Raw genomic sequence first — 111,663 nt, 5'->3', positions numbered from 1 at the left:
TCCGGCGGCTGCCAGCGCGTGCGCTGCAGCGGCCCGGCGTCCAGGTCGCGCCAGGCCATGTGCGGGTCTTCGCCGCACAGCTGCTGCAGGCCGTCGCGCCAGCCCTGGGCCGAGCGCGGCTCGGTGCCGCCCAGCAGGTAGCCGGCTGCGCCCTGCTCGTTCACGCAGGCCTTGCCGTTGCCGCGCTTGAGCGGGGCCAGGCCCAGCCACAGCGCATGGCGCGGGCGGGTAAGCGCCACGTAGAACAGGCGCAGATCCTCGCGCAGCCTCTCGCGGTCGGCCTGGGCCAGATCCTCGTCACTGAAGTCCAGCAGCAGCCTGCGGGCCGGGGCGGCATCGTCTTCCCCCCCATCCTGCGCGGACAGGGTCAGGAAGGGCGTCCTGGCCCGCTCCATGGGGCGGAAGCTGCCTGCAAACGGCAGGCAGACCAGCGGGTACTCCAGGCCCTTGCTCTTGTGCACGGTGACGATCTTGACCAGATCGGCGTCGCTTTCCAGCCGCACCACCTGTTCTTCGCTGCCGCTGCCCGGCGCCTCGATCTGCGTGGCGAGCCAGCGGATCAGGGCCTGCTCTCCCTCCAGCTGGGCGCTGGCGGTCTGCAGCAACTCGGCCAGGTGCAGGTAGTTGGTCAGGCGCCGCTCGCCGCCCAGGGCCGGGTCCTGCAGCCAGCGTGCGGGCAGGTCCAGGCGGTACAGGGTCTGGCGCAGCATGGCCAGCACGCCCAGGCGCAGCCAGATGCCGTGCAGCTCGCGCATTTGCTCGCTGCGTGCGTCAAAGGCTTCTTCGTCGGCGGCCAGCCAGGCCAGTTCGTCCAGCGACAGGCCGATGAGCCGCGTGGCCAGGCCTGCGCGCACGGCCTGGGCGTCCAGCGGCGCGGCGACGGCGCGCAGCCAGTACAGCAGGTCATGGGCCTCGTCGCTGGCAAACACCGAATCCTGGTCCGACAGGTAGACCGAGGCCACGGCGCGTGCCTGCAGTTCGCGGCGCACGGTGGCCGCCTCGCGGCCCGTGCGCACCAGCACGGCGATGTCGGCGGGCCGCAGGCGCACAAAGCCGCCATCGGGCTGCACAAAGCCGGCCTGCGGATCGGCCAGCCACTGCACGATCTGCTCGGCGCAATGGGCAGCAAAGCGCCGCCGCACCTCGTCGGCCGACAAGGGCAGGGGGATGCCGGTGTCCTCGTCACGGCCCGCACTCCAGGCCACGGTGAGGGCGGGCATGGTGCCGTCGCGCGTGTGCAGCAGCTCGCGCCGGCCCTGGGCCGCCACGGGCTCGAATGGCAGCGGGTTGTGGCTGCCGCGCCGGAACATGAAGGCGCCCTCGCCCGGGCGTTGTTCGGCCTGCGCGAACCAGCGGTTGACGGCACCCACCAGCGCCTGGGTGGAGCGGTAGTTGGTGCCCAGCACGTAGTGGCGACCCTCGGTGGCGCGGCGCGCCTGCAGGTAGCTGTGGATGTCGGCGCCGCGAAAGCCGTAGATGGACTGCTTGGGGTCGCCGATCAGCAGCAGGGCGCTGTGCGGGTCGTTGGCCGCCGTGCGATAGATCTGGTCGAACAGGCGGTACTGCAGCGGCGAGGTGTCCTGGAATTCATCGATCAGCGCCACCGGGTACTGGGCCAGGATGCGCTCGCGCAGCACAGCGCCGTTGTCGCCGGCCAGGGCCGTGTCCAGGCGCTGCAGCATGTCGGCAAAGCCGAAGCTGCCGGCCTGGCGCTTGAGGTGGGCCAGCCGCTGCGCCACGCGCGCGGCCGCATGCAGGCGCACGGCCACGCTGACGGGCGGCAGTTGCTCCAGCTGCAGCAGCAGCGCCTGCAGCTCGGCCAGCTCCAGCGGCATGAGCACATCGCCGGTCGATCCCTTGAAGGCCTCGGCCAGGCCTTCGGGGCTGAGGCGGTGGCGCGCGGCCTCGGTCAGCGCCAGCGGGCTGTCCAGCGGCGCGCGCGACCAGTCGGCCAGGGCGGCCAGCCAGCCGGTGTAGCGCGCGGGCTGCAGCTTGCGCTTGTCCCACAGCGCGCCATGGCCGTCGAGCTGTCCATCCAGCCACCGCTGCAGGCGCTGCGCCTTGTCGTCCCAGCCGGCCGCCAGGGCCAGCAGGCGGCTGCGGCGCTGCTCCATGGCGCGCTGCAGGCAGTCGGCCAGGCTGCCCTCGCCCGCGCCAGGCACGGGTGGCTCGCGCAGCAGGGCGCGCATGTCATCGACCAGGGCGCCGACGTGGGGCCAGATCTTCAGGGCCTCGTCCAGCAGTTCGTCGGACAGCGGATAGCACTGCTGGCGCCAGTAGTCCTGCGCGGCCTCGGTCTGGCGCTGGCTTTCGTCGGGCTCCAGCGTTTCGTCGAAGAGGTTGCCGCTGTCGAAGGCATGCTCGCGCAGCATGCGCTGGCACCAGGCGTCTATGGTGTGGATGGCAGCGTCATCCATGCATTCGGCTGCCATGGCCAGGCGCCAGGCCGCGCGTTCGCGTGCCGCACCTTCAGGGTAGGCCTCGCGCAGCGCGTGCAGGAAGGCGTCGTGGGGCGCGGGCTCGGCCTCGCCACGAAAGCACTGCACGGCCTCGATCAGGCGCTTGCGTATGCGGTCGGACAGCTCGCGCGTGGCCGCGCGCGTGAAGGTCATGACGAGGATGTCGGGTGGCATCAGCGGGCGCTCGAAGGCCGTGCTGCTGATGCCGTCCAGGCTGCCCTCGCCATGCCCCAGCACCAGGCGCAGGTAGAGCGCGGCGATGGTCCAGGTCTTGCCGGTGCCGGCGCTGGCCTCGATCAGGCGGCTGCCCCACAGCGGGAAGCGCTGCGCGTCGAGCACATGGCTGGTCACGGCTCCGATCATTTCTTCGCTCGCGCTCATTGCGCATCCCCCTGGTGCGGCAGGACCTGCACCTGCGCGGCCACCCAGTCGAGCAGCGGCGCGTGGGCGGCATGGGCCAGGGCCTCGAAACGGCCATCGGCACTCAGGCGTTCGAAGTCCGGGTAGCAGCGCGCCCAGGACGGGTCCTCGCCTTCGCCGCCGACCAGATGGCCTCCTTCATAGGCCTGCTGGGCCGCCGCGGGAAAGCCTTCGGCCATGGCCAGGCCGCTGCGCAGCGGCAGGGGCAGCGGGCCGTCCTGGCCTTCACGCCACAAGGCCATCAACTCACCCAGCCGGACCAGCGCCTCGGACGGCTCCATGGGCAGCACCTGGACCACAGCGTCGCGCGCCACCACGCGCAGCTGGGCCCGCGAGCCGCTGGCGGACAGCGCCAGGCTGCGCAGGTAGACCGGCATGAGCTTGTCGGCATGGGGCAGTCCCTTGGCGTTGAGCAGGTTGCGCGGGTCCAGCAGCAGCCAGCACTGTGCGTCGTCCGCATCGGGGGACTCTTCGGTTTCGCAGGACTGGCGCAGCCCGTCGATCCAGTCGTCGAACACCAGGCCGTCCCGCTCGATCAGCAGCCGCCTGCGCGGCGCGGGATGGGCGTACAGGGCCAGTTGCTGGCGCCATTCGCGCAGCGAAGGCGTGACCGAGGACTGCAGCGCCCGCGCGCCGCGCTCGCCCAGCCCCGCCAGCGGCAGCCGCCCCGAGCGCGTGAGGCGCGCGACGGCCGCACGCACGCTGTCTTCCATGGCCTGGGCCACCTGCCCGGGCTCGGACAGGCCGGCCGCCACCTGCTGCTGCAGCTGCTGCACCAGCAGGTATTCGGTCAGGCCGTCGAGCTGGAACAGCTCCTCGTCCACGACCGGGTTGTCCTCCTGCTCGAAGCGCACCTGCAGGCGCTGGCGCAGGTAGGCGCGCGCCGGATGGCGCAGGAAATCGGTGAGCCGGGCCAGCGTCAGCGGCGCCGATGCGTCGGGCACAAAAGGCGGGCGCGGTTGCCCGGGCAATGCAGGCGGCTCGCTCGCACCATCGGGCTGTGCATGCGCTGCCCGCCATTCGCGCGCATAGGTGGTCCAGGGCGAACCCTCTTCGAAATAGCGGCGGCTGAACGGCTGCAGCAGGTGCTGCTGCGTACGCTGCGCCAGCAGCGACTGGCCGCCTTCGCCGCGCCAGCCGGCCTCCAGGTAGTCGCGCAGCTGGGAGACCAGGACCGAGGGCGGCTGCTCGCTGTTGTCGCGCACATGGTGGCCGGTCCAGCTGATGTAGAGCGCGCGGCGTGCGGACAGCAGGGCTTCGAGCATGAGCTGGCGGTCATCGTCGCGGCGCGCGCGGTCGCCGGGGCGCTGCTGGCCGGGCAGCGCCATCAGGTCGAAGTCGCTGCGCGTGGCGCGGCGCGGATAGTCGCCATCGTTCATGCCCAGCAGGCAGACCACCTCGAAGGGAATGGCGCGCATGGGCATCAGCGTGCAAAAGGTCACGCCACCGGCCCGAAAGCGCTGCGACAGCGAGGGCTGCTCCAGCGCCTGCATCCAGGCCTCCTGGGCCACGCCCAGTTCCACGGCATCCGCATAGCCGGCCTGCTCGCAGGCGCGCTGCCAGGCCGTGAGGGCTGCGTCCAGCGCGGCCAGCATGGCCTCGTCCTCATCGTCCTGCGCCTCGAAAAAATCCTGCAGCAGCGCGCGAAAGCGCTGCGCCCAGGCCTCGGGCGTGGCGGACTGCTCGGCCGCGCGCCACCAGGCCAGCATGCGATCCAGCAGCGCGGCCAGCACGCCGGCCAGCTCGGCCGACAGGCCGCCCACTTCGTCATAGGGTTCGATGCCACCAAAGGCCTGGCCGTCCTGCGCCACGCCGCTGGCATAGCCCAGCAGCATGCGCTGCAGGCCGAACCAGGCGCTGTTGTGTTCGCCACAGGCCTGCAGGCCCAGGGCGCCACGCTGCGGCGCATTGAGTCCCCAGCGGATGCCGGCTCCGGCCATCCAGCGCGTGAGCTGGGGCAGGTCGTCGGCCGCCAGCCCCATGCGCGCGGCAATGGCCGGCACATCGAGCAGGTCGCACAGCTCGCTGAGCCGGCAGCGCTGCTGCGGCAGGCGCAGCAGCCATTGCAGGGCCACGGCCAGCGGGCTGCTGGCGCGCGCACCCAGGTCGGCGATGTCAAAGGGAATGTGGCGCGGGTCATGCCGGCCGTACTGGCCGAACACGGCGCGTATGGAGGGTGCGGCGGTCTCTATGGACGGCAGCATGACCACCACATCACGCGGCGCCAGCGGCACCTGCCCTGGCTGGGCAGGATCCTGGGGCCGGGCCAGCATCTGCAGCAGCTGGTCGTGCAGCACCTCCAGCTCGCGCACCACGCTGTGGGCGCTGTGAAAGACGATGGAACGGTCGGCCCGTGCCACCTCCAGCGGCGGGTGCTCGGCCAGCGGCACCAGGTCGCGGATGCGCTGCTGCACCTGGGCCAGCAGCGGCGCGGTGCGCAGGTCCTCGGCATCGGTTTCGTCGAACAGGTCCACGCGCGGCATCTGCAGCTGCGCTGCGGCACCCGTGGTGTCGAAGGCGTCGAGCTGGCGCACATAGTCGCGGCTTTGCCGGCCCCAGGCGGCCAGCAGCGGATGGGCGTGGGCGTGCATGGCCTCCAGTGGCAGCTGCGCCAGATCACGCCCTCCGCGCAGCGGCTGGCGGCGCCGCGCCATGCGCAGCAGCTCGCGCCCGTCGATGGCGTCGGCCCAGTGAAAGCGGCAGGGATTGGGCACGGCCAGCAGGACCTGGCTGTGGCTTGCAATGGCGGCCAGGAATTCCAGCAGGCTCAGCGGCAACTGGCTGATGCCGAACACCACCACGCGGCGCGCCAGCGGCGCGGCCGGCGCCTCGCCCGACTGCAGCGCGGCCAGCACCCTGCCCTGCAGGCGCGCGCGCGTGGCGCCGCGCTGGTCCTCATCCAGCTCGGCCAGCACGGCGCGCCACAGGCGCGGCTGCCACAGCTGGCCTTCCGGCACCGCGGTGTCGGCCGCATCGGGGCGCAAAGGCATGGGCAGCAGGTCGCTCCCGGCCTCCCAGGCATCCAGCCAGTCGGCGCGGTAGATCTGGTATTGGTCGAAAAGGTCAGCCAGGCGCTGGGCCAATTGCAGCAGCCGCTCGGGCTCGCCGGGGCGCAGAAAGCCTGCAATGGGGGCGAAGGCCGGGTCATGCAGGCACTGCGGCAGCAGGCGCATCAGCCGCCACGTCATGGGCGTCTTGTCCAGCGGCGATTCCCGCGGCACGGCCTGGCGGCCCAGCACCTGGCGGTAGCTGCGCCACACAAAGCGCGCGGGCAGTTCCACGCGCGCGGCGGCGCACACGCCCAGCTGCTCGGCCATGCGCATCTTGAACCACTCGGCCATGCCGTTGCTCTGCACCAGCACCACCTCGGGCTCCAGCACATCCAGCGGGTGCGCAGCCAGCCATGCCAGCACCGTGTCGGCCAGCACCTCCGTCTGATTCCCGTGCAGGGCGATCAAGCCCGGCTGCCAATGCAATGCCACCTCTGCGCCCCCGTGCTCCAAGCCATGCAAGCAGCGAGCTTAACGCGGCCAGGGCCTGCCTGCAGGCTGTTTACCAGTGCAGGTAGAACATGGCCTTGGCCAGCAGCGCGATGGCCAGCACATGGAAGAACACGCTCAGGTGCAGGCGGTGCGAGCGGCGCCCGCCCAGCACACCGTGCCGGCGCCACCACATGGCCGCCAGAAAATGCCCGAACACGCTGAACGCCAGCATGATCTTGAGCGCCAGCAGCAGGCCGAAGCTGCTGGCCAGCGGAGCGGCAAAGGCGGCAGCCAGCGCAGCGCGGTGCTGCCAGGCCAGACCCAGCCCCGCGCCGTACAGCACCATCAGCACCCAGGGCATGACGGCCACTGCGCGGTCGCCCAGCGCCTGCTCGGTGGCGCGCGCCACGGCGGCGGGCAGGTGGCGACGCGCCCCGGCCAGCAGCACGACTTCGAAGAACACCGTGCCGGCAAAGGCAATGGCCGCCAGCAGGTGCAGGGTCAGCAACAGTCCGTAGCTCATGCGCGGCTCCTGTGCGACAGCGGTAGGGGCAGGGACAGAGGAAGGGATGCGGAAGCCGGCAGCAGATCGGCCAGCGTGAAGCCGTCCAGATGGGCCATGAAGCTGTCCAGCGCCCCGCCCAGCACGCCGGCCAGCCGGCAGTCCTGCGCAAGCGTGCAGGCCGGCGGGCTGGTGCCCGTGAAGCATTCGACGATGGCAAGGTCCGGCTCCATGCCGCGCACCACGTCGCCCAGGCCGATGTCGGCCGGCGCATGGGCCAGGCGCATGCCGCCGCCCTTGCCGCGCACGGTGACGATCCAGCCGCGCAGCGCCAGCTGGTGCGTGACCTTCATGAGGTGGGCTTCGGAGATGGCATGGGCCTGGGCGATCTCGGCAATCGTGCACAGCCGCCCGGGGTGGCGCGCCACATGCATGAGCAGGCGCAGCGCGTAGTCGGTCATCAGGGTCAGGCGCATGGCAGGTCTGCTCTCATGCCTGCCGGTCGGCACGCGGGCGCACCAGCAGGGGGGCGAAACGCCACAGGTACAGCGCAAAGGCCAGTACCCAGGCAGCGGCCGAGGCATGCAGCGCCGCCAGCGACAGCACCGTGGGCAGCAGGGCCGCCAGGCGCAGGACGACAGCGGCAATGACCAGGGCATAGGCGGCGACGATGCTGCGGTCGGTGCGCAGCGGCAGGCCCAGGTGGCCCATCGACGTCCGTGTGCACATGCCGATGATGAGCAGGGCAAAGCCGCCCGCACCGATCACATGCACGGGCCAGGCGGGGCGCAGCACCCATCCGGCTGCATGTGCGCCGGCCACCAGCAGACCCGCACCCAGCGCCGCGTGGCCCAGGTAGAGAATCCACAGCAGCGGCACGCGGCGCACGGCCTGGGGCTTCCAGGCCAGCACCTGCCACAGGGCGATCAGGCCCGCCACGGCCAGGCCGGCGGCCAGGCCCGGCCACCAGCCCGCCAGCAGGCAGGCGATGGCCACCACGCCAGCGGCCAGCTGCCACTGGCCGCTGGCCGTGTGCATGGGGATCTGCAGGCCGGACACAGCGCGCATGGCGAAGAAGGGGATCACGCGCCGCGCGATCAGCAGCGCAATCACGGCCATGCACAGCAGGCCTGCGTTGAAGCGCTGCATGAGCGCGCCGTAGTCGCCTTGCCAGATGGACCACAGGTACAGCGCATCGGCCACGCCCAGGCCCGCCAGCAGCAGGGGCAGCCCGTAGTTGCGCCGGCTGCGCGCCACCTGGATGGCACGGCCCAGCGCCAGCGCGGCCCAGCAGAAGAAGGCCGTCTCGCACAGCGCGGCGACCGCAAAGGCCTGCGGCCCCGGCAGCAAGAAGCCTGCGCGGGCCACCAGCCACAGCAGGCACAGCGCGCCCAATGCCCGGCCCTGCAGGGGGTTGCGCCCTGTCCAGTTGCTGCCTGCCGTGAACAGAAAGCCCACGGCAATGGTGGCCACGAAGGCCCACAGCATCTCGTGCGCATGCCAGAACACGCCGGGCATGCGCCCCGCGATCCACTGCGGCGCATGGACCCACAGCGCCACCGACAGTGCAGCCCAAAGGCAGCCCAGCAGGTACAGCGGCCGGAATCCCAGCTCCAGGAAAGCCTTCCATTGCGGAGCCTCCCGGGTTCGCAGGGGTTCCTCCAGTTCCAGCCATTGCGCCATGATGTCCACTCCTTCCGGCCCGCCGTGCGCCTGCATAAGATGTATTCAGCGTACATCTTCAGGCGCGCGGGCGGGGCCGCTGCGGCACCACCTTCTGACCCACATCAAGCAGGAGCCAAGCATGGCACTCGAACACGCAAAGCCACTGGATGTCATCGCCCTGCACGCCCGCGACGGCATGCACATCAGCACCAGCCTGATCAGGACCCCGCAGCTGCAGCTGCTTCGGCTGGTGCTGCCGCCCGGCCATGCACTGCCGCGCCACCAGGTGCCGGGCGAGGCCACCATCCATTGCCTGGCGGGCGAAGCCGGCATCGCCACGCGCGTGGCCAGCCTGCGGCTGGTGGCCGGCTCGGTGGTGCTGGTGCCCGCTGGCGAGCCCCATGACGTGCACGCCCGGGGCGAACAGGGCTGCGTGCTGCTGGTGACCGTGACAATGCAGCCGCCCCCCGCCTGAGTGACTGGAGCATGTGGCCCGGGCGTCCTGAACAACGGCAGGCTTTTCAGCAGCACAAAGAAAAACGGACTGCTTCTTGCGAAGCAGTCCGTAATTTTTTACTGAATTTGGTGGCCTGGGACGGAATCGAACCGCCGACACAAGGATTTTCAATCCTCTGCTCTACCGACTGAGCTACCGGGCCGAGAACTAGATTATATGCAGGATTTTTTGGCCCAAAAACGAAAAAGCCAAAATTCCTTCAAAAAGTCTATCCGCGCTTGTTGCGGCCCAGGTCCACGCCCAGCTGGCGCAGCTTGCGGTACAGGTGGGTGCGCTCCAGGCCGGTCTTCTCGGCCACGCGTGTCATGGAGCCGCCTTCGCGTGCCAGGTGGAATTCGAAGTAGGCCTTCTCGAAGCCGTCGCGCGCCTCGCGCAGCGGGCGGTCCAGGTCGAACCCCTGGTGTGCATGCGGCACGTTGTTGTCCACCGGCACGCGGCTGGCCGCAGGCGCGACCACGGCCGCAGTGTCCGGCTCGACCACCGCCACGGGTGCTGCAGCCGGTGCCTGGCTGGCGGCGTTGCGCGCCAGGCCCTGCTCCACGGCCTTGAGCAGCTTTTGCATGGTGATGGGCTTTTCGAGGAAGGACAGCGCGCCGATGCGCGTGGCCTCCACGGCCGTCTCGATGGTGGCGTGGCCGCTCATCATGATCACGGGCATGGTCAGCAGGCCTGCCGAGGCCCATTCCTTGAGCAGCGATACGCCATCGGTGTCGGGCATCCAGATGTCGAGAAGCACGAGGTCGTAGGTGTTGGAGGCGCGCGCCGAGCGTGCCTGACCGGCGTTCTCGGCCACGTCCACACTATGACCTTCGTCGTTGAGGATTTCCGACAACAAATCCCGGATCCCCAGTTCGTCGTCGACCACCAGTATGTTTGCCATGTGTCTTAAGCCTATGTGCTGAGGCGCGGGGCGTCAGGCCTATCCTGTGCGCTCAGGCGCAAATGATAGCGACACTTGTGCGCCTTGAATCACCCCGTCATCCACCCTGTTGCCCAGGTCGATGCGGGCGCCATGCTCGTCTGCGATTTTCTTGACCACGGCCAGGCCCAGGCCGGTGCCTCGCACCTTGGTCGTGACGTAGGGCTCGAAGGCCCGTTGAAGGATGTTGGCGGCAAAGCCCGTGCCGCTGTCACTGATGCTCAGGCGCACGCGGCGCGTGGACTCGTTCCAGCGCGTCTCTAGGGTCACGGGGCCGGGGGGCTGGCCGCTTTCCTGCGCGCGCTGGGCCGTGGCGTCCTGGGCGTTCTGCAAAAGATTGTGAATGACCTGGCGCAGCTGCTGGCCATCGCCGGAAATCGGCGGGCACTGCGGGTCCAGCGCGCAGTCCACGCGCACTTCGGCATTCTCTTCCCCATACAGCTGGAGCACATCGGTGACCAGCGCGTTGAGGTCCAGCGACTGCAGGTTGGCGGCGGGAAGGCGCGCGTAGTCACGGAATTCATCGACCAGGCGCTTCATGGCGCCGACCTGATCGACGATGGTCTTGACGGACTTGGCCAGCAGCGCCTGGTCAGCCGGCTGCAGCTTGTCGGTCAGCCGCATGGCCATGCGCTCGGCCGACAGCTGGATGGGCGTGAGCGGGTTCTTGATCTCGTGGGCCACGCGGCGCGCCACCTCGCCCCAGGCCTGGGCACGCTGGGCCGAGACGATTTCCGAGATGTCGTCGAAGACCAGCAGGCGCTGCGCATCGGGCAGTTCCGCACCGCGCATGACCAGGGTGGTGGTGTGCTGGATGACGCCGCCATCGGTGGAGGCATGCAGCTCATGCACCAGTTGCCAGCGATCGCGCCCCTGCTCGCCCAGGAAGAGCGCGAACTGCTCCTGCACGACTTCGCCGAACTGCTCCAGCCCCGGCACCTGGGACAGCAGCCGGCCTTCATGGACCGCCATGGGCGCGCGCAATATGCGCGTGGCGCCGGGATTGCTCAGCACGATGGCGCCCCGCGCGTCCAGCACGATGACGCCCGAGGTGAGGTTGTCGAGGATGGTCTGCAGGTTGCCGCGCGCCGCATCGAGCTGGCCCATGCTGCGGTTGGCTTCGGCGCGGGCGTCGGCCAGTTGCTGGGTCATCAGCGCAAAGGAGCGCGTGAGCCCGCCGATCTCGTCGCGCGTCTGCAGCGCGGGCTTGGGCCGCAGGTCGCCACGCGCCACGTCGCGCATGCCCTGGGCCAGCAGCAGCAGCGGCCGGGCCAACTGGTTGCCCAGCACGATGGCCAGCACCACGGCGCCGAACACGGCCAGGAACAGGCTGAGCGTGAGCGTGCCTATGTACATGCGCTGCAGGCCCGCGCGTGCCAGCGCGCGTTCCTGGTATTCGCGGTTGGCGGCCTGCACTGCCAGGGCATTGGTCACCAGGGCCTGCGGCAGCGCGATGGTGGCCTGCAGGTAGCGCGGCTCGGCCAGCAGGCCCACGCTGGGGTTGGGCACCAGGGCCAGGGTGCGGACCTGGGCGCCGGGCGCGGTGGCACCGGGCTGGGCCGTGCCGTCGTCGTCCAGGCCTTCGATGCTGGCCACGGCGCGCTGCTCGCGCAGCGAGCGCAGCATTTGCGCGCTGGGGCGTTCGGGCTGCAGGTTGAACCGCGACTGGCCTGCGCTGGCCACCGCGCGCAAGCCAGCCAGCTCGCCACTGCGCGGCACCGACGCCGGACCCACGACGGCGATTTCGGAGGCGCTCCACAACACGACATCGGTGGCACCCAACTGGTCGCGCACGCGCTCCAGGATCAGTGCCGCGCCCGCGTCGGAGACCTGGGTCAGCTGGGCGCCTGCGGTGCGCGTGTTGTTGGCCATGTCATTGGCCACGGTCTCCAGCGTGGCACTGGCCAGGCTGACGCCTGCCGACAGCGCGCCCTCGACCTGCACGTCGAACCAGCTTTCGATGGAGCGCGAGACGAACTGGTAGGAGACGATGTAGATCAGCAGGCCCGGCACCAGGCCCACCAGCGTGAAGATGCCGGCCAGCTTGAGCAGCAGGCGGCTGCCGAAGCGCCCGCGCTGCAGCCGTATGGCCAGGCGGATGCCGCCCCAGACCAGGATGGCCAGCAGCAGGCCGGCCACGACCACATTGGCGGCGAACAGCCAGTTGTAGTTGCGTTCGTAGTCCAGGCGGTTGTTGGTGGCCAGGGTGAGCAGGAACAGCAGCAGCACGCCGACCAGGCCCATGAGGCCGGCGCCCACGCCCACGGCCCAGCGCGTGCCGCGCGACAGGCCGGCCGAGGCCGGCAGGGCCCCGCGTTCGTCGTCGGCTGCGGCCCTGCTCATGGGGCGTCTTCCAGCATCTGGGTGCGCGACAGCTGCAGGTTCCAGCCCGAGCGGCCCAGCGCGCCGATCTGCAGCGGCCTTGGCAGTTGGGACAGGTCGATGCGAAAGCGCAGTTGCACCGATACGCCCGATTGCGTGGGCGCCGTATCCATGATCTTCCAGCGCGAGATGCGCTGCATGGAGGCCAGTGCATCGTCCAGGCTTTCGAAGGTCTGGCCCAGCGCCAGCCCCAGGCCGCTGCTGGAGAACGGAGTGCTGGAGATGTGCAGGCGCCAGCGGCGCGTCAGCGGCTGGTGGCTGAGGCGGTAGTGGCGGCTGGCGGTGGCCAGTTGCTGATCGGACCAGTACCAGCGCTCGCGCTGGATCTGGGCATCGGCCACGAAGTACATGGGAATGCCCTGGCGCAGCGCATCGTCGATCTGGTAGGGCAGCTCGAAATGGAGGTTGGCCGACAGCAGCAGGCCGTCGTCGGAGCGATCGAGCTGCATGGGGCCGATCTCGGCCGTCAGGGCATCGGCCCTGGCCTGCAGGCCCAGGCCCGCCAGCACGCCGGCCAGCAGCAGCGCCCCGGCCAGCCGCGCCAGCAGGCGCAGCCAGGCTGGCGACCAGGCCCGATGGGGGAGGTCAGCGCGTCTTTTGCAGCAAGGCGTAGAAGAAGCCGTCGTGGTCACCCAAAGCATTGTCAGCCAGCATGCCGGCTTTGTCGGCGTTGCCCGGGATTAAATGCCCCGGTGCCGCCAGGGTTCGCGCCTCACTGTTGCGTGTAACAAACGCTTGAACCTGTGCCTCGCCCTCCTCCCTGAAGACCGAACAGGTGCAGTAGAGCAGGCGTCCACCGGGCTGCAGCAGTGGCCACAGGGTGTCCAGCAGGCGCGCCTGGATCTCGGCCAGTTGGCGCACATCGCTTTCACGGCGCAGCCAGCGCACGTCGGGCTGGCGCCGCACGATGCCCGAGGCCGTGCAGGGTGCGTCCAGCAAGATGGCGTCGAACCGCTGGCCGCCGCATTGCGCATCGAACCACTGGTCGGGCCGGGATGCGTCGGCCACCACCACGCGGGCCTGCAAGTGCAGCCGCCCCAGCGTGTCTGCGATGCGCGCGGCACGCTCGGCATCTATCTCCAGCGCCGTGACCTCCAGGGTCTGCGGGGCGGCGTACTCCAGCAGGTGGGCCGTCTTGCCGCCCGGGGCGGCGCAGGCATCGAGCACACGCAGCGCGCGGCCGGCGGGCTGCTCCAGCCCCTGCAGCAGCAACGGTGCGGCCAGTTGCGCAGCCGCATCCTGCACCGAGGCCAGGCCCTCGTCGAAGCCCGGCAGGGACTGCACCGGCAGGGCCTGCTGCAGTTGCAGGCCGCTGTCCGCCACGGCAAGGGAAGGCACGTCCATGGCCTGCAGCGCCGCCTGGTAGGACTGGCGGTCCGTTTGCTGGCGGTTGACGCGCAGCGTCATCGGCGGCTGTTCATTGTTGGCCTGCAGGATGGCCTGCCAATGCACGGGATGGTCCTTGCGCAGGCGGGCAATCCACCAGGCGGGATGGTTCCAGACGGCCTGCGGCTGGTCGTCGGTGGCTGCGACCAGGGCATCGCGCTCGCGCAGAAAGCGACGCAGGCAGGCGTTGACGAAACCGGACTGGGCGCGCGTCGGCCCCTGCTTGGCCGCCTCCACCGTCTGGTTGACCAGGGTAAATGGGGGGTACGGCGCCCGGGATTCATCCCAGGCCAGGGCCAGGGCCGTGTTCAGCAATGCGCTGACGCGGGGTGGCGGATTGCGCGAGGCCAGCTGCCTTTGCAGCGCCTGGGCACGGCCCAACTGGCGCAGCACCTGGAACAGCAGCGCCTGGACGCCGGGGCGCAGCGGCTGCGCCACGCGCGCCAGCACACTGCGGCTGGACTGGCCTTCAAGCACGGACTGCAGGCATTGGGCGACGGCATCGAGCTGCTGCCACAGGGCCGGTCCTTGCGAGGGCGCCGCAGCGCGGCGCGGGGAAGAATGCGTGCGTTGGTTCATGTTCCACTTTCCTGTGCCTTGCTGGCCACAGGTTCGATCAGCAGGCTGCGCACCGGGCGAAAGCCCAGCAGCCAGGCCAGCAGCCTGGCCGGATATTGCGCGATGGCGGCGTTGTAGCGCTCGGCCGCGGCATTGAATTGCTGCAGTCCCAGGCGGTTGCGCACCTGGTGCTCGGTCCAGCGCTGCTGCCACGGCTGCATCGGATCGGGGTCCGGCGATGGGGCGTCTGGTGGCGCAGCACCGGTGACTGCGGCGCCGGCACCGGTATCAACGGCGACCTTGGTCATGGCCTGCCAGGCCACGTCCAGCGCCGAACAGGCGTGCTCCAGCGAGGCCAGCGCGGTCTCGCGCAGCGGCCGGCCACGGGCATCGACCAGGGCCGCCTGCAGCTGTGCGGCGGTCTGGTGCAGTGCGGCCTGTGCATGCACAAGGGCGGGACTTTGGCCTTCGGCCTTGGGCTGGGCCTCGAAGGCCTGCAGCATCGCATGCCACTGGCCCAGGTGGGCATCGAGCGCGCCGAACTGCTGCACGCAGCCGCTGCGCAGCCGGGCCAGCCGGCTGTATGCGCCAACGGCCCAGAACACGAGCAGGGCCAGCAGCATCCATTCAAGAGACAAGGACCACATCGTCTGCAATGGCCCGGCCGGAGGCTGGTCCGGCCGAACCCTGGTTATTCCCAAAAGAAAAACGCTCCCGCCTGCGCAGGGCAGGCCGGGAGCGTCGCGTCACTTCACGGGCTCGCTCTCGCTCGCCCGGGCGTGTCAGTCGGCAGAGCCGTCACCGGCGACAGCGATGGCACCGATGTCGTCCTCGGCCGTCACACCTGCCAGTTCGGCGGCTTCGGCGTCGGCGATGGCACGGCGCTCTGCGTCGTCCATGGCGTCCTTGGCCTTGCGTGCCTGATGGTAGGCCAGACCCGTACCAGCGGGGATCAGGCGACCCACGATGACGTTTTCCTTCAGGCCACGCAGCTCGTCGCGCTTGCCCATGATGGCAGCCTCGGTGAGCACGCGGGTCGTTTCCTGGAACGACGCGGCGGAGATGAAGGAGTCGGTCGACAGCGAGGCCTTGGTAATACCCAGCAGCACGTTGGAGTACGTGGCGGGGATCTTGCCTTCGCGCTGCAGGGCCTCGTTGGTATTGAGGATTTCCGAGCGCTCGACCTGCTCGCCAGCGATGTAGGTCGAATCGCCGGTGTTCTCGACCACGACGCGGCGCAGCATCTGGCGAACGATCACCTCGATGTGCTTGTCATTGATCTTCACACCCTGCAGGCGGTAGACGTCCTGCACTTCATCGACGATGTAGCGCGACAGCTCCTCGATGCCCAGCAGGCGCAGGATGTCCTGCGGATCGGCGGGGCCGTCGACGATGGACTCGCCCTTGTTGACCACCTGGCCTTCGTGCACCAGGATGTTCTTTTCCTTGGGCACGAGTTCTTCCCAGACCTTGCCATCCAGATCGGTGATCTGCATGCGCACCTTGCCCTTGGTTTCCTTGCCGAAGGAGATGGTGCCGGTCATCTCGGCCAGCGTGCCCTTGTCCTTGGGCGTACGGGCTTCGAACAGCTCGGCCACACGGGGCAGACCGCCGGTAATGTCGCGGGTCTTCTGGCCTTCGACAGGGATACGGGCCAGCACTTCGCCGGGGCCCACGTCCTGGCCGTCACGCACCTGGATCAGAGCGCCGACCTGGAAGCCGATCGTCACCGAGTGGTCGGTGCCGGGGATCTTGACTTCCTGGTTGTTGGCATCGATCAGCTTGACCTGGGGACGCACGACCTTGGCAGAGCCACGGCGCTTGGGATCGATCACCACCAGCGTGGACAGGCCGGTCACTTCATCGACCTGCTTGGCCACGGTCAGGCCCTCTTCCACATTCTCGAAGCGCACCTGGCCGGCGTACTCGGTAATGATGGGTCGGGTCAGCGGATCCCAGTTGGCCAGGATCAGACCGGCCTTGACCTGCTGGTCGGGCCTGACGGTCAGCACGGCACCATAAGGCACCTTGTGGCGCTCACGCTCGCGACCGTTGTCGCTGATGACGATTTCGCCCGAACGCGAAATCACGACCAGCTCACCCTTGGTGTTGCTGACGTAGCGCATCGTGCTGTTGAAGCTGATGGAGCCGTTGGACTTGGCTTCCACGCTCGATGCGATGGCAGCGCGCGAAGCGGCACCACCGATGTGGAAGGTACGCATCGTCAGCTGCGTGCCGGGCTCGCCGATGGACTGGGCGGCGATCACACCCACGGCTTCGCCGAGGTTGATCTGGCCGCCGCGGCCCAGGTCGCGGCCGTAGCACTTGGCGCACAGGCCGTAGCGGGTCTCGCAGTTCAGCGCCGTACGGACCTTGATCTCGTCCACGCCCTGCGATTCCAGCTCGTCGATCACGTCTTCGTTGAGCAGCGTGCCTGCGGACAGCAGGACAGCCAGCGTCTCGGGATGCACGACGTCCTCGGCCGTGGTGCGGCCCAGCACGCGGTCGCGCAGCGACTCGATCACTTCACCGCCTTCGACGATGGCGCGCATCAGTGCGCCATTGGTCGTGCCGCAATCGTCCTCGTTGACCACCAGATCCTGCGTCACGTCCACCAGGCGACGCGTCAGGTAGCCGGAGTTGGCCGTCTTCAACGCCGTGTCGGCCAGACCCTTTCGGGCGCCGTGGGTGGAGATGAAGTACTGCAGAACGTTCAGGCCTTCACGGAAGTTCGCCGTAATGGGCGTCTCGATGATGGAGCCGTCAGGCTTGGCCATCAGGCCACGCATGCCGGCCAGCTGGCGGATCTGCGCGGCCGAGCCGCGGGCGCCGGAGTCGGCCATCATGTAAATGGCGTTGAACGATTCCTGCTCGACTTCGTTGCCGTGGCGGTCGATGACCTTTTCCTTGGCCAGCTGGGCCATCATGACCTTGGAGACTTCGTCGCCGGCCTTGCCCCAGATGTCCACCACCTTGTTGTAGCGCTCGCCAGAGGTCACGAGACCGGAGACGTACTGCTGCTCGATCTCCTTCACCTCGGCTTCGGCACGGCCGATGATCTCGGCCTTTTGCGGCGGCACCAGCATGTCGCCGATGGCGATCGAGATACCGGCGTGCGTGGACAGGCGGAAGCCGTTTTGCAGCAGCTTGTCAGCGAAGACCACCGTGGCCTTGAGACCGCACTTGCGGAACGAGGCGTTGATGAGCTTGGAGATTTCCTTCTTCTTGAGCGCCTTGTTCATGTGGCTGAACGGCAGGCCCTTGGGAAGGATCTCGGACATCAGGGCGCGGCCCACGGTGGTTTCCACCAGGCCGGTCGAAGGCTCGAACTCGCCGGAGTCCTTGTTCTTGGTCCACTCGGTCAGACGCACGCTGATCTTGGCGGCCAGTTCGACCTGGTCGGAGTCCAGCGCGCGCTGCACTTCACCGATATCGGCGAAGATCATGCCTTCGCCCTTGCCGTTGATGCGCTCGCGCGTTGCGTGGTACAGACCCAGCACCACGTCCTGCGAAGGAACGATGGAGGGCTCGCCCGATGCGGGGAACAGCACGTTGTTGGAGGCCAGCATCAGCGTGCGGGCTTCCATCTGTGCTTCCACCGACAGCGGAACGTGGACAGCCATCTGGTCACCGTCGAAGTCGGCGTTGAAGGCCGCGCAGACGAGCGGGTGCAGCTGGATGGCCTTGCCTTCGATCAGGATGGGCTCGAAGGCCTGGATGCCCAGGCGGTGCAGCGTGGGAGCACGGTTCAGCATGACCGGGTGCTCCTTGATGACCTCTTCGAGGATGTCCCACACCACGGGCGTGCCGGATTCGACTTCCTTCTTCGCCGCCTTGATGGTGGTGGCGATGCCGCGCTGCTCGAGCTGCGCGAAGATGAAGGGCTTGAACAGTTCCAGCGCCATCAGCTTGGGCAGGCCGCACTGGTGCAGCTTGAGGTACGGACCCACCGTGATCACGGAACGGCCCGAGTAGTCCACGCGCTTGCCCAGCAAGTTCTGGCGGAAACGACCGCTCTTGCCCTTGATCATGTCGGCCAGCGACTTCAGGGCACGCTTGTTGGCGCCCGTCATGGCCTTGCCACGGCGGCCGTTGTCCAGCAGCGAGTCCACGGCTTCCTGCAGCATGCGCTTTTCGTTGCGCGCGATGATTTCCGGAGCCTTCAGCTCCAGCAGGCGGCGCAGACGCGAGTTGCGGTTGATGACGCGGCGGTACAGGTCGTTCAGGTCGGACGTTGCAAAGCGGCCGCCGTCCAGCGGCACCAGCGGACGCAGGTCCGGGGGCAGCACGGGCAGCACTTCCATGACCATCCAGCCCGGCTTGATGCCGGACTTCTTGAACGCTTCCAGCAGCTTCAGGCGCTTGGCGTTCTTCTTGACCTTGACTTCGGAGCCGGTCAGATCGCCGCGCAGACGCTCGGTCTCGACATCGATGTCGATGCCTTCGAGCAGGTCCTTGATGCCTTCGGCGCCCATCTTGGCTTCGAACTCGTCACCGTATTCGGTGCGCTTGGCCTCGTAATCGTCCTCGGTCATGATGCTGAACTTCTTCAGCGGGGTCATGCCGGGGTCGGTCACCACGTAGGCTTCGAAGTACAGCACGCGTTCGATGTCGCGCAGCGTCATGTCGAGCACCAGGCCCAGACGCGACGGCAGCGACTTCAGGAACCAGATGTGGGCGCAAGGCGCAGCCAGATCGATGTGGCCCATGCGCTCGCGGCGCACCTTGGTCTGGGTCACTTCGACGCCGCACTTCTCGCAGATCACACCGCGGTGCTTGAGGCGCTTGTACTTGCCGCACAGGCACTCGTAGTCCTTGATGGGGCCAAAGATCTTGGCGCAGAACAGACCATCGCGCTCGGGCTTGAACGTGCGGTAGTTGATGGTCTCGGGCTTCTTCACCTCGCCGAAGGACCAGGAACGGATCTTCTCGGGAGAAGCCAGACCGATCTTGATGGCATCGAAATGCTCATCAGGCGTGAATTGCTTGAACAGGTCGAGTAGAGATTTCATAAGACTCTTTCCCTTTTCAATATTTAAGAACGCTCAAGCTCGATGTCGAGGCCCAGGGAGCGGATTTCCTTGACCAGCACGTTGAACGACTCGGGCATGCCTGCCTCGATGGCGTGCTCGCCCTTGACGATGGATTCGTACACCTTGGTACGGCCCACCACGTCGTCGGACTTCACGGTCAGCATTTCCTGCAGCACATAGGCGGCGCCGTAAGCTTCCAGCGCCCACACTTCCATTTCCCCGAAACGCTGGCCACCGAACTGGGCCTTGCCGCCCAGCGGCTGCTGCGTCACCAGAGAGTACGGACCCGTGGAGCGGGCGTGCATCTTGTCGTCCACCAAGTGGTGCAGCTTCAGGTAATGCATGTAGCCGATGGTGGTCGGACGCTCGAAGCGGTCGCCGGTGCGGCCGTCATACAGGTAGGCCTGCGTGCGCGACTCGGTCAGCCCCTTGCGCTGGGCCAGCTCCTCCGGATATGCCAGATGCAGCATGTCCTGGATTTCCTGCTCGGAAGCGCCATCGAACACCGGCGTGGCAAACGGCACGCCCGTGGTCAGCGCCTGCGCCATGGACACGATCTCCTTGTCCTCGAGCTGCGTCAGGTCTTCCTTGCGGCCGCGCGAGTTGTAGATCTCTTCCATGAAGGAGCGGATCTCGGCAGCGCGGGCTTCCTGCTGCAGCATGTCGCCGATGCGCTGGCCCAGGCCCTTGCCGGCCCAGCCCAGATGCACTTCCAGCACCTGGCCGATGTTCATACGCGAAGGCACGCCCAGCGGGTTCAGCACGATGTCGGCAGTGGAGCCGTCGGCCATGTAGGGCATGTCCTCGACCGGAACGATCTTGGAGACCACGCCCTTGTTGCCGTGGCGGCCGGCCATCTTGTCGCCGGGTTGCAGGCGGCGCTTGACGGCCAGGTAGACCTTGACCATCTTGAGCACGCCAGCGGGCAGCTCGTCGCCCTGGGTGAGCTTCTTGCGCTTTTCTTCAAAAGCCAGGTCGAAGCTGTGGCGCGTCTGCTCCAGCGAGTTCTTGATGGACTCGAGCTGGGTGGCGACTTCGTCCTCTGCAGGACGGATGTCGAACCAGTGGAACTTCTCCACGCCGTCCAGGTACGCCTTGTCGATCTTGGCACCCTTGGCCAGCTTCTGCGGGCCGCCGTTGGCCACGCGGCCATTGAGCAGCTTTTCGATACGGTCGAAGGCGTCGGCCTCGACGATGCGCAGCTGGTCGTTCAGGTCCAGGCGGTAGCGCTTGAGCTCATCGTCGATGATCTGCTGGGCGCGCTTGTCACGCTGGATGCCTTCACGGGTGAAGACCTGCACGTCGATCACGGTGCCTTGCGAGCCCTGGTCCACGCGCAGCGAAGTGTCCTTCACGTCGGAAGCCTTCTCGCCGAAGATGGCGCGCAGCAGCTTCTCTTCAGGCGTCAGCGTGGTCTCGCCCTTGGGCGTGACCTTGCCGACCAGCACATCGCCGGGCTGCACTTCCGCACCCACGTAGATGATGCCGGACTCGTCCAGGCGGTTGAGCTGCTGCTCGGACAGGTTCGGGATGTCGCGCGTGATTTCCTCGGCACCGAGCTTGGTGTCGCGGGCCATCACCACGAGTTCTTCGATGTGGATCGAGGTGTAGCGGTCCTCGGCCACCACCCGCTCGTTGATCAGGATCGAATCCTCGAAGTTGTAGCCGTTCCAGGGCATGAACGCGATCAGCATGTTCTGACCGATGGCGATTTCGCCCAGGTCGGTCGATGCGCCGTCGGCCACCACATCACCCTTGGCCAGCTTGTCGCCACGCTTGACGATGGGACGCTGGTGGATGTTCGTGTTCTGGTTGGAACGCTGGTACTTGATGAGGTTGTAGATGTCCACGCCGACTTCGCCGGCCACGGCTTCAGCGTCGTTCACGCGGACCACGATGCGGGTTGCATCGACATAGTCCACGATACCGCCGCGGGTAGCCGTCACCACGGTGCCGGAGTCCACTGCCGCCACGCGCTCGATGCCCGTGCCCACCATGGGCTTTTCGGGACGCAGCACAGGCACGGCCTGACGCGACATGTTGGCGCCCATCAATGCGCGGTTCGCGTCATCGTGCTCCAGGAACGGAATCAGCGAGGCAGCCACCGACACGATCTGTGCGGGCGACACGTCCATGTACTGAACGCGCTCGGCCGACACCAGGGTCGAATCACCCTTTTCGCGGGCCGACACCAGGTCGCCGGTCAGGCGGCCTTCGGCATCCAGATCGGCATTGGCCTGGGCGATGATGTACTTGCCTTCCTCGATGGCCGACAGGTAGTCGATCTCCATCGTGACCTTGCCGTCCGCCACCCGGCGGTACGGCGTCTCGATGAAGCCATACTCGTTCAGGCGGGCGTACAGGGCCAGCGAGTTGATCAGGCCGATGTTCGGGCCTTCAGGCGTTTCGATGGGGCAGACGCGGCCGTAGTGGGTCACGTGCACGTCGCGCACTTCGAAGCCCGCACGCTCGCGGGTCAGACCGCCCGGGCCCAGGGCCGAGACGCGACGCTTGTGCGTGATTTCGGCCAGAGGGTTGGTCTGGTCCATGAACTGCGACAGCTGCGACGCACCGAAGAATTCCTTCAGGGCGGCCGAAATCGGCTTGCTGTTGATCAGGTCATGGGGCATCAGCGGCTCTTGCTCAGCCTGGCCCAGACGCTCCTTCACGGCCTTCTCGATACGTGCCAGGCCCGTGCGGTACTGGTTCTCGGCCAGTTCGCCCACGCAACGCACGCGGCGGTTGCCCAGGTGGTCGATATCGTCGACTTCGCCCTTGCCGTTGCGCAGATCCACCAGGATCTTGACCACGGCCAGGATGTCCTCGTTGGACAGCACCATGGGGCCGGTGGCGCCATCGCGGCCGACCTTGGCGTTGAACTTCATGCGGCCCACGCGCGACAGATCGTAGGTGTCGGCGTTGTAGAACAGGCGCTGGAACAGGGCCTGGACGGCGTCTTCGGTCGGCGGCTCGCCGGGGCGCATCATGCGGTAGATGGCCACGCGTGCGGCGAACTCGTCCACGGTTTCGTCGGTGCGCAGGGTCTGCGAGATGTAGGCGCCCTGGTCCAGCTCATTCGTGTAGATGCACTGCAGATCCTGGATGCCGGCGCTGCGCAGCTTCTTGAGCAGGGACTCGGTCAGCTCTTCGTTGGCCTTGGCGATGATCTCGCCCGTGTCCGGATCGACGATGTTCTTGGCGACCACGCGGCCGATCAGGAAATCTTCGGGGACGCTGATGAACTTGGTGCCCGACTGCTCCAGCTCACGCGTGTGGCGAGCGGTGACGCGCTTGTCCTTGGCGACCACGACCTTGCCCGACTTGTCGGTAATGTCGAAGCGCGCGACTTCGCCGCGCAGGCGCTCGGGGACGAACTCCATCTGCGCGCCCGAATCCATGAGGCGGAAGTTGTCGTTGACGAAGAAGTTGGCCAGGATCGATTCCGGCGTCAGGCCGATGGCCTTCAGCAGAATGGACACGGGCATCTTGCGGCGACGGTCGACGCGGAAGAACAGCAGGTCCTTGGGGTCGAACTCGAAGTCCAGCCACGAGCCGCGGTAAGGAATGATGCGTGCCGAGAACAGCAGCTTGCCCGAACTGTGGGTCTTGCCCTTGTCGTGCTCGAAGAACACGCCGGGCGAGCGGTGCAGCTGCGAGACGATGACGCGCTCGGTGCCATTGATGATGAACGAGCCCTTTTCGGTCATCAGGGGCACTTCGCCCATGTAGACCTCTTGCTCCTTGACTTCCTTGACCACCTTGGACTGCGAGGTCGAAGACTCACGGTCATAGATGATCAGCTGGACCTTGGCGCGCACGGCGGAGGCGAACGTCAGACCACGGGTCTGGCACTCGCGCACATCGAAAGCAGGCTTGGCGAGGTTGTACTCGACGAACTTCATCTCCACAAAACCGTTGTGGGAGACGATGGGGAAGGCGGAGTTGAAGGCCGCTTGCAGGCCTTCGATGGTGCGTTTTTTGGGGGCTACATCTGACTGCAAGAATGCGGTATATGCATCTTTTTGCATCTGCAGCAGGTAAGGCACTTCGAGCACGCTGTCGCGGCTCCCGAAGCTTTTGCGGATTCGCTTGCGTTCGGTGTAAGAATAGGCCATGAGATCTCCGGGCAAAGACATGAGTCCTGGGTCTGCGACGACTGCCCCACATGGAAAGCTCCCTGCGGGCTTGGCGGTTGGCCACTACCAACCATGGCTGACGGCGATGCGTTGCACATCGCCCGAACCAAGGCATCTTCTGCTGTCGGGTTGTCAGAAGACACTAAAAAACAGACTGTTCTGACTGCTTTTTAGTGTGCTCTATGGATCAGCGCTCCACAAGCGCCAAAGGCTGGAGGCCCTTTTTCGGAGCCTCCAGCCCTTGAGGGGACTGAATTACTTCAGTTCAGCCTTGGCACCGGCTTCCACCAGCTTCTTCACAGCGGCTTCAGCGTCAGCCTTGGCAACGCCTTCCTTGACGTTCTTGGGAGCGCCGTCGACCAGGTCCTTGGCTTCCTTCAGACCCAGGCCGGTGATTTCACGCACGGCCTTGATGACGGAAACCTTGTTCGCGCCGGCTTCGGTCAGCACAACGTTGAACTCGGTCTTTTCTTCTGCAGCAGCAGCGCCGCCAGCAGCGCCGCCAGCAGCGGGAGCAGCCATAGCGGCAGCGCTCACGCCAAACTTCTCTTCAATGGCCTTCACCAGGTCATTGAGTTCCAGGACCGTCATGCCGTCGAGCGCGGTCAGAAATGCGTCTTTATCGAATGCCATTTTGATTTCCTAACAATATTGGTTAACTGCCGCGCGCTCAGGCTGCGACTGCTTCGGCTGCCGGTTCTTCGGCAGAGCCTTCGCTCTTCTTTGCCGCCAGGGCGCCCAGCACAACGGCCGTACGCGAGATAGGCGACATCAGCAAGCCACACAGTTGTGCCAGCAGAACTTCCTTCGAGGGGATGTTCGCCAGTTGCTTCACACCGTTCACGTCCAGGGCCTTGCCTGCAAACGCACCACCGCGGATCACCAGCTTGTCGTTGGTTTTCGCGAAGTCGGCCACCACCTTGGCGGCGGCCACTGCGTCTTCAGAGAAGCCATAGATCAGAGGGCCGGTCATCTGGTCGGCGACAACGTCAAACTGGCTGCCAGCCACAGCACGGCGGGCCAGCGTGTTCTTCAACACGCTCAGGCTCACACCCTTGCTGCGAGCATCAGAACGCAGTTTGGTCATGTCGGCGACCGTGATGCCGCGGTATTCCGCGATCACAAGCGTTTGAGCTTTTGCGGCGAGGCTGGTCACTTCATTGATGACCGCTTCTTTCTCACTGCGATTAAGACTCAAGGTCTACTCCTTCAAATGCGCACTCGGGGCAAGCCCCTCATGCGCGCTCTTGTTGCAGCGACCAACTGTTTTGGAAATGCATCCATCTGCAGCGGGATCGCCATCTGCGTTGGCCCCGGGGGTTTAAGTGCCGCAAGGCACACCAACGGTCTTGGATGACCCGGCGCATCGCTGCACCGGCCCACCACTGAGGCACCCCGGAAGGTGTCTCAAGATTTCTTGGCTATCAGGCCGAGATGGTTTGCGTGTCGACGCGAACGCCCACACCCATGGTCGACGAAACAGCGACCTTGCGCAGGTACAGGCCCTTGCTCGAAGCGGGCTTGGACTTGTTCAGGGCGTCGATCAGCGCAGCCAGGTTGCCTTGCAGCTTCTCGTTGTCGAACGAGCGACGGCCGATGGTGGCGTGGATGATGCCGGCCTTGTCGACGCGGTATTGCACCTGACCAGCCTTGGCGTTCTTCACAGCCGTGGCCACATCGGGAGTCACCGTGCCAACCTTGGGGTTGGGCATCAGGCCGCGCGGGCCCAGGATCTGGCCCAGCGTACCGACGACGCGCATGGCGTCGGGGGCAGCGATGACCACGTCGAAGGGCATGTCGCCAGCCTTCACGCGGGCAGCCAGGTCGTCCATGCCGACCACGTCGGCGCCGGCAGCCTTGGCTTCTTCAGCCTTGGCGCCTTGGGCGAACACGGCCACGCGGGCAATCTTGCCGGTGCCATGGGGCAGCACGACAGCGCCGCGAACCACTTGGTCAGACTTCTTGGCGTCCACGCCCAGTTGCACGGCCACGTCGATGGATTCATCGAACTTGGCGGTGGCAGCGTCCTTCACCAGCGCGACTGCGTCAGCGAAAGCGTACAGCTTGGTGGACTCCACCTTGCCCTGGAGAGCCTTTTGCTTCTTGGTCAACTTGGCCATTTACACGCCCTCCACAATCACGCCCATCGAGCGAGCCGAACCAGCCAGCGTGCGCACGGCGGCGTCAACGTCAGCAGCGTTCATGTCCTTCAGCTTGGTGTTGGCGATCTCTTCCAGCTGAGCGCGGGTGATCTTGCCGACCTTGTTCTTCAGGGGGTTGGAAGAACCCTTGTCCAGCTTGATGGCCTTCTTGATCAGCACAGTCGCCGGAGGCGTCTTGATGATGAAGGTGAAGCTCTTGTCCGCGAAGGCCGTGATGACCACGGGCAGGGGCAGGCCGGGCTCGACACCTTGGGTCTGGGCGTTGAACGCCTTGCAGAATTCCATGATGTTGAGGCCGCGCTGACCCAGCGCAGGACCGATCGGAGGAGAGGGATTGGCCTTACCAGCTGGCACTTGCAGCTTGATGAAGCCGACGATTTTCTTCGCCATTGAATGCTCCTTGCGGGTATAGCGCCGTCGGCCCAACCAACAACAGTTGCAGCCGACAGCTCCCCGGGGGTTAAAAGACTCTTGTGAGAACGCCCTGCACCAAGCCTAAAAATGCAGAGCCAGAGATTGTAAGCGGTAACTCAGGTTTTTTCAACCTGGGCAAATTCAAGCTCGACCGGCGTGGAACGACCGAAGATCATCACGGAGACGCGCAGACGGCTTTTCTCGTAGTTGACCTCTTCGACGGAACCGTTGAAGTCCGTGAACGGACCTTCCTTGACACGCACCAGCTCGCCGGGCATGAACTCGACCTTGTGGCGCGGCTTTTCCGTGCCTTCCTGCATCTGGCTGACGATCTTGCGCACTTCCTCTTCGGAAATGGGCGCAGGACGGTTCTTGGCACCACCCACGAAACCCGTCACCTTGCTGGTGTGCTTGACCAGGTGCCAGGTATCGTCGTCCATGACCATCTCGACGAACACGTAGCCAGGGAACAGACGGCGCTCGGTGGTGCGGCGTTGGCCATTCTTCATTTCCACCACTTCTTCAGTGGGGACAAGAATGCGGCCGAACTTGGACTGCATGTCAGAGCGCGCGATGCGCTCGATGATGTTGCGCTCCACCGCCTTTTCCATGCCGGAGTAGGCATGGACGATGTACCAGCGCAGATCCGGATTGGCAGGCGCTGCCCCTCCGTCGTTCACACCTGTTTCGACAGCATCCATTACTTCCTCCAGCCCAAAATCAGGTCGTACAAGACCCACTCAAGCGTCTTGTCCGTGAACCACAGGAACAAGGCCATGATGACGACAAAGCCGAAGACGTACAAGGTCATCTGCATGGTTTCCTTGCGCGTCGGCCAGACGACCTTCTTGACTTCGCGCCAGGCATCCTGGGCAAAGCTCACGAAACGCTTGCCGGGCTCGGAAACAAGGAACGTGCCAGCAGCTGCAGCCAGGCCGACCAGCAGCACCAGCCACTGGACGATGGGCCCTTGCTTGCTCAGCAGATAGAAACCTGCGATCGCAGCAACGACTAAAGCCGCGACTGCGGCAAGCTTGGCTTTGTCAGCTCCGGAGCTGACCGTTTCAACCTGAGTAGTGGCCATAATCCATTTCTAATGCGCATCTTTTGCGCAACGCCAAGACACCGAAGCCCGCTTTGGGGCGGGCTCGTTGCGATTCCACCATCAGGTGGCAGGGGCAGTAGGAATCGAACCTACAACCTTCGGTTTTGGAGACCGACGCTCTGCCAATTGAGCTATACCCCTACGAATCAATTAGGCAATGATCTTGGCAACCACGCCAGCGCCCACGGTACGGCCACCTTCGCGGATAGCGAAGCGCAGACCTTCTTCCATGGCGATGGGGGCGATCAGCTTGACGGTGATCGACACGTTGTCGCCAGGCATCACCATTTCCTTGTCGGCGGGCAGCTCGATGGAGCCGGTCACGTCGGTCGTACGGAAATAGAACTGGGGACGGTAGTTGTTGAAGAACGGAGTGTGGCGACCACCTTCGTCCTTGGACAGCACGTACACCTCAGCCGTGAAGTGGGTGTGGGGCTTGATGGAGCCGGGCTTGCACAGCACTTGGCCGCGTTCCACGTCTTCACGCTTGGTGCCGCGCAGCAGCAGGCCCACGTTGTCGCCAGCCTGGCCTTGGTCCAGCAGCTTGCGGAACATTTCCACGCCGGTGACGATGGTCTTCTGGGTGTCGCGGATACCGACGATTTCGATTTCTTCGCCGACCTTGATGATGCCGCGCTCGATACGGCCAGTCACCACGGTGCCACGGCCAGAGATCGAGAACACGTCTTCCACGGGCATTGCGAAGGCACCGTCCACAGCGCGCTCGGGCGTGGGGATGTAGGAGTCCAGGGCTTCAGCCAGGCGCAGGATGGCGGGTTCGCCCTTGTCGGACTGGTCGCCTTCCAGGGCCAGCTTGGCCGAGCCGCGGATGATGGGGGTGTCGTCGCCGGGGAAGTCGTACTTGGCAAGCAGCTCGCGCACTTCCATTTCGACCAGTTCCAGCAGCTCTTCGTCGTCCACCATGTCGCACTTGTTCAGGAACACGATGATGTAGGGCACGCCCACCTGACGGGCCAGCAGGATGTGCTCGCGGGTCTGGGGCATGGGGCCGTCAGCGGCCGAGCACACCAGGATGGCGCCGTCCATTTGAGCAGCGCCGGTGATCATGTTCTTGACGTAGTCGGCGTGGCCGGGGCAGTCAACGTGAGCGTAGTGGCGACCTGCCGTTTCGTACTCGACGTGGGCGGTGTTGATCGTGATGCCGCGCGCCTTTTCTTCAGGTGCTGCGTCGATCTGGTCGTAAGCCTTGGCTTCGCCGCCGAACTTCTTGGACAGAACGGTAGCGATAGCAGCCGTCAGGGTCGTCTTGCCGTGGTCCACGTGACCGATGGTGCCAACGTTGACGTGCGGCTTGGTACGCTCGAATTTTGCTTTAGCCATTTTTCCGACTCCGAAAAAAATCTAAATCACTACAACAGGATTTGGCGCAACCCCATCTAGCGAGCGCACCAGAGATAATGGTGCCCATGGGCAGGATCGAACTGCCGACCTCTCCCTTACCAAGGGAGTGCTCTACCACTGAGCCACATGGGCCTTGAGGCTGCCGAAGCAATCTCAAAAAACTTTGCTCGCCAACTGGAGCGGGAGACGGGAATCGAACCCGCGTCATTAGCTTGGAAGGCTAGGGTTCTACCATTGAACTACTCCCGCACAGATTGACTGCACGTCGCCATCTTTTCAGATGACTTCTCTTCTTCACCATTACTGGTGGAGGGGACTGGATTCGAACCAGTGTAGGCGTAAGCCAACAGATTTACAGTCTGCCCCCTTTAGCCACTCGGGCACCCCTCCGAAGAGATTTGAATTCTAGCACCGTTTTTTTCGTCAGAAAAATTTCAGTGCATTTTTTTCTCAGGCCACCAAGGCGATCCAAGAAAAATTGTGGTGCGGCTGGCGGGGATCGAACCCACGACCCTTGGCTTCGGAGGCCAATACTCTATCCACTGAGCTACAGCCGCTCAGGGCATCGCTGCCCTGCACAAGCCGAGCATTGTCGCATGACTTTGCCCCGGCACGTCCAAGCCCCCAGGACCCGGCGCTATTGCACCTGCGGCACCGTGAAGCCCAGCCCTCGCAGACAGACATCCACCGCCTGCGCGCCCACCTGCTTGAGATCAAAGGCCCTGCCCAGCAGCCAGCTCTGCAGCAGGCCATCGAACATGGCGCACAGCGCTATCGATGCCTGGCGAGCCGGCATGGACATGGTCACTGCATGGCTTTCTGCGGCAGCGCGCAGGGCCAGCTCCAGTTGCGCGGAAAAAGAGTCCAGCGCGGCACGGTTGCGCTCCTGCACGGGCATGAGCTCACCCACGTACTCGACCTTGAGCAGCAGGATCTCGAAGACGCGCCGCGTGCTGTCGTCATCGGCGATGCGCCCGAAGACCACCCCCATCAGGCGCCGCACATATTCCAGTGCGTCGCACTCCGAATCGTCCTCGCAGTCGCTGTAGGCCGCCTGCTCCAGCGGGAGCGTGACGCGGTCCAGCATGGCGTAGAAGAGATCCAGCTTGTCCTTGAAATGCCAGTAGACCGCACCGCGCGTGGCGCCGGCCCGCTGGGCAATCTCGTTGAGCGAGGCCCGGGCAACACCCTGCTCGTAGAACACTTGCTCCGCAGCGTCCAGCAGACTGTTGCGCGTTGCAAACGCATCTTCTTTCGTTCGTCGTGCCAAGATGTATTTCCCTCCATCGTTGAGCCCGGCCATGCCACGCTACGCCATGCTTCGCGCCGCCTTGCAGCAACTGCGGTCATTATACATTCATGTATGTATGTATAATCCGCGACTTGCCCGTGGACACGGGCGTTCCGGATAGCGCTGACCGGAACGTCAACATCGTTATTTGATTCAGCACAAGGACCCATCATGCCCAGCACACGCAGCAATGTGTCAGCCGCTCCGTCCCCTTACAGCAGTCTGCGCCTCACCACCGTGGCCCTGGCCGTCACTGCCGCAATGGCCATGGCGGCCTGCGGGAAAAAGCCCGAAGAAAAAGCTGCCGCGCAGCAGCAGATGCCCGCCGTGCCTGTGGGCGTGGTGGTCGCCACGCCCGCCGATGTGGGCCTTGTGACCGAACTGCCCGGCCGCGTGGACGCACGCCGGGTGGCCCAGATCCGCGCCCGCAGCGCCGGCATCGTGCAGGAACGCCTGTTCCGGGAAGGCAGCGATGTGAAGGCCGGCCAGTTGCTGTACCGCATCGATCCCGCGCCCTACCAGGCCACGCTGCAAAGCGCCAAGGCCACGCAGGCCCGCGCCGAGGCCAACCAGGCCCAGGCACTGGCACAGCTGGAACGCTATCGCCCGCTGGTTGCCGCCAACGCCATCAGCAAGCAGGATTTCGTCAACGCCGAGGCGGCCTACAAGCAGGCCCAGGCCGATGTGGCGGTCGGCAAGGCGTCGGTGCGCACGGCCGAGATCAATCTGGGCTACACCAACGTCACGGCCCCCATCTCCGGCCGCATCGGCCAGTCGCTGGTGACAGAAGGCGCGCTGGTCGGCCAGGGCGAGGCGACTCCGCTGGCCGTGGTCCAGCAGATCAATCCTGTGTATGTGAATTTCACCCAGTCGTCCAGCGAGGCCTTCCGGCTGCGCCGCGCGATGGAGCAGGGCAAGCTCAAGAAGGCCGATGGCGCCGAGGCTGCCAGCGTCGAGGTGCGCCTTGACGACGGCACGGCCTATGAGCTCAAGGGCAAGCTGCTGTTCACCGACCTGACCGTGGACAGCTCCACCGGCCAGGTCACGCTGCGCGCCGAGGTGCCCAATCCCAAGGGATTGCTGCTGCCCGGCATGTATGTGCGTGTGCGCATGGAGCAGGCCCAGGCGTCCAACGCCATTGCCGTGCCCCAGCAGGCGGTGACACGCACCGAAACCGGCGACACCGTGAGCGTGGTCAGCGATGACGGCAAGATCACCAAGCGCCCGGTGAAGGTGACCACGGCCCAGAACAACCAGTGGCTGGTCAGCGAAGGCCTGCAGGCGGGCGAGAAGGTCATGGTCGACGGCTTCCAGAAGCTGCAGATGCTGCCGCCCGGCACGCCGGTCAAGCCCGTGCCCTGGCAGCCCGAGGCCGCAGGTGCCCAGAAGCCGGCCGGCGCGGCAGCGCCAGCCCCGCAAGCCGCAGCCGATGCCAAGCCTGCGGACCAGGCAGACAAGAAGTAATCAAGGGGCTCAGCAATGGCCAAGTTCTTTATCGACAGACCGATCTTTGCATGGGTCGTCGCGCTATTCATCATCGTCCTCGGTGTTATTGCGCTGACCAAGCTTCCGATCGCTCAATACCCCAAGGTGGCTCCTCCGGCCATCGTCATCAACACCGCCTATCCAGGCGCGTCCGCGAAGGTGCTCGAAGACAGCGTGCTGTCCGTGATCGAGCGCGAGATGAACGGCTCGCCCGGTCTGGTCTACATGGAGTCGGTGGCCCAGGCCGATGGCACGGGCAGCATCACCATCAGCTTCGAGGCCGGCACCAACGTGGACCTGGCGCAGGTGGACGTGCAAAACCGCCTCTCGCGCGCCACGCCACGCCTGCCTGCATCCGTGACGCAGCAGGGTGTGCGCGTGGACAAGGCGTCGTCCAACTTCCTGCTGTTCATCATGCTGTCGTCCGAGGACGCCAAGGCCTATGACACGGTGGCCCTGGGCGACTATGCCTCGCGCAACATCGTTCCCGAAATCCAGCGGGTGGCCGGCGTGGGCCAGGCCCAGCTGTTCGGTACCGAAAAGGCAATGCGCATCTGGTTCGATCCCGCCAAGCTGCAGGGCTACAAGCTCTCGGCCGAGGACGTGACGGCTGCCATCCGCAGCCAGAACGCCCAGGTGGCCAGCGGCGCCATCGGCGACCTGCCCAACATCACGGGCCAGAAGATCGCCGCCACGGTGACGGTGATGGGCCAGTTGTCCTCGATCGGCCAGTTCGAGAACATCGTGCTGCGCGCCAATGCCGATGGCTCCACCGTGCGCCTCAAGGACGTGGCCACCATCGAGATCGGCGGCCAGGCCTATGCGACATCCGCCCGCCTGAACGGCAAGGATGCCGTGGGTATCGGCGTCCAGCTGACGCCCAGCGGCAATGCGCTGGCCACGGCCAAGGCCGTGCATGCGCGCATGGAGGAGCTGCAGAAGTTCTTCCCCAAGGGCGTGAAGTACTCCATTCCCTACGACAGCTCCAAGTTCGTGAGCATCTCCATCGAGAAGGTCGCCCACACGCTGCTGGAAGCCATCGTGCTGGTGTTCCTGGTGATGTACCTGTTCCTGCAGAACTGGCGCTACACGCTGATCCCGACCATCGTGGTGCCCATTGCACTGCTGGGCACCTTCGCGGTCATGCAGGCCGTGGGCTTCTCGATCAACGTGCTGGCCATGTTCGGCATGGTGCTGGTCATCGGCATCGTGGTGGACGACGCCATCGTGGTGGTGGAGAACGTCGAGCGCATCATGAGCGAGGAAGGCCTGCCGCCACGTGAAGCCGCGATCAAGGCCATGGGCCAGATCTCGGGCGCCATCGTGGGCATTACGCTGGTGCTGATCGCGGTGTTCATACCGCTGGCCTTCTTCGCGGGGTCCACCGGCAATATCTACCGGCAGTTCTCCATCGTGATGGTGGCCTCCATCAGCTTCTCGGCCTTCATGGCGCTGACGCTGACGCCCGCGCTGTGCGCAACGCTGCTCAAGCCTGTGGAAGCCGGTCACAACCACGAGAAGAAAGGCTTCTTCGGCTGGTTCAACCGCACGTTCGCACGCTCGGCCAAGTCCTACGAAGGCTGGGTGGCCCGACTGCTCAAGCGCTCGGTGCTGATGATCGGCGTTTACCTGGCCGTGATCGCCGGTGCCGTGGTGGTGTTCCGTGGCCTGCCGACCTCGTTCCTGCCGACCGAGGACCAGGGCTACTTCATCGTCAACGTGCAGCTACCCCCTGGCGCCGCCAAGGAGCGCACGCTGGAGGTGATGAAGCAGGTGGAAGAAGCCGTGCTGCCGCAGCCCGAAGTGGCCAACATGGTCAGCGTGCTGGGCTTCAGCTTCTCCGGCCAGGGCCAGAACGCCGCCCTCGCCTTCGTGCCGCTCAAGGACTGGTCCGAGCGCAAGGGAGCGAACTCCACGGTGGACGCCATGACGGGCCGCATCATGGGCATGACGTCGGGCATCCGCGATGCCTTCGTGTTCGCCGTGAACCCGCCGCCCATTCCCGAACTGGGCAACGCCGTGGGCTTCTCGTTCCGCCTGCAGGACCGTGCCGGCCATGGCCACGACGCGCTGATCAACGCCCGCAACATGTTGCTGGGCATGGCCGGGCAGAGCAAGGTGCTGGCAGGTGTACGCCCCGATGGCCTGGAGGACGCTCCCCAGCTGCGCATCGAGATCGACCGCGACAAGGCCAACGCCCTGGGCGTGGACTTCACCTCGATCAATGCCACGCTGTCCACCGCGCTGGGCTCGTCCTATGTCAATGACTTCCCCAACCAGGGTCGTCTGCAGCGCGTGATCGTGCAAGCCGATGCTCCGGCCCGCATGCAGCCCGACGACCTGCTGCGCCTGAACGCGCGCAATGCCAAGGGCGACCCGGTGCCGCTGTCCACGTTCGCGACCACCAAGTGGGTCAAGGGCGCGCAGCAGACGGTGCGCTACAACGGCTACCCTGCCGTGCGCATCGAAGGCTCGGCCGCCCCGGGCTTCAGCTCGGGCGATGCCATGGACGAGATGGAAAAGCTGGCTGCCAAGCTGCCCGAAGGCTTCGGCTTCGAGTGGACCGGCCAGTCGCGTGAGGAAAAGCTGGCGGGCTCGCAAGCCATCTTCCTGTACGCCTTCGCCATCCTGGCCGTGTTCCTGTGCCTGGCCGCCCTGTACGAGAGCTGGTCGATTCCGCTGTCGGTGATTCTGGTCGTGCCGCTGGGTCTGCTGGGCGTGGTGCTTGCCACCTTGCTGCGCAACTACTCCAACGATGTGTACTTCCAGATCGGACTGGTGACGGTGATCGGCCTGTCGGCGAAGAACGCGATCCTGATCGTGGAATTCGCCAAGGACCTGCAGGCCGAAGGAAAGGGACTGATCGAGGCTGCGCTGGAAGCCGCCCACCTGCGGTTCCGCCCCATCATCATGACCTCGCTGGCCTTCGGCCTGGGCGTGGTGCCTCTGGTGATCGCCACGGGCGCCAGCTCGGCCAGCCAGCGTGCCATCGGCACCGGCGTGCTCGGAGGCATGATCACCGGCACCGTGCTGGCCGTGCTGTTCGTGCCCACCTTCTTCGTCGTGGTGCGCAAGCTGTTCAAGGGCAAGATCAAAACGCACAACCCGCCGTCCACTCCGGCCGGCAAGGAGGCCTTGAGCCATGATTAATCGCAGTACCCCGGTGGCCATCGCCACCGCCGTGCTCCTGGCGGGATGCTCGCTCATCCCCACCTACGAGCGCCCTGCCGCTCCGGTCGCGGCGCAGTACACCCGCGCGAACGCCACCGCTGCGGCGGAAGGCGGCACGGCTGCAGCGCAGCTGCCCTGGCAGGATTTCTTCCAGGACGCACGCCTGCAGCAGCTGGTTCGCACCGCGCTGGACAACAACCGTGACCTGCGCGTGGCCGCGCTCAACATCGAGCGCGCCCAGGCCCAGTACCGGATCACGCGCGCCGACCAGTTCCCGACGGTGGGTGCCGGCGTCAACGCCAGCCGCGCCCCGAACACCACGGGCTCGGGCACCAAGTACGTCAACAGCTACCAGGTGGGCCTGGCCGTCACCTCGTGGGAGCTGGACTTCTTCGGCCGCATCGGCAGCCTGAAGGAAGCCGCCCTGGCCCAGTACCTGGCGACCGAGGAAGCTCGCCGCGCCGCGCAGACCAGCCTGGTGGCCGCCGTGGCCAGCGGCTGGTATACGCTGCTGGCCGACGAGCAATTGCTGAAGATCTCGCGCGACACGCTGCAGACCCGTGAAGAGTCGATCAAGCTGACCAAGCTGCGTTTCGACACGGGCGTGGCGTCCGAGCTGGACTACCGCCAGGCCGTCTCGCTGACCGAGGCTGCGCGCGCCACGCTGGCGCAACAGCAGCGCCAGCGCGCCCTGGACGAGAACGCCCTGGTGCTGCTGCTGGGCCAGGCGCTGCCAGCGGACGTGCTCGCCAGCCTGGGCTCCAGCCAGGGACTGCGCGACACGGCCGACCTGCCCGCCGTGCCGGCCGGCCTGCCTTCGGACCTGCTCACGCAGCGCCCCGACATCCGTCAGGCCGAGCAGCAGCTGATCAGCACCAACGCCAACATCGGTGCCGCGCGTGCCGCCTTCTTCCCGCGCATCACGCTGACGGGGCAGTTCGGCACGGCCAGCAACGAGCTGTCGGGCCTGTTCAAGAGCGGCAGCTGGGGCTTCACCCTCGCGCCGTCCGCCCTCCTGCCCATCTTCGATGCGGGCCGCAATTCGGCCAATCTGGCTGCGGCCAAGGTCGAGCGCGAAGTGGCGATTGCCCAGTACGAGAAGTCCATCCAGAGCGCCTTCCGCGAGGTCTCCGACGCACTGGACAGCCAGGGCACGCTGCGTGACCAGATCATGGCCCAGCGCGCCCAGCTGGAAGCCGAGCAGGCACGCCTGAAGCTGTCCGACCTGCGCTACAGCAACGGCGTGGCCAGCTACCTGGACCTGCTCGATGCGCAGCGCACCCTGTTCGCGCTGGAGCAATCCACCGTGAGCGTGCGTCTGGCGCAGCTGCTCAACCAGATCGAGTTGTACAAGGCACTGGGCGGCGGCTGGACCGACAGGACGGCGACAGCAGCGGCAGCCACACCAGCGCCCGCGCAGTAAGACCCAAGGCCGGTATCTGCCGCGCCAACCGCACAGAGGTGTTCTCCGCAAGGTGAACACCTCTTTTTCATGGCGCGCGGAAAGCATTTGCCATTTGCTTGATCCATCTCATGGCATATGTGCGCCCCAGGTCAACCCGGGTCTGCGCGCAGTGTCTGCAAGAGGCCCGTCGATATAATTTGTTGTTGACTCACGCCCCCACAACACAAGAGGACTTCATGAGCGCAACCCACACCGAAGAAGCCCATACGGGCCCGATCAAGAACCCCAGGCAGCTGCTGATGGCGGTGTTTTTCTCGTTCGTGGTTCCGGTGTTCGTGATCATCGGCCTCGTGCAATACGTGAGCTCGGCCGACAAGGCCGGCGCCGGCGCTTCCCAGACCGAAATGGCCAAGGCCCAGCGGCTGCAGAAAATCGGCCTCGTGGAAATCAGGGATGCCAATCGCCCGCTGCGCTCGGGTGAAGAAGTCTTCAAGGGCCAATGCGCGGCCTGCCATGCCACAGGTGCCGCAGGTGCTCCCAAGTTCGCGGATGCCGCGGCCTGGGGCCCGCGCCTGGCACAAGGTCTGGAAGGCCTGGTGCACTCGGCCCTCAAGGGCAAGGGAGCGATGGCGCCCCAGGGCGGCGGCGATTTCAACGACACCGAAATTGCCCGTGGCGTGGTCTACATGGCCAATGCCGCAGGTGGCAAGTTCGAGGAGCCCAAGGCCCCGGCCGCAGAAGGCGCCGCAGCAGAAGGTGCAGCGGCACCCGCCAACTGAGCAAGGCCCAGGATGTCTGGCACCAACCGGCTTCGGCCGGTTTTTTCATGCCCGGGCCGGACTGCGCACAAAACCGTAGCGTTGCGGCAACGTCTGTGCCGGCACCTCTTCACAGGCAGGCAGCATGCCGGCGTCCAGCGCGGCAGCGGCATCGACCATGTCCTGCGTATGGACCAGGCCCAGGCCGGAGGGCATGGCCAGATACAGGCGCCCTGTCTCATCCATCAAAACCTCCTTGATGTCTGCGGCCTGCAGCTCTGCCCCTGTGTGGCTGTGCATCTGCAGGCGCTCGCCATCCCAGCGCAGCCGCCATATCCAGGGTGTGCTTTCCAGTTCCACATACACGCGCTGGGGACCATTCTGGAAAAACCACCGACCGTCGGGCTCGGCAAGATAGTTGCGGGCGATGAAGTCCGCCAGCTTTTCGTTGCGCACCTCCGCGCCCTTGGCTCCCGGGATGCCGCTGTCGAAAGCGCCGCAAGCCTGGGCCTCTTCATCGCGCAGATACCAGCGCCCGCGCTCGTCCAGCCCCAGCCAGCCGCTGCAGGCGGGCACATGGGGCCATTTGGCCATGGCCTGCTTCACGATATCGTCCATTGCATTCATCCTTGTTCGCTGTCTGCCAGCCATTGCGTGACGGCCTGCGGCATGGTCAGTACATGCCCTGGCCAATGTCCCTGTGCAAAACCCACATGACCGCCATGCGGCGGCTGCCACAGCGTAACCCGTGGGCCGACCTCGCCTGGCCCTGGCAGGCTGCATGCAGGGACAAAGGGATCGTCCAGCGCGTTGAGCAGCAGCGCGGGCACGGCAATGCTGGCCAGCACAGGCTTGGCTGCCGCCCGGCGCCAGTAGTCGTGCGCATCGAGAAAGCCATGCACGGGTGCCGTGAACGCGTCATCGAATTCCTTCAGATCGCGCGCGCGCACCGCAGCATCGCGGTCGAAGAGGCCGGGAAATTGCGCCCATTTGACCAGCGCCTTGGGCACCAGCGTGCGCAGGAACATGCGTGTGTAGATCCAGCGGTTCAGACCCTGCCCCAGCGCCATGCCACCAGCCGCCAGGTCCAGCGGCGCACTCACCGCCGCCAGGGCCTGGACCACCTCGGCCGCCTTGTCTGCCTGCAGACCGGCCCAGCGCGCAAGCGCATTGCCGCCCAGGGAAACGCCCACCACATGGAGCGGGCGGGAAGACCGTGCGCGCAGGCGGCGCAGTATCCAGTCCACCTCCTGCACATCGCCCGAGTGATAGGCGCGCGGCCCCCGGTTGACCTCACCGCTGCAGCCGCGAAAGTGCGGCACGGCCATGTGCCAGCCACGCTGCGCGGCCACCCAGGCCATGGCCTGGGCATAGTGGCTGTTCGACGAACCTTCAAGGCCATGGAAAAGCACCAGCCATGGCGCATCGGCAGGCAGGGTGGGAGCACCGCCGAAGGCGACATCGATGAAGTCGCCATCCGGCGTATCCCAGCGCTCCCAGCGCCAGGCGGGCACCGCCTGGCCCGCCGGCCGGCGGCGTGCGAACAGTGCCGGCCAGATGGTCTGGGCGTGCCCCCCGGGCAACCAGCGCGCCGCCGTGAATTCGTGCATAAAAGCCCTGTTAGCAGTCCTTGCCACACCGCTGCGCAATGGCCTTTGCCCTACAGGGCAGCAGGCCGGGCGCGCAGCACAATCGCCAGCATTGCGCATGCTTCGTGCGCGATACTGTTTTCCATTGTCGCTTTCAGGTTGCCATCTTATGAAACGTCTACTCGCCACGCTTGCCACCGTCCTGGCATTGACCGGCTGCGGCTACAACGATTTCCAACGCCTTGACGAACAGACCAAGTCGGCCTGGAGCGAGGTGCTCAACCAGTACCAGCGCCGTGCGGACCTGGTGCCCAACATCGTGGCCTCGGTCAAGGGCGAGGCCAATTTCGAGCAGGAAACCCTGACCAAGGTGGTGGAGGCACGCGCGAAGGCCACTTCCATCCAGGCCACGCCCGAGCTGGTCAACAATCCCGAGGCCTTCAACAAGTTCCAGCAGGCGCAGGGCGAGCTGTCCAGCGCCCTGTCGCGGCTGATGGTGGTGGCCGAGCGCTATCCCCAGCTGCAGGCCAACCAGGGCTTCCGCGACCTGCGCGTGACGCTGGAGGGCACGGAGAACCGCATCACCGTGGCGCGCAACCAGTACATCCAGGCCGTGCAGTCCTACAACGTGCTGGCGCGCAGCTTTCCGACCAATCTGACGGCCAAGGTCTTCAGCTACGAACCCAAGCCCAGCTTCAGCGTGCAGAACGAGGCCGAAATCTCCCGTCCGCCCACGGTGGACTTCGGCAACAAGTAAGCCGTGACCATGTCCCTGGTGCCACTGTGGCGCATGCTTTGCGCCCTTGTCCTGACCATGCTGCTGCTGCCCGGGAGCACGTTGGCGCAGGCGCCGCAGCCCGTGCCGGCCCTCTCGGCACGGCTCATCGACCAGACGGGCACGCTGTCGGCCAATGAGGCACGCGCCATTGAAGACAGGCTGCGTGGCATCGAACAGAAGTCGGGCTCGCAGGTCGTTGTGCTGATGGTGGCCTCCACCGCTCCCGAGGACATTGCCGCCTATGCCTGGCGCGTGGCCAGTGACTGGAAGATCGGCCGCCGCGACGTGGGCGACGGCCTGTTGGTGGTGATTGCCAAGAACGACAGGCGCATGCGCATGGAAGTGGCCCGCGCGCTGGAAGGCGCGATCCCCGACCTGGCGGCCGCGCGCATCATCGACCAGCAGATGGCACCACGCTTTCGCCAGGGGGACTATGCGGGCGGCATCACCGCTGCGCTGGACCAGGTGGCAGCGCGCATTGCGGGCGAGCAACTGCCGGCGCCCTCCTCCAGCCCCCAGTCTTCCAAAAGCCCGGACAGGGGCTTCGACATGGAAGACCTGATGCTGTTCTTCTTCTTCGGCGTGGCCGTGGTCGGCCCCATCCTGCGCTCGGTACTGGGCCGGCCACTGGCCTCCGTGCTGGCGGGGGCAGGCGCCGGCATTGCCGCCTATGTGGTGACGGCCAGCCTGCTCGTCGCCGCAGGAGCGGGAGTCGTCGCGCTGCTGTTCACCCTGCTGGGAAGCGGCCGCTCCGGCAGGGGTGGCGGCGGTGGATGGGGCGGTGGATGGGGCGGTGGTGGCGGCTTTGGCGGAGGCGGCGGCCGCAGCGGCGGCGGGGGCTTCAGCTCCGGCAGAGGCGGCAGTTTCGGGGGCGGCGGCGCCTCGGGGAGTTGGTGAGATGGCGGCTGCAATCACAGGCTTTGTACAGCGTCTGCTCCGGCTGCTGCGCCACCATTGGGCCGAAGGGCAGTTGCGCCGTGCACTCCCGCCTGAAAGCCTGGCGGAGCTGGAGCGCCTGATCACCATGAGCGAGCAGCGCCATACAGGCCAGATTCGCATCTGCGTCGAACCCGGACTGCCGCCCAGCTACCTGTGGCGCGACGCCACGCCGCGCGAGCGCGCCATCACGCTGTTCGGCAAGCTGCGCGTCTGGGATACCGAGCACAACAACGGTGCCCTGATCTACCTGCTGCTGGCCGACCACGCCATCGAAATCGTCGCCGACCGCGCCCTGGCGCGCACCCTGCCGGCGGAACAATGGCAAACGCTGATCAGCGACATGGGTGCCGCCTTTCAGGGCGGCCACTACGCCATGGGCATGACAGCAGCCCTGGAGCGCGTGAGCCTGCTGCTTGAAACCAACTTTCCGCGTGACCCGCTGCAGCCTGTGCACGATGGCAGCGACAATCTTCCCGATGCTGTCGTGATACAGCACCACTGAAAGGCAGGCACGCTGCGCAGGCCGGGCCGAGCCACCCCCTTCATCAAGCTATCGCGGGCACGGAGGCTGTGATAGCGTCACGCCATTTCATCAAGGAGCATCCACAACATGAAGAATACCCTGGCCCGCCTGGGCCTGCTGGCCGCCGTGCTGACACTGAGCGCCTGCGCAAGCCCCATCCTCGACGACTCGCAGGAATATGACTATGTGCTCAGCTGCAAGCTGCGCGAAGACGACCCCAAGCGCTGCGAGCAACAGATCCGCGCCCTGTGCCCCGTGCCCGCCAAGGCCGTGACGCACAAGTCGCGCACGGTCGATCCGAAGGACAATGCCGTGACCTACGTGTACCAGGCCCGCTGCGGCGACTGAGTCATGGGGCCGGCGACCGGGCTTGCAGCCTTTCGCATCAAAGAAAAAGCCGCCCGAGGGCGGCTTTCTTGCAGCTGGGACCCGAAGGGGGCTCAGCGCTTTTGGCGGAACTTGCGCAGGGCCGCGATCTGAGCGGCCATGACGGCCAGCTCGGACTGGGCACGCGCCAGATCGACTTCGCTCTTGGCGTTCTTCAGTGCTTCCTCGGCTTCGAGCTTGGCCTTCTCGGCCTTCTCGGCGTCCAGGTCGGCACCGCGGATGGCGGTGTCGGACAGCACGGTCACACAGTTGGGCTGCACTTCCAGGATGCCGCCGGCCACGAAGACGAACTCTTCGCTGCCGTCCGCCATCTCGATACGCACCGAGCCGGGCTTGATGCGCGTGATCAGCGGAGTGTGGCGGGGAAAAATGCCCAGTTCGCCGGATTCACCGGGCAGGGCGACAAAGCGCGCTTCACCGGAGAAGATGGACTCTTCGGCACTGACCACATCAACGTGGATGGTGTTCATCTTTGCTCCTCAGAAAAGGTAGGACTGGAACTTGGAACCGGCAGGGCCCAGATCGGGGACACCGAGCAAGGGCCGCCCCGCAGCGAGGGTGTCGTCCCCCTCCCCCGCGAAGCGGGTAGAGAGGGGGAAGCGACGCAGTCGCTCAGGGGGTGCCGCAGGCTCAAGCCGCCAGCTTCTTGGCCTTCTCGAAGGCTTCGTCGATGGTGCCGACCATGTAGAAGGCCTGCTCGGGCAGGTGATCGCACTCGCCAGCGCAGATCATCTTGAAACCGCGGATGGTTTCAGCCAGCGACACGTACTTGCCGGGAGCGCCAGTGAACACTTCGGCCACGTGGAAAGGCTGCGACAGGAAACGCTGGATCTTGCGGGCGCGGGCCACGGTCAGCTTGTCTTCGGGAGCCAGCTCGTCCATGCCCAGAATGGCGATGATGTCGCGCAGTTCCTTGTAGCGCTGCAGCGTGCCCTGCACTTCACGAGCCACCTTGTAGTGCTCTTCACCCACGACTTGGGGGTCCAGCTGGCGGCTGGTGGAGTCCAGCGGGTCGACGGCGGGGTAGATACCCAGCGAAGCGATGTCACGCGACAGCACCACGGTCGAGTCCAAGTGGGCGAACGTCGTGGCAGGCGAGGGGTCGGTCAAGTCATCGGCAGGCACGTAAACGGCCTGGATGGAAGTGATCGAACCGACCTTGGTCGAGGTGATGCGCTCTTGCAGGCGACCCATTTCCTCGGCCAGCGTGGGCTGGTAGCCCACGGCGGAAGGCATGCGACCCAGCAGGGCGGACACTTCGGTACCGGCCAGCGTGTAGCGGTAGATGTTGTCCACGAAGAACAGCACGTCCTTGCCTTCGTCACGGAAGGCTTCGGCCATGGTCAGGCCGGTCAGCGCCACACGCAGACGGTTGCCCGGGGGTTCGTTCATCTGACCGTAGACCATGGCCACCTTGGAGTCGTTCAGCGACTCCTGGTTGACCACGCCGGCGTCCGACATTTCGTGATAGAAGTCATTGCCTTCGCGGGTACGTTCACCCACACCGGCGAACACCGACAGACCACCGTGGCCCTTGGCGATGTTGTTGATGAGTTCCATCATGTTCACGGTCTTGCCCACGCCGGCGCCACCGAACAGACCCACCTTGCCGCCCTTGGCGAAGGGAGAGATCAGGTCGATCACCTTGATGCCGGTTTCCAGCAGTTCCTGCGAAGGCGACAGCTCGTCATAAGCCGGTGCCTTGCGGTGGATGGGGGCCGTCAGGGCCTGATCCACGGGACCACGTTCGTCGATGGGGTTGCCCAGCACGTCCATGATGCGACCCAGCGTCGCCTTGCCCACGGGCACGGTGATGGGGTTGCCGGTGTTGGACACCATCAGGCCGCGACGCAGACCGTCGGACGAACCCAGGGCGATGGTACGCACAACGCCGTCACCCAGCAGTTGCTGCACTTCCAGCGTCAGGGCCGAGCCGTCGAGCTTCAGGGCATCGAACACCTTGGGCATTGCGTTGCGGGGGAACTCGACGTCCACCACAGCGCCAATACATTGAACAATCTTGCCTTGCACTTGAGCCATTTTTTGCTCCAATTAGTTTGTCTGTTAAAGCCGTTTACACCGCAGCGGCGCCAGCCACGATTTCCGACAGTTCGGTCGTGATGGCTGCCTGACGCGTCTTGTTGTAGACGAGCTTCAACTCGCTGATGACGTTGCCGGCGTTGTCGGTAGCGGCCTTCATGGCCACCATGCGCGCCGATTGCTCGGACGCCATGTTTTCCGCGACAGCTTGGTAGACCAGGGACTCTGCGTAACGCACGAGCAGCTCGTCGATCACGGACTGCGCATCGGGTTCGTAGATGTAGTCCCAGCTATGGCCAGACGTCTTCTCGGCCTGCATGCTCTCGGACGACAGGGGCAGCAACTGCTCCACCACCGATTCCTGCTTCATGGTGTTGATGAACTTGGTGTAGCTCAGGTACACCGCGCTCAGCTTGCCCGCTGCGTACGCATCGAGCAGCACCTTCACAGGGCCGATCAGCTTTTCCAGATGGGGCGTATCGCCCAGACCCGTCGCGTGCGAAACCACCTTGGCGCCGACACGGTTCAGAAAGCCCAGACCCTTGTTGCCAATGGCCACTGCTTCTGCCGACACGCCTTGATCCTGCAGCTCCCGCAGCTTGGCCGTGACAGCACGCAACACGTTGGTGTTCATGCCGCCGCACAACCCCTTGTCCGTCGTCACAACGATGACGCCGGCAGTCTTTGCATCACCGTTCACTTGCATGAACGGGTGCACGTACTCGGGGTTGGCTTGGCCAAGATGGACTGCAATGTTGCGGATCTTTTCGCTGTACGGGCGTGCAGCCAGCATCCGTTCCTGCGCCTTGCGCATCTTGGATGCGGCCACCATTTCCATGGCTTTGGTGATCTTCTTGGTGTTTTCCACCGATTTGATCTTGCCGCGAATTTCCTTACCTGCTGCCATGATGGCTCCTCGTCCGGTTTAAGCGAACGACTTCTTGAACGCAACGATGGCGGCGTTCAATTCGGCTTCGGAATCCTTGTCCATGGCCTTGGAAGCGTTCAGCTTGTCGATCAGGGCGCCATGGCTGGTCTTCAGGAACTGGTGCAGACCAGACTCGAAAGCCAGCACTTGCTTGACCTGGATGTCGTCCATGTAGCCCTTGTTCACTGCGAACAGCGAAGCGCCCATCAAAGCGGTGGACAGGGGGCTGTACTGGGCCTGCTTGAGCAGTTCGGTCACGCGGGCGCCGCGGTCGAGCTGCTTGCGGGTGGCTTCGTCCAGGTCGGAGGCGAACTGCGCGAAGGCAGCCAGCTCACGGTACTGTGCCAGGTCGGTACGGATACCGCCGGATTGGCCCTTGACCAGCTTGGTCTGTGCAGCACCACCGACGCGCGACACCGAGATACCGGCGTTGATGGCGGGGCGGATACCGGCGTTGAACAGGCTGGTTTCCAGGAAGATCTGGCCGTCCGTGATCGAGATCACGTTCGTGGGCACGAAGGCCGACACGTCACCGGCCTGGGTTTCGATGATGGGCAGTGCCGTCAGCGAACCCGTCTTGCCCTTGACTTCACCCTTGGTGAAGGCTTCGACGTAGTCGGCATTCACGCGGGCTGCACGTTCGAGCAGGCGGCTGTGGAGATAGAACACGTCGCCGGGGAAGGCTTCGCGGCCCGGGGGACGGCGCAGCAGCAGCGAAACCTGGCGGTAGGCCACGGCTTGCTTGGACAGGTCGTCATAGACGATCAGGGCGTCTTCGCCGCGGTCGCGGAAGTACTCGCCCATCGTGCAGCCGGAGTAGGCCGACACGTACTGCATGGCAGCGGATTCGGAAGCGGTGGCAGCCACGACGATGGTGTATTCCATCGCGCCGGCCTGCTCCAGGGCACGCACCACGTTCTTGATCGAGGAAGCCTTCTGGCCGATCGCAACGTAGATGCAGGTAACGCCCTGACCCTTCTGGTTGATGATGGCGTCGATGGCCACGGCGGTCTTGCCGGTCTGGCGGTCGCCGATGATCAGTTCGCGCTGGCCACGGCCGACGGGCACCATCGAGTCGATGGACTTGATGCCAGTCTGCAGGGGCTGGTCCACGGACTGGCGTGCGATCACGCCGGGAGCGACCTTCTCGATCACGTCCGTCATCTTGGCGTTGATCGGACCCTTGCCGTCAATCGGCTGGCCCAGGGCGTTGACCACGCGGCCGATGAGTTCGGGGCCGACGGGCACTTCCAGAATGCGACCCGTGCACTTGACGGTGTCGCCTTCGGAGATGTGCTCGTACTCGCCCAGAATCACGGCGCCGACGGAGTCGCGCTCGAGGTTCAGCGCCAGGCCGAAGGAGGGCTGGCCATCCTTGCCTGCGGGGAATTCCAGCATTTCGCCTTGCATCACGTCCGACAGGCCGTGCACGCGCACGATACCGTCGGTCACCGAAACCACGGTGCCTTCGTTACGGATGTCGCTGCTGCCAGCCAGACCCTCGATGCGGCTCTTGATCAGTTCAGAAATTTCTGCGGGATTGAGTTGCATGACTCTTTCCTTCTTTAGCTTTGGTTAGCCGAGACCTCAGTCGCGTTGTTACGCAATGAGGGCCGCTTTCATTTGTTCCAGGCGGGCCTTGACGGAGGTGTCAAGAACTTCATCACCCACCACGACGCGGATGCCACCGATCAGGGACTGATCTTGCTGCACCGACAGGTTCAGCTTTCGGCCGAAACGCTTCTCCAGCGAAGTCCCGAGGGCAGCCAGTGCGGCAGCATCTATGGGAAAAGCGCTTTGAACCACGGCGTCGGACGAGCCACCGGCGCGGTTCACGAGGCTGCGAAACTGGGCCGCCACTTCTGGCAGGGCTTGCAGTCGGCCGTTTTCAATGATGACGCGCAGAAAGTTGCGAGCGGCATCAGGCAATGCCGAGCCGGCCACGCCGCTGATGACGTCGAACAGTTGTTCGTCGGTCACCTTGGGGTCGTCGGCCAGCTGGCGCAATTGCGGATTGGCGGCAATCGCCGCCAATTCCTCCGCCCAGGCAACAGTGCCGGACAGGTCAGCACCCTGCTGGGTGCTGGCCTTGAACAGGGCATCTGCGTAAGGACGGGCAATGGTGGCGAGTTCTGCCATGTTTGCTCTTCCTTACAGCTCGGTCTTCAGGCGGTTCAGCAGGTCGGCATGGACGCCGGCATCCACTTCCTTGCGCAGGATCTGCTCGGCGCCCTTGACGGCCAGCGCGGCCACTTGCTCGCGCAGGGCTTCACGGGCCTGGACTGTCTGCTGCTCGGCCTCGGCGCGGGCAGCAGCAACAATCTTGTTGCCTTCTTCGGAGGCACGGGCCTTGGCTTCTTCGATGATGGCCTGGGCACGGCGTTCGGCGTCCGCAAGCCGCGATGCCGTTTCGTTGCGCGTCTGGGCCAGTTCCTGCTCGACGCGCTTGTTGGCGGCGGCCAGGTCAGTCTTGGCCTTGTCGGCAGCAGCGAGGCCATCGGCGATTTTCAGAGCTCGTTCATCCAGCGCCTTCGCGATCGGGGGCCACACGAACTTCATCGTGAACAGCACCAGGATCAGGAAAACGATGGCCTGGACGAACAGGGTCGCGTTGATACTCACGGCAACACCTTTCTATCTAGGGCGTTGATCGGAGCTTAGGCCAGGACGAAGGGGTTGGCGAAAGCGAACAGCAGAGCGATAGCAACGCCGATCAGGAAGGCAGCGTCGATCAGACCGGCCAAGATGAACATCTTGGTTTGCAGTTCGTTGATCAGCTCAGGCTGACGTGCCGACGATTCCAGGAACTTGCCACCCATCAGGGCGATACCGATCGAAGCGCCGATAGCGCCCAGACCAACGATCAGACCACAAGCCAGAGCGACGAGACCGAGAATGTTTTCCATGATGACTCCTGAGATTAAAGAAAGAGAAAGGTTGAGAGGGAAAGGAAATGGTCAGTGGGCTTCATGTGCCTGGCCGAGATAGATCAGCGTCAGCATCATGAAAATGAAGGCCTGCAGGGTGATGATCAGAATGTGGAAGATCGCCCAGATAGAGCCTGCAATGATGTGCCCCAAGGGGAGCAACACACCGGAAAGCGACATGGCAGCCGCACCGCCCATCAGAGCGATCAGACAGAACACCAACTCACCAGCGTACATGTTGCCGAACAGTCGCATGCCATGCGAAACCGTCTTGGCGACATATTCAATGATCTGCATGGCCAGGTTGATAACACCCAGGATCAGTGCAAACACGGGATTCTTGCTGGTGCCGAACGGAGCGGTCACCAGTTCGTGGGCCCAGCCGCCCATGCCCTTGATCTTGACGCTGTAGTAGAAGCACAGGATCAGCACGGCCGAGGACAGGCCCAGCGTGGTCGAGAGGTCGGCCGTGGGAACGACCCGCAGGTAGGCGTGCGAGTCACCCTGGGCGCCTTGCCACAGCACTGGCAGCAGGTCCACGGGCAGCATGTCCATGGCGTTCATCATGAAGATCCAGACGAACACGGTGAGCGCCAGGGGAGCGATGAACTTGCGGCTCTGCGCGTTGTGGATGTTGGCCTTGGCCTGGTTGTCCACCATCTCGACCAGCAGCTCTACAGCCGCCTGGAAGCGGCCCGGAACGCCCGATGTGGCCTTGCGCGCGGCGAGCCACAGCACGAACAGGCTCAGCACGCCCAGCGTGGCGCTGACGACGATCGAGTCCAGGTTGATGACCGAAAAGTCGATGATCGACTTTTGCTTGATGTTCTGGAGGTGCTGCAGGTGGTGAACGATGTATTCACTTGCAGTAGGTGCGTGCGCGTCTGCGGCCATCGGTCAACTTCTCTTCAAATATCAATCGGTTTTTCGGACATTGGCTCGCACTATCAGCGCGACCCAATACGTTTTCATGACGATCACCAAGCCCGCCAGCAGCGCCAGCCAACTCAGCCCCGGGACCAGCTTGGGTGCAGCCGCCAGCATGGCAATGCACAGCACCAGCTTCACCAGTTCCCAGCCAAAAATTCCCACCATGGCGGCTGCCGCGCCGCCCGGCCTCTTGCGCACGACGGCGCGCGCAAACAGCGCAGCCGGCAGCACCACCGACAAGGCGCCATAGGCAGCCGACCATCCGACCTCGGCGCGCCCCGTCACCAGCCACGCGACCAGTGCCACCAGCACGCCAACCACCGCCTGGACCACCACGAAGCGCCACACAGACATCTGCGGGTTTCGCGTGCGCCACTCCTGAGCCTCCTCGGAGGTCAGGGGCTTGAAGTCGGAATCCTCGCCCTCAAGTTCCCTGTCAGCGTCTGTGTCGGCGGCGTAGTTTTTCATTGGGTTCTCGAAGGCCGCAGACCAGACAAGACTTTTTCACAAAGCCTCTGATTATAAGTAAAAACCCCTGCCGAACGATAGGGGTTGTTACGGGCATGCCCAAAACGGCGGCGGCAGCCTGGCTGTGTGGCAACAGGCCAACAACACCAGCCTCGCACCGCAGGCAGCTTGTTTGTTGTGTGTGGAGTTTTCGTGACCGGCGGCGCGGCAGCCCCAGGCTGCGACATGGCCGCGAACGATAGCGCACAATCGCCTCCAACGCCAAGCGATTAACCTTGATTCACCTATGACCGACGCCCCCACCCCCTCTCCCGCACCAGCAGCCGCGCCGGGCGCGGACCCGCGCAAGGACTCGTTGATCGAGTACCCGTCGCAGTTTCCCATCAAGGTCATGGGCATCAAGGCCGAGCATCTGGTGCACGAGATCACCCAGATCGCCCAGCGCTTCGACCCTGCCTTTGATGCCAGCACCATTGAATTGCGCCCCAGCAGCAGCGGAAAATACCTGGGCGTCACCGTCACCGTGACGGCGACCAGCCGCGAGCAACTCGACGATCTGTACCGCGCCTTCACCTCGCATCCGCTGGTGAAAGTGGTGCTGTGAGCACCCTCGGCGCGCAGCAGACGCCGTCGTTGGACCTGCGCCTGCTGGGCCGCACGGACTACGAGGCCACGGTGCAGGCCATGCAGGCATTCACGAGCGGCCGCGATGCCCGCACGCGCGACGAACTGTGGATCTGCGAGCACTCCCCGCATTTCACGCAAGGCCTTGCCGGGAAAAGTGACCACTTGCTGAGCCCCGGCAGCATTCCCGTGGTCGCAACCAACCGCGGCGGTCAGGTCACCTACCACGGCCCGGGCCAAGTGGTCGCCTATCCGTTGCTGGACCTGCAGCGCCTGGGCTACTTCGTCAAGGAATACGTGTTCCGCATCGAAGATGCGGTCATCCGCACGCTGGAGCATTTCGGCATCACCGGCCATCGCGTGGAAGGCGCCCCCGGCATCTACGTGCGCCTTGACGATCCTCGCAGCCACGCCATGCTGGCCCAGCGCCCGCAACTACGCGCACCCGGCTCGCCCGCGCCCCAGCCCGATTTTTCGGGGCTCGGCAAGATTGCGGCCCTGGGCATCAAGGTCAGCCGGCATTGCACCTATCACGGCGTTGCCCTGAATGCCGCCATGGACCTGGAACCCTACGAACGGATCAACCCTTGCGGCTATGCAGGACTGCAAACGGTGGACCTTTCTACAATCGGCGTTCAGACAACCTGGGACGAAGCCGCGCGCGTGCTGGGACGACAGTTGCAGCGCCGCCTAGCCCCCTGAATCCAGAACCATGACCACCAACACCGTCGTGCGCGAAGCGCAGTCCCAAGCCGAGTACAACCCGCTGGCCAAGCAGAAGGCGGCAGCGAAGCTTTCGCGCATCCCGATCAAGGTCGAGCATGGCGAGGCCCTCAAGAAGCCCGAGTGGATCCGCGTGAAGGCGGGCAGCCCCACCACGCGCTTCTACGAGATCAAGGACATCCTGCGCGCCAACAAGCTGCACACGGTCTGCGAGGAAGCCTCCTGCCCCAACATCGGCGAATGTTTCGGCAAGGGCACGGCGACCTTCATGATCATGGGCGACAAGTGCACGCGCCGCTGCCCGTTCTGCGATGTGGGCCACGGCCGCCCCGACCCGCTGGACACCAACGAGCCGCTCAATCTTGCAAAGACGATTGCCGAGCTGCGCCTGAAGTACGTGGTGATCACCAGCGTGGATCGCGACGACCTGCGCGACGGCGGCTCGGGCCACTTCGTGGAGTGCATCAAGAACATCCGCGAGCTCTCGCCGCTGACCCAGATCGAGATCCTGGTGCCCGACTTCCGTGGCCGCGACGACCGTGCGCTGGAAATCCTCAAGGCCGCACCTCCCGATGTGATGAACCACAACCTGGAGACCGCACCGCGCCTGTACAAGGAAGCGCGTCCCGGCTCGGACTACCAGTTCTCGCTGAACCTGCTCAAGAAGTTCAAGGCCTTGCACCCCAAGGTTCCCACCAAGAGCGGCATCATGGTCGGCCTGGGCGAGACCGACGAGGAAATCCTGCAGGTCATGCGCGACATGCGCGCGCATGACATCGACATGCTGACCATCGGCCAATACCTGGCACCCAGCAACAGCCACCTGCCGGTACGTCGCTACGTGCACCCCGACACCTTCAAGATGTTCGAGGAAGAAGCGTACAAGATGGGCTTCACGCATGCAGCCGTGGGCGCCATGGTGCGCTCGAGCTACCACGCGGACCAGCAGGCCCACGCCGCCGGCGTCTGAGCCGGCAACGGCCGCCCGCCTGCAGGGCGACCTTCTTCACGCACTTCGGGGATGGCCATTGCAGGCCATCCCCTTTTTCATGCCTGTAGGCATGGCATTCGGCTACGGGTTTCCACCCGAATACACATTCAGCAACAAACAAGCCATGCCATGTATCACCGGAATCTCGGTTGATCAATTCCCCGATCTCTTTATGATGCCGACTTTCCAAATGCTTTCTGCATTCAAGAAAATCCGAAATACCCAGGAATGCGGCTCATCGACATGAAATCCCGGATTTCAGTCGTTCGGGCGCCGCTCCATTGACAAAGGGAGAAATGCTTATGGCCAATGACGAGCAAAAGGACCGTGCAGCATTCGATGCCGCCATACAGGCACTGAAAGCAGAGGTTGCCAATGCCGGGGTACATCTCTCGCTGGACTCATCTGCACGCCTGGCCTATGCCCGACAGATTCAGGCCATGGCCAACGAGCTTCAGTTGCAGGCCACGAGTGGCCGTATCACCTGGGGCCAGGCTGCACAACAGGCCCAGGAGGCGCGCAATGTCATCATGGAGATCATCCGAGGCCGCAGCACCCCCGTGGGCAGAGCCATGGCGCAGCGCATCAAGAGCGAGGGAAAGACGCTCAATGAACTGATTGCCCGCAAGGCCCAGCAATTGCACGGCCCCAACGTGCGGTTCGATCGCCTCACGGCGGCCCAGCAAAACGCCGTGTATGGCGAAATCGTCAAATCCGCCGGCAAGTCCAATGCCGCCATCACCCAGAGAATGCGCATGCTCTCGCGGGCAGGACGCGGCCTCCTGGTCTTCTCCATCGCGGTATCGGTCTACACCATCGCCAACGCAGACAACAAGGTGGAGGCCGCCGGCAAGGAACTGGCCGTCACAGGTGCCGGGATCGGTGGAGGCATGGCAGGTGGTGCTCTGGCCGGGCTGGCCTGCGGGCCCGGGGCACCCGCCTGCGTGGTGGTCGGCGCATTTGTCGGCGGGGCACTGGCTGCCATAGGCGTCGAATTCCTCTGGTGAAACTTCAGGAGAACAGATGCACATCCTCTCCGACCGGCAGTTGTCACTGCAGCCCACCGCGTCCCATCCTGCAGGGCAGGTACCGCAAAGCCGCCTTGTGCTCAACGGGAATGCCACGGCCATCCTGGTGGACGGCACCATTCTCGAGGCGGCCTTTCAATGGAACAACCTCTACCTTCTGTTCACCACCGATGACACGCCCATGGAGGAGATGCTGCGGATCACGCTGCTCGACGCGAATCTGCAGGCAATCGACAAGGCCGTGATAGGCAGCATGTATTCCACGGGCAGCTTCTCGTTGCTGCCATCGGACGAACGATCGCTGGTGCGGTTTCGATTCATGGGAAATACGGACTGGAGTGTCGAAATCCTGCAGGAACCTGGATTCCGGCTGCCATTTCTTGGCGATCCGCGCGCCGTCACGCGACCCCTGGGGTTTTCGCGGCGCTTTGTCGTGCGAGGCCATCCTGAGCGGGAAAGCAACTGATGCCCAGGCAGTTGAAGGCAATAAAAAAGCAGGGCCAACGCGCACGCCCTGCTTGAATTGGATGCAATCGTGCCTTCCCTGATCCACGTAGAAAAAAAGCCTGGCTAACCGGCAGACCGCTGGCTGGCAAACCGACTTGCTGCAGGCTGAACAGGCCTGGCGAGTCGCCCCACGATGAAACTGAAAAAGCTTGCAGCTCGAATTCCCCACCAGAGAGCTTCTTGCTGCATTGGAGTGGATCATAACATAGAATGAGAATCAATCGCAACTGAAGTTGTGATTTTTTTGCTGCTTCAGCACTTGAATGACGTCATGGACTCAGCAGCGCTGCCGGGCTGTCTGAACGAAGGACTTCCTGCGCCCATGAGGCCAGCTTGCGTGTGTCGGCGCGCAGGATTTCCTGCTTGACGACCAGGATCTGCGCCGGATGCATGGAAAAGCTGCGCAGGCCCAGGCCGAGCAGCAGGCGCGTCATGCCCACATCGCCGGCAGTCTCCCCGCAGACACAGACGCTCTTGCCTTGCGCCCGTCCTTCGGCAATCACATCCGCCACCAGCTTGAGCACGGCGGGATGCAGGGGATCGTAGAGATGGGCCACGGTCTCGTCGGCGCGGTCGATGGCCAGCGTGTACTGGATCAGGTCGTTGGTGCCAATGGACAGGAAGTCGAAATAGCGCAGGAAGGTGCGCACGATCAGCGCTGCCGCAGGCACCTCGATCATGGCGCCCAGCTTGACGGGGCCGTGGGCCACGCCGCGGGCGTCAAGCTCGCTTTGCGCCAGCCGCACCTGGGCCAGGGTCTGCTCGATCTCGCTTTGGTGGGCCAGCATGGGGAACAGCAGATGGATCTGCCCGTGCGCCGCCGCACGCAGGATGGCGCGCAACTGGGTGCGGAACATGGCCGGATCGGCCAGGCTCCAGCGGATGGCGCGCAGACCCAGCGCGGGGTTCAGGTAGTAGTCCTTGGGCTGTGCCTTGTCCAGCGGCTTGTCGGCGCCCACGTCCAGCGTGCGTATGGTCACGGGCATGCCCTGCATTCCATCCACGGCTTCGCGGTAGGCGCGGTACTGCTCTTCCTCGCCGGGCAGGTTGCCGCCACGCCCCATGAACAGGAATTCCGTGCGGAACAGCCCCACGCCCACGGCACCTGCATGCACGGCCGCAGGCCCGTCGCCGGGCTGCTCGATATTGGCCAGCAATTCGATGCGCTCTCCGTCCAGCGTCAGCGCGGGCGTGTGGCGCAGGCGCGAGAGGCGCTCGCGCTCCAGCTCGTTCTGGCGCTGGCGAAAGCCATATTCGGCCAGGATGATGGGAGAAGGATCGACGATGACGACGCCTGCGTTGCCATCGATGATGATCCAGTCGTCCTGGCGGATCAGTTGGCCGGCCGCGCGCGCGCCGACCACGGCCGGGATGTCCATGCTGCGCGCCACGATGGCCGTGTGCGAGGTGCGTCCGCCCACGGCCGTGATGAAGCCGGCAAACAGCCGGCTCTTGAACTGCAGCATGTCCACCGGCGACAGGTCCTGCGCTACCAGGACCAGGGGCGCCTCGGTGACTTCGTCGAGCAGCAGCGGCTGTTGCGGCGCGCCCTCCCCCGTTGCATCGGCTCGCGCCAGCGCGGCAGGCGCGGGCACCGGGCTGGCCATGCCCTTCATGTAGCGCAGGATGCGCTCGACCACCTGCTCCAGGTCCGCCTTGCGCTCGCGCAGGTACTCGTCCTCCATCTCGTCGAACTGACGCGAGACGACCTCCAGCTGCGTGGTCAGCGCCCATTCGGCGTTGTAGAGGCGATCGGATATCCAGTGCTTGATGGCGGCGGCCAGGGCCTCGTCCTGCAAAAGCAGCAGGTGGACGTCGAGCAGGGCATCGAGCTCGCCCGGCGCATCCTTGGGCATTTCATCCTGCAGGCGACGCAGCTCGTCGATGACGGCGTTGCGTGCGCTGCGGGCGCGGTCGATTTCCGCATCCACCTGGTCGGGCCGGATGAAGTAGTGCACCACCTCCATGCGGCTGGAGGCCACCACCACCGCGCGACCTATCGCAATGCCCCGTGAAACGGCCAGTCCGTGGATTGCAAACGTCATTGCGCCTGTCCTTTGCCTGCTGCTGCGCAGGCCCCGGGCCGTCGCAATGCGGCAGCGTCCGGGCCCGGCGCGTGTTGCTCTTTTGCGCTCACCGTCTGCCAGCGCAGCGGAGGCCCATCACTGGCCTTCGCCAAATTTGTCGTTGATCAGGGCTGTCAGCGCATCCATGGCTTCCTGCTCCTGCGGTCCTTCGGTTTCCAGCAGCACCTCGGAGCCCATGCCGGCAGCCAGCATCATCACGCCCATGATGCTCTTGGCGTTGATGCGCCGCTCGCCCTTGCTCATCCAGACTTCGCAGGGAAAGCTGCCTGCAAGCTTGGTGAGCTTGGCGGAGGCGCGGGCATGCAGGCCCAGTTTATTGCTGATGGTTATAGGGGTCTTGATCATTGGATGGTCGCGGACTCTGGTTCTGGGGCGTGTTCACGCCCACCTGCATCACCCCATGGCTGCCTCCCGCCAAGGCACGCTCGGCCACGGCTTCCAGCGCCTCGTGGCGATAGCCTATGGAGCGCAGCAGCATGGGCAAGTTCACTCCGGCCACCAGCCGCCCGGCAGGCAACTGCGCCACAAGGCGCTGCGCCACGTTGCAGGGCGTCGCGCCAAAGAGGTCGGTCAGCACCAGCGTGGGCAGCGCCACCAGGCCGCCATGGTCCTCCAGCAACTGCTCGGCACGCATCAGGGTGGCCTCGGGCGGCTCCTGAGCGGGCACATCCAGGGCGAGGACGTCCTCGGCACTGTCGGCGAACACATGCAAGGCGCATTCGCGCAGTGCATGGGCCAAAGGTGCGTGGGTGAACAAAAGGATGCGCGTGGTCATGAAGTCACAGGGTTCGGAGTCGATTATGGCGTGCGCAGGCGCATGCAGGGCAACCTGCGCGCCTGCACTGCGTTCCATGCCACAGCTGCCTCCCGCATCCGTGGCTCCGAAACCTGTTGCCGTTGCTATTGCAGTTGCAGGCTGGCGAAGAAGTTGTTGGCCTCGTCTGTGCGAGGCTTGTCGCTGTAGATCACGGCATGGTAGAGGCGTGCGCCTGCCGGCTCCATTCGTGCAAACCACACGCCATGGGCGGTGAGCTTCCAGCCCTGGGGCCCCACGCCCTCAAACGTGGTCCGCAGCGACTGCGGCAGATTCAGGGCGCCTGCAGGCAGGAAAGGGCCATCTTCCTTGGAGCGCAGTTGCTTGGCGCCTGCCGGCGCCTGGCCCGGAGCACCCGGGTTCATCTGGCCGAGCACGGCTGCCTGCCAGTACGACAGCATCTCGGCGGCTCTGGAGGGCTCGCTGACCAGGAAGTGGGACACTGCGTAGGTTGACGCATCGGCGTCGCATCCCATCATGGACATCTGCACCGTGCCCATGCCCTGGCCCAGCTCCACCGGCCGTGTGGCGGATTGCGGATCGCAGGGCAAGAGCACGCGCAGTGGCGTGCCTTCGACGGCGACCTGCCGCCAATCCAGCCTGGGACTGCAGGCGGCCAGGGGCGCCAACACCAACAGCGCAGCGCCGAGCCGCAGGGCAAGAGCGCGGCTCCTTGCCTTCGAAAAGCTTTCCATCAATGTCATGCCGGCATTATCGGCATGGCCCGACCTGTCCGAGCCCCGAACTTTTGCCCTTGCCGTGCATCGAAGTGCGGTGCACGGCATGCGTGCAGGCCTTCGGGCGCAACTTTGGGCACAATCGTCGCTATGGCAAGCAAACATTGGATCGCAGGCGTGGTGATCGCCGCAGCCGCCGGCATGGGCGCATGGGTGTATTCGGGTGCCGGCCAGACGGCCGCGCCGCAGTCCACCTTCGTGCTGCTGGACGGCAGCAAGCAGACCACGGCCGACCTCAAGGGCAAGGTAACCCTGGTGAATTTCTGGGCCACCAGCTGCACCACCTGCGTGGCCGAGATGCCCGAGATCGTCGCCACCCACCAGAAATTCCAGAGCCAGGGCTTCGAGACCCTGGCCGTGGCCATGAGCTACGACCCGCCCAGCTATGTGGTGAACTTCGCCGATTCGCGCAAGCTGCCTTTCAAGGTTGCGCTGGACAACACCGGCGCCGTGGCCCGGGCCTGGGGCGATGTGCAACTGACTCCCACCACCTACATCGTCAACAAGCGCGGCGACATCGTGAAGCGCTACGTGGGAGCACCTGACTTCGCTGAGCTGCATCGGCTGATCGAGAAACTGCTGGCCGAGGCCTGATACGGCGCAGACCAGGGCACAAAAAAACCGGCATCACGCCGGTTTTTCGCATCTGCATGCCGATCAGCGGCTGCGGAAGCTGTCGTGGCAGGCCTTGCAGCTGGCTGCGGCCGGGCCGAAGGCGGCCTTGAGCTGGTCCAGGTTGCCGGACTTGGCCGCCGCCGCGAGCTTGGCCGTCTCGGCCTGCATCTTCTCAGACAGGTCCTGGAACTTGGCCTGCTCCTTCCAGATTTCAGGCTTGGCCTTTCCACCTTCCGTGCCCGCGCCGAACGCGGCCCAAGGCAGCTTGGCCATGAAGGCCACCACCTCGGCGTTTTCCTGGGCCGCCTTGGCATCGAAGGGGATCTTTCCGTTCGCCATGGCGCCCAGGCGCCCGAAGTGCTGGCCCAGCACGGCGAGCGCGCCCTGGCGGTACTTGATGGCGTCTTCGGACTTGGCGAACTGTGCGGACGCGGGCAGCGCCGTGGCGGCCAGCAGGGCGGCCAGCGCCCATGCAGAAACTTTCTTCATCGTGGTTTTCCTTTGGGAGTGTGGGGAAATCTGCCGGGCCAGTATCGCAGCGGCGTCTTGCCGATGCCGCTTTGATTGACCACGGCCAGGGTGCATTCCTGGTCATCGCAGGAATGCGGGGCGGCACAATGCCCTTATCCCCACCCCAGCTCTCATGCCATGGCACAAAAATCGACCGCACAAGGCGCCGCCAAGCACAAGGTCCGTATCTGGGACCTGCCCACCCGGCTGTTTCACTGGCTGCTGGCCGCAACCGTGATTGCCCTGGTCGTGACGGCCAAGCTGGGCGGCAATGCCATGAACTGGCATCTGCTGCTGGGCCATGCCATGCTGGCCCTGCTGCTGTTCCGCCTGCTCTGGGGCCTGCTGGGCGGCCGCTGGTCGCGCTTTGCCAGCTTCATGCATGCGCCTGCCACCGTGCTGCGCCATGTGCGGGGGCAAGGAACGGAGAGCGACAGCGCAGGCCACAGCCCGCTGGGCGCCCTGTCCGTGTTTGCCATGCTGGCCGTGCTGGTCGCCCAGGTTGGCAGCGGGTTGCTCAGCGATGACGAGATTGCGTTCTCCGGGCCGCTGGGCCGCTTTGTATCGGGCGACACCGTGGCACAGGCCACCGCCTACCACGCGCACTGGGGGCAGTATCTGCTGTACGCGCTGGTGGCCCTGCACCTGTTGGCCATCATGTTCTATGCCTGGCGCGGACGGGGTCTGGTACGCGCCATGGTGACGGGAGACAAGCACTTGCCCGAACCCCTGCCCTCTTCACGCGACACGGCAGCCAGCCGCCTGCTGGCATTGGTCCTGGCGTTTGTGGCGGGGGCCGCCGCATGGTGGGTACAGCAGCTGGGAGGTGCTTTCTGACGGCGTGGCCAGACGTTGCCAGCTTGCCGCTACACTGCGTTTTCCGTCGTTTTAGCCAAGTGCCCGTGGACAAGCCCGCTGTCGCCTTGCTGGCGCCGAATCCCCTGGAAGACATGGACGAAGTCCGCCAGATCTTCCAGGAGTACGCCGCAAGCCTGGATGTCGATCTGCAATTTCAAGATTTCGAGGCCGAGATCGCCGATCTGCCTGGCGACTATGCCTCGCCGCGCGGCCACATCCTGCTGGCCAAGGTCGATGGCGCCGTGGCCGGCTGCTGCGCCTTGCGCCCGCTGGACAACTGCGATTACGCCAACGCCGCCGAGATGAAGCGCCTGTTCGTGCGCAAGGCCTTTCGCGGTTTCGGCCTGGGCCGCCAGCTCGCCGAGGCCATGCTCGATGTGGCGCGTCAGGCAGGCTATGACCATGTGCTGCTGGACACGCTGGACGACATGGAATCGGCCCGCGCCCTCTACGCAGATCTGGGCTTCGAGGAAATCCCGCCCTACTATCACAACCCCGTCGCGGGGGCGCATTACCTCAAGGCCGATATCTTCTAGGGCCCGGCAGGAGCAGTCCCCTGAAATACAAAAAGGCATTGCACCTGGGTGCAATGCCTTTTTTCGCAAAAGCGCGCTGCCCAGGCCCGGCAGGCATGCAGCACGATCAGGATCAGGCCTTGGCCTGGCCCAGCAGGGTGGCAGCGTCGCTGACTTCGAACTTGCCAGGGCCTTCCACGTTCAGCGTGGCGACCTTGCCGTCCTTGACCAGCATGGAGTAGCGGTTGCTGCGCAGGCCCAGGCCCTTGCCGTTCAGGTCCAGCGTCAGGCCGGTGGCCTTGGCGAAGGCGGCATCGCCGTCGGCCAGCATGCGCACCTTGCCGTCGGTCTTCTGGTCGCGGGCCCACGCGCCCATCACGAAGGCGTCGTTGACCGACAGGCACCAGATCTCGTCCACGCCGGCAGCCTTGAAGGCTTCGGCCTGCTCCACGAAGCCGGGCACATGCTTGGCCGAGCAGGTGGGAGTGAATGCGCCGGGCACGGCGAAGACCGCGATGGTCTTGCCGGCAGCGGCTTCGGGCAGCTTCACGGGGTTGGGGCCGATGCTGCAGCCATTGCCTTCGACTTCCACGTATTCCATCAGGGTGGCAGCGGGCAGGGCATCTCCGACTTTGATCATCTCTATCTCCTTTGTGGTGCAAAACCGGGGGCCGCCGAAATGGCAGTCCCCAAACGAAAAAACGACCCACATTGTGGGTCGTTTCCTGTGGCCTTGCAGCCGGTGGGCCTGTGTAGGCTTACACCAGAGCAGCCTTTTGCACCAAGCGGGTAGCAACCCAGTTCTTGGTCTTGGACAGCGGGCGGCTTTCCGTGATTTCAACCACGTCGCCCAGCTTGTATTCACCTTGCTCGTCGTGAGCGTGGTACTTGCTGGACTTGATCATGATCTTGTCATAGATCGGGTGCTTGACGCGGCGTTCAACCATGACCGTCACGGTCTTGGCACGCTTGTCGCTGACCACCTTGCCAATCAAGGTGCGCTTGAGGGATTTTTTAGCTTCCGTCATGTCGGCTTCCTGATTACTTGGCGGCTTGCTTTTCAGCAAGGATGGTCTTGGCGCGGGCGATGTCACGGCGCGTGGTACGCAGCGTGTTCGTGTTACCCAGCTGTTGCGTAGCCTTTTGCATACGCAGGCCAAAGTGAGCCTTTTGCAGGGACTTCACTTCGGCTTCCAGGCCGGCAACGTCTTTTTGGCGGAGTTCAGCAGCTTTCGTCATGTTGTTCTCCTTAGGCACCAATTTGACGGGACACGAAGGTCGTACGCAGCGGCAGCTTTGCAGCGGCCAGGCGGAACGCTTCACGAGCCAGCTCTTCAGGGACGCCCACGATTTCGTAGAGCACCTTGCCGGGCTGGATTTCGGCCACGTAGTACTCGGGGTTGCCCTTACCGTTACCCATACGCACTTCTGCGGGCTTGGTAGAGATTGGCTTGTCCGGGAACACGCGGATCCAGATACGACCGCCACGCTTGACGTGACGCGAGATCGCGCGGCGAGCCGCTTCGATCTGGCGAGCCGTCAGGCGACCACGGTCAGTGGACTTCAGGCCGAAGTCACCGAAAGCAACGGAGTTACCACGCGTTGCGATACCGGTGTTGCGACCCTTTTGCTCCTTGCGGTATTTGCGGCGAGCAGGTTGCAGCATCTTTATTCTCCTTTACCGTCCGCTGCTGTAGCGGGCGCGTCAGTCTTGCGAACGCGCTTAACGGAATCAGCGCCAGCGCCGGCGGGCTTGTCGCTGCCGTCAGCAGGTGCTGCGTTAGCGCCTGCGGGGCGGCGGGCACCACGGCCAGCACCGTCACGACGACCATCGCCGCGACCATCACGGCGGGGGCCGCGAGGACGACGTTCTTCTTCGGGGCGGGGGGTCTCGGCTGCCGGCAGGTCGTTACGACCCAGCGTGTCACCCTTGTAGACCCAGACCTTCACACCGATCACACCGTAGGTCGTCTTGGCTTCGGAGAAGCCATAGTCGATGTCGGCGCGCAGTGTGTGAAGTGGCACGCGGCCTTCGCGATACCACTCGCAACGTGCAATTTCGATACCGTTCAGACGGCCCGAAGACATGATCTTGATGCCTTGGGCACCCAGACGCATGGCGTTTTGCATTGCACGCTTCATGGCGCGGCGGAACATGATGCGCTTTTCGAGCTGCTGGCAGATCGAATCGGCGATCAGCTTGGCATCGATTTCAGGCTTGCGCACTTCTTCGATGTTCACAGCCACGGGCACGCCCAGACGGGTCGCGAGTTCCTTCTTCAGGTTCTCGATGTCCTCGCCCTTCTTGCCGATCACGACACCAGGACGTGCCGAGAAGATCGTGATGCGGGCGTTCTTTGCAGGACGCTCGATCAGGATGCGCGACACGGCGGCATTCTTCAGCTTGGCCTTCAGGAACTCGCGCACCTTGATGTCTTCGGCCAGCATGCCGGCGAAGTCACGGTTGCTTGCGTACCAACGGCTGGCCCAGTTGCGGCTGACCGCCAGGCGGAAGCCGGTAGGATGGATTTTCTGTCCCATATTCTTCCCAGGCCTTTCAGTTGCCAACCGTCACGTACACGTGGCACGTGGGCTTGCTGATGCGATTGCCGCGGCCCTTTGCACGCGCGGTGAAGCGCTTGAGCGTGGTGCCTTGTTCGACGAAGATGGTCTTGACCTTCAGTTCGTCGATGTCGGCGCCGTCGTTGTGCTCGGCGTTGGCGATGGCGGACTCGAGCACCTTCTTGATGATCACGGCAGCTTTTTTCTGCGTGAACGTCAGGATGTTCAGGGCTTGGTCCACTTTCTTGCCGCGGATCAGGTCCGCGACCAGGCGACCCTTGTCCACAGACAGGCGGACGCCACGGAGAACAGCACGTGTTTCAGACATGTTCTATTCCTTACTTCTTGGCTTTTTTGTCCGCCGGGTGACCCTTGAAGGTACGGGTCAGCGCGAATTCGCCGAGCTTGTGGCCGACCATCTGGTCAGTCACATACACGGGCACGTGCTGCTTGCCGTTGTGCACGGCGATGGTCAGACCGATGAACTCGGGCAGAACCATGGAGCGACGCGACCAGGTCTTGACGGGCTTCTTGTCCTTGGTGGCGACGGCCTTCTCGGCCTTTGCCAGCAAGTGATGGTCAACAAACGGACCCTTTTTAAGAGAACGAGTCATTTGCTACCCTTTACTTCTTGCGACGCGACACAATCATCGACTGCGTGCGCTTGTTGTTACGGGTACGGTAGCCCTTCGTCAGGTTGCCCCATGGGTCAACAGCGTGACGACCTTCACCGGTCTTGCCTTCACCACCACCGTGCGGGTGATCGACAGGGTTCATCACCACGCCGCGAACGGTCGGGCGGATACCCATCCAGCGCTTCACACCGGCCTTGCCCAGACGGCGCAGGCTGTGCTCTTCGTTGGCGACTTCACCGATGGTCGCGCGGCATTCGATGTGCACCTTGCGCACTTCGCCGGAACGCATACGCACTTGGGCGTAGATGCCTTCACGGGCCAGCAGCGTAGCCGACGTACCTGCCGAACGGGCGATCTGCGCGCCAGCGCCGATCTTCAGTTCGATGCAGTGGATGGTCGAACCCACGGGGATGTTGCGGATCGGCAGGGTGTTGCCCACGCGGATCGGGGCTTCCGAGCCGCTGACGATCGTTGCGCCGACTTCCAGGTTGCGCGGAGCAATGATGTAGCGACGCTCGCCGTCGGCATAGCACACCAGAGCGATGTGGGCCGTACGGTTGGGGTCGTACTCAATGCGCTCGACCTTGGCGGGGATGCCGTCCTTGGTGCGCTTGAAGTCCACCACGCGATAGTGGTGCTTGTGGCCACCGCCCTTGTGACGGGTGGTGATGTGACCGTTGTTGTTACGGCCCGACTTCTGGTGCTGAGGCTCCAGCAGGGGGGCGAAACCTGCACCCTTGTGCAGATGGTCACGCGTGACCTTGACCGTGCCGCGTTGGCCGGGGGTCGTCGGTTTGAGCTTGATAACAGCCATGATTACGCAGCCTCCCCGGACAGGTTCAGCTCTTGACCGGGCTTGAGCATCACATAGGCCTTGCGAACGTGGTCGCGGCGGCCGGTGGTCTTGCCAAAGCGCTTGGTCTTGCCCTTGATGTTCACCACGGAGACACCAGCAACTTCCACCTTGAACATCAGTTCCACGGCGGCCTTGATTTCATGCTTGGTGGCGCTCTGCAGCACCTTGAACGTCACGGCGTTGGACTTCTCTGCAACCATGGTGGCCTTTTCGGACACGATGGGAGCAACCAACACCTGCATCAGACGACCTTCGTCAAACTTGAGCGTGCTCATTCGAACATCTCCTTGAGTTTGTCGATCGCACCCTTGGTGACGAGCACTTTCTTGTAGTGCACCAGCGACACGGGGTCGGCGTAGCGCGGCTCGACCACGAACACGTTCTTCAGATTGCGGGAAGCCAGGTACAGGTTCTCGTCGACTTCTTCAGCGATCACCATGACCGATTCCAGGTTCATGGCCTTGAACTTGTCGGCCAGCACCTTGGTCTTGGGGCTTTCGAGCTTGAGCGAGTCCACCACGGCCAGACGGCCTTCGCGGGCCAGCTGCGACAGGATGGCAACCATACCGGCGCGGTACATCTTCTTGTTGATCTTCTGCGTGAAGTTTTCTTCAGGCAGATTCGGGAAGATGCGGCCGCCGCCACGCCACAGAGGCGAGGAAGACATACCGGCACGAGCACGGCCGGTGCCCTTTTGCTTGAACGGCTTGGCAGTCGTGTGACGAACCTGCTCGCGGTCCTTCTGAGCGCGAGTGCCCTGGCGTGCGTTGGCACGGTAGGCGATCACGATCTGGTGGACGAGGTCTTCGTTGAATTCACGACCGAAAACAGTCTCGGGCGCATCGAACTTGGATGCGGCCTGGCCTTGTTCATTCAGGAGTTCGAGCTGCATTAGTTCGCTCCCTTGGAAGCTTTGGCCTTGATGGCGGGGCGCACCGTCACGAAGCCACCCTTGGAGCCCGGAACAGCGCCCTTGATCAAGAGCAGTTGGCGTGCTTCGTCAATGCGAACCACGTCGAGATTTTGGGTGGTGATGGTTTCATCGCCCATGTGACCGGTCATCTTCTTGCCCGGGAACACGCGACCTGGATCCTGGGCCATCGAGATGGAGCCGGGAACATTGTGCGAACGGCTGTTGCCGTGCGAGGCGCGCTGCGAGCGGAAGTTGTGACGCTTGATGGTGCCGGCGAAGCCCTTACCGATGGAAGTGCCTTGCACGTCCACCTTCTGGCCCACCGAGAACAGCTCGGCGACGGGCAGGACGGAGCCTGCGGCGTACTTGCCAGCGGTTTCTTCGGTCACGCGGAATTCACCCATCACTTCACCGGCTTCGACACCTGCCTTGGCAAGGTGGCCGGCTTCTGGCTTGGTCACGCGAGATGCCTTGCGCGAACCGAAAGTGACCTGCAGGGCCACGTAGCCATCGTTCTCTTGGGTTTTGACCTGAGTCACACGGTTGTTGGACACATCCACCACCGTGACGGGCACTGCGTCCCCGTCATCGGTGAACAGACGCATCATGCCCACCTTGCGACCCAGCAACCCGAGGGAGTTGCTCAGACTCATTTGTTTGCTCCAAAACTTCCGCCGCTGAAACTGCAATTGGCCCAGCGTTGCGCTCCCGCCCCAGATGTCCAAGGCCTTGCGCACGAAAGAAGGTTGATAAAACTTCGCTCAAGAAAGGCGAAGCCCCAAATTTTAACGCGAACTGCCTTTTCAAGCAAGTTCGCGTTAAATCAAAGCCCTTCAACGGCCCCGCAAGGGGCCCGTGAAGTTCTTATTGCAGCTTGATCTCGACGTCCACGCCTGCGGGCAGGTCCAGCTTCATCAGAGCGTCAACCGTCTTGTCAGTCGGGTCAACGATGTCCATCAGGCGCTGGTGGGTGCGGATTTCGAACTGGTCGCGGCTGGTCTTGTTGACGTGCGGCGAGCGCAGGATGTCGAAACGCTTCATGCGTGTCGGCAGGGGCACGGGACCCTTGACGATCGCGCCGGTGCGCTTGGCGGTGTCAACGATTTCAGCAGCCGACTGGTCGATCAGCTTGTAGTCAAACGCCTTCAGGCGGATGCGAATTTTTTGCTTGGACATTGTGTATTCCTAGTTTTCCAAGAATTACGCAATGATCTTTGCAACCACGCCAGCGCCCACGGTACGGCCACCTTCGCGGATAGCGAAGCGCAGACCTTCTTCCATGGCGATGGGGGCGATCAGCTTGACGGTGATCGACACGTTGTCGCCAGGCATCACCATTTCCTTGTCGGCGGGCAGCTCGATGGAGCCGGTCACGTCGGTCGTACGGAAATAGAACTGGGGACGGTAGTTGTTGAAGAACGGAGTGTGGCGACCACCTTCGTCCTTGGACAGCACGTACACCTCAGCCGTGAAGTGGGTGTGGGGCTTGATGGAGCCGGGCTTGCACAGCACTTGGCCGCGTTCCACGTCTTCACGCTTGGTGCCGCGCAGCAGCAGGCCCACGTTGTCGCCAGCCTGGCCTTGGTCCAGCAGCTTGCGGAACATTTCCACGCCGGTGACGATGGTCTTCTGGGTGTCGCGGATACCGACGATTTCGATTTCTTCGCCGACCTTGATGATGCCGCGCTCGATACGGCCAGTCACCACGGTGCCACGGCCAGAGATCGAGAACACGTCTTCCACGGGCATTGCGAAGGCACCGTCCACAGCGCGCTCGGGCGTGGGGATGTAGCTGTCCAGGGCTTCAGCCAGGCGCAGGATGGCGGGTTCGCCCTTGTCGGACTGGTCGCCTTCCAGGGCCAGCTTGGCCGAGCCGCGGATGATGGGGGTGTCGTCGCCGGGGAAGTCGTACTTGGCAAGCAGCTCGCGCACTTCCATTTCGACCAGTTCCAGCAGCTCTTCGTCGTCCACCATGTCGCACTTGTTCAGGAACACGATGATGTAGGGCACGCCCACCTGACGGGCCAGCAGGATGTGCTCGCGGGTCTGGGGCATGGGGCCGTCAGCGGCCGAGCACACCAGGATGGCGCCGTCCATTTGAGCAGCGCCGGTGATCATGTTCTTGACGTAGTCGGCGTGGCCGGGGCAGTCAACGTGAGCGTAGTGGCGACCGGCCGTTTCGTACTCGACGTGGGCGGTGTTGATCGTGATGCCGCGCGCCTTTTCTTCAGGTGCTGCGTCGATCTGGTCGTAAGCCTTGGCTTCGCCGCCGAACTTCTTGGACAGAACGGTAGCGATAGCAGCCGTCAGGGTCGTCTTGCCGTGGTCCACGTGACCGATGGTGCCAACGTTGACGTGCGGCTTGTTCCGCTGGAATTTTTCTTTTGCCATGATTTCTCCGAAAGAGCAAAACCTGTGTGATGTTTAAGGTCTGCACCCCATTGCTTGGTCGCCCCGCACAGGTGACAGGGCGGCATGGGATCGCAGACCGGCAAAAACCGCAGCACCCCGGCGCCAAAACGCCTGGGTGCTGCGATTCAAAAGCCTTCAATTATACAAAAAAGCTTACTTCGAGCGAGCAGCAACGATGGCTTCAGCCACGTTACGGGGAGCTTCGGCGTAGTGCTTGAACTCCATCGTGTACGTAGCGCGGCCTTGCGTCTGCGAACGCAGCGACGTGGCGTAGCCGAACATTTCGGACAGCGGCACTTCGGCCTTGATGGACTTGCCACCGCCGGCCATGTCGTCCATGCCCTGCACCATGCCGCGACGCGAGGACAGATCGCCCATCACGGTACCGGCGTAGTCTTCAGGCGTCTCGACTTCCACAGCCATCATGGGCTCCAGGATGACGGGGCTGGCCTTGCGGGCAGCTTCCTTGAAACCGAAGATGGCGGCCATCTTGAACGCCATTTCGTTCGAGTCCACATCGTGGTACGAACCAAAGGTCAGCGTGACCTTCACGTCCACGACGGGGTAGCCGGCCAGCACGCCGGAAGTCAGCGCTTCGATCACGCCCTTCTCGACTGCGGGGATGTATTCGCGAGGAACCACACCGCCCTTGATGGCGTCGACGAACTCGAAGCCCTTGCCGGCTTCCTGCGGCTCGACCGTGAACACCACGTGACCGTACTGGCCCTTGCCGCCGGACTGGCGAACGAACTTGCCGTCCACGTCCACGACCTTCTGGCGAATGGTTTCGCGGTAGGCAACCTGGGGCTTGCCCACGTTGGCTTCCACGTTGAATTCGCGCTTCATGCGGTCAACGATGATTTCCAGGTGCAGCTCGCCCATGCCGGCGATGATGGTCTGGCCCGATTCTTCGTCGGTACGCACGCGGAACGACGGATCTTCGGCAGCCAGGCGCGACAGGGCGATGCCCATCTTTTCCTGGTCGGTCTTGGACTTGGGTTCCACGGCCTGAGCAATCACGGGCTCGGGGAAGACCATGCGTTCCAGCACGATGGGAGCTTCAACGGCGCACAGCGTTTCGCCGGTCGTCACGTCCTTCAGGCCCACGCAGGCAGCGATGTCGCCGGCGCGGATTTCTTCGACTTCCACGCGCTCGTTGGCCATCATCTGCACGATACGGCCGATGCGCTCCTTCTTGCCCTTGACCGAGTTGAACACGGTGTCGCCCTTGGTCAGAACGCCCGAGTACACGCGCACGAAGGTCAGCTGACCGACGAACGGGTCGGTCATCAGCTTGAAGGCCAGTGCCGCGAACTTTTCACCGTCGTCGGCCTTGCGGCTGAGCTTGGTTTCTTCGTTTTCGGGATCGGTACCGGTGACGTCAGGGATGTCCACAGGCGCCGGCAGGTAGTCGATCACGGCGTCCAGCATGCGCTGCACACCCTTGTTCTTGAAAGCGGTACCGCACAGCATGGGCTGGATTTCGGTAGCCAGCGTACGAGCGCGCAGGCCGGCCTTCACTTCTGCCTCGGACAGGGTACCTTCTTCCAGGTACTTGTTCATCAGCTCTTCGCTGGCTTCAGCGGCGGCTTCCACGAGGTTTTCACGCCACTTGTTGGCGGTCTCCACCAGCTCGGCGGGGATGTCGTGGTATTCGAACTTCATGCCTTGCGAGGCTTCGTCCCAGATGATGGCCTTCATCTTGACGAGGTCGACCACGCCCTTGAAGTTGTCTTCGGCACCGATCGGGATCACGACGGGCACGGGGTTGGCCTTCAGGCGCAGCTTCATCTGCTCGACGACCTTGAAGAAGTTGGCGCCGGTACGGTCCATCTTGTTCACGAAGGCCAGACGGGGCACCTTGTACTTGTTGGCCTGGCGCCACACGGTTTCCGACTGGGGCTGCACGCCGCCCACGGCGCAGTACACCATGCAGGCGCCGTCCAGCACGCGCATGGAACGCTCCACCTCAATGGTGAAGTCCACGTGGCCGGGGGTGTCGATGATGTTGAAACGGTGCTCGGGGTAGGACAGGTCCATGCCCTTCCAGAAGCAGGTCACTGCAGCGGAAGTGATGGTGATGCCGCGCTCTTGCTCTTGCTCCATCCAGTCGGTCGTAGCAGCGCCGTCGTGCACTTCGCCCAGCTTGTGGGTCACACCGGTATAGAACAGGATACGTTCCGTGGTGGTGGTTTTGCCTGCGTCGATGTGGGCGGAGATACCGATGTTGCGGTAGCGCTCGATGGGGGTCTTGCGAGCCATGATGGATCCTTGATCGTATGGAGTGAGTCTCTGCCCGTTCCAGCCTCATGGTGCAGACGGACAGCAGTCTTATCTGGGGATGCTCCTAATCGAGACAAGGCCGCAGGCAAAAATGCATGCGGCCTGTCTGATCGGGAGCGAAGTGCTCTTAGAAGCGGAAGTGGCTGAACGCCTTGTTGGCTTCGGCCATGCGGTGCACTTCGTCACGGCGCTTCATGGCGCCGCCACGGCCTTCGGTGGCCTCGAGCAGTTCGTTGGCCAGGCGCTGGGCCATGGACTTCTCGCCGCGCTTGCGGGCGGCTTCCTTCAGCCAACGCATGGACAGGGCCAGGCGACGCACGGGGCGCACTTCGACGGGCACTTGGTAGTTGGCACCGCCAACACGGCGGGACTTCACTTCGACCATGGGCTTGACGTTGTTGATGGCAACAACGAAGGCTTCCAGCGGGTCTTTGTCAGGGTGCTTCTTTTGAATCAGGTCCAGGGCACCGTAGATGATGCGTTCTGCGACCGCCTTCTTGCCGCCTTCCATGATCACGTTCATGAACTTGGACAGCTCGACATTGCCGAACTTGGGATCCGGCAGGATTTCACGTTTGGGGACTTCGCGACGACGTGGCATTTTTTACCTCTATCTTGCTTCAGTTGGCATCTTTTCAGACACCGCGAGAGTCAACAGGACTCCCACTTACTCGACCCGCGCAAAACACTTGCGTTTGGGGTCACTACGCTGAATCTCGCGCCACGCGGGATACAGCACCTTCCTCGAAAAAACGCAGGGCTTACTTGGCCTTGGGCTTCTTCGCGCCGTACTTGGAACGGGATTGCTTGCGGTCCTTGACGCCTTGCAGGTCAAGGGAGCCACGCACGATGTGGTAACGCACACCGGGCAAGTCCTTCACACGGCCGCCGCGCACCAGCACAACGCTGTGCTCTTGCAGGTTGTGGCCTTCACCACCGATGTAGGAGATGACCTCGAAGCCGTTGGTCAGGCGCACCTTGGCAACCTTACGCAGAGCGGAGTTAGGCTTCTTGGGCGTCGTGGTGTACACACGGGTGCACACGCCGCGGCGCTGAGGGCAGTTTTCCATAGCAGGGCTCTTGGATTTGACAACTTCGACCGTGCGGCCCTGACGCACGAGTTGGTTAATGGTTGGCATTAATAAACGTCCCTAAACGTGAATTGCTTGCGAAAAGCGAAAACGTGAATCCCTTCGGAAATTCCGAAAAGCCCTCGACTGTACCAGCTTGCGGGAGATCGCACAACTGCACCCCCTTCAAGCCAGCACGCGAGGGCCTGGGCGACAGGCCCCGGGGCTTACTTGATCCAGAGGCGGATCGCATCCCAGGCACGACCGAAGAAGCCCGCCTGCTCCACGCCTTCCAGCGCCACCAGCGGCACTTCGGCCACGGTGTCGGCACCCATCTTGACCTTGAGCGTGCCCATGGCCTGGCCCTTGGTGAACGGGGCGATCAGCGGGTCCTGGCGCACGACTTCGGTGCTCAGCTTGCCGCCGCTGCCGGCCGGCACGGTGACCACGATGGGCGTGGTGCGGCCGATCTTGACGGTGTTCGCCTTGCCCTTCCAGACTTCGGGCGTGGCCACGGCCTGCTCGGCATCGAACAGCTTGACCGAATCGAAGGCCGCATAGCCCCAGTTCAGCAGCTTCTGGCTTTCATTGGCACGCGCGTTCTCGCTGGCAGCACCCAGCACGATGGAGATCAGGCGGCGGCTGCCCACGTTGGGCAGGTCGCGCTTGGCGGTGGCCACCAGGCAGTAGCCGGCGGCGGCCGTGTGGCCGGTCTTGAGGCCATCGACGGTCGGGTCGCGGAACAGCAGCGAGTTGCGGTTGGTGCCGTTGGAGGCCGGCGTGCCAGGATAGAAGTACTTCTTGGTCGAGTAGTAGTGCATGTACTCGGGGAAGTCCTGCATCAGGCGCTGGGCGAGGATGGACAGGTCGCGCGCCGTGGTCAGGTGGCCGGGCTCGGTCAGGCCCTCGGGATTCTTGTAGCTGGTGTTCTTCATGCCCAGCGCCTTGGCCTGCTCGTTCATGAGCCGCACGAAGTTCTCGGCCGAGCCGCCCACGCCTTCGGCCAGGGCCATGGTGGCGTCGTTGCCGGACTGCACGATCATGCCCTTGACCAGGTCATCGACCGGCACCTGCATCTTGGGGTCGATGAACATGCGCGAGCCGGGCATCTTCCAGGCGCGCTCGCTCACGGGCAGGCGCTGCTCCAGCGTGATCTTCTTGGCGCGCAGCGCGTCGAAGACCAGGTAGCCGGTCATCAGCTTGGTCAGCGAGGCCTGCTCGATGGGCGCGTCGATGTCCTTGGCGCCCAGCACCTGGTTGGCGGTGACATCGACCAGTAGATAGTTGCGCGCCGCGATCTCGGGCGGCTGGGGCGGGGTGATCTGCGCCAGCGCCAGGGCCGGCGCCATGGCGGCCGCCAGTGCCAGGACTCGCAGCGTGGAGGAAAGTGGCTTCATGAGGAAAACTCTCGCTAAAGGGCAGGGAATGCAGGAAAGGCGAAAACATGCCCGCCCGATGGGGCAGGCCTGTTGAGCAGCGGCGCGGGCCGCTAGGGGAGTGAGCGCAAATGGCGGACCACGAGGCTTTTGAGCAGCGGCAATTGTCCGTGAAAGAAATGACCACCCCCGGGCACGACGGTAACAGGCAGTATCTGCGGGCGCGCCCAGTCCATGACGGCAGACAGCGGCACCGTGTCATCGGCTTCGCCGTGCACCACCAGGGTCCGGTCATGGGCCTCGGGCGGGACAGGGGCCACGGTGAAGCGGCTGGCCGCCGTGCCCACCAGCACCGCCTTCTCCACCCTGCCCTCGTTCCAGAGTCCCGCCAGCACATGGCTGGTGACGAAGGCTCCGAAGGAGAAGCCGGCCAGCGCGATCGGTCCTTCGGGGGCGACCTGGCGGACCACGGACAGCATGTCCTGGGCCTCGCCGACGCCCGCATCGTGCTCGCCGGCACTGGCGCCCACGCCGCGGAAGTTGAATCGCACGGCCGTGTAGCCGCACTGCACGAAGGCACGCGCCAGGGTCTGCACCACCTTGTTGTCCATGGTGCCGCCGAACAGCGGATGGGGGTGGGCGATGATGGCCACGCCGCGCGGCGGTGCATCGGCGGCCGGCGCATCGCGCAGGGCCTCCACGGCCCCGGCAAGGCCGGTCAAGGTCAAACGTTCGGTCTGCGCATTCACAATCGCTATCCTAGTAGTAGCAGCCAATCCAAGCTGAAAAAGCACTGATGCCCGGAAAGGCCCAAAGTTCCAGCCGGTGCTCAGCGGCCCACGTCGGGCGGCAGCAGCAGGCGCTCCACGGGCTGGCCGTTCTTGAGGTGGGACTCGACGATCTCGTCGATGTCGGACTCGTCCACGAAGGTGTACCAGGTGCCTTCAGGGTAGACCACGGCCACGGGCGCGCCCGCGCAGCGGTCCAGGCAACCGGCCTTGTTCACGCGCACCTGGCCCTTGCCGGCCAGGCCCAGCTGCTTGACCTGCTTCTTGCAGTGGTCAAAGCCCGCCTTGGCGCCGTGCAGCGCACAGCAGTCCTCGCCGTTGGGCCTCTCGTTGAGGCAAAAGAAGATGTGGCGCGCATAGTAGTTGCCTGCGCCTTGCTGGCCGCTGTCGGCCCCGGGACGTGGGTGTTCGCTCATGGAGCGGATTCTAGGCCTGCGTCTGCTGCCCCGAAGGCGCCGGGGGCGCTGAAGGTGCGGGCGGCAGCGGCCCTGCATCGCGGCGCGCCACCCTGAGCAGCACATAGACCAGGGTGGCATAGGGCCACAGCCATCCCAGCCACTGGCCCAGCCCGTAGAAGCGGATGAAACGCCCCTGCTCCCAGGCCTGCAGCGTCTCGGAGAAATAGGCGCTGGTGGGCGCCTGGTTCAGGATGCTCAATTGCAGCACCAGCACCAGCATCAGCAGGGCTGCACAGGCGCGGCGCGACAGCGGCAGGGCCACCATGGCCAGGCCCAGGCCGCCCCATACGCCCATGCGCACGGGCAGATCCACCCATTCCCAGGCATGGGCAGGCCCCCAGCTCAGCGCGGCCGACAGCGCCGAGACCCCGATGCCGATCACGATGGCCGAGCCCGCCAGCACGGCACGCCGGCCCATGTGGCGCATCACGCAGTAGGCCAGCAGGCAGGGCACCCACAGGCCCAGCATCACGCACAGCATCTCGGTCACGGGCGACAGCGGCGTCAGCGCGGACTCGCGCAGCGGCAGCCACATGAGGAAGGGCGTGCCTTCGAGCATGTCCAGCAGCCCCTGCTCCAGCCGCTCCAGCACCTGGCCCAGGCCAAAGGGCACGGCGGCGGGAAAGAGCAGCGCCCAGGGCCACAGTGCCAGCAGCACCATGGCACCGCCGCCGTCCTCACCCAGCCAATGGGTGCGAAAGGCGCTCCAGCGCGCCAGGGCGCCCAGGCGCTCCAGCAGCAGCGCCACCAGCGCGCCCAGCAAGGTGCCGCCCGCATTGAGCACCAGATCCAGATTGGAGGGAACGCGCCGCGGCAGATAGATCTGCAGGAATTCCATGGACAGCGACAGCAGGGTACCGGCCAGCGCCGCCAGCGGCACGGCCGCGCGCGGGCTGCCGCTGCGCACCAGGGCCAGCGCCAGGAAAAAACCCAGCGGCGCGTAGCCGACGATGTTGGTGTTGACGTCGAACCAGGTCCAGTACGGCGGCGGGATCTTTGCCGTCAGGAACACCAGCGGGTCTATGCCCTGGGCACGCCAGCCGTCAAAGGGAAACAGGCTGGCGAAAACGATGAGCACCGCATAGACCAGTGCCAGCGGCCAGGCCGAAGTCCTTTGCACCACGCCCTGCCTCCCTCTTCGTTGGAACGGTTTCTCAGAAAGGTTTGACGACCACCAGGATGACGATGGCCACCAGCAACAGCACCGGCACCTCGTTGAAGATGCGGAACCAGCGGTGGCTGTGCTGGTCCCGGTTGTCGATCAGCTTGCGCAGCAGGCGCCCGCAGGCATGGTGGTAGCCGATGACCAGCAGCACGCCGGCCAGCTTGGCATGCATCCAGCCGTTGCCCGGCCCCTTGCCGATGCCGTAGCCCAGGTACAGCCACAGGCCCAGGCCCAATGCGGGCACGGCCAGCAGCGTGGTGAAGCGCAGCAGCTTGCGCGCCATGAGCAGCAGGCGCTCGCGCTCGGCCACCGAGCCGGGCGTGACCATGGCCACGTTGACGAAGATGCGAGGCAGATAGAACAGGCCCGCGAACCAGCTTGCCACGAAAACGATATGAAAGGCTTTGACCCACAGCATGCGGGCAGTGTACGTGCGTACAGGGGTGCGCCAGGCTGCGCAGGCGCAAAAGCCGAGTCCCGCGTGCCGGCGTCGTCGCCAGGGTTGCGGGGCCTGCGGCGGGAATGGGGCACAATTTTCGGCATGCATCTGTCCAGCCCCACCCCCTTCCCGCACAACCGCCCCCGCCGCCTGCGCCGCGACGCCTTCACGCGCAATCTGGTGCGCGAGAACGTGCTCACGGCCCACGACTTCATCTACCCCGTGTTCGTGCACGAAGGCACGAACCAGCGCGAGGCCGTGCCCTCCATGCCCGGCGTGGACCGCCTGAGCCTGGACCTGCTGCTGCCCGTGGCCGAGCAGTGCGTGCAGCTGGAGATCCCGTTCCTGGCGCTGTTCCCCGCCATCGAGTCCTCGCTGAAGACGCCCGACGGCAAGGAGGCGCTCAACCCCGACGGCCTGATCCCGCGCGTGGTGCGTGCGCTCAAGAAGGAGTTCCCGCAACTGGGCGTGATGACCGACGTGGCCCTGGATCCCTACACCAGCCACGGCCAGGACGGCATCCTCGACGAGTCCGGCTACATCATCAATGACGAGACCGTGCAGGTGCTGGTGGGCCAGGCCCTCACCCATGCCGAGGCCGGCGTGGACATGGTGGCGCCCAGCGACATGATGGACGGCCGCATCGGCGCCATCCGCGAGGCGCTGGAGGCCCACGGCCACATCCACACACGCATCATGGCCTACAGCGCCAAGTACGCCAGCGCCTTCTACGGCCCGTTCCGCGACGCCGTGGGCACGCGCGGCGCGCTGGGCAAGGCCGACAAGAACGTCTACCAGATGGACCCCGCCAACACCGACGAGGCCCTGCGCGAAGTCGCCCAGGACCTGGCCGAGGGTGCCGACATGGTCATGGTCAAGCCCGGCATGCCGTACCTGGACGTGGTGCGCCGCGTCAAGGACGAATTCGGCGTGCCCACCTTCGCCTACCAGGTCAGTGGCGAGTACGCCATGCTCAAGGCCGCCGCCGCCAACGGCTGGCTGGACCATGACCAGGTGATGATGGAATCGCTGCTGGCCTTCAAGCGCGCGGGTGCCGACGGCATCCTGACCTACTTCGCCATCGACGCCGCGCGCAAGCTGCGCGGCTGAGCGCATGCAGCCGGTGACGCCGCCCGCGGGAGCCGCTCCCGCCGCCAGGAACATGCGCATCTTCCACCTGCAGCCGGGCGGCGCCACCGAACTGGCCGCCCTGCCCGACCAGGCGCCCGCGCAGGGATTCGTCTGGATCTCCTGCACCCGTGCCACCTTGCAGGAGCGGCTGGCCGAGGTGCAGCGCACGCTGCAGCTGCTGTCGGGCCAGCAGCTGGTGGACCTGCATGTCTCGGACCTGCTCAACGCCCAGTTGCCCTCGCGCTACGACTACACCTCGCAGTACGACCTGCTGGTGTTTCGCCGCCTGGCCAGCGGGCAGGCACGTGCCGCCCCGCAAGCCGGCACGGCCTCTTCGCCTGCGGCGCAGGCGCTGCCCCCCTCACCTCCCGTGCGCCGCACAGGCCCGCCCGTGCTGCGCAACATCGACACCAGCCCCGTGGGCTTTGCCATGTTCGACCAGGTGCTGCTGTCCGTGCACCCCGAAGACTGCACCGTGCGCGACGCCTATGCCGCGCGGCTGCTGGCCGCCGTGCCCAATGATCCCCGCGAGGGACGGCTGAACCCCACCTCCGGCACGCGGCTGCCTGCCAGCCCGCCCGACCTCATGCTGCGCGTGGTCAACCTCATCGTGGACGGCTTCCTGGACCTGCGCCGCGAACTGTCGCGCCAGCTGGACCACTGGCAGACCGAGCTGCTGCGCCCACGCACGCGCTTTGCCAACTGGAGCGCCCTGCTGGACGCACGCCTGGCCCTGCACGAGCTGGATGAGGTCTGCGAAGACCAGCGCACCGCCGTGCAGGACTGGACGGACGCGCTGGAGACCTGGGCGCCTCCCGAGGGCGCGGCGGCGCTGCGCGAGCTGGACCTGCTCAAGGTGCGCAGCCGCGACGTGCTGGAACACATAGAGCGCGTGGTCCACCACGTGCGGCGGCTGGAGCAAAGCACCGAGACCGTGGTTCAGATGCATTTTTCCGTGCAGAGCAACCGCACCAACGACATCATGCGCACGCTCACCGCACTGACTGCCGTCTTCCTGCCGCTGAACCTGATTGCCGGCATCTTCGGCATGAACTTCGAGTTCATCCCCCTGGTGCACAAGCAGGACGGCTTCTGGTGGGCCATGGGCTCGATGATGGCGATTGCCGTGGGCCTGACCATGTTCTTCTGGCGCAAGCGCTACATGGCGCGCACGGCGCAGGACTAGCGCCACCGGGGCGAGGCCTCCGCCCCTGTCAGGCGCCCGCCCGCTCCAGCGGCATCCACAGCGTGAAGCGATTGCCGCCGGCCAGGGGCTCCCAGTCCAGCCGGGCCTGCAGCGCCAGCGCGCGCGTGCGCATGTTCGCCAGTCCCTTGCGGCCTTCGGTGGGTGCCTGGGCGCGATCGAAGGGGCGGCCGTCGTCCCCCACCAGCACCTGCACGCCGGCCCGGCCGTCCAGCAGGGCCTGGGCCGTGCGCACCCTGATCTCGCGCGCGCCGCTGTGCTTGATGATGTTGGTCAGCACCTCCTGCAGGATGCGCAGCACATGCAGGGCGGCCTGCGCGTCCAGCCACGGCAGCGCGGGCAGGTCGCTCACCTCCCAGTGCAGCCGCAGCCCCGCCCCTTCCAGGCGTGGCCCCAGCCGGTAGCGCAGCCCGGCCAGCAGCGCCAGCAGGTCGCAGTCCAGCGGCTCCAGCGAATCGATGGACAGCTTCAGGTCATCGATGCACTCCTGCAGCAGCTGCACCAGGTCCACCGTGCCGGCCTGGTTGAACTCCACCACGCGCAGCGCGCTCATCAGCGAAGAGCCCACGCCGTCGTGCATCTCGCGCATCAGACGCTGGCGCTCCTGCATCAGCGTCTGCTCGCGCTCCACGGCCAGCAGGCGCTCATGGGCCTGGGCCAGCTCCGCCTCCTGGGCCTTGAGCCGTTCCGCCAGATGCAGGTTGGCGTTCTCTGCCACGGCCAGCGCGCCGTTGTAGCGCCGGTAGGCCACCAGCAGGAACAGCGTGAACAGCCCCAGGTACACATAGGGCGTGAGGTAGATGCTCTCTATGCTGATCAGGTAGCTTTGCAGCGCCAGGTCATGGAAGCCGATGGGAAACGACAGCAGCATCCACACGGCCAGCATGGTGCTGCCGCCATCGCGCATGCGCCAGGCGCCCACCACGGCCATGCACAGCACCAGGATCTCCGGCGGCACCATCAGCAGCCGCAGCAGCGGCAGGATGGTCTCGTGCGCCGGCCCCCACAGCGGCACCGCCACCAGCAGCACCGTGCCCACATAGCCCTGCAGCACCCGGCCCAGCCATGGCCGGCGCCTGCGCTGCATCAGGCACAGGAAATGGAAGGCCGCCACCGTGGCGCCCATGAGGCCGGCCAGCGTCAGCCAGGAGAACCAGCCGTCCGACAGGGCCAGCCCCTCGCCGTCCACCATGAACTGCAGCGAGCCCAGCAACTGGCACAGCGACATCAGGAAGAACAGCAGGAACACCACATCCCCGCGCCGCCGCTGCAGCGTCCACAGCGCCAGCGCGAACAGGCCCAGCACCAGGTAGGAGCCCGCCGTGTAGACCACCAGATCGGCCTGGAGCAGGCTGCGCAGCCGCCAGGACAGGCGCAGCGACTCGGCCGGCCCCGCCCACAGGCTGGACAGCGCCCCGCCCACGCCCTGCTGGCTGGCCATGCGCACATGCACCTGCAGGGGGCGCCCGGGCTGCGCCAGCCCGCCCAGGTCCAGCCACACCGGCAGGTTGAAACTGTTCCACACCCGGCTGCCGCGCGTCTGCCAGGCCAGCTTCCCGTCCACATACACCGCCACCGTGCCCACCGTCTGCCAGCGCGGGATATACAGGCGCGCGCCCTGGGGCGTGGGCGCCAGCGCCCCGGGCGGCACCACGGCGCGGAACCAGCGCACCTCGGGCGGCGCCAGGGCCAGGTCGCCGCTGCCCGACACGGCCCTGTCTCCCGCATAGGGCAGATCCACCTCGCGCCAGGGCGTGGCCGCGCCCAGCACCGCATCGTCCGCCGCCTCCAGCGCCACGGGCGGCTCCCAGCGCTGGCTGGGCGACGCCCACAACTGCGCCTGGCGCAACTGCACCGGAACGCCTGCGGCATCGCCTCGCAGCCCGAACGCCCCCGCCAGCAGCATCGCCAGCGCCGCCAGCCCCGCGGACACCAGCAGGGCCCGCCGCTGGAGCGGCTGCCCGGTCAACCCCCTGCTGAGGCGGCGCTCATCTGCGCTCATCGCCGTCCCTCGGCCAGCCAGCCGTGCTGCAACGCCACATGCATCATCTGCGTGCGGCTGGACACCTGCAGCTTGCCGTAGATGCGCCGCACGAAGGTGCGCACCGTGTGGCGCGACACGCCCAGCTGGCGCGCCACCTCGTCCAGCGTATGGCCGCGCGCCACCAGGCGCAGCACCTCCAGCTCGCGCGTGGACAGCGCCTGCGCGGCGGCCTGCGGCTCCACAGGCCGTTCCAGCCCGGCCACCGCCCCGGCCCGCTGCTGGCGCAGCAGCAGCTTGCGCGCCACCATGGGATTGATGGGGCTGCCGCCCGCGTGCAGGCTGCGCACCTCCTCCAGCACCGCGTCGGCGGCCAGGTCCTTGAGCAGATAGCCCATGGCGCCGGCCTCGATGGCGGCCAGCACATGCTGCTCGTCGCCGAAGATGGTGCTGACCATCACCGCTGCCCCGGGATGGCGGGTGCGCACGGCAGCAATCACCTCCAGGCCGCTGCCATCGGGCAGGCCCAGGTCCACCAGCATCACGTCCATGGCGCCCGCCCCATCGGCACGACCGAGCTGGTGCAGGGCCTCCGCGCGGCTGGCTGCCGCCCAGCACAGGACCATGTCCTTCGCGGCATTGATCACGCCCACCAGGGCGTGGCGGCAGGCGGCATCGTCCTCCACCACGGCCACGCGGATGGGGGCGGGTGCAGCATTGCCGGCTCCGGCGGGGCTGGCTGGACTTTCTGGAGGGTCTGCGTGCATGGGCCAAAAGTTCTGCGGACCTGCCATGGCGGCAAGAGCTGCATGTTCACATGGATAGGGGTGCCTCGTCTTGTCGCCCGAAAGGGGGACATACAGGAAAGGCGCCAGTGGCTATGGTCGCCCAGGCCACCCGGCACCGACTTCAAGGTTCAAGGAGATAGACGATGGCCCTCCTGCCCATGCCCCGCACCGCGCAGGCCGGCATTACCGCCCTAACCCGCGCCATGTCCCGCGCCGTGCCCCGCGCCGTGCCCCACGCCCTGGCCCTGGCCGCCCTGCTGGGCGCCGCCCCGGGCGCACAGGCCGCGCCCGCCGGCAGCCAACTCACCTGCCATGCGGCCAGCGACGGCAGCGCCGCCGCCAGCGGCCTGGACTGGAGCAGCGCCACCACGCTGCAGGCCGCGCTGGGCAGCGGGGCCTGCAGCAGCATCCGGCTCAAGCAGGGCATCTACCGGCCCACGGCGGGCACGGACCGCAGCGCCAGCTTTGCCATCAACGCACCGGTGCACTTGCTGGGCGGCTACACCGGCAACAGCACCGCGCCCGAGGAACGCACCACCGACCCGCGCCTGACCGTGCTGTCCGGCGACATCGATGGCAATGACAGCAACCGCACGGGCGGCATCACGCCCGCCGCCACGGACATCCAGGGCGGCAACAGCTTCAACGTGGTGGTGATCGGCGGGCGGGGCAACAGCAGCAGCGGCGGCCCCTACACACGGGACAACACGCGGCTGGACACCCTCACCATCACGGCGGGCCAGTCCGGCGGCACCAACTACCACGGCGCCGGCCTGTACTGCAACGGCGCGGGAGCGGGCAGCGCCTGCAGCCCCACGCTGCTCAACGTGGTGTTCAGCGGCAACAAGGCCGAGTCCAATGCCGGCCAGGGCGGCGCCCTCTACAACCTTTCCGACAACGCCGGCACCGCCAGCCCCCTGATCCGCCAGTCCAGCTTCAGCGGCAACAGCGCAGCCATGGGCGGTGCCATCTATAGCGAAGGCTGGGGCAACGGCGCCAATGCCATGGAGATACGCCAGTCCCTGTTCGCCGGCAATTCGGCCAGCGCGGACGCAGGCGCCCTCTACCACCTGGTACACGACACGGCCAATGCCCTGCGCATCGAGGACGTCACCTTCACCGGCAACCGCGCAGGCCGCCATGGCGGCGCCCTGTACTACCGGACGGAGGGCTCCACGTTCACGGGCAGTTCGCTGGTCCGCTTCACCACCTTCGTCGGCAACCAGGCGGGCACCAGCCAGGCGGACGGCGCAGGCCACGCTCTGTACAACGATGCCGCATGGCCCACCGGGTATGCCAACCCTGTCGCCCTGGTCTCCAGCATTCTGTGGAACGCGACTGGCACGACGGGCCCGGAGATCTACAACAAGGACGGCAACAACCCGCTGGTGAGCCTGGACTACAGCATTCTCAGGACCGTCAGCACTGCCGGCCTGCCGCCTGGCGCCATCGACATCGACGACAGGGGCACCAATCTTTTCGACCAGGACCCCCTGCTGGCAAGCCTGCACAACAACGGCGGCGCCACGCCGAGCCTGCTGCCGGCCGCAGGCTCGCCGGCCGTGGACGCCGTACCGTCCTACTACTGCAACGGCCTCATCGACCAGCGCGGCCAGGTGCGCCCCCAGGGCGCGGGCTGCGACATGGGCGCGGTGGAACTGCAGGGTGCCGCAGCCTTGATCGTGCAGGTCAGCACGCCAGGCGGCAGCGTGACGGCCGGCGACCTGCCCGTGCCCCTGGACGGCGGCATCGTGCAATGCACGCAGCCTTCCGGCGGCGGCACACCGGCACAGTGCAGCGCCAGCTACCCCTCCGGCGCCCAGACCCTGGTCACGCTGACGGCCACGCCCGCGCCGGCCTACAGGTTCGCAGGCTGGGGCAATGACTGCAGCGGCAACGCCACCTCCTGCACCGTGACCATGGACCGGGCGCGCAACGTGCTGGCCATGTTCGTGCCCGACACCACGTACACGGGCGCCGGCCCCGGCGGCGCCGTCACCCTGGCCCTGGACAGCCCCAGCGGCGGCTGCGTGCTCGACGGCGCGCCCGCCTTCACGGCAGCCACCGGCAGCCTGCCCGCAGGGCACCGCTATCCCTGGGGACAGGCCAGCTTCCAGGCCATGTACTGCATGCCGGGCGAGAAGCTGGGCGTCACGCTCACGCTGCCCGAGGCCATTCCCGCCAATGCCCGGCTGTTCAAGTACCTGGACCAGCAATGGGTGCCCTGGCCCATCGACAGCCTGCAGGGCCGCACGCTGCGCTTTTCCGTCACCGACAACAACGGCAGCGCCACCGCCACCGCCACGGGCGACAGCAATCCCGCGCCGGGTGCCATCAGCGACCCCGTGCTGCTGGCCGTGCCGCTGGCGGGTCCTGCCGGCCCCACGGCCACGCCCGTGCCGGGCCTGGGCCTGCCCGCCCTGGCGCTGCTGGGCCTCTTGACCGCTGCAGGCGCGGCGCTGTCGCGAAGGGAGAGGAGTTCACGGAAAATCGGCGCTGGCACATCGCCACGCACCCCCAGGAGTTCCTCATGACCGCATCCGCAAGCCGGAGCCCGCTTTCACGCCGCAGCCTGCTGGCCGCCAGCGCAGCCACCGGCCTGGCCCTTTGCGAAAGCGCCCTGGCCGCTCCCGCCGCCCCCGGAAAAAGCACCGAAGCCGCCGTGCTCACCATCAGCGGCCCCGGTGTGCGCGGCAACCGGGGGCCGCTGGACCCGGTGGCCGATCTGCTGCTGAAAAACCATGGCCTGGCCTTCGACTCGGCCTGGACCACAGGGGCCGGTGCGCTGGAGCGCCTGCCCACGGTGGAGATCACGCCCCATATCGAATACGACGGCCAGCCCCACCGGCTGCGCGGCCCGCTGCTGGCCACCGTGCTGCAGGCGGCCGGCGTGGACAGCGCCGCCGCAGCGGCCAGGGGCCAGTGGATCACCCTGCAGGCCATCGACGGCTACCGCGCCCAGCTGCCGCTGGCCCAGGCCCTGCAATGGCGCATGCTGCTGGCCACGCACATGGACGGCCGGCGCCTGGGCCTGGGCGGCCTGGGCCCGCAATGGGCCATGTACGACGCCGACCGCATTGCCGATCTGGCAGGCAAGCCGCTCAAGGAACGCTTTGCGCAGGCGCCCTGGGGGCTGTACCACATGGGGCTGCACGCGCAGCAACCCCAGGGCTGAACCTGGCTTCAGAGCGCGGCAGGACGCGCATTTGGAGTAGCATTTCGCGATCGTCTCGGGGGAAACGGGCTTGGCGGCCCGAAACAACGTAGGCGCAGCAGCCGCACGCCTTTCCATGAGGCAGCGGCTTTTTTCATCTTCCCGGTGCTGCGCCGGGCACGGTTCCGTTTTGGCGGGGCTGTGCGGGACCTCCGCAAGGGGGTGCCGGTCCTACGTCCGGTCCGCCAACCTGCACAGTCCTGGCACCTCTCTTGGCGGAGTGGCGGCAGGCTCTTTATGTCACGTAGGAGCTGCCATGGCTGACATCACTCCATCCGGCGAAACAATCGCTGCCCCTCCCACTTCCACCCTATGCCCCCCAGGGAAGAGGCCAGTCTGTACTACCTCATTTCCGAATACGAGGTCTACCGAGTGCAGGACTGCATGCGGCAGATCGGGCTGGTAGTAGACCTGTGCTGCATGAGTGCACCTGGCCAACAGTTGAGCGACCTGGGCGGCCTGCTGAGTTTCCTGATCGCGCAGCAGCGCGCGCTGCGGGGCCCGCTGCAGACCGTGCAGGCGCGCAAGGCGACGCCGGGGCCGGCATGTGACCCGGACCCCGGGGGTTGATCAGGCCAGGTGCTGGTCGAAGAAGGCCAGCGTGCGGTCGCGCGCCTGCAGGGCGCTGGCCTCGTCGTAGGCGCTGCGCTGGTCGCAGTTGAAGCCGTGGTCGGCGTCGTACAGGTGCACCTGCACATGCTTTTGCGCCTGGGCGAAGGCCTGCACGGCGTCCACGGGAATGTGCGTATCGCGCCGGCCGAAGTGGGCGATGACGGGGCACAGCGGCTCGCGGCCCATCTCCAGCGGCGTGGTCATGCCGCCGCCGTAGTAGCAGGCCGCAGCCGACAGGCTGGGCAGGTTGCAGGCCGCGCGCCAGGCCCACAGGCCGCCCCAGCAAAAGCCCACGATGCCCACCTTGCCGCCGGGCACCAGCGTGGCAGCATGGGCGATGGCGGCCTCGATCTCGGGCAGCACGCCGGGCTGGGGCAGCGCCTCGGCGGCGGATTTCAGCGCCATGCCCTTGGCACGGTCGGCGTCGCCGTAGCCCAGGTCCACACCGGCCTCGACACGCGTGAACAGTGACGGCGCCACGGCCACATAGCCGCGGGCAGCCAGGCGGTCGGCCACGGCGCGGATATGGGCGTTGACGCCGAAGATCTCCTGCAGCACCACGACGGCGCCGCGCGCGGGCACATCGGGCCGCGCCACCCAGGCCGGCGAAGACGTGCCATCCAATGAAGTCAACTGCACAAAACTGCCCATGTCCGCGTTCCTTTCTGTCTGAGAACCTGTTGTGATTTCCCGGTGGGCGGACGCGCCCCGCAATGCTGTAATGGCGGCGGGCCGGCCCGTGCGGCAATTCTTTCACAGGAGACATTCGATGGAACGAAAAGTCGTGCGTACCGGCAAGGGCCGGGCACAGGTGGGCGGCGGCAACCTACAGGGAATGCGATGGACCTCAAACCGCTGATCACGCTGGTGGCCATCATCAACCCGCTGGCCATCGTCCCCTTCTTCATCCACTACACCGAGGGATTCAGCGCCCAGCAGCGCCAGCAGACCATTCGCACGGCGGCGCTGGCCTCGTTCTGCGTGATCGCGGCCTGCGCCATCATCGGGCTGCAGGTGCTGGACTTCTTCAACATCTCGCTGCAGAGCTTTCAGGTGGGCGGCGGCCTGCTGCTGCTGATCAGCGCCATGAACATGCTCAACGCCCGCCCGGCCGAGGAACGGCCCAACGCGCCCACGCTTGTCGCTGGCGCGGAAAAGGCCGCCATGGGCAACAGCATTGCCGTGGTGCCGCTGACGATTCCGCTGCTGACGGGGCCGGCCTCCATGTCCACCGTGGTGATCTACGCCGACCAGGCACGCACCATCTGGCAGCACCTGGCCCTGGTGGGCTATGGCGTGGTGGTGGCGCTGGTGGTGATGGTCTGTTTTTCGCTGGCCGACCCGATCGCCCGCGTGCTGGGCAAGACCGGCATCAACGTGATGACGCGGCTCATGGGCCTGATCCTCGCTGCCCTGGCCGTGGAGGTGATGGCGGGTGGACTGGTGAAGATCTTCCCCATCCTGGCCTCGCCCGCGATCATGCCCTGAGCGGGCTGGCTGATTGACGAGCTGGCTGATTGCGGGCCTGCCGGCTCAGGCCGGCACGGCCCGCGCGCGGTCGGCGCTGCCGTCGCAGGCACCGCCGCAGCCCGTGATGGGCTGCTCGGGCAAGGCCTCAGGGTGTGCCAGGGAGCCCGTGGCGGGATCGAAGCCCGCACTGCGCAAATGCAGGGCCAGCGCCGCATCCATGGTCTGCGCATGGTGCACGAACCAGGCCGCCAGCTCGCCCGCCATGCTGCGGATCACGGCCAGGTCCCCGGCCGCCGCCTTGTTCGCCCCCTCGCGCATCACCTGCAGCACCACCTTGTGCTGCAGGCTGTGGCAGTTGGTGCTGGTAAAGCGCGTGGACTGCATCCAGCGGTCTTCCTGGTCGAAATGCACCTGCGTATGCGCGATCAACTCATCCCAGCGCGTGCACAGCTGCGCATCATCGGCCGCCTCCACCTCGGCCAGCAGCAGCACGAACTCCTGGTGCACCTCGTCCATGGCGGGCAACTCCAATGCCAGCGCCCCGCTCCATTCCAGTACGGCCATACGCTTCTCCTGCCTTCATCATGAAAGCCTGCAGCTTAGGAACAGCACCGCCCAACCCGTTTGACCCACATCAGCCAACCCGAAAACAGCAAAGCCCCGCGAGCGGGGCTTGGTCAAGGCGGATAAAACTGGCGCGGCCAAAAGGCCAGGGGCACCGAGCAAGAGCCGCCTCGCGGCGAAAGTGCCATCCCCCTCCCTTGCGAAGCAAGTAGAGAGGGGGAAGGCGCGCAGCGCCTCAGGGGGTGCCTACCAGCTTACTGTCCAAACTTCCGCTTGGCATCAGCCACGCAGGTGTCCTTGGCGTCACCGCTCATGGTGTCGCAGCGGGCCTTGGCAGCCTTGTAGTCGGCTTCGCGGGTTTCCTCGGCAGCGTCCTTGCGGGTTTCGGCCACGTTGGCAGCCTTGGCTGCGGAGTTGGCAGCGGGCTCGGCCTGCGCCTTGTTCACCTTGGCGGCTTCGACGGCGCGTACATGGGCAGCCTTGGCATCCTTCACGCAGACATCCTTGGCGTCGCCCTTGAGGTCGTCGCACTTTTCCTTGGCGATGTCGTAGTCCGCATCAGCCTTGGCCTTGAGGGCCTTTTCGCTGTTCTTGGGCGAAGGATTGCGGCGCGATTCCAGTTCGGCCTTGGCCACGTTTTCCTGGCCCTTGGCCTGCTTCTCGCAGACGTCCTTGGCGTTGTCCTTCAGCGGCTTGCACTGTTCCTTGGCAGCCTTGTACTCGGCCTCGATCTGGTTCTTGGCGGCCGTGTGCTCGGCATTGGTCATGGCCATGGCGCCGGAGGCCATCAGGCCCAGGGCGACGGCGGACAGCATGTGGCGAAAGCGTTGCGGTGTTTGCATGATGGAACTCCTTGTATTTGTACTGAAGCGGCCCTTGGTGCCTGCGGCGGCGGGCCATTGGTGCGTGCCCTCAGGCACGCTGGCTGTCGGGGGAGCGGGTGGTGGCGCCGGCCAGGGCGTCCGTGCCACCCGCGGGGTCCACCCTCGTCAGTCTTCGAAGCGGAAGTCGGGGTTGCGCTTTTGCCAGTCGGTCAGCTGCTTTTCGGCAGCGTCGCGGGCCAGGCCCTGGCGCTCCTGCAGCTTGCCCAGGAATTGCTCGCGCTTGCCGGCGATCACGTCCAGATCGTCATCGGTGAGCTTGCCCCATTGCTCACGGATCTTGCCGGTGAATTGCTTCCAGTTGCCCTTGATGCGGTCTTCATTCATGGCTTGGTCCTTTCAGTGATGTTGAAGTCGTGCCGTGCAATCAGGCCTTGTTTTTTCAAAGCCACGATCTGCATCAGCGACGGTTCCACTGTAAAAAACCTGGGGGCTGCGCGCCGTAGTCTGGACCTAGTGTTGACGGTCGTCCCAGGGGCAGCCGAGACGGTGGGATCGGGACTACAGCCCCTGACGGACGCGCGGGAAGCGCTGGGTCAGGCGCCCGCCCAGGCGCCTCTGTGGTCCACCCCGCATATCGGCGCGTACGGCTCGCTGGGGTCCTTGCGCAAAAGGAAAGTGCAGAGAAATTCACCGCCCAGATAGACGGTATGAGGCAAGCAGCCAAAGACGGTGCAAGGTCTAATTTTTCTCCAGAGAGGGAAAATTATTGACTGCGTGGATTGAAGATGATTTGCGCAAGCAGCTGTTTGCAGCAGCGCCCGCAAATGGCATCTGGATTGGAGACTTGGCTGAGATTGATTCAGACCGGGAGATCATCCCTGTGCGATTCGCAGGGCTGGACTTCTGGTTTCTGTTCCTTTCGCCCCATGCGGAGACTGGCAACGATCCCGAGCTCCTGCTCACGATGCTGGACAACCTGGACGCAAAGGACTTCGCTCCTGCAGAGTTCTCTCGGCTGGTCAAGTTTTGCCGCGCCGACGCAGAAGCGGACCACTTCAAACCTGATGGCTGGTGTCTGCCGGAAGCTTTCCAGATCTTCCAGTTCGTGCAAACGCTTTGCAGCGTGATGGTGTTCTATCTCGATGAGATGCAGGAGATCGAACAGTTCTTTTATTTCCCGGCATCTCCTCGGCTGGAGCGCCTGTACAACAGGACCTTCAAAGCGCTATCGCAAAGGCTCGATGGAAGCCTCGTTGCTATACTTCATTCGACAGGAGCCTGCCATGCTTACCAAAGAACGTGCCGACATCAACACCGAAGTGCTCAGCCTGAAACAGGCCAGCATGTCGCGTGCGCTGATGGCTGCCCGCAAGGCAGTGAACACCGGCCTGCTCCGCACGCGTAGCAGCTCCAGCAAGGTGGCCTACACAAGGGAGTTGAGGGTCAAATCCTCCTGATTCAGGCGTAACTCAGGCGTAAGGCCTTCGCCCTGCCAAAGCCCAGCTCTGCTGGGCTTTTTGCTTGAAGGAGCGCGGTCAGGCTCACAAGCGCTGCAATCGCCCCGACGTGGCCTCGCCGAAGCGGCTCGAACCTGAGTCCACTCCACGAAGAAACAGCCGAACAGTGCAGTGCACCAATCGGCTGTTGTTGAGAGGGGAAGAAAGGGAAAACGGCGGGCTGGCGGCCAAAGCTACCGCTCAGTGCCCCTGCTGCCCCAGCCACGCATCGATCTGCGCAATGGCGGCATCGGCCGCCGTCGCCAGCGCCTTCGCGCCGCCTGCGGCATCGCCGGAGGCGGCAGGGCTGCGCACCTCGAACAGCTTCTGACCCAGCAGGCGGTCCACGGCACCGCTTTGCTCGACCAGGGTGGCGCGCAGGCGCACGACGCCGGCACTGGAGCCGGGCGCGTCGAAGACCTGGCTGAACTCTTCGATGTCCACGCGCAGCAGCGTGGGCACGGCACCCTGCAGGCGCGGCTGGGCCACGCTTTCGCTGCTGGCCAGCACGGGGCGCTGCAGGCCCAGCTGGCTGCGCAGGCGCTGTTGCAGCAGCAGGGCCGGAGGCTGGCTCCAGCGCGCCAGCTGGTAGGGGCGCAGTTCCTGGCCGTTGGCATAGGCCAGGCGGTAGAACATGGCGGTGCTGCCGTCGGACAGGGCGGGGGCCTCCACATCGGCCAGCGCCAGCGGCGTGCGTGCCTGCGGGGCGGCGGATGTTGCGGACTGCCCGGGCGCGGACAGCGGCGCCAGGCCGAAGTCATAGCGCGCAGGCTGGGCAGGGGGCTGCGGCAGGGCCGAGCAGCCGGCCAGCAGGATCAGGGCGGCGGCCAGTCCAGCGCTGGCCACGGCGGTCTTGCGAGATAGGGGCATGCGGATTCCTTGGGTCAGGGCTGGGTGGCTGCGGACGGGACGACGAAGCCGGGCTCGCCCGGCCCCGGGCGGGCCTGGCCCGGCCCGTAGATCACGGCCTGCGGGTTGTCGCTGAAGCGGCTGGCCGCCGTACCCATCTGGCGCGCGGCGCGCGAGACATCGTCGGCCGCGCGGTTGGCGTGCGGCACCGTGCTGCGCCCCAGCGAATCGGCCATGCGGGTCAGTGCGCGCGTGCTCTGGGCGATCTGCTCCAGCGGTCCGTCCTGCGCGTTCACCCGGCGCACGGTCTGCTGCAGCTCGGAGGCCACGGCGGCGGCTCCGTTGCTGGCCTTCTCCAGCGACTGCAGGGTGTTGTGGGCGTCGGCGGCGAGCTGCGGCACCTGGGTGGACAGCGTGCGGTCCAGGTTCTGCGTGAGCTGCTGCACGCCTGCGGCGGCGGCCGCAATGTTCTCCAGCGCCTGGCTCACGCGCTTTTGGTTGTCGGTGTCCAGCATGTCGCTGAGGCGGCGCGAGATTTCATCGGCGCGCTCCAGCAGCACCTGCCCCTGGTCGGCCAGCATGCTCAGCGGCGACGAGCGCAGCGGCAGGCGCGGCAGCCCGCTGGGGCCCGGCGGCAGCTGGGGCTGCGGCTGGTCCGCATCATCGAGCTGCACATGGGCCAGGCCCGTGACGCCCTGGTAGCCCAGCACGGCGAACGTGGTGGGCGTGATGGGCGTGTTCACGCCGATGGCGATGCGGATCAGCACATTGCCATTGGTCTGCGGATCGAACCCGATGCGCGTGACCTTGCCCACCGCCACGCCCTTGTAGCGCACGGCCGCCTGGGCCTGCAGGCCGCTGATGCCGTCCTTGGTGGACAGCTCGTACTCGTTGTACTGCCGCGTATCGCGCGTCAGCCAGATCGCCAGCCCCGCCAGCAGGGCCGCCACGACCAGCACGAAAATGCCGGCCGCCATGGCATGTGATTTGTTTTCCATATCAATGGTCCATAACGTTGAGCCCAGCAAAGCAAGGCATGGGGTCACAGCCCCAAGGGCCAGCACTCAGAGCGCAGCCTTCAAAACCGGCGCGCCCCAAGGCAAGGGACACCGAGCAAGGGCCGCCCCGCCGCGAGGGTGTCGTCCCCCCCCGCAAAGCGAGAGGGGGGAAGGCGCGAAGCGACTCAGGGGGGCTTCTCATACCGTGCTCATCGCGCGCCTGCCGCGCTCCCCCTGGAAGAAATGCTCGATGAACGGATGCTTGAACTCGGCCACCTCGCGCGGCGGGCCGCTGACCAGCACCTTCTTCTCGGCCAGCACGGCCACGCGCGAGGACAGGGCGAACAGCGTGTCCAGGTCGTGCGTGACCATGATGACGGTCAGGCCCAGCTCGGCACGCAGCTCGCGCAGCAGTTCGCAGAATTCGTCGGAGCTGGTGGGGTCCAGCCCGGCCGTGGGCTCGTCCAGCAGCAGCAGGGGCGGGTCCATGATCAGCGCCCGCGCCAGCGCCACGCGCTTGATCATGCCGCCCGAGAGATCGGCCGGCATGCGCGAGGCATGCTCGGGCTTGAGGCCCACCATCTGCAGCTTGACCAGGGCCGCGTCGCGCACCAGGTCGTCGGGCAGCGTGCCCTGCTCGCGCAGCGCGAAGGCCACGTTGTCCAGCACGCTGAAGGCCGAGTACAGCGCCCCATGCTGGAACAGCATGCCCACGCGGCTGGCGGCGCCCTCGCGGCCCATTTCGCTGGCCGGGCGGCCCAGCACTTCGACACGGCCCTTGGTGGGCTCCAGCAGCCCCAGCATCTGGCGCAGCAGCACGGTCTTGCCCGTGCCCGAGCCGCCGACGATGGACAGCATCTCGCCACGCTGCACATCCAGGTCCAGGTCCTGGTGCACGGCAAAGGCGTTCTCGCCTTCGCCGAACACGCTCCACAGCCCGGCAATGCGCACGATGGGCTCGTCGGCTGCGGGCGTGGGGGAGGTTTCGGTGTCCATGGCCATCAGATGCCTACGTCCTTGAACAAGATGGCGAAGATCGCATCCACCACGATGACCATGGTGATGGCCGTCACCACCGAGGCCGTCGTGCCCTTGCCCAGGCTCTGCGTATTGGGCTCCACGCGCAGGCCCCAGTGGCAGCCGATCAGGGCGATGAGGGCGCCGAAGACCACGGATTTGCCCATGGCGATCCAGAGGTTGCCGATCTTCACGGCGGCAGGCAGGGCCTCGGCGAAGTAGGCGCCCGTGACGCCCATGGTCAGGTCGGCCGCGAGCATGCCGCCGGCCAGCGCGGCCAGCGTGGTCCACAGCGAGACCAGGGGCATGGCGATGGCCAGCGCCAGCGCGCGCGGCAGCACCAGGCGAAAGCCGTGCGGTATGCCCATGACCTGCATGGCATCCAATTCCTCGGTCACGCGCATGACGCCGATCTGGGCGGTGATGGCCGAGCCCGTGCGGCCGGCCACCAAAATGGCCGCCAGCAGCGGACCCAGCTCGCGGATCAGCGAGATGCCCAGGATGTTGACGATAAAGGATTCAGCCCCGAACTGGCGCAGCTGCAGCGCCATCAGGTAGGCCAGCACCACGCCGATCAGAAAGCCCACCAGGGCCGTGATGGGCAGGGCCGTGGCGCCCATGGAGTAAAGATGGCCGGAGATGTCGCGCCAGGGCCCCCGGTGCGGCGCACGCGCAAAGCGCAGCAGGTCGATCAGCAACTGGCCGATGAGCCGCGTCATCTGCGCGAAATGGCCGCAGGCGTTGATCACCAGGCAGCCCAGGCTGTCGATGCGCTCCAGCAGGTTCGGGCGCGGGGGCGGCGGCGCAGGCTCCTTGGAGAAGCGGCCCACGCGCTCGAGCATGGCGCGCTGCGCATCGCTGGCCACGAGACGCGCGGGCAGGCGCCGGCCCCAGTGGTTCCACAGCAGCTGCGCACCCACGTGGTCCAGCCAGTCCAGCCCTTCGAGGTTCCAGCCCAGGTCATCGCCCTTGGCATCGGCCAGCTGCGCACGCAGCCTGCGCCATTGCGCCCGCCGGCCCAGCTCGGCCGCGCCCCAGGAGCCGGTCAGCAACGCCCACTGGCCGTCAGTGTCGCGGCGCAGGCTGCATTGGGGGGGATTGTTGAGGGCAGACAAGTGCGGAAAGTCCTTGGGGGTTGCGAAGGCGGGGCGCGCAGGCAGGGCCGGGCGGCATTGCAGCCAAGACCGCAGGATAACCGAGCGGCATGGGCCGCAGATTGCCTGGCAACGCCGTGCGCGCGACAGCTTTGCCCTACGCATGCAATTTTTATCAAAAAACCAGCGGAACTGCCATTGCTGCTGCATGCGATGCTGCAAAAAAAGGAGTCCAGCGCGCTTTCCCTCTCGACAGTGCGCATGCCGTCCGCACAATGGGTCGAAGCACCAACCCCGGCTCCCAAGGACGTTCCGGCCCGCAGCGGACGCCCGCCCATCTCCATGAGCAACACCACCTTCGACTACATCGTCATCGGCGCCGGCACGGCGGGCGCCCTCCTGGCCAATCGGCTTTCGCGCGATGGCCGCAGCCGCGTGCTGCTGATCGAGGCGGGCGCCAAGGACGACTACCACTGGATCCACATCCCCGTGGGCTACCTGTACTGCATCGGCAATCCGCGCACCGACTGGCTCTACCAGACCGAGCCCGACGCAGGGCTCAACGGCCGCAGCCTGCGCTATCCGCGCGGCAAGACGCTGGGCGGCTGCTCCAGCATCAACGGCATGATCTACATGCGCGGCCAGGCCCGCGACTACGACGGCTGGGCCGAGCTGACCGGCGACGACGCCTGGCGCTGGGACCAGGTGCTGCAGGCCTTCCGCCAGCATGAAAGCCATTGGCGGCTGGACGCCGGCGGCAACGCCGATGCGGGCTTTCGTGCCCTGCACGGCGGCACGGGCACAGGCGGCAGCGCCGAATGGCGCGTGGAGCGGCAGCGCCTGCGCTGGGACATCCTGGACGCCTTTGCCCAAGCCGCGCAGCAGGCCGGCATTCCGGCCACCGAGGACTTCAACGGCGGCAGCAACGAGGGGGTGGGCTACTTCGAGGTCAACCAGAAGGGCGGCCTGCGCTGGAACACCGCCAAGGCCTTCCTGCGGCCCACCTGCTATGGCCGCCCCAATTTCGAGCTGTGGACCCATGCCCAGGTCAGCCAGCTGCTGTTCGAGCCATTGCCCGCCGGCGGCCTGCGCTGCAGCGGCGCCCAGGTCTGGACCGGCTCGGAAATGGTCAACGTGCAGGCAAGCCAGGAGGTGCTGCTGTGCGCGGGCGCCGTCAACTCCCCGCAGATCCTGCAGCTGTCGGGCATCGGCCCGGGCGCGCTGCTGCAGAACCACGGCATTGCCGTGCGCCACGACCTGCCCGGCGTGGGCGAGAACCTGCAGGACCATCTGCAGATCCGCTCGGTCTACAAGATCAAGGGCGCGCGCACGCTGAACACCATGGCCAATTCGCTGTGGGGCAAGGCCGGCATCGGCCTGGAATACCTGCTGCGCCGCAGCGGGCCGATGAGCATGGCACCCTCCCAGCTGGGGGCCTTCACGCGCAGCAGCCCGCAGCAGGCGCACCCCAATATCCAGTACCACGTGCAGCCGCTGTCGCTGGACGCCTTCGGTGAGCCGCTGCACGGTTTTCCTGCCTTCACGGCCAGCGTCTGCAACCTCAATCCCACGAGCCGGGGCACGGTGCGCATCCACAGCGGGGACTTCCGCCAGGCGCCGGCCATTGCGCCGCACTACCTGTCCACACCCGAGGACCGGCAGGTGGCCGCCGACAGCCTGCGCGTGACGCGCCGCATCGTCGGCCAGAGCGCACTGGCGCGCTTCGCCCCCGAGGAATGGAAGCCCGGCGTGCAGTACCAGAGCGACGAGGATCTGGCACGCCTGGCAGGCGACATCGCCACCACCATCTTCCACCCCGTGGGCACGACGAAGATGGGCCGCGCCGACGACCCCATGGCCGTGCTGGACAGCCGCCTGCGCGTACGCGGCGTGCAGGGCCTGCGCGTGATCGACGCAGGCGCCATGCCGCGCATCACCAGCGGCAATACCAACAGCCCGACGCTGATGATGGCGGAGAAGGCCGCCGGCTGGATTCTTGCGGACCGGCAGGGGCAGACCGGGACAGGGACAGGGACAACGACCGCTGCGGCGGCACCAGCCGACGCAGCGGTGGCGATGACGGCCTGAGGAGCGGCAAGCCTGGGCGGGCCAGGGTTGTCGTGGGCCAAAGCGGATAGGCGAGGAATGAATGGTCGCCCTGGCGTCAAAGCCCCGGCGCCCGATGCTCACGGCCCTTTGCTGGTGCAATCCCGCACTTTTGCGGTAACTGCGGGAAATCCCCGATGCACCACCCAGGTGCGACCATTAAAGTCCACCCACTCTCGCGGCACCACAGTGCTGCACAAGAGGGGCCGAGGAGACAACTCGTACACAACCAGATCAACATTCATAAATAGCATCCCAAGATGCATTTCCCAGAGCGCCGGCAAGTCCGGCGCTTTTTTTATGCCTGCGGCCAGCCGGCTGCGGCACCTGGGCGGTGCGACAATCGCCGCCCTATGGAATGGATCATCGTCTCGCTGGCCTCGATGCTGGCCGGCTTCGTGGACGCCATCGTGGGCGGCGGGGGCCTCATCTTGCTGCCCGCGCTGTTCGCCACCTTCCCCACCGCACCGCCCGCCACGCTGCTGGGCACCAACAAGAGCGCCTCGGTCTGGGGCACGGCCATGTCCACCTGGCAGTACGGCCGCAAGGTGCAGTTGCCCTGGCGCGCAATGATGCCGGCGGCCTGCGTGGGCATGGCGGGCTCCTTTGCGGGCGCCTGGGCCGTCACGCAGATCTCCCCCGATTTCCTGCGCCGGCTGCTGCCGCTGGTGCTGCTGGGCGTGCTGGTCTACACGCTGGCGCGCAAGGACATGGGCCGCCACCACACGCCGCACTATTCGGGCCGCGCCGAGACGCTGATCGCCTGCGCCATCGGCCTGGTGATCGGCTTCTACGACGGCTTCTTCGGCCCCGGCACGGGCAGCTTCTTCGTGTTCCTGTTCGTGCGGCTGATGGGCTATGACTTCCTGAACGCATCGGCCTCGGCCAAGCTGCTGAACATGGCCACCAACCTGGCGGCGCTGGCGCTGTTCGCGCTCAAGGGCCATATCTGGTGGCACCTGGCCGTGCCCATGGCGGTGGCCAATGTGCTGGGCGCCATGCTGGGCACGCACATGGCCCTGCGCCATGGAACGGGCTTTGTGCGCGGCATTTTCATCGGCGTGGTGAGCCTGCTGATCCTCAAGACCGGCTACGACGCCTTCATCGCCTGAGCACAGGCCAGCGGCATTGGCAACACCTGCCATCGGCATTGGCGACGGCAACCTTCTATAATTGCCGACTTTTCGCCTTGAGCTGCGGCGGCTGGTGCATGTCGCACCCCTGCCAGCGGCCGTACCCGACCAGCCGACCAGCCGCAAAAAACCGGCCCCGCCGTCCATGGCCCATGCACCGATCCGTGCCTTGGCGCTTTCTTCAACCTGCGGCGCCGGGGTCAGGTCCTGAGCGACAGCCCTCCTGGAGCTTCCATGAAACGCATTACCGTCATCGTCGCCGCCGCGCTGGCCCTGTGGACCGCCGCAGGCGTTCAGGCCCGCCCCTTCGACGCCATCCAGAAGGAAGGCACGCTGCGCCTGGCCACCGAGGGCTATTACGCGCCCTTCGCCCATTTCGAGGGAAAGCAGCTGACCGGCTTCGAGGTCGAGCTGGCCCAGATGATGGCCGCCAAGATGGGCGTGAAGTACGAGTGGAAGACCATCAGCTTCGACGCCCTGCTCACCGGCCTGCAGCAGGACCGCTGGGATCTGGTGATCTCCTCGCACGGCATCACGCCCGAGCGCGAGAAGGCCGTGACCTTCACACAGCCCCACTACTGCTCTGGCGCCATCGTGGTGTCGCTGGACCCGGCCATCCGCTCGGCCAAGGACCTGGCGGGCAGGACGGTGTCGGTGCAGACCGGCTCCACCTATATGCAGTACATGGAGAAGACCATGCCCGGCATCAAGCGCCTGGTCAACTTCCCCACCAACGAGGCCGCGCGCAATGCGCTGCTGTCCAAGCGCGTGGACGCCTGGGTGACCGAACGCTTCATTGCCAAGGAACTGCAGCAAAAGAACCCCAATGCCCAGCTCAAGCAGGGCGAGTTGCTGCTGGTCGAGCGCATCGCCGCCGCCGTGGCCAAGGACAACAAGTCGCTGGCCGACGCCTGGAACAAGGCCTTCAAGGAAGCCCTGGCCGACGGCAGCTACGCCAAGCTGTCGCAGAAATACTTCCACGAAGACATCCGCTGCCCTGACTGAGGCCCCGGGCAGATCTGCCCGACCGGCGCCCACTTGCAGGGCGCCTTTTTGTTTCTAGCCCACCTATGCTTACCGTCCTCTGGCCCGCCCACTGGAGCCGCTCGCAGCGCAGCAACGCCACCCTGGTCACGGCCCTGCTGCTGATGGTGCTCGTGGTTTCGCTGCTGGGGCAGTTGCTGTCCCTGCTGCCCGAGCCCATAGGCTCCAACGCCGACACCTTCGCCGAAGGCGCGCGCACCACGCTGTATCTGACGCTGGCCAGCGGCGCCGCCGGCCTGGTGCTGGGCATCGCCGCCGCGCTGGCGCGCACCTCGCGCACGGCCGCCCTGCGCTGGGCTGCGGGCTTTTATGTCTGGGCGATCCGCGGCACGCCGCTGCTGGTGCAGATCCTGTTCATCTACTTCGCGCTGCCGGTGCTGATCCCGGGCCTGAACCTGCCCGACTTCGCCGCCGCCTGCATTGCACTGGCGCTGAACGTGGGCGCCTACAACGCCGAAGCCGTGCGTGCCGGCCTGCAGGCCGTGCCGCGCGGCCAGGCCGAGGCCGCACGCGCACTGGGCCTGCCGCGCAGCCGCGTCTTCATGGACGTGGTGTTCCCGCAGGCCTTCAAGATCTCGCTGCCGCCGCTGGTGAGCAACTTCGTGGCCCTGCTCAAGGATTCGTCGCTGGCGTACGCCATCGGCGTGGTGGAGCTGACCAATGTGGGCAACCGCATCCAGTCGGCCACCTTCCAGCCCGTGGAGACCCTGGTCACCGTGGGCGTGACCTACCTGGTGCTGACCACGCTGGTGACCCAGGTCACGGCTGCCGTGGAGTACCGCTTCGACGTGGAGGGCCGCCACAAATGAGCGCCGACAAGCTGGCACGGGGCATGCCCTACATCGTGGCCGAGAAGGTCACCAAGTCCTTCGGCAGCCACCAGGTGCTCAAGGGCGTTTCCACGCAGTTCTGCACAGGCGAGGTGACGGTGATCATCGGCGCCTCGGGCTCGGGCAAGTCCACGCTGCTGCGCGCCATCAACCGGCTGGAGCCGCACGACGGCGGGCGCATCACCATCGACGGCGTCGAAGTCACCGACAACGAAGCCACGCTGCAAAAGCAGCGCTGCGAAGTGGGCATGGTGTTCCAGCAGTTCAACCTGTTCGGCCACATGACGGTGCTGGACAACGTGACCCTGGCGCCGCGCCGCATCCACAAAACGCCGCGCGCCCAGGCCAATGCCAAGGCCATGGCCCTGCTGGAGCGCGTGGGCATGCAGGCCCATGCCCACAAGTACCCGTGGCAGCTGTCGGGCGGCCAGCAGCAGCGCGTGGCCATTGCCCGCGCCCTGGCCATGGAGCCGCAGGTGATGCTGTTCGACGAGCCCACCAGCGCGCTGGACCCGGAGATGGTCCAGGAAGTGCTGGACGTGATGCGCGAGCTGGCACGCGGCGGCATGACCATGATCGTGGTCACCCACGAAATGGGCTTCGCCCGCGAGGTCGCCGACCGCGTGATGTTCTTCGACCAGGGCTGCATCGCCCACGAGGCCCCGCCGGCCGAGTTCTTCGGCAACCCGGCCAGCGAGCGGATCGCGGCGTTCATCGGTCGCATGGGGCATTGAGGCCGGGGCCAGCGCACGCAGGCTGCTCAAGAAAACAAAGAGCCGGCAATGCCGGCTCTTTTGCTTTCTCAATCCTCCAGCTCGCCAGCAGACGGCGGCGGCAGCGCGGCGGGGCGGTTGGATGCCACGGGTGCCGATGCCTCGGGCGGCTCGTAGCGCGGCAGGCCGGGCAGGTTCACGGTTTCTGCGTCCAGCGTGATTTCGGAGACGCGGCGCGGGGCGCCTATGGGCACGCCGGCCTGGCCCTTGCGCATGGCGGCCATGTCCTCCAGGCTGGGGTAGCGGCCCAGCAGCCAGTAGTCGAACACGCGGCGTGCCAGCGGCGCGGCAGCGGCGGCGCCGAAGCCGGCGTTCTCCACGATGACGGCGACGGCAATGGTGGGGTTGTCGGCCGGCGCGTAGGCGATGTACAGCGAGTGGTCGCGCTGGAACTCGGACAGGCGCGAGGCGTTGTACTTCTCGTTCTGGCGCACGCCCACGGCCTGGGCCGTGCCGGTCTTGCCGGTGGAGGTGTAGGGTGCGTTGCCGAAGATGCCGCGCGAGGTGCCCTCCACCGTCACGGCGGCCACGGCGGCGCGCACGGCTTCCACGTTCTCGGGCTTGTAGCCCATGCTGGTGCCGGGGTCCTTGTTGATGGCCGAGAACTGCTGCGTCACGGCATCGACACGGCCCACGGCCAGGTGGGGCCGGTGCTTGACGCCCTTTGCCGCCAGCGTGGACATGGCGTTGGCCAGCTGCAGGATGGTGAAGTTGTTGTAGCCCTGGCCGATGCCCAGCGAGATGGTCTCGCCCGCGTACCACTTCTTCTGCTCGGGCCGCTTGTAGGTGTTGCGCTTCCACTCGGTGCTGGGCAGCACGCCGCGCGCCTCGCCGCGCACGTCGATGCCGGTGATCTGGCCGAAGCCCAGCGGCTTCATGTAGTCGTGGATCATGTCCACGCCCATGTCGTTGGCCAGCATGTAGTAGTACACGTTGGACGACTTGATGATGGAGCGGCGCAGATTGGTCGGCCCGTTGGGGTGGCCCGAGCGGAAGGTATGGCCGCCGAAGGTCCAGCTGCCGTTGTCCATGATGGTGGTGTCGGGACGGCGCTTGCCCGACTCCAGCGCGGCAATCGCCATGAAGGGCTTGTAGGTGGAGCCCGGCGGATAGGTGCCCCGCAGCGCGCGGTTGAGCAGCGGGCGGTTGATGGATTCGTTGAGCGCGGCCCAGCTTTCCTGGTCGATGCCATCGACGAAGAGATTCAGGTCGAAGGTCGGGCGGCTGACCATGGCCAGCAGCTCGCCGCTGCGCGGATCGATGGCCACCAGGGCGCCACGGCGGTCGCCGTACAGCTCCTCCACCATGCGCTGCAGCTTGATGTCCAGCGACAGCACCAGGCTGTCGCCCGGCGTGGCGGGGCGGCTGCCGAGCTTGCGCACGGCATGGCCGCCGGCCGAGGTTTCCATTTCTTCCCAGCCGGTCTGGCCGTGCAGGTCGGTTTCGTAGCTCTGCTCCACGCCCAGCTTGCCGATGACGTCGGTGCCCCGGTAGTTGGCGGCGTCGTCGGAGTCTTCCAGCGCCTCTTTCTCGCGCTGGTTGATGCGGCCGATGTAGCCGATGACGTGGCTGGCCGTGTCCTGCATGGGGTAGGTGCGGAACAGCCGTGCCTTGATGTCCACGCCCGGGAAGCGGTAGCGCTGCGCGGCGAAGCGCGCGACCTCGTCATCGGTCAGGCGCGTGCGGATGGGCAGGGAGTCGAAGCTGCGAGAGTCATCCACCAGGCGCTTGAACTTGCGCCGGTCGCGCGGCGTGATCTCGACGATCTCGGCCAGGCCGTCGATGGTCTCTTCAAGGTTGCCCGCGCGCGAGGGCATGATCTCCAGCGTATAGGCCGAGTAGTTGGTGGCCAGCACCACGCCGTTGCGGTCCAGGATCTGGCCCCGGTTGGGCACGATCGGCACCACGGCCGTGCGGTTGCTTTCGGCGCGCTCGGCCAGCTCCTCATGGCGCTGCACCTGCAGCACCAGCAGCCGCGCCACCACCAGCCCGAAGGCCAGCAGCACCACCACGCTCATCACCCATGCGCGCAGCCTGAAGCGCTGCAGCTCGGCTTCTGTATTGCGGATTTCCATCACGCGTCAAGCCTCACAGAGGACGGTTCTCGTCACTGTCCGGCGGTCGGCGCTGCGGCGCCAGCAGCAGGCCGCTGACCAGGGGCCACAGCAGGGCCTCGATCAGGGGGGCCACCACCACCAGCAGGCCGGGCACGATGCCGCCGGCCACCATGCGCAGCAGCACCTGCAGGCCATGCACCACGGCGAACAGCGGCAGCAGGTGCAGCGCCTGCACGGGCGTGGAGAACCAGGACAGGCGCCGGCCCATGGCGCCGGCCGCGAACACCAGCAGCGCATAGGCCAGCGCATGCTGGCCCAGCAGGGAGGAGCGGTCCACATCCATGCACAGGCCCAGCAAAAAGGCCACGCCCATGCCCACGCGCTGGGGCTGGTTCAGCGCCCAGAAGGCCAGCAGCACCATCAGCAGGTCGGGCTGCCAGGCCTGGCGGCCCAGCGGCAGCATGTTGAGTGCCAGCGCCGCCAGCAGGCTGACGACGATGAACAGGGGGTTGACCGGCAGCAGCAGCTGCTGGCCGCGCGGCATGATCATGCGGGCTCCTTCCTGGCGGAGGCGGGTGCGGCGGGAGCAGCGGGAGCAGCGGGTGCATCTGTCTTGCCGGCCTTGCCGCCGTCCCTGGAGGCTTCCTTGCCCTTGCCGTCCTTGGCCTTGTCTTTTTCCTTGCCCTTGTCTTTTTCCTTGCCCTTGCCGGCGCGCAGGGGTTCGGCGGCGCCTTCCGCCTCGGGATGGGTGGCGCGGTCCAGCGGCTTGAGCACCACCACGTGGCGCACGCCCTGGACACGGCCCACGGGCTCGCAGTAGATGCGCGAGAAGGCCGAGTCGGCGCGGCGCTCCACCGAGACCACCTTGGCCACGGGCAGGCCCGGCGGGTACAGGCCATCGACACCGCTGGTGGTCAGCAGGTCGCCTTCCTGGACATCGGCATTGCTGGGCATGAAGCGCAGCTCGATGCCGCCGGTGCGCAGCGGCGACGGATCGCCATAGGCCACGCTGCGCGCGCCGGTGCGCGGGTTGAAGACGGGAATGGCCTGGTCGCGGTCGATGAGCAGGGTGACTTCGGCACGCAGCGGATACACGCGCGTGACCTGGCCGACCACGCCCTTTTCATCGAGCACGGGCGAGCCCTGGTCGATGCCATCCACCTGGCCGCGGTCGATGACCACGCGGCGCGTATAGAGGTCGGGGCTGTCGTAGACCACCTCGGCAGCGGTGCCGGGCGTGGTGAGGCGATCGCGCAGCTGCAGCAGCTCGCGCAGGTGGTCGTTTTCCTGGATCAGCTCGTCGGCCAGCGATGCACGCTGGGCCATGGCCACCAGTTCCTTGCGCGCGGCCTGTTCGCGGGCCTGGGCATCGTCCAGCGAGCCCAGGTAGCGGCTGGCGTCGTGCACGGCCTGCACCGGCTTGAGCATCACCCATTGCACGGGGTACAGCACGGTGGCCACGGCCACGCGCACGGGATCGGTGATCCTGAAGCGCGCATCGGCCACCATCAGAAACAGCGCCAGAGCGCTGTACAGGGCCAGTTGCGAGACCCGCGAGGGCCGCCGCTTGAACAGCGAGGGCGCCGAGTGGTCCAGGGTATTGGGATTCATGCGGCCCTCCCGCGTGGCAGGGCCTGCCCTGCCGCACTTGCTGCAGCCTGGAGAGCACGGGCCGGTCCCGGTGCGAAGGAAGGCAGGGCAAGCATGCAGGTCACCACGGAAGGGAGAGGAAAATCGTTGCAGTCAGGCGGCTGCGGCCCCGGGCCCGCGACAACGGGCCCCGGCCTGCGCCGCATCAGTCGCTGGTGAAGATGCTGCCCTGGCGGTCCATGGTCTCCAGCGCCATGCCGCAGCCGCGCACCACGCAGGTCAGCGGCTCTTCGGCCACCAGCACGGGCAGGCCGGTTTCCTCGGCCAGCAGGCGGTCCAGGTCACGCAGCAGCGCGCCGCCGCCGGTGAGCATCATGCCGCGCTCGGCAATGTCGGCGCCCAGCTCGGGCGGTGTCTGCTCCAGCGCGTTCTTGACGGCGCTGACGATCTGGTTGAGCGGATCGGTCAGGGCTTCCAGCACCTCGTTGGACGAGATGGTGAAGCTGCGCGGCACGCCTTCGGAGAGGTTGCGGCCCTTGACTTCCATCTCCTTGACTTCGGAGCCGGGGAAGGCCGAGCCGATGTTCTTCTTGATGGACTCGGCCGTGGGCTCGCCGATCAGCATGCCGTAGTTGCGGCGGATGTAGCTGATGATGGCTTCGTCGAACTTGTCGCCGCCAACGCGCACGGAGCCCTTGTAGACCATGCCGCCCAGCGAGATCACGCCGACTTCGGTGGTGCCGCCACCGATGTCCACCACCATGGAGCCCGAAGCCTCGGACACCGGCAGGCCGGCGCCGATGCCGGCAGCCATGGGTTCCTCGATCAGGTAGACGGAGGTGGCGCCTGCCGCCTCGGCCGCGTCCTTGATGGCGCGGCGCTCGACCTGGGTGGAGCCGCAGGGCACGCAGATGATGATGCGCGGGCTGGGCGTGAGCACCGAGCGCGGATGCACCATCTTGATGAACTGCTTGATCATCTGCTCGGTGATGACGAAGTCGGCAATCACGCCGTCCTTCATCGGGCGGATGGCCTCGATGTTGCCGGGCACCTTGCCCAGCATGGCCTTGGCCTCGCGACCCACCGCCTGAATCACCTTCTTGCCGTGCGGCCCGCCTTCGTGGCGGATGGCGACAACGGAGGGTTCGTCCAGAACAATGCCCTTGTCGCGGGCGAAAATCAGGGTGTTGGCTGTGCCAAGATCAATGGCAAGGTCGGTGGAGAAATACCGACGGAAAGCTCCGAACATTACGAGAGTCCTCTCAGGCACGGCATGCTCGTCGGCCTGCCATCGCCGGGATGAAAGTTAGGGAGTCTGGATGGGGTTGGCTTTTCGCACAATGACCGGCTCGGAGAGGGTCTTGCGGCAAAGCCGAGATAATACCGTATCCCCTGTGAATAACTTGTACTGCCGGGGCTTGAAATACGGGTTTACATCCCGTTGCCCCCTTCAAAATTCCTATGGCACTGAACGCACAAGACATCGCACGCATCGCGAACCTCGCACGGCTCGAGCTCTCTTCCGCAGAGAGTGAGCGCATGCTAGGCCAGCTCAATGATTTTTTCGGCATCGTGGAGAAGATGCAGGCTGTGGATACTTCGGGCGTCAGCCCGCTGTCACATCCGGTCGCCGCCATCCAGGACATTGCCCTGCGTCTGCGCGAGGACATTGCCAGCGAGCCCGACCAGCGCGACGCCAACCAGCGCAGCGCCCCGGCCGTCGAGCGCGGCCTGTTCCTGGTCCCCAAGGTGATCGAGTAAGCGCCGCGCGTCCTCGTCACTGGCATCCGTCCCCGTTTTCCTCACCCCATACATGACCCAGCAAACCACTGATCTGCACACGCTCGGCGTGTCGGCCCTGTCGGCCCTGCTGCGCGAGCGCAAGCTCGGCGCCGTCGAAGCCGCCCAGCATTTCCTGGCCCGCGCCCAGGCGCACCAGAACCTGGGCGCCTTCGTCAGCATCGACGAAGAGGCCACCCTGGCCCAGGCCCGCGCTGCCGACGCCCTGATGGCCCAGGGCAAGGGCGGCCGCCTGGCTGGCGTGCCCATTGCGCACAAGGACATCTTCGTCACGCGCGACTTCCCGACCACGGCCTCCAGCAAGATGCTGGCCGGCTACCGCTCGCCCTTCGACGCCACCGTGGTGACGCGCCTGGCCGAGGCCGGCGCCGTGACGCTGGGCAAGCTCAACTGCGATGAATTCGCCATGGGCTCGGCCAACGAGAACTCGGCCATCGCGCCCGTGGGCTTCGACGCCCCTGCGCCCGTGCGCAACCCCTGGAACACGGACCGCGTGCCTGGCGGCTCCTCGGGCGGCTCGGCCGTGGCCGTGGCCGCAGGCCTGGCGCCCGCCGTCACCGGCACCGACACGGGCGGCTCCATCCGCCAGCCCGCATCGTTTTGCGGCATCACGGGCATCAAGCCCACCTATGGCCGCGCCAGCCGCTACGGCATGATCGCCTTCGCCTCCAGCCTGGACCAGGCCGGTCCCATGGGCAAGAGCGCCGAGGACTGCGCCCTGCTGCTGTCCGAGATGTGCGGCCCCGACCTGGACCGCGACTCCACCAGCCTGGACGTGCCGGCCGAGGACTTCACGGCCCACCTGAACGACGGCATCGAAGGCCTGCGCATCGGCATCCCCGCCGAGTTCTTCGGCGAAGGCCTGTCGGCCGACGTGCGCGCCGCCGTGGATGGCGCCCTCAAGGAATACGAGAAGCTGGGCGCCCGCCTGGTGCCCATCTCGCTGCCGCGCACCGAGCTGTCGATTCCCGTGTACTACATCCTGGCCCCGGCCGAGGCATCGTCCAACCTGTCGCGCTTCGACGGCGTGAAGTTCGGCCACCGCGCCAAGGACTACACGGACCTGGTGGACATGTACAAGAAGACACGCGCCGAGGGCTTCGGCGACGAGGTCAAGCGCCGCATCATGATCGGCGCCTATGTGCTGTCCGAGGGCTACTACGACGCCTACTACCTGCAGGCGCAGAAGATCCGCCGCATGATCGCCGACGATTTCCAGGCCGCCTTCCAGCAGTGCGACGTGATCGCCGGCCCCGCCGCGCCCACCGTGGCCTGGCAACTGGGCGGCAAGAGCGATCCCCTGGCCAACTACCTGGCCGACATCTTCACGCTGCCCGCATCGCTGGCCGGCCTGCCCGGCATGAGCGTGCCCGCAGGCTTTGGCGAGGCCGGCATGCCCGTGGGCCTGCAGCTGATCGGCAACTACTTCAAGGAAGGCCGGTTGCTCAACGCCGCCCACCGCTTCCAGCAGGCCACCGACTTCCACCTTCAAGCTCCGAAGGGCATCTGATCCCCCATGACCGCGAAACTCATCCAGGGCTATGAAGTCGTCATCGGCTTCGAGACCCACGCCCAGCTGGCCACCCAGTCCAAGATCTTCAGCCGCGCCAGCACCGCCTTCGGCGCCGAGCCCAACACCCAGGCCTGCGCCGTGGACATGGCGCTGCCCGGCACGCTGCCGGTGATGAACAAAAAGGCCGTCGAGTGCGCCATCCGGCTCGGCCTGGCGCTGGGCTCGCACATTGCGCCGCGCAGCATCTTCGCGCGCAAGAACTACTTCTACCCCGACCTGCCCAAGGGCTACCAGATCTCGCAGTTCGAGATTCCCGTGGTGCAGGGCGGCGAGGTGTCCTTCTTCCTCGGCGACGAGAAGAAGACCATCCGCCTGGTGCGCGCCCACCTGGAGGAAGATGCCGGCAAGTCGCTGCACGAGGACTTCATCGGCCAGTCGGGCATCGATCTGAACCGCGCCGGCACGCCGCTGCTGGAGATCGTGACCGAGCCCGACATCCGCAGCACGGAAGAAGCCGTGGCCTACGCCAAGACGCTGCACCAGATCGTGACCTGGATCGGCATCTGCGACGGCAACATGCAGGAAGGGAGCTTTCGCTGCGACGCCAACGTCTCCGTGCGCAAGCCCGGCCAGCCGCTGGGCACGCGCCGCGAGATCAAGAACCTGAACAGCTTCAAGAACATGCAGCTGGCCATCGACTACGAGATCCGCTGGCAGATCGAGGAAATCGAGGACGGCCGCCGCATCCAGCAGGCCACCGTGCTGTTCGATCCCGACACGGGCGAGACGCGCTCCATGCGCACCAAGGAAGATGCGGCCGACTACCGCTACTTCCCCGACCCGGACCTGCCGCCGCTGGTGGTCGCGCCCGAATGGGTGGAGCAGGTCAGGGCGGACATGCCCGAGCTGCCGCGCGCCATGGCCGCGCGCTTTGTCGAGCAGTACGCCCTGCCCGAGTACGACGCCACCACGCTGACGCAAAGCCAGGCCATGGCCGCCTACTTCGAGGACACGGCCCGGGCCTGCAATGCGCCCAAGCTGGCCAGCAACTGGATCATGGGCGAGATCTCGCGCCGCCTGAACACCGAGGAAATCGGCATGGAGGCCGCCAAGGTCTCCAGCGCCCAGCTGGCCGCGCTGATCGCGCGCATCCAGGACGGCACCATCTCCAACAATGCCGCCAGGCAGGTGTTCGAGGCGCTGTGGACGGGTGAGGGCCAGGACGTGGACGCCATCATCGAGGCCAAGGGCCTCAAGCAGATGAACGACACGGGCGCGCTGGAGAAGATCATCGACGAGGTGATCGCCGCCAACCCCGCCAACGTGGAGCAGTACCGCGCCGGCAAGGACAAGGCCTTCAACGCCCTGGTCGGCCAGGTCATGAAGGCCTCCAAGGGCAAGGCCAACCCTGGCCAGGTCAACGATCTGCTCAAGGCCAGGCTGGCCTGACCGCGCCCCGGTCCACCAGGCCCGCCCACCGTGGCGGGCTTTTTTTCGTGTGCACGCTCCGCGCCGGCTGTCCCGCACCGAACAGCGCCTGCGCCAGCATGTCTCCAGAATCCCTGCCATCGCACCTGAGGAGACAGCATGACCGCCAGCACCGACCGCCTGCACATCCCCGGCCTGCCCTGGGCCGACTCCCCTGAAGCCGTGGGCCTGGGCAGCGAACGCCTGGCGCGCCTGTCGGCCCGGCTGCAGCGCGGCGTGGACACCGGCGAGATCCCGGGCGCCGTGGCCCTGGTGGCGCGGCGCGGCAAGCTGGCCTACCTGGAGAGCTTCGGCCTGCTGGACCCCGAGGCCGGCACGGCCATGCGGCCCGATGCCATCTTCCGCATCGCCTCCATGAGCAAGCCCATCACCTCGCTGGCCATCATGATGCTGGCCGAGCAGGGGCGGCTGTCCATCATCGAGCCCGTGGAGCAGTACCTGCCCGAGCTGGCCGCGCTGCGCGTGGGCCTGGAGCGCGCGCCGCTGGCGCGGCCTATCACCCTGCAGGACCTGCTGCGCCACACCTCCGGCATTCCCTACGGATTCGCCGGCACCGAGCACCCCGTCAAGAAGATGTACCTGGATGCGGGCCTGTTCAGCGGCAAGTTCACCAATGCGCAGTTCATCACCAGGCTCGCGCAGCTGCCGCTGGTGGCCCAGCCCGGCGAGACCTGGGAATACGGCATGTCCACCGATGTGCTGGGCCGCGTGGTCGAGGTGGTCAGCGGCCAGACGCTGGCCGCCTTCGTGCGCGAGCACATCACCGGGCCGCTGGGCATGGCCGACACGGGCTTCCATGCACCCGACAGCGAGATCGCACGCGCCGCCCGGCCCCAGCCCGAAGGGCCGCAGAAGCAGATGCCGCCCATCCCCCCGGTCACGCGCGCCATGATGTTCGAGTCGGGCGGCGGCGGCATGGTCTCGACCATGGCCGACTATGCGCGGCTGTGCCTGTTCTGGTGCAACGGAGGCACGCTGGACGGCGTGCGCCTGGTCTCGCGCAAGACCGTGGAGCTGATGACCACCAACCACCTGCCCGCCAGCGTGCGCATGGGACCGGACATGGCGTATTTCGGCGCCCAGCTGCCCTCGCCCGAGGTGGGCCAGGGCTTCGGCCTGGGCTTTGCGGTGCGCACGGCGCCCGGCCTCAACCCGCTGCCGGGCAGCGTGGGCGATTTCTCGTGGAGCGGCATCTACGGCACCTTCTTCTGGGTGGATCCGAAGGAGGATTTGTTCGCCATCCTCATGATGCAGTCCATGGCTCAGCGCATTCCCTACCGCTGGGTGATGCGCGAGGGCGTGTACCAGTCCGTGGTGGACTGAATCTTCCAGGTTTGCACCAAGGCAGTGCAAAGCCCATGCTGCCAGCAAGAGCGGCGTCCCTTCCTAAAATGACGCGCTTTTGCAGCCCTCCCCCGGGGCTGCGCAGGCAAAGACAAAAAGACAACAAGGCAATGGGCTGGAACAGAAAAGCATGGGGGCCGGTGGTGCCACGCCCCGCGCCTGCGGACATGTGGCGCGTGGCCATGGGCTCCATCGTGGGCATGGGGATGGCCACGGCCCTGGTCTGGCTGGCGCATGCGGGCACCTGGGATCTTCCCCTGCGCCTGTTCGCGCCGCTGGGTGCCACGGCCGTCCTGCTGTTCGCCGTGCCCACCAGCCCGCTGGCCCAGCCCTGGTCCTGCGTGGTGGGCAATACGGTGTCGGCGCTCTGGGCCCTGTTCGTGCTGCAGTGGTGCCCGCCCCAGCTGGCACCTGCGCTGGCCGTGGGCGGCGCCATAGGCTGCATGCTGCTGACGCGCTCGCTGCACCCGCCAGGTGGCGCCATGGCCCTGCTGACGGTGCTCAACGCCAAGGCCTCGCTGGCCGCCGGCTGGATGCTGCCCTTCCTGCCCGTGGGTGCACTGACGATGGCCCTGGTGCTGGCAGCCACCGTGCTGCACCGCCTCACGGGCCGGCGCTACCCGCACCATGCCGACACGGCGCCCAAGGCAGCGTCCGCCGATGCGGCCCACCGCCATGCCTCGCGCCTGGGACTGTCCCATGCCGATCTGGAGGCGCTGCTGCTGCGCTTCGGCCAGGAAAACAACCTGGAAGCCGACGACCTGGCCGAGCTGCTGGCCGCCGCCGAGGAAACCGCCATCGAGCACCGGCTGGGCGGCGTGCGCTGCGCCCAGCTGATGACGCGCGATCCCGTGAGCTGCTCCATGGACGACGACGTGCACGCCGTGGCCGCACGCTTTCGCGCGCACCCGGCCAAGAGCCTGCCGGTGCTGGACGCCGATGGCGGCCTGGCCGGCACGGTCTCCCGCGCCGAGCTGTACGAGTGGCTGTGGATGAGCCCCGTGCGCCCGGCCGAATCTGCGGCAAAACCTTCCTTGTTGAACTGGCTGGGCCAGCGCCTGCCCGGCAAGAGCCGGGCCGTGCCCCGCCTGTCGGAGCTGCCCCAGCTGGTTCATGCGCCTGAACTCAGCGTGGACGAGGAAACGCCCGTGGGCCAGTTGCTGGATGCCCTGGCCCGGCACAGCGTGCCCTGCATTCCCGTGATGCGCGAAGGCCGGCTGACCGGCCTGATCACGCGCACGGATCTGATGCGGCTGCTGCTGCAGCCGGGCAGATAGGGCGACCCGGCAATGCGCCAGTTTCAGGAAGTGCGCCCAAGCGCAGCATCCTGAAACCTGGCCATCAGAACAGCACGCGGCAGCGGATGGTGCCGGGAACCTGGGTCAGTTTCTCGACCGCCAGGCCCGAGGACTGGGCCGCCAGGTCGATCACCACATAGCCCACCTTCTCGTCGGTGCGCAGGTACTGGCCGGCGATGTTGATGCCGTTCTCGGCAAACACCTGGTTGATGGCCGACAGCACGCCGGGCTGGTTGTGGTGCACGTGCAGGATGCGGTTCTGGCCGGGGTGGGCGGGCAGGGCCACTTCGGGGAAGTTCACCGCCGAGGTGGTGGTGCCGTTGTCGCTGTACTTGACCAGCTTCTCGGCCACTTCCAGGCCGATGTTGGCCTGGGCCTCCATGGTGGAGCCGCCCACGTGCGGGGTCAGGATGACGTTGTCCAGGCCGCGCAGGGGCGAGACGAATTCATCCTTGTTGCTGCGCGGCTCGGTGGGGAACACGTCGATGGCGGCGCCCAGCAGCTTGCCGGCCTTCAGGGCCTCGGCCAGCGGCTCGATCTCCACCACGGTGCCGCGCGAGGCATTGATCAGGATGGCGCCGGGCTTCATGGCCGCGATTTCCTTGGCGCCGATCATCCACTGCGTGGAGGGCAGCTCGGGCACGTGCAGGGTGACGATGTCGCTGCCGGCCAGCAGATCGGCCAGCGATGCGGCCTGGCGCGCGTTGCCCAAGGGCAGCTTGGTGGACACGTCATGGAAGAGCACTTGCATGCCCACCGACTCGGCCATCACCGACAGCTGGGTGCCGATGGAGCCGTAGCCCACGATGCCCAGCGTCTTGCCGCGGATTTCGTAGGAGTTCTCTGCGCTCTTGAGCCAGCCGCCGCGGTGGGCGGAGGCGTTCTTGGCAGGCACGCCGCGCAGCAGCAGGATGGCCTCGGCCAGCACCAGCTCGGCCACCGAGCGCGTGTTGGAGTAAGGCGCGTTGAAGACCACCACGCCACGCTCGCGCGCCGCGTCCAGGTCCACCTGGTTGGTGCCGATGCAAAAGCAGCCCACGGCCACGAGCTTTTGCGCGGCGGCGAACACGTCGGCCGTCAGCTGCGTGCGCGAACGGATGCCGACGAAATGCACATCGGCGATCTTGCGCTTGAGCTCCTCGCCTTCCAGCGCGCCCGTCACGGTCTCCACATTGGTGTAGCCCGCGTTGCGCAACACTTCGAGTGCGGAAGGATGGATGCCTTCGAGCAGCAGGAACTTGATCTTCGATTTATCCAGCGACGTTTTGGTCATGGGCGAGCCCTCTCTAGTCAGTCAGAAATCAGAGCGAGCATTACAGCGGATTCGGGAAGCCGCTACAGCCGGTAGGCCCAAAGCCTGCGCGCCCGCAAGCGGGAGAACCATGCGCCCTGCGGCCATGAACGCCCCGCCATCCGGCAGGCGCTCATTGCAGGACGGCGCATGCCACGGGAGCACATGCACACTTCGAGATTGGTGCGAAATGTAAAACATTGAGAACCGGTGCGCTCGTACGCGGCAGCCTTCCTAGAATTCGCGCGTCTGCGTCCGGCGCTTTCAAATCAATAGCAACAGAACAGGCCTGCAGGCGGGCCGGACGCGCCCTTGTTTTACGAACCAACCGAGGAATCCGATGATTACAAACATGCTGCGCAGGATCGAGGACCTGCTGGTGCAGGTGGTGCGCGTGGTGCTGCTGGTGTTCTCCCTGCTCGTGCTGGTGGGCATGGCACTGTGGACCTGGGAGAGCTTCAGGCCCGGCAAGGCCGAGGCACCCCAGGCCGTGGCCCAGGAATTGAACTGGAAGGACGCCAGGCCCGACCTGCAGTTCGTCGTGGACGAAACCAGCCGCGACCTGGGCGCGGGCGGCGGCGAACCCGCCATGGAAAAGCGCCTGGCCGATCCGGCGCTGCGCCCCGCCTTCCAGAAGGCCGACGCCCTGGTGCGCGCCTACGTGAACAAGGATCCTGCGCGGCGCGAGCGCACCGAGCGGGACAACCAGGCCCGGGGCCTGGCACCGCTGCACCCGCTGCTGCAAGGCGACGCCCTGCCGTCCGAGGCCGATGTGCAGCGCCGCATCCAGGAGCGCGGGCAGCGCGAAGGCGATGCCGGGGCCGTGGATGCGGCGGCCGACGCAGCGGCTGCCGCGGCTGCTTCCTCGGACGAGGAAGACGGCTGGATGGTCGAGCCCGTGGATACCGCCGCCGCCATCCATGAGCGTGCCCAGGCCGCCGAGCTGGAACACGGCAAGGGCGCCTATGCGGCCTATGTGCAGGGCCTGCCCGCCGCGCTGGAGCAGGTCTTCGGCGATGCCGCGCTGGAGCCGCGGCTGCAGGCGCAGACGGCCCAGCAGATCCTGTCCACCGTGCTGCTGAACTACACGCTGTCCCTGGACAATGCGGCGCGCGCACTGCGCGGCGAGGACAGCCCCGGCAGCAGCTCCTGGAAGGAGCGCTTCGGCGCCGTGGAGACGGCCTTCTGGAGCATGCTGATGTCATTCCTCGTGCTGGTGGTGATGGTGCTGGTCTTCATCCGCATGGAGCGCCACCTGCGCGTGATCAGCCAGCAGCATGGCCAGGCACCGCGCCAGCCCTGAGGCCTTGCGCTATCGTTGCCGCTTTCCTTTCTGCTTGCCGCCTATCCGCATGACACGCAACACCACTACTCCCATCCATCCGCAATTCCTGGGCCGCATGTCGCCGCGCGCCTTCAGGCCCGAGGCACTGAGCCAGGCCCAGATCGAGCAACTGGCCGACGCCGCGCGCTGGGCCCCTTCGGCCAGCAACAAGCAGCCCTGGCACTTTGCCTATGCGCTGCGCGGCGATGCGAACTGGCAGGCCTTCAGCACCATTCCCAACGAATTCAACCGCCGCTGGTGCCTGGAGGCGGGCGCGCTGATCGTGCTGATGTCCGACCGCCAGGCCTCGCCCGGCAAGCACAGCTTCGACGCGGGCTGCGCCTGGGGCTACCTGGCGCTGGAAGCCCACGCCATGGGCCTGGCCACGCACGCCATGGGCGGCTTCTCTGCCGAGGCCGCACGCGAGGTGCTGCGCCTGCCCGAGCACCTGGAGCCCGAGGTGGTGATCGCCGTGGGCTGGCGCGGCGACGCGGCCACCCTGCCCGACGACCTGCGCGAGCGCGAGGTGCCCTCGCCCCGCAAGCCGCTGGCCGAAGTGCTGAGCGCCGGCCCCATGGCCACCGGCGGCTGACGACGGGGTTCCAAGTCCTACGCCGCTTTGCGGGGATGCCCCGGATGGCCTGCCCAGGCCCCGGGGCTACACTGGTCCACAGGCCTGCGGCGCAGCAGGCGTCCATGACCCCAAGGAGTTGCCATGACCCCATCCACCAGCCCCAACCTCGACAAGCTGCGCAACATCGTCCAGAAGTTCGGCGCAAGCTCCTTCACCACGGACCAGGTGGCCAGCGAATACGACGACGCCCCGGCCACGGCGGAAAGCACCGAGCAATTCGACGCCCTGCTGCAGCGCCACGCGGCCGTGCTGGGCATCCATGCCGTACCCGGAAGCGGCGGCCAGGGCCACGGCGCCACCGTCTGGCAGCCCGCCTGAGCGCGCAGGCGGCGCAAAGCATGGCGCCGCTACACTCGCTGCGGCCGGCACGGTGCCGGCGCGCAGTTTCCTTTTGATGCCCTCACTCTCTCCCCATACCTGGCTGCAGCTGTCCGTGGCAGCCAGTGCCTTGCTGGTGCTCGCCTCCATCGGCTGGGTCTGGCACGGCACGCGCGCCCTGCCCGCGGATTCGCGCGATGGCCGCAGCGCCCGGCGCATGGCGGCCCTGTTCGCCCTGGGGGCGCTGGCCTGGCTGGCCTACGGCCTGTACACGGGCTATGCCGTGCTGTGGAAGGCGGACGCGCTGATGCTGTTCGCCCAGCAAGGCGCGCTGCTGCGCCTGCCGCTGCTGATCGGCGGACTGGCCTGGGTGGCCGCGCTGCTGGTCACGCGCGTGCTGCGCATGCTGGGCCGGGCCGGATCGGCATGAGCCGGCGCAGACCCCCGCGGTGCTGAGCGCTCAGGGCGCCGCCACCTCCTTGGGCAGCACATAGGCGCGCACGCTGTCCCCGGCCTTGGTTCCGGTCGAACCATGCCCACCCGCCGCCACCACCAGGTACTGGCGCTGGTCCGTGCCCAGGTAGGTCATGGGCGTGGCCTGGCCGCCAGCGGGCAGGCGGTCCTGCCAGAGCTGGCGGCCGCTGTCCACGTCATAGGCGCGCACATAGTTGTCCAATGCCCCTGAGTAGAAGGCCACGCCGCCCGCGGTCACCACCGGGCCGCCAATGCCGGGCACGCCCATGCGAAAGCCCAGCGGCAGCGGGCTCAGGTCGCGCGGCGTGCCGTTGCGG

The 111,663-nt window shown here is 65.9% G+C and carries 110 protein-coding genes, 6 tRNA genes and 1 pseudogene (2 of these 117 running past the window's edge); 38 read left to right on the top strand and 79 right to left on the bottom strand.

What is annotated here, in order from left to right; all coding sequences use genetic code 11:
• The 5 genes from recB to ACFPFG_RS20755 all read right to left on the bottom strand — a co-directional run.
• A protein-coding gene (recB, locus tag ACFPFG_RS20775; protein WP_380108072.1) for an exodeoxyribonuclease V subunit beta crosses the window boundary here: on the bottom strand, positions 1–2,840 show its 5' portion. 988 nt of this gene lie to the left of the window's left edge; the window shows 2,840 of its 3,828 coding nt (coding positions 1–2,840); it begins with the start codon at positions 2,838–2,840; its stop codon lies beyond the left edge, outside the window.
• The gene (recC, locus tag ACFPFG_RS20770) at positions 2,837–6,361 is read right to left on the bottom strand and encodes an exodeoxyribonuclease V subunit gamma (RefSeq protein WP_380108070.1); all 3,525 of its coding nucleotides are present in this window, start codon (positions 6,359–6,361) and stop codon (positions 2,837–2,839) included. The genes recB and recC overlap by 4 nt, the downstream gene beginning before the upstream one ends.
• A 70-nt stretch (positions 6,362–6,431) precedes the next feature.
• On the bottom strand, positions 6,432–6,884 hold the full coding sequence (locus tag ACFPFG_RS20765) for a CopD family copper resistance protein (protein WP_197954625.1): 453 nt from the start codon (positions 6,882–6,884) through the stop codon (positions 6,432–6,434).
• Positions 6,881–7,339 carry an RrF2 family transcriptional regulator gene (locus ACFPFG_RS20760; protein WP_380108068.1) on the bottom strand — a complete coding sequence of 153 codons (459 nt, stop codon included), beginning with the start codon at positions 7,337–7,339 and terminating at the stop codon, positions 6,881–6,883. Before ACFPFG_RS20760 ends, ACFPFG_RS20765 begins: the two co-directional genes overlap by 4 nt.
• Positions 7,340–7,352: 13 nt before the next feature.
• Positions 7,353–8,546: an NnrS family protein gene (locus ACFPFG_RS20755; protein ID WP_197954623.1), complete on the bottom strand. Its 1,194-nt coding sequence runs from the start codon at positions 8,544–8,546 to the stop codon at positions 7,353–7,355.
• Between the two features lie 121 nt (positions 8,547–8,667).
• Here ACFPFG_RS20755 and ACFPFG_RS20750 point away from each other — a divergent pair, with 121 nt between their 5' ends.
• On the top strand, positions 8,668–9,003 hold the full coding sequence (locus ACFPFG_RS20750) for a cupin domain-containing protein (RefSeq protein WP_065346883.1): 336 nt from the start codon (positions 8,668–8,670) through the stop codon (positions 9,001–9,003).
• 108 nt (positions 9,004–9,111) lie between these two features.
• Here the strand turns inward: ACFPFG_RS20750 and ACFPFG_RS20745 are convergent.
• From ACFPFG_RS20745 to ACFPFG_RS20645, 21 genes are all read right to left on the bottom strand, one after another.
• Positions 9,112–9,187: transfer RNA gene (locus ACFPFG_RS20745), tRNA-Phe, on the bottom strand.
• A gap of 66 nt (positions 9,188–9,253) precedes the next feature.
• The gene (locus ACFPFG_RS20740) at positions 9,254–9,925 is read right to left on the bottom strand and encodes a response regulator (RefSeq protein WP_183017780.1); all 672 of its coding nucleotides are present in this window, start codon (positions 9,923–9,925) and stop codon (positions 9,254–9,256) included.
• Between the two features lie 39 nt (positions 9,926–9,964).
• Positions 9,965–12,307 (bottom strand): sensor histidine kinase, encoded by a 2,343-nt coding sequence (locus ACFPFG_RS20735; RefSeq protein WP_380108065.1) that lies wholly within the window; start codon positions 12,305–12,307, stop codon positions 9,965–9,967.
• A complete protein-coding gene (locus tag ACFPFG_RS20730; RefSeq protein WP_380108063.1) occupies positions 12,304–12,987 on the bottom strand; it encodes a DUF4390 domain-containing protein in 684 nt (227 codons plus the stop codon). Before ACFPFG_RS20730 ends, ACFPFG_RS20735 begins: the two co-directional genes overlap by 4 nt.
• Positions 12,932–14,311 carry a 16S rRNA (cytosine(967)-C(5))-methyltransferase RsmB gene (gene rsmB / locus ACFPFG_RS20725; RefSeq protein WP_380108061.1) on the bottom strand — a complete coding sequence of 460 codons (1,380 nt, stop codon included), beginning with the start codon at positions 14,309–14,311 and terminating at the stop codon, positions 12,932–12,934. The genes ACFPFG_RS20730 and rsmB overlap by 56 nt, the downstream gene beginning before the upstream one ends.
• Positions 14,308–14,937: a LemA family protein gene (locus tag ACFPFG_RS20720; protein WP_380108059.1), complete on the bottom strand. Its 630-nt coding sequence runs from the start codon at positions 14,935–14,937 to the stop codon at positions 14,308–14,310. The genes rsmB and ACFPFG_RS20720 overlap by 4 nt, the downstream gene beginning before the upstream one ends.
• 135 nt (positions 14,938–15,072) lie before the next feature.
• Positions 15,073–19,302: a DNA-directed RNA polymerase subunit beta' gene (gene rpoC, locus ACFPFG_RS20715; protein WP_183017776.1), complete on the bottom strand. Its 4,230-nt coding sequence runs from the start codon at positions 19,300–19,302 to the stop codon at positions 15,073–15,075.
• 23 nt (positions 19,303–19,325) lie between these two features.
• On the bottom strand, positions 19,326–23,438 hold the full coding sequence (gene rpoB, locus ACFPFG_RS20710) for a DNA-directed RNA polymerase subunit beta (RefSeq protein ID WP_197954621.1): 4,113 nt from the start codon (positions 23,436–23,438) through the stop codon (positions 19,326–19,328).
• A gap of 276 nt (positions 23,439–23,714) precedes the next feature.
• Positions 23,715–24,092, bottom strand: a complete 378-nt coding sequence (gene rplL, locus ACFPFG_RS20705) for a 50S ribosomal protein L7/L12 (protein ID WP_012202441.1) — start codon at positions 24,090–24,092, stop codon at positions 23,715–23,717.
• Between the two features lie 37 nt (positions 24,093–24,129).
• Positions 24,130–24,657, bottom strand: a complete 528-nt coding sequence (gene rplJ, locus ACFPFG_RS20700) for a 50S ribosomal protein L10 (RefSeq protein WP_012202440.1) — start codon at positions 24,655–24,657, stop codon at positions 24,130–24,132.
• Positions 24,658–24,883: 226 nt separating this feature from the next.
• Positions 24,884–25,579, bottom strand: coding sequence for a 50S ribosomal protein L1 (gene rplA, locus ACFPFG_RS20695; RefSeq protein ID WP_013800271.1), 696 nt, complete (start codon positions 25,577–25,579; stop codon positions 24,884–24,886).
• Complete coding sequence (gene rplK, locus ACFPFG_RS20690) at positions 25,580–26,011, bottom strand: 50S ribosomal protein L11 (RefSeq protein ID WP_012202438.1); 432 nt, start codon at positions 26,009–26,011, stop codon at positions 25,580–25,582.
• Positions 26,012–26,151: 140 nt separating this feature from the next.
• On the bottom strand, positions 26,152–26,736 hold the full coding sequence (nusG, locus tag ACFPFG_RS20685; protein ID WP_012202437.1) for a transcription termination/antitermination protein NusG: 585 nt from the start codon (positions 26,734–26,736) through the stop codon (positions 26,152–26,154).
• Positions 26,736–27,119 (bottom strand): preprotein translocase subunit SecE, encoded by a 384-nt coding sequence (gene secE, locus ACFPFG_RS20680; protein WP_012202436.1) that lies wholly within the window; start codon positions 27,117–27,119, stop codon positions 26,736–26,738. Before secE ends, nusG begins: the two co-directional genes overlap by 1 nt.
• An 86-nt stretch (positions 27,120–27,205) precedes the next feature.
• Positions 27,206–27,281 (bottom strand) — tRNA-Trp (locus ACFPFG_RS20675).
• A gap of 9 nt (positions 27,282–27,290) precedes the next feature.
• Entirely contained in the window at positions 27,291–28,481 is a 1,191-nt protein-coding gene (gene tuf / locus ACFPFG_RS20670) for an elongation factor Tu (protein WP_013800270.1), read from the bottom strand.
• A gap of 78 nt (positions 28,482–28,559) precedes the next feature.
• Positions 28,560–28,634, bottom strand: a tRNA-Thr gene (locus tag ACFPFG_RS20665).
• Between the two features lie 43 nt (positions 28,635–28,677).
• Positions 28,678–28,751, bottom strand: a tRNA-Gly gene (locus ACFPFG_RS20660).
• Between the two features lie 55 nt (positions 28,752–28,806).
• Positions 28,807–28,892 (bottom strand) — tRNA-Tyr (locus ACFPFG_RS20655).
• A 91-nt stretch (positions 28,893–28,983) separates the two neighbouring features.
• Positions 28,984–29,059 (bottom strand) — tRNA-Arg (locus ACFPFG_RS20650).
• An 80-nt stretch (positions 29,060–29,139) separates the two neighbouring features.
• Entirely contained in the window at positions 29,140–29,772 is a 633-nt protein-coding gene (locus tag ACFPFG_RS20645) for a TetR family transcriptional regulator (protein ID WP_183020370.1), read from the bottom strand.
• Between the two features lie 192 nt (positions 29,773–29,964).
• Between ACFPFG_RS20645 and ACFPFG_RS20640 the strand changes: the two genes are divergently transcribed.
• The 4 genes and pseudogenes from ACFPFG_RS20640 to ACFPFG_RS20625 form a co-directional block, all read left to right on the top strand.
• Positions 29,965–31,257, top strand: coding sequence for an efflux RND transporter periplasmic adaptor subunit (locus ACFPFG_RS20640; protein WP_183020369.1), 1,293 nt, complete (start codon positions 29,965–29,967; stop codon positions 31,255–31,257).
• Between the two features lie 15 nt (positions 31,258–31,272).
• The gene (locus ACFPFG_RS20635) at positions 31,273–34,428 is read left to right on the top strand and encodes an efflux RND transporter permease subunit (protein WP_380108053.1); all 3,156 of its coding nucleotides are present in this window, start codon (positions 31,273–31,275) and stop codon (positions 34,426–34,428) included.
• On the top strand, positions 34,421–35,872 hold the full coding sequence (locus ACFPFG_RS20630; protein WP_183020367.1) for an efflux transporter outer membrane subunit: 1,452 nt from the start codon (positions 34,421–34,423) through the stop codon (positions 35,870–35,872). Before ACFPFG_RS20635 ends, ACFPFG_RS20630 begins: the two co-directional genes overlap by 8 nt.
• 218 nt (positions 35,873–36,090) lie before the next feature.
• Positions 36,091–36,621 (top strand): annotated as a pseudogene (locus ACFPFG_RS20625) (c-type cytochrome); the annotation flags it as partial.
• Positions 36,622–36,678: 57 nt separating this feature from the next.
• Here ACFPFG_RS20625 and ACFPFG_RS20620 read toward each other — a convergent pair.
• Together ACFPFG_RS20620 and ACFPFG_RS20615 are read right to left on the bottom strand one after the other, a co-directional pair.
• Positions 36,679–37,230 (bottom strand): DUF2946 family protein, encoded by a 552-nt coding sequence (locus ACFPFG_RS20620; protein WP_012202364.1) that lies wholly within the window; start codon positions 37,228–37,230, stop codon positions 36,679–36,681.
• A gap of 5 nt (positions 37,231–37,235) precedes the next feature.
• A complete protein-coding gene (locus ACFPFG_RS20615; protein WP_380108051.1) occupies positions 37,236–38,222 on the bottom strand; it encodes a YheT family hydrolase in 987 nt (328 codons plus the stop codon).
• A 148-nt stretch (positions 38,223–38,370) separates the two neighbouring features.
• Between ACFPFG_RS20615 and ACFPFG_RS20610 the strand changes: the two genes are divergently transcribed.
• The 4 genes from ACFPFG_RS20610 (at position 38,371) to ACFPFG_RS20595 (ending at position 40,789) form a co-directional block, all read left to right on the top strand.
• On the top strand, positions 38,371–38,958 hold the full coding sequence (locus ACFPFG_RS20610; protein ID WP_012202362.1) for a LemA family protein: 588 nt from the start codon (positions 38,371–38,373) through the stop codon (positions 38,956–38,958).
• A 9-nt stretch (positions 38,959–38,967) separates the two neighbouring features.
• Positions 38,968–39,876 carry a TPM domain-containing protein gene (locus tag ACFPFG_RS20605; protein ID WP_380110310.1) on the top strand — a complete coding sequence of 303 codons (909 nt, stop codon included), beginning with the start codon at positions 38,968–38,970 and terminating at the stop codon, positions 39,874–39,876.
• Between the two features lies 1 nt (position 39,877).
• Positions 39,878–40,420 carry a TPM domain-containing protein gene (locus ACFPFG_RS20600; protein ID WP_012202360.1) on the top strand — a complete coding sequence of 181 codons (543 nt, stop codon included), beginning with the start codon at positions 39,878–39,880 and terminating at the stop codon, positions 40,418–40,420.
• A gap of 108 nt (positions 40,421–40,528) precedes the next feature.
• The gene (locus ACFPFG_RS20595; RefSeq protein ID WP_012202359.1) at positions 40,529–40,789 is read left to right on the top strand and encodes a hypothetical protein; all 261 of its coding nucleotides are present in this window, start codon (positions 40,529–40,531) and stop codon (positions 40,787–40,789) included.
• Positions 40,790–40,881: 92 nt separating this feature from the next.
• Here the strand turns inward: ACFPFG_RS20595 and ACFPFG_RS20590 are convergent, their stop codons facing one another.
• From ACFPFG_RS20590 to ACFPFG_RS20550, 9 genes are all read right to left on the bottom strand, one after another.
• Positions 40,882–41,298, bottom strand: coding sequence for a F0F1 ATP synthase subunit epsilon (locus tag ACFPFG_RS20590; protein ID WP_012202358.1), 417 nt, complete (start codon positions 41,296–41,298; stop codon positions 40,882–40,884).
• Between the two features lie 160 nt (positions 41,299–41,458).
• Positions 41,459–42,868 carry a F0F1 ATP synthase subunit beta gene (gene atpD, locus ACFPFG_RS20585; RefSeq protein ID WP_012202357.1) on the bottom strand — a complete coding sequence of 470 codons (1,410 nt, stop codon included), beginning with the start codon at positions 42,866–42,868 and terminating at the stop codon, positions 41,459–41,461.
• A 34-nt stretch (positions 42,869–42,902) separates the two neighbouring features.
• Complete coding sequence (gene atpG, locus ACFPFG_RS20580) at positions 42,903–43,775, bottom strand: F0F1 ATP synthase subunit gamma (protein WP_012202356.1); 873 nt, start codon at positions 43,773–43,775, stop codon at positions 42,903–42,905.
• A gap of 18 nt (positions 43,776–43,793) precedes the next feature.
• The gene (gene atpA, locus ACFPFG_RS20575) at positions 43,794–45,347 is read right to left on the bottom strand and encodes a F0F1 ATP synthase subunit alpha (protein WP_016448495.1); all 1,554 of its coding nucleotides are present in this window, start codon (positions 45,345–45,347) and stop codon (positions 43,794–43,796) included.
• Between the two features lie 48 nt (positions 45,348–45,395).
• Complete coding sequence (locus ACFPFG_RS20570) at positions 45,396–45,935, bottom strand: F0F1 ATP synthase subunit delta (RefSeq protein ID WP_012202354.1); 540 nt, start codon at positions 45,933–45,935, stop codon at positions 45,396–45,398.
• A 12-nt stretch (positions 45,936–45,947) separates the two neighbouring features.
• Complete coding sequence (locus tag ACFPFG_RS20565) at positions 45,948–46,418, bottom strand: F0F1 ATP synthase subunit B (RefSeq protein ID WP_012202353.1); 471 nt, start codon at positions 46,416–46,418, stop codon at positions 45,948–45,950.
• A 35-nt stretch (positions 46,419–46,453) separates the two neighbouring features.
• The gene (atpE, locus tag ACFPFG_RS20560) at positions 46,454–46,702 is read right to left on the bottom strand and encodes a F0F1 ATP synthase subunit C (protein WP_011803767.1); all 249 of its coding nucleotides are present in this window, start codon (positions 46,700–46,702) and stop codon (positions 46,454–46,456) included.
• 51 nt (positions 46,703–46,753) lie between these two features.
• Positions 46,754–47,617: a F0F1 ATP synthase subunit A gene (gene atpB / locus ACFPFG_RS20555; protein ID WP_183022156.1), complete on the bottom strand. Its 864-nt coding sequence runs from the start codon at positions 47,615–47,617 to the stop codon at positions 46,754–46,756.
• Between the two features lie 21 nt (positions 47,618–47,638).
• Positions 47,639–48,121 carry an ATP synthase subunit I gene (locus tag ACFPFG_RS20550; protein WP_012202351.1) on the bottom strand — a complete coding sequence of 161 codons (483 nt, stop codon included), beginning with the start codon at positions 48,119–48,121 and terminating at the stop codon, positions 47,639–47,641.
• 286 nt (positions 48,122–48,407) lie between these two features.
• On the opposite strand from ACFPFG_RS20550, the gene ACFPFG_RS20545 reads away from it, so the two are divergent.
• The 5 genes from ACFPFG_RS20545 to ACFPFG_RS20525 all read left to right on the top strand — a co-directional run bounded on the left by ACFPFG_RS20545 (position 48,408) and on the right by ACFPFG_RS20525 (position 51,953).
• Positions 48,408–48,725, top strand: coding sequence for a YbeD family protein (locus ACFPFG_RS20545; RefSeq protein WP_183022155.1), 318 nt, complete (start codon positions 48,408–48,410; stop codon positions 48,723–48,725).
• Positions 48,722–49,447 carry a lipoyl(octanoyl) transferase LipB gene (lipB, locus tag ACFPFG_RS20540; RefSeq protein ID WP_380108045.1) on the top strand — a complete coding sequence of 242 codons (726 nt, stop codon included), beginning with the start codon at positions 48,722–48,724 and terminating at the stop codon, positions 49,445–49,447. The genes ACFPFG_RS20545 and lipB overlap by 4 nt, the downstream gene beginning before the upstream one ends.
• 10 nt (positions 49,448–49,457) lie before the next feature.
• Positions 49,458–50,438, top strand: coding sequence for a lipoyl synthase (gene lipA, locus ACFPFG_RS20535; protein ID WP_013800257.1), 981 nt, complete (start codon positions 49,458–49,460; stop codon positions 50,436–50,438).
• A gap of 317 nt (positions 50,439–50,755) precedes the next feature.
• Entirely contained in the window at positions 50,756–51,466 is a 711-nt protein-coding gene (locus ACFPFG_RS20530; RefSeq protein WP_183022152.1) for a hypothetical protein, read from the top strand.
• Positions 51,467–51,482: 16 nt separating this feature from the next.
• A complete protein-coding gene (locus ACFPFG_RS20525; protein WP_380108042.1) occupies positions 51,483–51,953 on the top strand; it encodes a hypothetical protein in 471 nt (156 codons plus the stop codon).
• 310 nt (positions 51,954–52,263) lie between these two features.
• On the opposite strand, the gene ptsP is transcribed toward ACFPFG_RS20525, so the two are convergent.
• The 4 genes from ptsP to ACFPFG_RS20505 all read right to left on the bottom strand — a co-directional run bounded on the left by ptsP (position 52,264) and on the right by ACFPFG_RS20505 (position 55,599).
• Positions 52,264–54,039 (bottom strand): phosphoenolpyruvate--protein phosphotransferase, encoded by a 1,776-nt coding sequence (gene ptsP, locus ACFPFG_RS20520; RefSeq protein ID WP_183022150.1) that lies wholly within the window; start codon positions 54,037–54,039, stop codon positions 52,264–52,266.
• A gap of 117 nt (positions 54,040–54,156) precedes the next feature.
• Entirely contained in the window at positions 54,157–54,426 is a 270-nt protein-coding gene (locus tag ACFPFG_RS20515) for an HPr family phosphocarrier protein (protein WP_012202346.1), read from the bottom strand.
• Positions 54,395–54,856, bottom strand: coding sequence for a PTS sugar transporter subunit IIA (locus tag ACFPFG_RS20510; protein ID WP_170962107.1), 462 nt, complete (start codon positions 54,854–54,856; stop codon positions 54,395–54,397). Before ACFPFG_RS20510 ends, ACFPFG_RS20515 begins: the two co-directional genes overlap by 32 nt.
• A 125-nt stretch (positions 54,857–54,981) precedes the next feature.
• Positions 54,982–55,599, bottom strand: coding sequence for a hypothetical protein (locus ACFPFG_RS20505; RefSeq protein ID WP_380108038.1), 618 nt, complete (start codon positions 55,597–55,599; stop codon positions 54,982–54,984).
• A 123-nt stretch (positions 55,600–55,722) separates the two neighbouring features.
• Between ACFPFG_RS20505 and ACFPFG_RS20500 the strand changes: the two genes are divergently transcribed.
• Complete coding sequence (locus ACFPFG_RS20500) at positions 55,723–56,226, top strand: TlpA disulfide reductase family protein (RefSeq protein WP_043780365.1); 504 nt, start codon at positions 55,723–55,725, stop codon at positions 56,224–56,226.
• A 63-nt stretch (positions 56,227–56,289) separates the two neighbouring features.
• On the opposite strand, the gene ACFPFG_RS20495 is transcribed toward ACFPFG_RS20500, so the two are convergent.
• Positions 56,290–56,736 carry a c-type cytochrome gene (locus ACFPFG_RS20495; RefSeq protein WP_183022148.1) on the bottom strand — a complete coding sequence of 149 codons (447 nt, stop codon included), beginning with the start codon at positions 56,734–56,736 and terminating at the stop codon, positions 56,290–56,292.
• Positions 56,737–56,895: 159 nt separating this feature from the next.
• On the opposite strand from ACFPFG_RS20495, the gene ACFPFG_RS20490 reads away from it, so the two are divergent.
• Positions 56,896–57,594 (top strand): cytochrome b/b6 domain-containing protein, encoded by a 699-nt coding sequence (locus ACFPFG_RS20490; RefSeq protein ID WP_183022147.1) that lies wholly within the window; start codon positions 56,896–56,898, stop codon positions 57,592–57,594.
• Positions 57,595–57,659: 65 nt separating this feature from the next.
• Positions 57,660–58,151 carry a GNAT family N-acetyltransferase gene (locus ACFPFG_RS20485; RefSeq protein ID WP_183022146.1) on the top strand — a complete coding sequence of 164 codons (492 nt, stop codon included), beginning with the start codon at positions 57,660–57,662 and terminating at the stop codon, positions 58,149–58,151.
• Between the two features lie 112 nt (positions 58,152–58,263).
• On the opposite strand, the gene ACFPFG_RS20480 is transcribed toward ACFPFG_RS20485, so the two are convergent.
• The 21 genes from ACFPFG_RS20480 to ACFPFG_RS20380 form a co-directional block, all read right to left on the bottom strand.
• On the bottom strand, positions 58,264–58,770 hold the full coding sequence (locus ACFPFG_RS20480; protein ID WP_013800250.1) for a peroxiredoxin: 507 nt from the start codon (positions 58,768–58,770) through the stop codon (positions 58,264–58,266).
• Between the two features lie 118 nt (positions 58,771–58,888).
• Positions 58,889–59,158 (bottom strand): 30S ribosomal protein S17, encoded by a 270-nt coding sequence (gene rpsQ, locus ACFPFG_RS20475; RefSeq protein ID WP_012202338.1) that lies wholly within the window; start codon positions 59,156–59,158, stop codon positions 58,889–58,891.
• Between the two features lie 13 nt (positions 59,159–59,171).
• Entirely contained in the window at positions 59,172–59,369 is a 198-nt protein-coding gene (gene rpmC / locus ACFPFG_RS20470) for a 50S ribosomal protein L29 (protein ID WP_012202337.1), read from the bottom strand.
• A 10-nt stretch (positions 59,370–59,379) separates the two neighbouring features.
• Complete coding sequence (gene rplP, locus ACFPFG_RS20465; protein WP_012202336.1) at positions 59,380–59,796, bottom strand: 50S ribosomal protein L16; 417 nt, start codon at positions 59,794–59,796, stop codon at positions 59,380–59,382.
• 2 nt (positions 59,797–59,798) lie between these two features.
• Positions 59,799–60,671: a 30S ribosomal protein S3 gene (rpsC, locus tag ACFPFG_RS20460; protein WP_012202335.1), complete on the bottom strand. Its 873-nt coding sequence runs from the start codon at positions 60,669–60,671 to the stop codon at positions 59,799–59,801.
• A 16-nt stretch (positions 60,672–60,687) separates the two neighbouring features.
• Entirely contained in the window at positions 60,688–61,020 is a 333-nt protein-coding gene (gene rplV, locus ACFPFG_RS20455) for a 50S ribosomal protein L22 (protein ID WP_012202334.1), read from the bottom strand.
• 10 nt (positions 61,021–61,030) lie between these two features.
• Entirely contained in the window at positions 61,031–61,306 is a 276-nt protein-coding gene (gene rpsS, locus ACFPFG_RS20450; protein ID WP_012202333.1) for a 30S ribosomal protein S19, read from the bottom strand.
• Between the two features lie 10 nt (positions 61,307–61,316).
• Positions 61,317–62,141, bottom strand: coding sequence for a 50S ribosomal protein L2 (rplB, locus tag ACFPFG_RS20445; RefSeq protein WP_012202332.1), 825 nt, complete (start codon positions 62,139–62,141; stop codon positions 61,317–61,319).
• A gap of 2 nt (positions 62,142–62,143) precedes the next feature.
• Entirely contained in the window at positions 62,144–62,458 is a 315-nt protein-coding gene (gene rplW, locus ACFPFG_RS20440; RefSeq protein ID WP_012202331.1) for a 50S ribosomal protein L23, read from the bottom strand.
• Positions 62,455–63,075, bottom strand: coding sequence for a 50S ribosomal protein L4 (gene rplD, locus ACFPFG_RS20435; protein ID WP_012202330.1), 621 nt, complete (start codon positions 63,073–63,075; stop codon positions 62,455–62,457). The genes rplW and rplD overlap by 4 nt, the downstream gene beginning before the upstream one ends.
• Positions 63,075–63,749 carry a 50S ribosomal protein L3 gene (gene rplC / locus ACFPFG_RS20430; RefSeq protein WP_012202329.1) on the bottom strand — a complete coding sequence of 225 codons (675 nt, stop codon included), beginning with the start codon at positions 63,747–63,749 and terminating at the stop codon, positions 63,075–63,077. Before rplC ends, rplD begins: the two co-directional genes overlap by 1 nt.
• Positions 63,750–63,960: 211 nt before the next feature.
• Entirely contained in the window at positions 63,961–64,272 is a 312-nt protein-coding gene (gene rpsJ / locus ACFPFG_RS20425; RefSeq protein WP_003059431.1) for a 30S ribosomal protein S10, read from the bottom strand.
• A gap of 24 nt (positions 64,273–64,296) precedes the next feature.
• Positions 64,297–65,487, bottom strand: a complete 1,191-nt coding sequence (gene tuf, locus ACFPFG_RS20420) for an elongation factor Tu (RefSeq protein WP_013800249.1) — start codon at positions 65,485–65,487, stop codon at positions 64,297–64,299.
• Positions 65,488–65,661: 174 nt separating this feature from the next.
• Complete coding sequence (gene fusA, locus ACFPFG_RS20415; protein ID WP_183019284.1) at positions 65,662–67,770, bottom strand: elongation factor G; 2,109 nt, start codon at positions 67,768–67,770, stop codon at positions 65,662–65,664.
• Positions 67,771–67,918: 148 nt separating this feature from the next.
• Positions 67,919–68,392: a 30S ribosomal protein S7 gene (rpsG, locus tag ACFPFG_RS20410; protein WP_012202326.1), complete on the bottom strand. Its 474-nt coding sequence runs from the start codon at positions 68,390–68,392 to the stop codon at positions 67,919–67,921.
• A 160-nt stretch (positions 68,393–68,552) separates the two neighbouring features.
• Entirely contained in the window at positions 68,553–68,930 is a 378-nt protein-coding gene (rpsL, locus tag ACFPFG_RS20405) for a 30S ribosomal protein S12 (protein ID WP_012202325.1), read from the bottom strand.
• A 158-nt stretch (positions 68,931–69,088) separates the two neighbouring features.
• Entirely contained in the window at positions 69,089–70,258 is a 1,170-nt protein-coding gene (locus ACFPFG_RS20400; protein ID WP_013800247.1) for a D-alanyl-D-alanine carboxypeptidase family protein, read from the bottom strand.
• Positions 70,259–70,350: 92 nt separating this feature from the next.
• A complete protein-coding gene (locus ACFPFG_RS20395) occupies positions 70,351–70,986 on the bottom strand; it encodes an alpha/beta hydrolase (protein ID WP_012202323.1) in 636 nt (211 codons plus the stop codon).
• An 80-nt stretch (positions 70,987–71,066) separates the two neighbouring features.
• Positions 71,067–71,441 carry a (2Fe-2S) ferredoxin domain-containing protein gene (locus ACFPFG_RS20390; protein WP_013800245.1) on the bottom strand — a complete coding sequence of 125 codons (375 nt, stop codon included), beginning with the start codon at positions 71,439–71,441 and terminating at the stop codon, positions 71,067–71,069.
• Positions 71,442–71,451: 10 nt separating this feature from the next.
• A complete protein-coding gene (locus tag ACFPFG_RS20385; protein ID WP_183019282.1) occupies positions 71,452–72,606 on the bottom strand; it encodes a VanZ family protein in 1,155 nt (384 codons plus the stop codon).
• A 31-nt stretch (positions 72,607–72,637) separates the two neighbouring features.
• A complete protein-coding gene (locus ACFPFG_RS20380; protein WP_197954613.1) occupies positions 72,638–73,066 on the bottom strand; it encodes a CopD family protein in 429 nt (142 codons plus the stop codon).
• A 123-nt stretch (positions 73,067–73,189) separates the two neighbouring features.
• On the opposite strand from ACFPFG_RS20380, the gene hemB reads away from it, so the two are divergent.
• Positions 73,190–74,197 (top strand): porphobilinogen synthase, encoded by a 1,008-nt coding sequence (gene hemB, locus ACFPFG_RS20375; protein ID WP_183019280.1) that lies wholly within the window; start codon positions 73,190–73,192, stop codon positions 74,195–74,197.
• 4 nt (positions 74,198–74,201) lie between these two features.
• A complete protein-coding gene (locus tag ACFPFG_RS20370) occupies positions 74,202–75,404 on the top strand; it encodes a magnesium transporter CorA family protein (protein ID WP_380108027.1) in 1,203 nt (400 codons plus the stop codon).
• A 28-nt stretch (positions 75,405–75,432) separates the two neighbouring features.
• On the opposite strand, the gene ACFPFG_RS20365 is transcribed toward ACFPFG_RS20370, so the two are convergent.
• A complete protein-coding gene (locus ACFPFG_RS20365; protein WP_380108025.1) occupies positions 75,433–77,424 on the bottom strand; it encodes a sensor histidine kinase in 1,992 nt (663 codons plus the stop codon).
• Positions 77,421–78,170, bottom strand: a complete 750-nt coding sequence (locus ACFPFG_RS20360; RefSeq protein ID WP_380108023.1) for a response regulator — start codon at positions 78,168–78,170, stop codon at positions 77,421–77,423. Before ACFPFG_RS20360 ends, ACFPFG_RS20365 begins: the two co-directional genes overlap by 4 nt.
• A gap of 164 nt (positions 78,171–78,334) precedes the next feature.
• On the opposite strand from ACFPFG_RS20360, the gene ACFPFG_RS20355 reads away from it, so the two are divergent.
• The 3 genes from ACFPFG_RS20355 (at position 78,335) to ACFPFG_RS20345 (ending at position 81,975) form a co-directional block, all read left to right on the top strand.
• The gene (locus ACFPFG_RS20355) at positions 78,335–80,725 is read left to right on the top strand and encodes a choice-of-anchor Q domain-containing protein (protein ID WP_380108021.1); all 2,391 of its coding nucleotides are present in this window, start codon (positions 78,335–78,337) and stop codon (positions 80,723–80,725) included.
• Positions 80,722–81,366 (top strand): molybdopterin-dependent oxidoreductase, encoded by a 645-nt coding sequence (locus ACFPFG_RS20350; RefSeq protein ID WP_012202314.1) that lies wholly within the window; start codon positions 80,722–80,724, stop codon positions 81,364–81,366. Before ACFPFG_RS20355 ends, ACFPFG_RS20350 begins: the two co-directional genes overlap by 4 nt.
• Positions 81,367–81,717: 351 nt before the next feature.
• Positions 81,718–81,975, top strand: a complete 258-nt coding sequence (locus tag ACFPFG_RS20345) for a hypothetical protein (RefSeq protein ID WP_380108018.1) — start codon at positions 81,718–81,720, stop codon at positions 81,973–81,975.
• Here ACFPFG_RS20345 and ACFPFG_RS20340 read toward each other — a convergent pair whose 3' ends face one another.
• A complete protein-coding gene (locus ACFPFG_RS20340) occupies positions 81,976–82,668 on the bottom strand; it encodes a dienelactone hydrolase family protein (RefSeq protein ID WP_183019276.1) in 693 nt (230 codons plus the stop codon).
• 189 nt (positions 82,669–82,857) lie between these two features.
• Between ACFPFG_RS20340 and ACFPFG_RS20335 the strand changes: the two genes are divergently transcribed.
• Positions 82,858–83,505, top strand: coding sequence for a MarC family protein (locus tag ACFPFG_RS20335; protein WP_183019275.1), 648 nt, complete (start codon positions 82,858–82,860; stop codon positions 83,503–83,505).
• Between the two features lie 45 nt (positions 83,506–83,550).
• Here ACFPFG_RS20335 and ACFPFG_RS20330 read toward each other — a convergent pair whose 3' ends face one another.
• From ACFPFG_RS20330 to ACFPFG_RS20320, 3 genes are all read right to left on the bottom strand, one after another.
• Positions 83,551–84,051, bottom strand: a complete 501-nt coding sequence (locus tag ACFPFG_RS20330) for a hemerythrin domain-containing protein (RefSeq protein ID WP_183019274.1) — start codon at positions 84,049–84,051, stop codon at positions 83,551–83,553.
• Positions 84,052–84,305: 254 nt separating this feature from the next.
• Positions 84,306–84,893: a hypothetical protein gene (locus ACFPFG_RS20325; RefSeq protein ID WP_183019273.1), complete on the bottom strand. Its 588-nt coding sequence runs from the start codon at positions 84,891–84,893 to the stop codon at positions 84,306–84,308.
• A gap of 147 nt (positions 84,894–85,040) precedes the next feature.
• A complete protein-coding gene (locus ACFPFG_RS20320) occupies positions 85,041–85,259 on the bottom strand; it encodes a CsbD family protein (protein ID WP_012202308.1) in 219 nt (72 codons plus the stop codon).
• Between the two features lie 382 nt (positions 85,260–85,641).
• Here ACFPFG_RS20320 and ACFPFG_RS20315 point away from each other — a divergent pair, with 382 nt between their 5' ends.
• Positions 85,642–86,280: a hypothetical protein gene (locus tag ACFPFG_RS20315; protein WP_380108014.1), complete on the top strand. Its 639-nt coding sequence runs from the start codon at positions 85,642–85,644 to the stop codon at positions 86,278–86,280.
• 292 nt (positions 86,281–86,572) lie between these two features.
• Here ACFPFG_RS20315 and ACFPFG_RS20310 read toward each other — a convergent pair whose 3' ends face one another.
• The 4 genes from ACFPFG_RS20310 to ACFPFG_RS20295 form a co-directional block, all read right to left on the bottom strand.
• On the bottom strand, positions 86,573–87,241 hold the full coding sequence (locus ACFPFG_RS20310; protein ID WP_380108012.1) for an ABC-type transport auxiliary lipoprotein family protein: 669 nt from the start codon (positions 87,239–87,241) through the stop codon (positions 86,573–86,575).
• A 14-nt stretch (positions 87,242–87,255) separates the two neighbouring features.
• Positions 87,256–88,218, bottom strand: coding sequence for an MlaD family protein (locus tag ACFPFG_RS20305; protein ID WP_183019270.1), 963 nt, complete (start codon positions 88,216–88,218; stop codon positions 87,256–87,258).
• A gap of 198 nt (positions 88,219–88,416) precedes the next feature.
• Positions 88,417–89,220 (bottom strand): ABC transporter ATP-binding protein, encoded by an 804-nt coding sequence (locus tag ACFPFG_RS20300; protein ID WP_063327701.1) that lies wholly within the window; start codon positions 89,218–89,220, stop codon positions 88,417–88,419.
• Positions 89,220–90,350, bottom strand: coding sequence for an MlaE family ABC transporter permease (locus tag ACFPFG_RS20295; RefSeq protein WP_380108010.1), 1,131 nt, complete (start codon positions 90,348–90,350; stop codon positions 89,220–89,222). The genes ACFPFG_RS20300 and ACFPFG_RS20295 overlap by 1 nt, the downstream gene beginning before the upstream one ends.
• 321 nt (positions 90,351–90,671) lie before the next feature.
• On the opposite strand from ACFPFG_RS20295, the gene ACFPFG_RS20290 reads away from it, so the two are divergent.
• From ACFPFG_RS20290 to ACFPFG_RS20270, 5 genes are all read left to right on the top strand, one after another.
• A complete protein-coding gene (locus ACFPFG_RS20290) occupies positions 90,672–92,417 on the top strand; it encodes a GMC family oxidoreductase (protein WP_380110308.1) in 1,746 nt (581 codons plus the stop codon).
• A 371-nt stretch (positions 92,418–92,788) separates the two neighbouring features.
• Positions 92,789–93,547, top strand: a complete 759-nt coding sequence (locus tag ACFPFG_RS20285) for a sulfite exporter TauE/SafE family protein (protein ID WP_013800226.1) — start codon at positions 92,789–92,791, stop codon at positions 93,545–93,547.
• Positions 93,548–93,802: 255 nt separating this feature from the next.
• A complete protein-coding gene (locus ACFPFG_RS20280; protein WP_183019268.1) occupies positions 93,803–94,573 on the top strand; it encodes an ABC transporter substrate-binding protein in 771 nt (256 codons plus the stop codon).
• 65 nt (positions 94,574–94,638) lie between these two features.
• On the top strand, positions 94,639–95,421 hold the full coding sequence (locus ACFPFG_RS20275; RefSeq protein WP_183019267.1) for an amino acid ABC transporter permease: 783 nt from the start codon (positions 94,639–94,641) through the stop codon (positions 95,419–95,421).
• A complete protein-coding gene (locus ACFPFG_RS20270) occupies positions 95,418–96,176 on the top strand; it encodes an amino acid ABC transporter ATP-binding protein (RefSeq protein WP_012202297.1) in 759 nt (252 codons plus the stop codon). Before ACFPFG_RS20275 ends, ACFPFG_RS20270 begins: the two co-directional genes overlap by 4 nt.
• A 68-nt stretch (positions 96,177–96,244) precedes the next feature.
• Here the strand turns inward: ACFPFG_RS20270 and mrdA are convergent, their stop codons facing one another.
• From mrdA to ACFPFG_RS20250, 4 genes are all read right to left on the bottom strand, one after another.
• On the bottom strand, positions 96,245–98,290 hold the full coding sequence (mrdA, locus tag ACFPFG_RS20265; protein ID WP_183019266.1) for a penicillin-binding protein 2: 2,046 nt from the start codon (positions 98,288–98,290) through the stop codon (positions 96,245–96,247).
• Positions 98,291–98,303: 13 nt separating this feature from the next.
• Positions 98,304–98,822 (bottom strand): rod shape-determining protein MreD, encoded by a 519-nt coding sequence (gene mreD, locus ACFPFG_RS20260; protein ID WP_183019265.1) that lies wholly within the window; start codon positions 98,820–98,822, stop codon positions 98,304–98,306.
• The gene (gene mreC, locus ACFPFG_RS20255) at positions 98,819–99,883 is read right to left on the bottom strand and encodes a rod shape-determining protein MreC (protein ID WP_380108005.1); all 1,065 of its coding nucleotides are present in this window, start codon (positions 99,881–99,883) and stop codon (positions 98,819–98,821) included. The genes mreD and mreC overlap by 4 nt, the downstream gene beginning before the upstream one ends.
• A 184-nt stretch (positions 99,884–100,067) precedes the next feature.
• Positions 100,068–101,111: a rod shape-determining protein gene (locus ACFPFG_RS20250; protein ID WP_012202293.1), complete on the bottom strand. Its 1,044-nt coding sequence runs from the start codon at positions 101,109–101,111 to the stop codon at positions 100,068–100,070.
• A gap of 212 nt (positions 101,112–101,323) precedes the next feature.
• Between ACFPFG_RS20250 and gatC the strand changes: the two genes are divergently transcribed.
• From gatC to ACFPFG_RS20225, 5 genes are all read left to right on the top strand, one after another.
• Positions 101,324–101,623, top strand: coding sequence for an Asp-tRNA(Asn)/Glu-tRNA(Gln) amidotransferase subunit GatC (gatC, locus tag ACFPFG_RS20245; protein ID WP_016448550.1), 300 nt, complete (start codon positions 101,324–101,326; stop codon positions 101,621–101,623).
• A gap of 52 nt (positions 101,624–101,675) precedes the next feature.
• Positions 101,676–103,172, top strand: coding sequence for an Asp-tRNA(Asn)/Glu-tRNA(Gln) amidotransferase subunit GatA (gene gatA / locus ACFPFG_RS20240; RefSeq protein WP_183019263.1), 1,497 nt, complete (start codon positions 101,676–101,678; stop codon positions 103,170–103,172).
• A gap of 6 nt (positions 103,173–103,178) precedes the next feature.
• Positions 103,179–104,624, top strand: coding sequence for an Asp-tRNA(Asn)/Glu-tRNA(Gln) amidotransferase subunit GatB (gene gatB / locus ACFPFG_RS20235; RefSeq protein ID WP_183019262.1), 1,446 nt, complete (start codon positions 103,179–103,181; stop codon positions 104,622–104,624).
• Positions 104,625–104,762: 138 nt separating this feature from the next.
• The gene (locus tag ACFPFG_RS20230) at positions 104,763–105,986 is read left to right on the top strand and encodes a serine hydrolase domain-containing protein (protein WP_380108002.1); all 1,224 of its coding nucleotides are present in this window, start codon (positions 104,763–104,765) and stop codon (positions 105,984–105,986) included.
• A gap of 161 nt (positions 105,987–106,147) precedes the next feature.
• Positions 106,148–107,284: an HPP family protein gene (locus tag ACFPFG_RS20225; protein ID WP_380107999.1), complete on the top strand. Its 1,137-nt coding sequence runs from the start codon at positions 106,148–106,150 to the stop codon at positions 107,282–107,284.
• Positions 107,285–107,348: 64 nt separating this feature from the next.
• On the opposite strand, the gene serA is transcribed toward ACFPFG_RS20225, so the two are convergent.
• Positions 107,349–108,578 carry a phosphoglycerate dehydrogenase gene (gene serA, locus ACFPFG_RS20220; RefSeq protein ID WP_012202286.1) on the bottom strand — a complete coding sequence of 410 codons (1,230 nt, stop codon included), beginning with the start codon at positions 108,576–108,578 and terminating at the stop codon, positions 107,349–107,351.
• A 358-nt stretch (positions 108,579–108,936) separates the two neighbouring features.
• On the opposite strand from serA, the gene ACFPFG_RS20215 reads away from it, so the two are divergent.
• The 4 genes from ACFPFG_RS20215 to ACFPFG_RS20200 all read left to right on the top strand — a co-directional run bounded on the left by ACFPFG_RS20215 (position 108,937) and on the right by ACFPFG_RS20200 (position 111,302).
• A complete protein-coding gene (locus tag ACFPFG_RS20215) occupies positions 108,937–109,899 on the top strand; it encodes a hypothetical protein (protein ID WP_380107997.1) in 963 nt (320 codons plus the stop codon).
• Positions 109,900–109,948: 49 nt separating this feature from the next.
• Positions 109,949–110,512 carry a nitroreductase family protein gene (locus ACFPFG_RS20210; protein ID WP_380107995.1) on the top strand — a complete coding sequence of 188 codons (564 nt, stop codon included), beginning with the start codon at positions 109,949–109,951 and terminating at the stop codon, positions 110,510–110,512.
• 123 nt (positions 110,513–110,635) lie between these two features.
• The gene (locus tag ACFPFG_RS20205; protein ID WP_013800215.1) at positions 110,636–110,872 is read left to right on the top strand and encodes a hypothetical protein; all 237 of its coding nucleotides are present in this window, start codon (positions 110,636–110,638) and stop codon (positions 110,870–110,872) included.
• A 76-nt stretch (positions 110,873–110,948) separates the two neighbouring features.
• Entirely contained in the window at positions 110,949–111,302 is a 354-nt protein-coding gene (locus tag ACFPFG_RS20200; protein ID WP_183019257.1) for a hypothetical protein, read from the top strand.
• A gap of 30 nt (positions 111,303–111,332) precedes the next feature.
• Here the strand turns inward: ACFPFG_RS20200 and ACFPFG_RS20195 are convergent, their stop codons facing one another.
• A protein-coding gene (locus ACFPFG_RS20195) for a membrane-bound PQQ-dependent dehydrogenase, glucose/quinate/shikimate family (RefSeq protein ID WP_380107993.1) crosses the window boundary here: on the bottom strand, positions 111,333–111,663 show its end. 2,282 nt of this gene lie beyond the right edge of the window; the window shows 331 of its 2,613 coding nt (coding positions 2,283–2,613); its start codon lies beyond the right edge, outside the window; it ends in the stop codon at positions 111,333–111,335.

This window comes from Delftia deserti (genome assembly GCF_042653485.1).
Classification (GTDB): Bacteria; Pseudomonadota; Gammaproteobacteria; order Burkholderiales; family Burkholderiaceae_C; genus Comamonas; species Comamonas acidovorans.
Note: the sequence above shows the minus strand (reverse complement) of the source record. Positions and strands in the feature narration are given on the sequence as shown.

Bases quoted from the DNA above. Each gene is read 5' to 3' on its own strand.
- ACFPFG_RS20495 (WP_183022148.1), bottom strand. From the start codon at position 56,736: ATGAAGAAAGTTTCTGCATGGGCGCTGGCCGCCCTGCTGGCCGCCACG.
- ACFPFG_RS20515 (WP_012202346.1), bottom strand. From the start codon at position 54,426: ATGATCAAGACCCCTATAACCATCAGCAATAAACTGGGCCTGCATGCC.
- ACFPFG_RS20400 (WP_013800247.1), bottom strand. From the start codon at position 70,258: ATGAAGCCACTTTCCTCCACGCTGCGAGTCCTGGCACTGGCGGCCGCC.
- ACFPFG_RS20720 (WP_380108059.1), bottom strand. From the start codon at position 14,937: ATGTGGTCCTTGTCTCTTGAATGGATGCTGCTGGCCCTGCTCGTGTTC.
- ACFPFG_RS20510 (WP_170962107.1), bottom strand. From the start codon at position 54,856: ATGACCACGCGCATCCTTTTGTTCACCCACGCACCTTTGGCCCATGCA.
- ACFPFG_RS20545 (WP_183022155.1), top strand. From the start codon at position 48,408: ATGACCGACGCCCCCACCCCCTCTCCCGCACCAGCAGCCGCGCCGGGC.
- rpsJ (WP_003059431.1), bottom strand. From the start codon at position 64,272: ATGTCCAAGCAAAAAATTCGCATCCGCCTGAAGGCGTTTGACTACAAG.
- ACFPFG_RS20610 (WP_012202362.1), top strand. From the start codon at position 38,371: ATGAAACGTCTACTCGCCACGCTTGCCACCGTCCTGGCATTGACCGGC.
- ACFPFG_RS20215 (WP_380107997.1), top strand. From the start codon at position 108,937: ATGATTACAAACATGCTGCGCAGGATCGAGGACCTGCTGGTGCAGGTG.
- ACFPFG_RS20355 (WP_380108021.1), top strand. From the start codon at position 78,335: ATGGCCCTCCTGCCCATGCCCCGCACCGCGCAGGCCGGCATTACCGCC.
- ACFPFG_RS20505 (WP_380108038.1), bottom strand. From the start codon at position 55,599: ATGACATTGATGGAAAGCTTTTCGAAGGCAAGGAGCCGCGCTCTTGCC.
- rplD (WP_012202330.1), bottom strand. From the start codon at position 63,075: ATGCAGCTCGAACTCCTGAATGAACAAGGCCAGGCCGCATCCAAGTTC.
- ACFPFG_RS20760 (WP_380108068.1), bottom strand. From the start codon at position 7,339: ATGCGCCTGACCCTGATGACCGACTACGCGCTGCGCCTGCTCATGCAT.
- tuf (WP_013800249.1), bottom strand. From the start codon at position 65,487: ATGGCAAAAGAAAAATTCCAGCGGAACAAGCCGCACGTCAACGTTGGC.
- ACFPFG_RS20325 (WP_183019273.1), bottom strand. From the start codon at position 84,893: ATGCAAACACCGCAACGCTTTCGCCACATGCTGTCCGCCGTCGCCCTG.
- ACFPFG_RS20390 (WP_013800245.1), bottom strand. From the start codon at position 71,441: ATGAGCGAACACCCACGTCCCGGGGCCGACAGCGGCCAGCAAGGCGCA.
- ACFPFG_RS20490 (WP_183022147.1), top strand. From the start codon at position 56,896: ATGGCACAAAAATCGACCGCACAAGGCGCCGCCAAGCACAAGGTCCGT.
- rpoC (WP_183017776.1), bottom strand. From the start codon at position 19,302: ATGAAATCTCTACTCGACCTGTTCAAGCAATTCACGCCTGATGAGCAT.
- ACFPFG_RS20635 (WP_380108053.1), top strand. From the start codon at position 31,273: ATGGCCAAGTTCTTTATCGACAGACCGATCTTTGCATGGGTCGTCGCG.
- lipA (WP_013800257.1), top strand. From the start codon at position 49,458: ATGACCACCAACACCGTCGTGCGCGAAGCGCAGTCCCAAGCCGAGTAC.
- rpsS (WP_012202333.1), bottom strand. From the start codon at position 61,306: ATGACTCGTTCTCTTAAAAAGGGTCCGTTTGTTGACCATCACTTGCTG.
- rplK (WP_012202438.1), bottom strand. From the start codon at position 26,011: ATGGCGAAGAAAATCGTCGGCTTCATCAAGCTGCAAGTGCCAGCTGGT.
- ACFPFG_RS20320 (WP_012202308.1), bottom strand. From the start codon at position 85,259: ATGAATGAAGACCGCATCAAGGGCAACTGGAAGCAATTCACCGGCAAG.
- ACFPFG_RS20500 (WP_043780365.1), top strand. From the start codon at position 55,723: ATGGCAAGCAAACATTGGATCGCAGGCGTGGTGATCGCCGCAGCCGCC.
- ACFPFG_RS20300 (WP_063327701.1), bottom strand. From the start codon at position 89,220: ATGGCCATGGACACCGAAACCTCCCCCACGCCCGCAGCCGACGAGCCC.
- ACFPFG_RS20765 (WP_197954625.1), bottom strand. From the start codon at position 6,884: ATGAGCTACGGACTGTTGCTGACCCTGCACCTGCTGGCGGCCATTGCC.
- mreC (WP_380108005.1), bottom strand. From the start codon at position 99,883: ATGAATCCCAATACCCTGGACCACTCGGCGCCCTCGCTGTTCAAGCGG.
- ACFPFG_RS20345 (WP_380108018.1), top strand. From the start codon at position 81,718: ATGCCCCCCAGGGAAGAGGCCAGTCTGTACTACCTCATTTCCGAATAC.
- ACFPFG_RS20735 (WP_380108065.1), bottom strand. From the start codon at position 12,307: ATGAGCAGGGCCGCAGCCGACGACGAACGCGGGGCCCTGCCGGCCTCG.
- ptsP (WP_183022150.1), bottom strand. From the start codon at position 54,039: ATGACGTTTGCAATCCACGGACTGGCCGTTTCACGGGGCATTGCGATA.
- ACFPFG_RS20530 (WP_183022152.1), top strand. From the start codon at position 50,756: ATGCTTATGGCCAATGACGAGCAAAAGGACCGTGCAGCATTCGATGCC.
- rplC (WP_012202329.1), bottom strand. From the start codon at position 63,749: ATGAGTCTGAGCAACTCCCTCGGGTTGCTGGGTCGCAAGGTGGGCATG.
- serA (WP_012202286.1), bottom strand. From the start codon at position 108,578: ATGACCAAAACGTCGCTGGATAAATCGAAGATCAAGTTCCTGCTGCTC.
- secE (WP_012202436.1), bottom strand. From the start codon at position 27,119: ATGGCCACTACTCAGGTTGAAACGGTCAGCTCCGGAGCTGACAAAGCC.
- rplL (WP_012202441.1), bottom strand. From the start codon at position 24,092: ATGGCATTCGATAAAGACGCATTTCTGACCGCGCTCGACGGCATGACG.
- ACFPFG_RS20595 (WP_012202359.1), top strand. From the start codon at position 40,529: ATGAAGAATACCCTGGCCCGCCTGGGCCTGCTGGCCGCCGTGCTGACA.
- ACFPFG_RS20550 (WP_012202351.1), bottom strand. From the start codon at position 48,121: ATGAAAAACTACGCCGCCGACACAGACGCTGACAGGGAACTTGAGGGC.
- ACFPFG_RS20750 (WP_065346883.1), top strand. From the start codon at position 8,668: ATGGCACTCGAACACGCAAAGCCACTGGATGTCATCGCCCTGCACGCC.
- ACFPFG_RS20360 (WP_380108023.1), bottom strand. From the start codon at position 78,170: ATGCACGCAGACCCTCCAGAAAGTCCAGCCAGCCCCGCCGGAGCCGGC.
- ACFPFG_RS20210 (WP_380107995.1), top strand. From the start codon at position 109,949: ATGACACGCAACACCACTACTCCCATCCATCCGCAATTCCTGGGCCGC.
- ACFPFG_RS20340 (WP_183019276.1), bottom strand. From the start codon at position 82,668: ATGGGCAGTTTTGTGCAGTTGACTTCATTGGATGGCACGTCTTCGCCG.
- rplV (WP_012202334.1), bottom strand. From the start codon at position 61,020: ATGTCTGAAACACGTGCTGTTCTCCGTGGCGTCCGCCTGTCTGTGGAC.
- atpB (WP_183022156.1), bottom strand. From the start codon at position 47,617: ATGGCCGCAGACGCGCACGCACCTACTGCAAGTGAATACATCGTTCAC.
- ACFPFG_RS20270 (WP_012202297.1), top strand. From the start codon at position 95,418: ATGAGCGCCGACAAGCTGGCACGGGGCATGCCCTACATCGTGGCCGAG.
- ACFPFG_RS20205 (WP_013800215.1), top strand. From the start codon at position 110,636: ATGACCCCATCCACCAGCCCCAACCTCGACAAGCTGCGCAACATCGTC.
- ACFPFG_RS20730 (WP_380108063.1), bottom strand. From the start codon at position 12,987: ATGCTTTGGGTGACCACGACGGCTTCTTCTACGCCTTGCTGCAAAAGA.
- ACFPFG_RS20285 (WP_013800226.1), top strand. From the start codon at position 92,789: ATGGAATGGATCATCGTCTCGCTGGCCTCGATGCTGGCCGGCTTCGTG.
- rplP (WP_012202336.1), bottom strand. From the start codon at position 59,796: ATGCTGCAACCTGCTCGCCGCAAATACCGCAAGGAGCAAAAGGGTCGC.
- ACFPFG_RS20755 (WP_197954623.1), bottom strand. From the start codon at position 8,546: ATGGCGCAATGGCTGGAACTGGAGGAACCCCTGCGAACCCGGGAGGCT.
- ACFPFG_RS20605 (WP_380110310.1), top strand. From the start codon at position 38,968: ATGTCCCTGGTGCCACTGTGGCGCATGCTTTGCGCCCTTGTCCTGACC.
- ACFPFG_RS20590 (WP_012202358.1), bottom strand. From the start codon at position 41,298: ATGAACACCATCCACGTTGATGTGGTCAGTGCCGAAGAGTCCATCTTC.
- atpD (WP_012202357.1), bottom strand. From the start codon at position 42,868: ATGGCTCAAGTGCAAGGCAAGATTGTTCAATGTATTGGCGCTGTGGTG.
- ACFPFG_RS20310 (WP_380108012.1), bottom strand. From the start codon at position 87,241: ATGCCCCTATCTCGCAAGACCGCCGTGGCCAGCGCTGGACTGGCCGCC.
- ACFPFG_RS20620 (WP_012202364.1), bottom strand. From the start codon at position 37,230: ATGGACGATATCGTGAAGCAGGCCATGGCCAAATGGCCCCATGTGCCC.
- rpmC (WP_012202337.1), bottom strand. From the start codon at position 59,369: ATGACGAAAGCTGCTGAACTCCGCCAAAAAGACGTTGCCGGCCTGGAA.
- ACFPFG_RS20480 (WP_013800250.1), bottom strand. From the start codon at position 58,770: ATGATCAAAGTCGGAGATGCCCTGCCCGCTGCCACCCTGATGGAATAC.
- tuf (WP_013800270.1), bottom strand. From the start codon at position 28,481: ATGGCTAAAGCAAAATTCGAGCGTACCAAGCCGCACGTCAACGTTGGC.
- rpsL (WP_012202325.1), bottom strand. From the start codon at position 68,930: ATGCCAACCATTAACCAACTCGTGCGTCAGGGCCGCACGGTCGAAGTT.
- rplB (WP_012202332.1), bottom strand. From the start codon at position 62,141: ATGGCTGTTATCAAGCTCAAACCGACGACCCCCGGCCAACGCGGCACG.
- mreD (WP_183019265.1), bottom strand. From the start codon at position 98,822: ATGATCATGCCGCGCGGCCAGCAGCTGCTGCTGCCGGTCAACCCCCTG.
- gatB (WP_183019262.1), top strand. From the start codon at position 103,179: ATGACCGCGAAACTCATCCAGGGCTATGAAGTCGTCATCGGCTTCGAG.
- ACFPFG_RS20350 (WP_012202314.1), top strand. From the start codon at position 80,722: ATGACCGCATCCGCAAGCCGGAGCCCGCTTTCACGCCGCAGCCTGCTG.
- ACFPFG_RS20200 (WP_183019257.1), top strand. From the start codon at position 110,949: ATGCCCTCACTCTCTCCCCATACCTGGCTGCAGCTGTCCGTGGCAGCC.
- ACFPFG_RS20630 (WP_183020367.1), top strand. From the start codon at position 34,421: ATGATTAATCGCAGTACCCCGGTGGCCATCGCCACCGCCGTGCTCCTG.
- ACFPFG_RS20640 (WP_183020369.1), top strand. From the start codon at position 29,965: ATGCCCAGCACACGCAGCAATGTGTCAGCCGCTCCGTCCCCTTACAGC.
- rpoB (WP_197954621.1), bottom strand. From the start codon at position 23,438: ATGGCCTATTCTTACACCGAACGCAAGCGAATCCGCAAAAGCTTCGGG.
- rpsC (WP_012202335.1), bottom strand. From the start codon at position 60,671: ATGGGACAGAAAATCCATCCTACCGGCTTCCGCCTGGCGGTCAGCCGC.
- nusG (WP_012202437.1), bottom strand. From the start codon at position 26,736: ATGGATGCTGTCGAAACAGGTGTGAACGACGGAGGGGCAGCGCCTGCC.
- rpsG (WP_012202326.1), bottom strand. From the start codon at position 68,392: ATGCCACGTCGTCGCGAAGTCCCCAAACGTGAAATCCTGCCGGATCCC.
- ACFPFG_RS20615 (WP_380108051.1), bottom strand. From the start codon at position 38,222: ATGCACGAATTCACGGCGGCGCGCTGGTTGCCCGGGGGGCACGCCCAG.
- ACFPFG_RS20305 (WP_183019270.1), bottom strand. From the start codon at position 88,218: ATGGAAAACAAATCACATGCCATGGCGGCCGGCATTTTCGTGCTGGTC.
- ACFPFG_RS20290 (WP_380110308.1), top strand. From the start codon at position 90,672: ATGAGCAACACCACCTTCGACTACATCGTCATCGGCGCCGGCACGGCG.
- ACFPFG_RS20335 (WP_183019275.1), top strand. From the start codon at position 82,858: ATGGACCTCAAACCGCTGATCACGCTGGTGGCCATCATCAACCCGCTG.
- atpG (WP_012202356.1), bottom strand. From the start codon at position 43,775: ATGGCAGCAGGTAAGGAAATTCGCGGCAAGATCAAATCGGTGGAAAAC.
- mrdA (WP_183019266.1), bottom strand. From the start codon at position 98,290: ATGGAAATCCGCAATACAGAAGCCGAGCTGCAGCGCTTCAGGCTGCGC.
- ACFPFG_RS20230 (WP_380108002.1), top strand. From the start codon at position 104,763: ATGACCGCCAGCACCGACCGCCTGCACATCCCCGGCCTGCCCTGGGCC.
- gatC (WP_016448550.1), top strand. From the start codon at position 101,324: ATGGCACTGAACGCACAAGACATCGCACGCATCGCGAACCTCGCACGG.
- ACFPFG_RS20600 (WP_012202360.1), top strand. From the start codon at position 39,878: ATGGCGGCTGCAATCACAGGCTTTGTACAGCGTCTGCTCCGGCTGCTG.
- ACFPFG_RS20525 (WP_380108042.1), top strand. From the start codon at position 51,483: ATGCACATCCTCTCCGACCGGCAGTTGTCACTGCAGCCCACCGCGTCC.
- ACFPFG_RS20380 (WP_197954613.1), bottom strand. From the start codon at position 73,066: ATGCTGTGGGTCAAAGCCTTTCATATCGTTTTCGTGGCAAGCTGGTTC.
- ACFPFG_RS20330 (WP_183019274.1), bottom strand. From the start codon at position 84,051: ATGGCCGTACTGGAATGGAGCGGGGCGCTGGCATTGGAGTTGCCCGCC.
- rplW (WP_012202331.1), bottom strand. From the start codon at position 62,458: ATGAGCACGCTCAAGTTTGACGAAGGTCGTCTGATGCAGGTGTTGGTT.
- ACFPFG_RS20370 (WP_380108027.1), top strand. From the start codon at position 74,202: ATGCAGCCGGTGACGCCGCCCGCGGGAGCCGCTCCCGCCGCCAGGAAC.
- rpsQ (WP_012202338.1), bottom strand. From the start codon at position 59,158: ATGACGGAAGCTAAAAAATCCCTCAAGCGCACCTTGATTGGCAAGGTG.
- atpE (WP_011803767.1), bottom strand. From the start codon at position 46,702: ATGGAAAACATTCTCGGTCTCGTCGCTCTGGCTTGTGGTCTGATCGTT.
- rsmB (WP_380108061.1), bottom strand. From the start codon at position 14,311: ATGAACCAACGCACGCATTCTTCCCCGCGCCGCGCTGCGGCGCCCTCG.
- gatA (WP_183019263.1), top strand. From the start codon at position 101,676: ATGACCCAGCAAACCACTGATCTGCACACGCTCGGCGTGTCGGCCCTG.
- ACFPFG_RS20570 (WP_012202354.1), bottom strand. From the start codon at position 45,935: ATGGCAGAACTCGCCACCATTGCCCGTCCTTACGCAGATGCCCTGTTC.
- ACFPFG_RS20275 (WP_183019267.1), top strand. From the start codon at position 94,639: ATGCTTACCGTCCTCTGGCCCGCCCACTGGAGCCGCTCGCAGCGCAGC.
- rplA (WP_013800271.1), bottom strand. From the start codon at position 25,579: ATGGCCAAGTTGACCAAGAAGCAAAAGGCTCTCCAGGGCAAGGTGGAG.
- ACFPFG_RS20250 (WP_012202293.1), bottom strand. From the start codon at position 101,111: ATGTTCGGAGCTTTCCGTCGGTATTTCTCCACCGACCTTGCCATTGAT.
- ACFPFG_RS20740 (WP_183017780.1), bottom strand. From the start codon at position 9,925: ATGGCAAACATACTGGTGGTCGACGACGAACTGGGGATCCGGGATTTG.
- ACFPFG_RS20365 (WP_380108025.1), bottom strand. From the start codon at position 77,424: ATGAGCGCAGATGAGCGCCGCCTCAGCAGGGGGTTGACCGGGCAGCCG.
- atpA (WP_016448495.1), bottom strand. From the start codon at position 45,347: ATGCAACTCAATCCCGCAGAAATTTCTGAACTGATCAAGAGCCGCATC.
- ACFPFG_RS20280 (WP_183019268.1), top strand. From the start codon at position 93,803: ATGAAACGCATTACCGTCATCGTCGCCGCCGCGCTGGCCCTGTGGACC.
- hemB (WP_183019280.1), top strand. From the start codon at position 73,190: ATGCATCTGTCCAGCCCCACCCCCTTCCCGCACAACCGCCCCCGCCGC.
- fusA (WP_183019284.1), bottom strand. From the start codon at position 67,770: ATGGCTCGCAAGACCCCCATCGAGCGCTACCGCAACATCGGTATCTCC.